At 73.4% G+C, this 100717-nt stretch carries 77 protein-coding genes, 3 pseudogenes and 1 riboswitch; of the genes and pseudogenes, 39 read left to right on the forward strand and 41 right to left on the reverse strand.

Going from position 1 to position 100717, the window contains the following annotated elements; genetic code table 11:
- Positions 1-142: 142 nt before the first annotated feature.
- Genes ABT232_RS26530 through ABT232_RS26545 form a run of 4 tightly spaced genes read left to right on the forward strand, consistent with a single transcriptional unit; the run spans position 143 to position 3739 of the window.
- Positions 143-757 (forward strand): hypothetical protein, encoded by a 615-nt coding sequence (locus tag ABT232_RS26530; RefSeq protein ID WP_351844238.1) that lies wholly within the window; start codon positions 143-145, stop codon positions 755-757.
- Positions 754-1746, forward strand: coding sequence for a DUF6895 family protein (locus ABT232_RS26535; RefSeq protein WP_351844240.1), 993 nt, complete (start codon positions 754-756; stop codon positions 1744-1746). Before ABT232_RS26530 ends, ABT232_RS26535 begins: the two co-directional genes overlap by 4 nt.
- Complete coding sequence (locus ABT232_RS26540) at positions 1743-2663, forward strand: DUF6895 family protein (protein WP_351844241.1); 921 nt, start codon at positions 1743-1745, stop codon at positions 2661-2663. Before ABT232_RS26535 ends, ABT232_RS26540 begins: the two co-directional genes overlap by 4 nt.
- Complete coding sequence (locus ABT232_RS26545) at positions 2660-3739, forward strand: serine hydrolase domain-containing protein (RefSeq protein ID WP_351844243.1); 1080 nt, start codon at positions 2660-2662, stop codon at positions 3737-3739. The genes ABT232_RS26540 and ABT232_RS26545 overlap by 4 nt, the downstream gene beginning before the upstream one ends.
- Before the next feature lie 58 nt (positions 3740-3797).
- Here the strand turns inward: ABT232_RS26545 and ABT232_RS26550 are convergent, their stop codons facing one another.
- The 3 genes from ABT232_RS26550 to ABT232_RS26560 form a co-directional block, all read right to left on the reverse strand.
- Entirely contained in the window at positions 3798-5174 is a 1377-nt protein-coding gene (locus ABT232_RS26550; protein ID WP_351844245.1) for a carbohydrate-binding protein, read from the reverse strand.
- Positions 5175-5343: 169 nt separating this feature from the next.
- The gene (locus tag ABT232_RS26555) at positions 5344-7008 is read right to left on the reverse strand and encodes an alkaline phosphatase D family protein (protein ID WP_351844247.1); all 1665 of its coding nucleotides are present in this window, start codon (positions 7006-7008) and stop codon (positions 5344-5346) included.
- Positions 7009-7338: 330 nt separating this feature from the next.
- The gene (locus ABT232_RS26560) at positions 7339-7974 is read right to left on the reverse strand and encodes a TetR/AcrR family transcriptional regulator (protein WP_351844249.1); all 636 of its coding nucleotides are present in this window, start codon (positions 7972-7974) and stop codon (positions 7339-7341) included.
- Positions 7975-8134: 160 nt separating this feature from the next.
- Between ABT232_RS26560 and ABT232_RS26565 the strand changes: the two genes are divergently transcribed.
- The 4 genes and pseudogenes from ABT232_RS26565 to ABT232_RS26580 form a co-directional block, all read left to right on the forward strand.
- Positions 8135-9253, forward strand: a complete 1119-nt coding sequence (locus tag ABT232_RS26565; RefSeq protein ID WP_351844251.1) for a VOC family protein — start codon at positions 8135-8137, stop codon at positions 9251-9253.
- The gene (locus tag ABT232_RS26570) at positions 9250-10239 is read left to right on the forward strand and encodes a fumarylacetoacetate hydrolase family protein (protein ID WP_351844253.1); all 990 of its coding nucleotides are present in this window, start codon (positions 9250-9252) and stop codon (positions 10237-10239) included. The genes ABT232_RS26565 and ABT232_RS26570 overlap by 4 nt, the downstream gene beginning before the upstream one ends.
- Before the next feature lie 19 nt (positions 10240-10258).
- Entirely contained in the window at positions 10259-11908 is a 1650-nt protein-coding gene (gene mhpA / locus ABT232_RS26575) for a bifunctional 3-(3-hydroxy-phenyl)propionate/3-hydroxycinnamic acid hydroxylase MhpA (RefSeq protein ID WP_351844255.1), read from the forward strand.
- Positions 11905-12095 (forward strand): annotated as a pseudogene (locus ABT232_RS26580) (hypothetical protein); the annotation flags it as partial. The gene mhpA and the pseudogene ABT232_RS26580, both read left to right, overlap by 4 nt.
- 220 nt (positions 12096-12315) lie before the next feature.
- Here ABT232_RS26580 and ABT232_RS26585 read toward each other — a convergent pair.
- From ABT232_RS26585 to ABT232_RS26635, 11 genes and pseudogenes are all read right to left on the reverse strand, one after another.
- Complete coding sequence (locus ABT232_RS26585; protein WP_351844257.1) at positions 12316-14103, reverse strand: ABC transporter ATP-binding protein; 1788 nt, start codon at positions 14101-14103, stop codon at positions 12316-12318.
- Positions 14100-15839 (reverse strand): ABC transporter ATP-binding protein/permease, encoded by a 1740-nt coding sequence (locus ABT232_RS26590; protein ID WP_351844259.1) that lies wholly within the window; start codon positions 15837-15839, stop codon positions 14100-14102. Before ABT232_RS26590 ends, ABT232_RS26585 begins: the two co-directional genes overlap by 4 nt.
- Positions 15836-17224, reverse strand: a complete 1389-nt coding sequence (locus ABT232_RS26595) for a SagB/ThcOx family dehydrogenase (protein WP_351844260.1) — start codon at positions 17222-17224, stop codon at positions 15836-15838. The genes ABT232_RS26590 and ABT232_RS26595 overlap by 4 nt, the downstream gene beginning before the upstream one ends.
- Before the next feature lie 9 nt (positions 17225-17233).
- Positions 17234-18613 carry a YcaO-like family protein gene (locus tag ABT232_RS26600; RefSeq protein ID WP_351844262.1) on the reverse strand — a complete coding sequence of 460 codons (1380 nt, stop codon included), beginning with the start codon at positions 18611-18613 and terminating at the stop codon, positions 17234-17236.
- Positions 18610-20097 (reverse strand): CocE/NonD family hydrolase, encoded by a 1488-nt coding sequence (locus ABT232_RS26605; protein WP_351844263.1) that lies wholly within the window; start codon positions 20095-20097, stop codon positions 18610-18612. Before ABT232_RS26605 ends, ABT232_RS26600 begins: the two co-directional genes overlap by 4 nt.
- Entirely contained in the window at positions 20094-21134 is a 1041-nt protein-coding gene (locus ABT232_RS26610; RefSeq protein ID WP_351844265.1) for a hypothetical protein, read from the reverse strand. The genes ABT232_RS26605 and ABT232_RS26610 overlap by 4 nt, the downstream gene beginning before the upstream one ends.
- An 87-nt stretch (positions 21135-21221) precedes the next feature.
- Entirely contained in the window at positions 21222-21335 is a 114-nt protein-coding gene (amiA, locus tag ABT232_RS26615) for a streptamidine family RiPP (protein WP_279547552.1), read from the reverse strand.
- 58 nt (positions 21336-21393) lie between these two features.
- Entirely contained in the window at positions 21394-22215 is an 822-nt protein-coding gene (locus ABT232_RS26620; protein WP_351844268.1) for an ABC transporter ATP-binding protein, read from the reverse strand.
- A 19-nt stretch (positions 22216-22234) separates the two neighbouring features.
- A complete protein-coding gene (locus ABT232_RS26625; RefSeq protein WP_351844270.1) occupies positions 22235-23242 on the reverse strand; it encodes a FecCD family ABC transporter permease in 1008 nt (335 codons plus the stop codon).
- Positions 23243-23541: 299 nt separating this feature from the next.
- A pseudogene (locus tag ABT232_RS26630) lies at positions 23542-24558 on the reverse strand (FecCD family ABC transporter permease); the annotation flags it as partial.
- A gap of 131 nt (positions 24559-24689) precedes the next feature.
- A complete protein-coding gene (locus tag ABT232_RS26635) occupies positions 24690-25667 on the reverse strand; it encodes an ABC transporter substrate-binding protein (protein ID WP_351844272.1) in 978 nt (325 codons plus the stop codon).
- Between the two features lie 89 nt (positions 25668-25756).
- Here ABT232_RS26635 and ABT232_RS26640 point away from each other — a divergent pair, with 89 nt between their 5' ends.
- From ABT232_RS26640 to ABT232_RS26670, 7 genes are all read left to right on the forward strand, one after another.
- On the forward strand, positions 25757-26956 hold the full coding sequence (locus ABT232_RS26640) for a hypothetical protein (protein ID WP_351844274.1): 1200 nt from the start codon (positions 25757-25759) through the stop codon (positions 26954-26956).
- Positions 26957-27013: 57 nt separating this feature from the next.
- The gene (locus tag ABT232_RS26645) at positions 27014-28612 is read left to right on the forward strand and encodes an ABC transporter substrate-binding protein (RefSeq protein WP_351844276.1); all 1599 of its coding nucleotides are present in this window, start codon (positions 27014-27016) and stop codon (positions 28610-28612) included.
- Positions 28613-28632: 20 nt separating this feature from the next.
- A complete protein-coding gene (locus ABT232_RS26650) occupies positions 28633-29601 on the forward strand; it encodes an ABC transporter permease (protein WP_351844380.1) in 969 nt (322 codons plus the stop codon).
- Positions 29591-30502, forward strand: coding sequence for an ABC transporter permease (locus ABT232_RS26655; RefSeq protein ID WP_351844278.1), 912 nt, complete (start codon positions 29591-29593; stop codon positions 30500-30502). The genes ABT232_RS26650 and ABT232_RS26655 overlap by 11 nt, the downstream gene beginning before the upstream one ends.
- 104 nt (positions 30503-30606) lie before the next feature.
- Positions 30607-31524, forward strand: a complete 918-nt coding sequence (locus ABT232_RS26660) for an ABC transporter ATP-binding protein (protein WP_351844382.1) — start codon at positions 30607-30609, stop codon at positions 31522-31524.
- Complete coding sequence (locus ABT232_RS26665) at positions 31517-32194, forward strand: ABC transporter ATP-binding protein (protein WP_351844280.1); 678 nt, start codon at positions 31517-31519, stop codon at positions 32192-32194. Before ABT232_RS26660 ends, ABT232_RS26665 begins: the two co-directional genes overlap by 8 nt.
- Before the next feature lie 213 nt (positions 32195-32407).
- Positions 32408-34306 carry an ATP-binding cassette domain-containing protein gene (locus ABT232_RS26670; protein WP_450871768.1) on the forward strand — a complete coding sequence of 633 codons (1899 nt, stop codon included), beginning with the start codon at positions 32408-32410 and terminating at the stop codon, positions 34304-34306.
- 61 nt (positions 34307-34367) lie between these two features.
- Here ABT232_RS26670 and ABT232_RS26675 read toward each other — a convergent pair whose 3' ends face one another.
- The 6 genes from ABT232_RS26675 to ABT232_RS26700 form a co-directional block, all read right to left on the reverse strand.
- Positions 34368-35138: an SDR family NAD(P)-dependent oxidoreductase gene (locus tag ABT232_RS26675; protein ID WP_351844282.1), complete on the reverse strand. Its 771-nt coding sequence runs from the start codon at positions 35136-35138 to the stop codon at positions 34368-34370.
- An 82-nt stretch (positions 35139-35220) separates the two neighbouring features.
- Positions 35221-36063, reverse strand: coding sequence for an energy-coupling factor ABC transporter ATP-binding protein (locus ABT232_RS26680; protein ID WP_351844284.1), 843 nt, complete (start codon positions 36061-36063; stop codon positions 35221-35223).
- Positions 36060-36809 carry a cobalt ECF transporter T component CbiQ gene (cbiQ, locus tag ABT232_RS26685; protein ID WP_351844286.1) on the reverse strand — a complete coding sequence of 250 codons (750 nt, stop codon included), beginning with the start codon at positions 36807-36809 and terminating at the stop codon, positions 36060-36062. Before cbiQ ends, ABT232_RS26680 begins: the two co-directional genes overlap by 4 nt.
- 6 nt (positions 36810-36815) lie before the next feature.
- Entirely contained in the window at positions 36816-37175 is a 360-nt protein-coding gene (locus ABT232_RS26690; RefSeq protein WP_351844288.1) for an energy-coupling factor ABC transporter substrate-binding protein, read from the reverse strand.
- Entirely contained in the window at positions 37172-37885 is a 714-nt protein-coding gene (locus ABT232_RS26695) for an energy-coupling factor ABC transporter permease (protein ID WP_351844290.1), read from the reverse strand. The genes ABT232_RS26690 and ABT232_RS26695 overlap by 4 nt, the downstream gene beginning before the upstream one ends.
- Positions 37886-37916: 31 nt before the next feature.
- Positions 37917-38101: riboswitch (cobalamin riboswitch) on the reverse strand.
- A 154-nt stretch (positions 38102-38255) separates the two neighbouring features.
- Positions 38256-39470 (reverse strand): PucR family transcriptional regulator, encoded by a 1215-nt coding sequence (locus tag ABT232_RS26700; protein WP_351844292.1) that lies wholly within the window; start codon positions 39468-39470, stop codon positions 38256-38258.
- Between the two features lie 207 nt (positions 39471-39677).
- Between ABT232_RS26700 and ABT232_RS26705 the strand changes: the two genes are divergently transcribed.
- Positions 39678-41159 (forward strand): long-chain-fatty-acid--CoA ligase, encoded by a 1482-nt coding sequence (locus ABT232_RS26705; protein WP_351844294.1) that lies wholly within the window; start codon positions 39678-39680, stop codon positions 41157-41159.
- A gap of 89 nt (positions 41160-41248) precedes the next feature.
- Here ABT232_RS26705 and ABT232_RS26710 read toward each other — a convergent pair whose 3' ends face one another.
- Entirely contained in the window at positions 41249-42325 is a 1077-nt protein-coding gene (locus ABT232_RS26710; RefSeq protein ID WP_351844296.1) for a glycerophosphodiester phosphodiesterase family protein, read from the reverse strand.
- Positions 42326-42541: 216 nt separating this feature from the next.
- On the opposite strand from ABT232_RS26710, the gene ABT232_RS26715 reads away from it, so the two are divergent.
- A complete protein-coding gene (locus ABT232_RS26715; RefSeq protein WP_351844298.1) occupies positions 42542-43246 on the forward strand; it encodes a nucleotidyltransferase domain-containing protein in 705 nt (234 codons plus the stop codon).
- 426 nt (positions 43247-43672) lie between these two features.
- Complete coding sequence (gene fusA, locus ABT232_RS26720) at positions 43673-45712, forward strand: elongation factor G (RefSeq protein ID WP_351844300.1); 2040 nt, start codon at positions 43673-43675, stop codon at positions 45710-45712.
- A gap of 401 nt (positions 45713-46113) precedes the next feature.
- Here fusA and ABT232_RS26725 read toward each other — a convergent pair whose 3' ends face one another.
- Positions 46114-47949, reverse strand: coding sequence for a pectate lyase-like domain-containing protein (locus ABT232_RS26725; RefSeq protein ID WP_351844302.1), 1836 nt, complete (start codon positions 47947-47949; stop codon positions 46114-46116).
- 278 nt (positions 47950-48227) lie between these two features.
- Here ABT232_RS26725 and ABT232_RS26730 point away from each other — a divergent pair, with 278 nt between their 5' ends.
- A complete protein-coding gene (locus ABT232_RS26730) occupies positions 48228-50141 on the forward strand; it encodes a discoidin domain-containing protein (protein ID WP_351844304.1) in 1914 nt (637 codons plus the stop codon).
- Between the two features lie 100 nt (positions 50142-50241).
- Positions 50242-51972 carry a GmrSD restriction endonuclease domain-containing protein gene (locus ABT232_RS26735; RefSeq protein WP_351844306.1) on the forward strand — a complete coding sequence of 577 codons (1731 nt, stop codon included), beginning with the start codon at positions 50242-50244 and terminating at the stop codon, positions 51970-51972.
- Positions 51973-51983: 11 nt separating this feature from the next.
- Here the strand turns inward: ABT232_RS26735 and ABT232_RS26740 are convergent, their stop codons facing one another.
- From ABT232_RS26740 to ABT232_RS26750, 3 genes are all read right to left on the reverse strand, one after another.
- A complete protein-coding gene (locus tag ABT232_RS26740) occupies positions 51984-54131 on the reverse strand; it encodes a UvrD-helicase domain-containing protein (RefSeq protein WP_351844308.1) in 2148 nt (715 codons plus the stop codon).
- Positions 54132-54180: 49 nt separating this feature from the next.
- Positions 54181-55788: a serine/threonine-protein kinase gene (locus ABT232_RS26745; protein ID WP_351844310.1), complete on the reverse strand. Its 1608-nt coding sequence runs from the start codon at positions 55786-55788 to the stop codon at positions 54181-54183.
- Between the two features lie 108 nt (positions 55789-55896).
- Positions 55897-56337 carry an ATP-binding protein gene (locus ABT232_RS26750; protein ID WP_351844312.1) on the reverse strand — a complete coding sequence of 147 codons (441 nt, stop codon included), beginning with the start codon at positions 56335-56337 and terminating at the stop codon, positions 55897-55899.
- Between the two features lie 121 nt (positions 56338-56458).
- Here ABT232_RS26750 and ABT232_RS26755 point away from each other — a divergent pair, with 121 nt between their 5' ends.
- Both ABT232_RS26755 and ABT232_RS26760 read left to right on the forward strand, forming a co-directional pair.
- On the forward strand, positions 56459-57310 hold the full coding sequence (locus tag ABT232_RS26755) for a helix-turn-helix domain-containing protein (RefSeq protein ID WP_351844313.1): 852 nt from the start codon (positions 56459-56461) through the stop codon (positions 57308-57310).
- A complete protein-coding gene (locus tag ABT232_RS26760; RefSeq protein ID WP_351844315.1) occupies positions 57307-57513 on the forward strand; it encodes a DUF397 domain-containing protein in 207 nt (68 codons plus the stop codon). The genes ABT232_RS26755 and ABT232_RS26760 overlap by 4 nt, the downstream gene beginning before the upstream one ends.
- A gap of 58 nt (positions 57514-57571) precedes the next feature.
- On the opposite strand, the gene ABT232_RS26765 is transcribed toward ABT232_RS26760, so the two are convergent.
- The 4 genes from ABT232_RS26765 to ABT232_RS26780 all read right to left on the reverse strand — a co-directional run bounded on the left by ABT232_RS26765 (position 57572) and on the right by ABT232_RS26780 (position 66348).
- Complete coding sequence (locus tag ABT232_RS26765; protein WP_351844317.1) at positions 57572-60754, reverse strand: type I restriction endonuclease subunit R; 3183 nt, start codon at positions 60752-60754, stop codon at positions 57572-57574.
- Entirely contained in the window at positions 60751-62073 is a 1323-nt protein-coding gene (locus tag ABT232_RS26770) for a restriction endonuclease subunit S (protein ID WP_351844319.1), read from the reverse strand. Before ABT232_RS26770 ends, ABT232_RS26765 begins: the two co-directional genes overlap by 4 nt.
- Positions 62070-64061 carry a type I restriction-modification system subunit M gene (locus ABT232_RS26775; RefSeq protein ID WP_351844321.1) on the reverse strand — a complete coding sequence of 664 codons (1992 nt, stop codon included), beginning with the start codon at positions 64059-64061 and terminating at the stop codon, positions 62070-62072. Before ABT232_RS26775 ends, ABT232_RS26770 begins: the two co-directional genes overlap by 4 nt.
- A gap of 106 nt (positions 64062-64167) precedes the next feature.
- Positions 64168-66348 (reverse strand): N-6 DNA methylase, encoded by a 2181-nt coding sequence (locus ABT232_RS26780; RefSeq protein ID WP_351844323.1) that lies wholly within the window; start codon positions 66346-66348, stop codon positions 64168-64170.
- A gap of 242 nt (positions 66349-66590) precedes the next feature.
- Here ABT232_RS26780 and ABT232_RS26785 point away from each other — a divergent pair, with 242 nt between their 5' ends.
- The 5 genes from ABT232_RS26785 to ABT232_RS26805 all read left to right on the forward strand — a co-directional run bounded on the left by ABT232_RS26785 (position 66591) and on the right by ABT232_RS26805 (position 73307).
- Positions 66591-67817 (forward strand): DNA sulfur modification protein DndB, encoded by a 1227-nt coding sequence (locus ABT232_RS26785; protein WP_351844325.1) that lies wholly within the window; start codon positions 66591-66593, stop codon positions 67815-67817.
- A 113-nt stretch (positions 67818-67930) separates the two neighbouring features.
- Positions 67931-68500 (forward strand): Rv1352/Rv1906c domain-containing protein, encoded by a 570-nt coding sequence (locus tag ABT232_RS26790; protein ID WP_351844327.1) that lies wholly within the window; start codon positions 67931-67933, stop codon positions 68498-68500.
- Between the two features lie 540 nt (positions 68501-69040).
- Positions 69041-70444 (forward strand): hypothetical protein, encoded by a 1404-nt coding sequence (locus ABT232_RS26795; protein ID WP_351844329.1) that lies wholly within the window; start codon positions 69041-69043, stop codon positions 70442-70444.
- Complete coding sequence (locus ABT232_RS26800; RefSeq protein ID WP_351844331.1) at positions 70444-71256, forward strand: hypothetical protein; 813 nt, start codon at positions 70444-70446, stop codon at positions 71254-71256. The genes ABT232_RS26795 and ABT232_RS26800 overlap by 1 nt, the downstream gene beginning before the upstream one ends.
- Entirely contained in the window at positions 71253-73307 is a 2055-nt protein-coding gene (locus ABT232_RS26805) for an Hsp70 family protein (protein WP_351844334.1), read from the forward strand. The genes ABT232_RS26800 and ABT232_RS26805 overlap by 4 nt, the downstream gene beginning before the upstream one ends.
- 119 nt (positions 73308-73426) lie before the next feature.
- Here the strand turns inward: ABT232_RS26805 and ABT232_RS26810 are convergent, their stop codons facing one another.
- Positions 73427-74188 (reverse strand): CDP-alcohol phosphatidyltransferase family protein, encoded by a 762-nt coding sequence (locus ABT232_RS26810; RefSeq protein WP_351844336.1) that lies wholly within the window; start codon positions 74186-74188, stop codon positions 73427-73429.
- Between the two features lie 106 nt (positions 74189-74294).
- Here ABT232_RS26810 and ABT232_RS26815 point away from each other — a divergent pair, with 106 nt between their 5' ends.
- From ABT232_RS26815 to ABT232_RS26835, 5 genes and pseudogenes are all read left to right on the forward strand, one after another.
- Entirely contained in the window at positions 74295-75272 is a 978-nt protein-coding gene (locus ABT232_RS26815) for a zinc-dependent alcohol dehydrogenase (RefSeq protein ID WP_351844338.1), read from the forward strand.
- 68 nt (positions 75273-75340) lie between these two features.
- The gene (locus ABT232_RS26820; protein ID WP_351844340.1) at positions 75341-75739 is read left to right on the forward strand and encodes a 6-pyruvoyl trahydropterin synthase family protein; all 399 of its coding nucleotides are present in this window, start codon (positions 75341-75343) and stop codon (positions 75737-75739) included.
- A 32-nt stretch (positions 75740-75771) separates the two neighbouring features.
- Positions 75772-76980, forward strand: coding sequence for a glycosyltransferase family 4 protein (locus ABT232_RS26825; protein WP_351844386.1), 1209 nt, complete (start codon positions 75772-75774; stop codon positions 76978-76980).
- The gene (locus ABT232_RS26830) at positions 76977-78188 is read left to right on the forward strand and encodes a trans-aconitate methyltransferase (RefSeq protein ID WP_351844342.1); all 1212 of its coding nucleotides are present in this window, start codon (positions 76977-76979) and stop codon (positions 78186-78188) included. The genes ABT232_RS26825 and ABT232_RS26830 overlap by 4 nt, the downstream gene beginning before the upstream one ends.
- A gap of 137 nt (positions 78189-78325) precedes the next feature.
- A pseudogene (locus ABT232_RS26835) lies at positions 78326-79399 on the forward strand (lysylphosphatidylglycerol synthase transmembrane domain-containing protein); the annotation flags it as partial.
- 179 nt (positions 79400-79578) lie between these two features.
- On the opposite strand, the gene ABT232_RS26840 reads toward ABT232_RS26835, so the two are convergent.
- Positions 79579-80358: a creatininase family protein gene (locus ABT232_RS26840; RefSeq protein ID WP_351844344.1), complete on the reverse strand. Its 780-nt coding sequence runs from the start codon at positions 80356-80358 to the stop codon at positions 79579-79581.
- Between the two features lie 39 nt (positions 80359-80397).
- Between ABT232_RS26840 and ribA the strand changes: the two genes are divergently transcribed.
- The gene (ribA, locus tag ABT232_RS26845; RefSeq protein WP_351844346.1) at positions 80398-81057 is read left to right on the forward strand and encodes a GTP cyclohydrolase II; all 660 of its coding nucleotides are present in this window, start codon (positions 80398-80400) and stop codon (positions 81055-81057) included.
- Positions 81058-81126: 69 nt separating this feature from the next.
- Here ribA and ABT232_RS26850 read toward each other — a convergent pair whose 3' ends face one another.
- From ABT232_RS26850 to ABT232_RS26860, 3 genes are all read right to left on the reverse strand, one after another.
- Positions 81127-82380 carry a serine hydrolase domain-containing protein gene (locus ABT232_RS26850; RefSeq protein WP_351844348.1) on the reverse strand — a complete coding sequence of 418 codons (1254 nt, stop codon included), beginning with the start codon at positions 82378-82380 and terminating at the stop codon, positions 81127-81129.
- A 311-nt stretch (positions 82381-82691) separates the two neighbouring features.
- Positions 82692-84110: an MFS transporter gene (locus tag ABT232_RS26855; RefSeq protein WP_351844350.1), complete on the reverse strand. Its 1419-nt coding sequence runs from the start codon at positions 84108-84110 to the stop codon at positions 82692-82694.
- The gene (locus ABT232_RS26860) at positions 84107-84688 is read right to left on the reverse strand and encodes a TetR/AcrR family transcriptional regulator (protein WP_351844352.1); all 582 of its coding nucleotides are present in this window, start codon (positions 84686-84688) and stop codon (positions 84107-84109) included. The genes ABT232_RS26855 and ABT232_RS26860 overlap by 4 nt, the downstream gene beginning before the upstream one ends.
- A 102-nt stretch (positions 84689-84790) precedes the next feature.
- On the opposite strand from ABT232_RS26860, the gene ABT232_RS26865 reads away from it, so the two are divergent.
- From ABT232_RS26865 to ABT232_RS26880, 4 genes are all read left to right on the forward strand, one after another.
- Complete coding sequence (locus ABT232_RS26865) at positions 84791-85225, forward strand: PPOX class F420-dependent oxidoreductase (RefSeq protein ID WP_351844354.1); 435 nt, start codon at positions 84791-84793, stop codon at positions 85223-85225.
- A gap of 98 nt (positions 85226-85323) precedes the next feature.
- Positions 85324-86907: an amino acid adenylation domain-containing protein gene (locus ABT232_RS26870; RefSeq protein ID WP_351844356.1), complete on the forward strand. Its 1584-nt coding sequence runs from the start codon at positions 85324-85326 to the stop codon at positions 86905-86907.
- Positions 86908-87036: 129 nt separating this feature from the next.
- Positions 87037-88374: an AAA family ATPase gene (locus tag ABT232_RS26875; protein ID WP_351844358.1), complete on the forward strand. Its 1338-nt coding sequence runs from the start codon at positions 87037-87039 to the stop codon at positions 88372-88374.
- 113 nt (positions 88375-88487) lie between these two features.
- Positions 88488-89804 (forward strand): vWA domain-containing protein, encoded by a 1317-nt coding sequence (locus ABT232_RS26880; RefSeq protein WP_351844360.1) that lies wholly within the window; start codon positions 88488-88490, stop codon positions 89802-89804.
- Positions 89805-89821: 17 nt separating this feature from the next.
- On the opposite strand, the gene ABT232_RS26885 is transcribed toward ABT232_RS26880, so the two are convergent.
- The 3 genes from ABT232_RS26885 to ABT232_RS26895 all read right to left on the reverse strand — a co-directional run bounded on the left by ABT232_RS26885 (position 89822) and on the right by ABT232_RS26895 (position 93725).
- Entirely contained in the window at positions 89822-91240 is a 1419-nt protein-coding gene (locus ABT232_RS26885) for an MFS transporter (protein WP_351844362.1), read from the reverse strand.
- Between the two features lie 92 nt (positions 91241-91332).
- Positions 91333-92685 (reverse strand): MFS transporter, encoded by a 1353-nt coding sequence (locus ABT232_RS26890; RefSeq protein ID WP_351844364.1) that lies wholly within the window; start codon positions 92683-92685, stop codon positions 91333-91335.
- Between the two features lie 374 nt (positions 92686-93059).
- Entirely contained in the window at positions 93060-93725 is a 666-nt protein-coding gene (locus ABT232_RS26895; RefSeq protein ID WP_351844366.1) for a TetR/AcrR family transcriptional regulator, read from the reverse strand.
- A 178-nt stretch (positions 93726-93903) separates the two neighbouring features.
- On the opposite strand from ABT232_RS26895, the gene ABT232_RS26900 reads away from it, so the two are divergent.
- Positions 93904-94779, forward strand: coding sequence for a shikimate dehydrogenase (locus tag ABT232_RS26900; RefSeq protein ID WP_351844368.1), 876 nt, complete (start codon positions 93904-93906; stop codon positions 94777-94779).
- An 89-nt stretch (positions 94780-94868) separates the two neighbouring features.
- Positions 94869-96674, forward strand: coding sequence for a bifunctional sugar phosphate isomerase/epimerase/4-hydroxyphenylpyruvate dioxygenase family protein (locus ABT232_RS26905; protein WP_351844370.1), 1806 nt, complete (start codon positions 94869-94871; stop codon positions 96672-96674).
- On the opposite strand, the gene ABT232_RS26910 is transcribed toward ABT232_RS26905, so the two are convergent.
- From ABT232_RS26910 to pgi, 4 genes are all read right to left on the reverse strand, one after another.
- Positions 96661-98091 (reverse strand): membrane-associated oxidoreductase, encoded by a 1431-nt coding sequence (locus tag ABT232_RS26910; RefSeq protein WP_351844372.1) that lies wholly within the window; start codon positions 98089-98091, stop codon positions 96661-96663. The two genes, ABT232_RS26905 and ABT232_RS26910, sit on opposite strands and share 14 nt — an antisense overlap.
- 33 nt (positions 98092-98124) lie before the next feature.
- Positions 98125-98724, reverse strand: coding sequence for a histidine phosphatase family protein (locus tag ABT232_RS26915; RefSeq protein ID WP_351844374.1), 600 nt, complete (start codon positions 98722-98724; stop codon positions 98125-98127).
- 6 nt (positions 98725-98730) lie between these two features.
- A complete protein-coding gene (gene gnd, locus ABT232_RS26920; protein WP_351844376.1) occupies positions 98731-99615 on the reverse strand; it encodes a phosphogluconate dehydrogenase (NAD(+)-dependent, decarboxylating) in 885 nt (294 codons plus the stop codon).
- A gap of 4 nt (positions 99616-99619) precedes the next feature.
- The coding region (gene pgi / locus ABT232_RS26925) for a glucose-6-phosphate isomerase (RefSeq protein WP_351844378.1) at positions 99620-100717 on the reverse strand (1098 nt) is incomplete at its 5' end.

The raw sequence follows: 100717 nt of genomic DNA on the forward strand, positions 1-100717 counted from the left end.
GTCGCGTGGGCGGGGGGCCCCGGCGGCGGGGCCCGCGGCGCCCCGCCCCCCCCGCCCCGCCCCCCCCCCCCCCCCGCGGGGGGGGGGCCCCCCCCCCCCGCGGGGGTGCCCCCCCCCCCCGGGGGCCCCCCCCCACGTCCGAGTGTCCGGCGCCGGTGCGGAGGACATTCCCACAGGAAGCCTCACCCTTCCGGCCGTACGCGTGGTCGGCGCGGATCTGTTGTTGCCGCAGGTGCTCTTCCGCGCGCCACCGGACCTGGCGGAACTCGCCGTGTTCCGCAAAGCGGTCGAGTCGTTCCCGCCGGGCGCCGACGCGGCGCCGAGCGTGCGGTGGACCCACTGGGCGATGCGGCGCGCGCTGCGCAGGTTCGAGGCGGTCCTGGACGGTTCACCGGCGGACGAGGAGGAACAGCACCCCGACGCCACGTGGCTGGATGGCGCCACCTGGCAGGTCCTGACCCATCAACTGGCCGTGCTGGCCCCGCTCGCGGTGCCGGGTGAGGACTGCGGGGTAGCCGAGGTGGCCCGCGGCCGTCCGGTCGACGTCGCCCGGGGCTTCGTACGGGCGGTGCGCCGGCGGGACTGGCAGCAGGCGGCCGGAGCCGGACGCTGGCTCACCCTGCTGGACGGGGTGCCCAAGGAACTGGGCCTGGAGACCGGCCTGGACTTCGTGGACCTCATGGGCGGCAGCGACCCCCGGGTCGCCCTCCAGGTCCAGGCGGCCCGGGTGATGCGGGCGGCCGGAGCCGTCGTATGACGGCCGTGGACGTGGACGCCGACGTGGCCCGGGTCCGGGGCGTGGCCTCGGCCACGCTCGCGTGGCTCTCCGCGCACCGCGACGAGTTCGCGCTCGGCGAGGACGCGCTCACCGCCGACGGTCAGGTCAACTTCACCTGGAAGCCGCTCGGCGAACTGGCCCAGACCTGCGTGAGCGTGCGCCTGCACACCCCGCCGGCGGACCCGCTGCACCAGTGCGCCGCCGACCTGCTGCGGTTCGCCTGGCGGCAGACCGACGACGGCGAGCTGTTCCTCGCGCTCCAGCGCCTGGAACCCTTCGCCACCTACCCGCTGGAGGTGTACTCCGTCTTCGCCGCGGCCGGACTGCGGCACCCCGGCTACGAGGCGGCCGCCGCCACCGTGGCCGCAGGCCGGGGCTGGCGGCTCACCGAGCAGGAACCGACCCGCCGGCTCGGCCTGCTGCGGGCCGAGCGGCGCAGCGGCATCCAGCGGCCCGAGCGGCCCGAGCGGACGCTGCGGACCACCTGGCTCGGCGGACTGGCTGAACCCTGGGCGTTCGAACGCGCCTCCGGATACGCCCTCACCCACGTGGTGTTCCACCTCACCGACTGGGGCCGCCTCCCGCAGGACGTCCCCGAGGACCTGGCCGCCTACCTGGCCGACTGGCTGCCGCCCTGGCTCGACACCTGCCTGGACGCCGGCATGTGGGACCTGAGCTGCGAACTGCTGGTCGTGGCCGCGAGCCTGCCCGGAGAACCGGACCGCGCCCTGCTGCGGGACGGCTGGGCCCGGATCGCCGAGGCGCTGTACGCCTCGGGCGCGCTGCCCGAGGAGGAACCGGAGCGCCGGCCGGGGACGGGCGAGGAGCCCGGCTTCCTGGACTGCTACCACTCCACCCTGATGGCCGCCTTCGCCGCGGCACTGTCCCTAGCACGCCTCACCGACGACGGAGACCGCTGCCGCGACGGCCACGACCACCGGTCCGGCGGACAAGGAGTGCCCCGATGACCGCCACCCGCCTGATCCACAACGTCGGTGTGCGCGCCCTGGAATGGCTCTGGGCGCACCGCGACGGATTCCGCCTGGAGACCGACGTCGACCCCGAAGTGGGCTTCCTGGAGCGCTTCAAGCCGATCGGCGAGCTCGCCCTGATCTGCCGGGTCCTGCTCCGCGAAGGGGTCGCCGGGTCCCGGCAGGCCGAACTGGCGCGCCGGCTGATCGACCACACCTGGCGGGACTCCCTCGACGGCGGCCGCATGCTGGTGCGCGGCCAGCGCATCGAGCCGATCTCACCCATCCCGTTCGAGGTGTACCTCGCCTACAAGGAGCTGGGATACAGCCAGCCCGAGGTCGAGCGCGCCACCGTCCTCAACCACCGGCTGGAGAGCTGGAGGTCCTACGAGGTCACCCCGACCCGCCGCCTCGGCCTCTCCGCCTTCCAGCGCCGCTTCGGCCTCACCCCGCACCCGCCCGAGGCGGAACTGGTGGGCACCACCTGGCTGGCCCGCACCCCCGAGCCGTGGACGGTCAGCACCCGTATGGCCTACGACTTCACCCACACGGTGTTCCACCTCACCGACTGGGGCGAGCGGACCGCCGGGCTGCCGCCCCGCCTCGCCGACTACCTGGCCACCTGGCTGCCGGTGTGGCTCGACGACTGGCTGGACCTGGAACGCTGGGACCTGCTCGGCGAACTCCTCGTGGTCGACGCCTGCCTGCCCCGCCCCACCCTCGACGAGCGCGCCTGGGAGGGCTTCGCCGCCGCCCAGCAGAGCGACGGGGCCATGCCCGCCGTACGGGGCATGCCGGAGGGCGACCCGGACGAGGTGTTCGACGTGGTCTACCACCCGACGCTGGTCGCCGCCTTCGCCTCCGTCATGGCCACCTCCCGTGCCCTGACCGAGCTGGCGCACACCGCGACATGAGCGCCCGCTCCGCGCCCTGGCCGGGCGACCCCGACGAGACCTTCGACGAGACCGCCGGCACCGAGCCGCCGACGGCCCGCGAGATGCCCGAGGCGGACCTGCGGGAGCGGCTGGTGGCGGCCGTCGACGCCGTCGACGCGCCCGACGCCGTTTTCGCCGTCTCCCGCGCCGGGCGCCGCACCCTCCACACCGGCGGCACCGCACCACCCCCGCCGACGCCCCGCGAGGACCTGCGCTACGAGATCGGGTCGGCCTCCAAGACCTTCGCCGGGCTGCTGCTCGCCCGGCTCGTCCGGCACGGCCTGCTGACCGGCGGCGAACCCGCCGCCGCCTGCCTCGAACCCGGCCGGCGCACCGGCTCCGACCCGGTGACCCTCGCCCACCTCGTCACCCACACCGCCGGGCTGCCCACCCTGCCGCGCGACTTCTACGTCCACGGGCTGCCCGCCTGGCGCACCAACCCGTACGGCCGTTACCCGGCCGAACGGGTCATCGAGGCGTTCCTGCGGCACCGGCCCAGGCACCGGCCGGGCACCCGCTGGCGCTACTCCAACTTCGGGGTCGCCGTGCTCGGGCACGCCGTCGCCGCGGCGACCGGCACGCCCTGGGAGGACCTGCTCGGCGCGCACGTCCTGCGCCCGCTCGCCCTGACCGGGACCGCGCTGCGCGCCGAGGACCCCGAGGCCGACGCCGTCGGATACGCCACGGACGGCCGAACGCCCGTCCCCGCGTTCGACGCGGGCGGCTTCACCGCGGCCGGCGCGATCCGGTCCACCCCGCACGACCTGCTGACCTTCCTCGAAGCCCACCTGAACCCGGTCGGCGCGCTGCGGGCGGTGCGCACACCGGTGCTGCGCCGCGGCCTGGGACACCGGCATGTGCACACCGTGGCCTGGTTCCGTCATCCCACGTCGGGCGGGCCGATGTACTTCCACAGCGGGGCCACCCTCGGCCAGCAGGCGTTCCTCGGCTTCCGCCCCGACACCGGCACCGCCCTGGTCGCGCTGTGCACCCGCCGCTTCCGGCACCGCGACGCGTTCGTCAGCACGGCGTACGGGCTTCTCGCGGAGCGGTAGCGAGAAGCCCGTACCCATCAGGGGAGTCGTGCGGCGGCCCGGGTCCGCACGCCGTCCGCTACACCCGCTGCCACAGCGCCGGCGTCGCCTCCGGCGACCACGCGCCCTGCGCCTGGTGGGGTTGCAGGCACTGGTAGCGCACCCCGGCGTGGGTGACGGTGGAGCCGGTGTCGTAGACGCGGCCCGTCGCCCAGGCGTCCGCCGCGTTGTCCTGCGGCACCGGCGCGGTCTCGGGGGCGGCCGTCTTCAGGACCAGTCCGAAGTCGCCGAGGATCGGGTTGACCGGCTGGAAGAAGGTCGTCCCGCCGTTGGTGCAGTCGCCGCTGCCGCCGGAGGTGACGCCCTGGGCCTGCACGCCCGCCACGTAGGGGCCGCCCGAGTCGCCCGGCTCGGCGCACACCGTCGTCTGGGTCAGACCGTCGACGGTGCCCTCCGCGTAGCTGACGCTCGTGCCGTGCTGCTCGACGGTGCCGCAGTGCCATCCGGTGGTCGAGCCGGAGCGGCACACCGACGCGCCGACGAGCGCCTGGACCGAACCGCCGATCTGTACCTTCTGCTCGCCCTCGCCCTTGACGTCCGGGGTCGCGGTCCACTGGGCGTTCACCGCCACCCACGACATGTCCTTGCCGGGGAAGGTGGAGGCCTGGAACGTGCCCTGGTCCGCCTTGTTGAAGCCGGTGGTCTTCGAGCCCGGCTTGCCGCAGTGGCCGGCGGCGACGAAGCCCTGCTGCTGGTCCTTGGTGACGGAGAAGCCGATGGAACAGCGGGCGGAGTCGTCGATGTAGAACGCCTCACCGCCGGTCAGGTTCTCGAACAGCCGCGGCCGTTCACCGGCCACCACCCGGACGCCGACCTGCTGCGCGTCGAGCCGGGCGGCCTTGAGGAAGGCGTCCGCGGCCGCCTGGTCGGTGGCCTCCACCATCACCCGGTTGCCCGGCACGTCGACGTACCACAGCGGCGTCGCACGGGTGTCGACCACGGTGGCCGCCTTGTCCAGCTGCGCCTTGACGGCGCGCAGTTGGGCCAGCGTCGACCTGACGACCACGGCCTGCGCGCCCTCGGCCTGGATGGCGGGCACGTCCGCGGCGTCGGTGGTCGCGACGTTGAGGGTGCCGGAGACCGCGCCGCGCACCCAGGCACCGGCGAACCGCTCGCCCAGAGTGTTGCGGAGCCGCCCCGCGCGGGTGCCGGCCTCCGCCTCGTTGACCAGCCGCTCGCGTGCCTGGGCCGGGGTCAGCCCGAGGTCGCGTTCCAGAGCGAGGAGCACCTCCTGCGACGGCCGGTCGGCGCCGAGCGTCCGGGCCGCGTCGGAGGCCGGCACCGAGCCGGGCCTCGGGTCGGCCACCGCCGCCGCCGACGGGAGCCCGGCGAGGACCAGCGCGCCGAGTGCGGTGAGGGCGGCACCGTGCCGGGTGACGGTGTGTCTGAGGGCCATACGACCTGTCTCCTTCGCTGAGGGGTGAGGCTGCCGTGCGGCGTTAGGCCTAGCCCGGACGGCGCACGGGGATGTCGGTGGGCACGCGCTTTCGCGCTTTTGGTGACGCCGCGGGGCGCCATGTGCAGTACGCGGTGTCACGGGGTGCCGCGGGCGGCGCCGGCCGGGCTCACGCGGGCTTCAGTCCGGGGCTGCCGACCTCGGTGACGAAGGACGCGGACGTCGTCACCGGAGCCCCGGGCGTCGTCACGACGGAGACGGTGCGGAAGTCCGCCCGGGCCTGCTGGCGGCCCAGTTCCACCCGGACGTAGCCGCGCCGGCCGCTGTAGTACCGCAGATGGGGGTTGGCCTTCATGAAGGTGTCCCAGTTGGGCAGCTTCTCCTCGCCGTCCTTGCCGCTGGTGACGGAGGTGCAGGTGAGTTCCGTGCCGAGGGTGGCGGAGTCGGGGTTCTCGTAGTCGTCCTTGATCTCGAAGGCGTAGCCCACGTGGACGTCGCCGGTGAGGACCATCCAGTTGGCGAGGCCGGCCGCCTTCGCCCCGGCGACGACCCGGTCGCGGGAGGCGCGGTAGCCGTCCCAGGCGTCCATGGACAGCTTCGCCGGCTCGTTCAGGTCGAACTTGCGCTGCGAGAAGCACACCTGCTGCGGCATCACGTTCCACAGCGCGTTCGACGTCTGCCATCCGTCGAGCAGCCAGCGTTCCTGCTCGGCGCCGGTGAGGGTGCGCGCCGGGTCGTCCGACTCGGGGCCGGGCACGCTGGGCCGGTCGCCGTAGGCCTGGTCGGAGCGGTACTGGCGGGTGTCGAGCACGTCGAACTGGGCGAGGGTGCCCCAGTGCAGGCGGCGGTACAGCCGGGCGTCCGGGCCCTGGGGCAGCTGTGCGGAGCGCAGCGGCTGGTTCTCCCAGTACGCGCGGTAGGCGGCGGCCCGCCGCAGCAGGAACTCCTCCGGCGGGACGTCGTTCTCGGGCACCGAGTTCGCGTAGTTGTTCTCGGTCTCGTGGTCGTCCCAGGTGACGACGAACGGGTGCGCGGCGTGCGCGGCCTGGAGGTCGGCGTCGCTGCGGTAGAGCGCGTAGCGCATCCGGTAGTCCGCCAGGGTCATCGTCTCCTGGTTGTAGACGTCGGGAAGGGTGCCGGCGGCGTAGCCGCGCTCGCCGCCCGCGGAGTCCACCGGGTACTCGTACAGGTAGTCGCCGAGGTGGAAGACCAGGTCGACGTCCTCCTGCGCCAGATGCCGGTGCGCGGTGTAGTAGCCGTCCTGGTAGGCCTGGCAGGCGACCGCCGCCAGCCTGAGGGACGAGACGGCGGCGCCCGCGGCGGGCGCGGTGCGGGTGCGGCCCGCCGGGCTGATCCAGGAGCCGGTCCGGAACCGGTAGTAGTACGGGGTCTGCGGGTCGAGGCCCTGCACATCGACGTGGACGCTGTGGGAGTACTCCGGGTAGGCCAGGGCGACGCCCTCGCGGACGACGATGGCGAAGAACTCGTCGATGGCCACCTCCCACTGCACGGAGACCCGTTGCTGCCCCATCCCGCCGTCCGCCTCGAACGGCTCGGGGGCGAGCCGGGTCCACAGCACCACCGAGTCGGGCAGCGGGTCGCCGGAGGCCACGCCCAGGGTGAAGGGGTTCTCGGTGATGCGGGCCGCGTCGAGTTCGGTGGCGGCCATCGCGCCCCGCGACGGCAGGCCGGTGGAGAAGGCGAGTGCGGCGGCCGCGGCGGCGACGGTGAAGAAGCGGCGGCGGGCGAGGCGTGGGGCCGCGGCACGCCATACGGCATCGGTGGGGGCGAACGCATGGTCGGGCAGGCCCGTCTGACGGCCTGTGGGCGCCATCTGATGTCCTCTCATCACGCGGAGTACGCATGCTAAGCAGACAAAAAGCGCATTTCGCGGGCGGCGTGCGGTGTCGTCACACGGGTGCGGTAGGCGCGGGCGGGATGGCGAACAGAGCGGTGAACGGGGGAGCGGCTCGGGGCGCGAAGGTGTCCGGGGGCCGCTTCCCGGCCGCGCGGTGACGCCGTCGGGAGCCGTACGCCGTTCGTGTGCCGGCCGCTCGCCCCTCCCAGAACCTGGAGCGGCTGGCGCTCGCCTCGCACCCGACCGGCTCGGAGCACCGAGGGCGACGGTCCGTGGGTGCGGGCCCACCATGTGCGGCCGTGGCGGTCAGTCCGGTTCGGGCAGGGGGCGCCGGGCGACCTCATGGGCGTCGTCGGCGGCCACGCCCAGCATGCGCAGGGCCATCTCCGCGAGGTCGGTCGCGGCCTCGTCGCCGTCCAGGTCGGGCCGGGCGAAGCGCAGCTCCACCAGGGACAGCAGGGTGCCGCCCAGGGCGCACAGGGCGACGGACGGGTCGACGGGGGAGAAGCGGCCGGCGGCGACGCCGGTCTCCACATCGCGCCGGGCGCGGGGCGCGAGGCCCTGGTCGGAGTGGAGGTGACCGAGGCCGCGGCGGCGCAGGATCTGCATCAGCTCGGGGTGGGAGTCGGCCATGCGGGCGCTGAGCCGGAAGCCGGCCGCGACGAGTTCCGCGGGGTCGTCGATGCCGGCCAGGCGTCGGTCGAAGGTCTGCCCGAACTCCTCCAGCGCGTCCGTGACCGCCGCGTCGAACAGCTCGGTCTTCGAGGCGAAGTGGTTGTAGAAGGAGCCGAAACCGACGTCCGCGCGCTCGGCGATGGCTTGGATGCTGACGCCGGTGTCGCCGGTCTCGGCGAGGATCTGCCGGGCCGCGCGCACCAGCGCCCGCCGGGTCTCGGCGCGGCGCCGCTCGAACCGGTTGCCGACCTGGGCTGACGTGGACATGGGCCGAGTCTAACCGTGGGCCGGACCCCGCACGGGCAGCGTGGACGGGTGCAGTCACAGTTCTGATGGATTCATCAATTGAAGCCTCGCCTCCCCTTGACCAGGCTGAAATCAAACTTGATGATTTCCTCAATGCAGTGATGTCGCAGGGAGGGACGCCATGTCCGAGACGGCCCATCAGGACCTCCACAGTGAGCAGGGCGCCCTGCGCGGCGAACACCCCGGACGCTCCCGCAACCCCGTGATCAAAGTGGCCGACCTGGCCTGGCTGGAGTTCGAGAAACCCGACCTCGACCGCGCCGAGGTGTTCGCCCACGACTTCGGGTTCGGTGTCGCCGTCCGCACGGAGCACGAGCTGTGGCTGCGTGGCACCTTCGCCGGCCCGCCGTGCATGGTGATCCGGCGCGGCACCACCTCCCGTTTCGTCGGACCGGCCTTCCGCGCCGCCGAGCGGGCCGACCTCGACCGCCTGGCCCGCGCCACCGGCACCGAGGTGCGCGAGGCGGACGTACCCGGCGGCGGCCGCGCGGTCGACCTGCTGGACCCCTCAGGCTTCCCGGTACGGGTGGTGCACTGCCGCGAGGAACTCCCGGAACTCCCGGGGCAGCGCCCGCTGCCGCTGAACTTCGGCACCGAGCACCGCCGTACCAACGCCACCCAGCGCCCGCCCCGGGAGCCGTCCCGCATCCAGCGGCTGGGACATGTGGTGCTGGAGACACGGGTGTTCACCCGCGCCCTCGACTGGTACCTCGACACCCTCGGCCTGATCGTCTCCGACTTCCTGTTCCTGGACGGGCAGCGCGAGCGCGGGCCGACCATGGCGTTCATCCGCTGCGACCAGGGCGGCGTCCCCGTGGACCACCACACGCTGGCCATGCACCTGGGCCCCGGCACCGGCTACGTCCACTCCGCCTACCAGGTCACCGACCTGGACTCGATCGCCGCCGGCGGCGAGTACCTGGCCGAGCGCGGCTACCGGCGCAGCTGGGGCATCGGCCGGCACATCCAGGGCAGCCAGCTCTTCGACTACTGGCGCGACCCCGACCGCTTCATGCTGGAGCACTTCGCCGACGGCGACCTGTTCTCCTGCGACGTCGCACCCGGCTGGGCGCCCATGTCGGCCGGCGGACTCGCCCAGTGGGGGCCGCCGGTCACCCGTGACTTCCTCGGCGCGAGCCCGTCCCCCGCCAGGCTGCGCGAGGTGCTGCGCGCCCTGCGCGGCGACAACGAACTCGACCCCGCCCGACTGCTGGGCCTGCTGAAAGCGATGAACTCATGAGCGTCAACGTCCTGCGCACCGCCGACGGCTGGTGGGCCGTCCTTCCCCCGGCCGCCCGCGCCACCCGGGCGGGCGAGCGCCCCACCGGGCACGCCGTGCCCGTCGACACCAAGGCCGGCACCACCGCCGAACTGCTCGCCGACCGCGCCGCCGTCCGAGCCGCCGTCCGTGAGGCCGCCGCCGGCGGCGCACCGGGCACCCCCGTGACCGACCTGACCCCGCTCTCCCCGGTCACCACCCCCTGCCGCGTGGTCGCCCAGATGGTCAACTACCGCAGCCACGCCCGCGACTCCGGCTTCACCGGAGAGATCCCGCCCACCTTCTTCCGCAAGGCGTCCGGCTCGATCAGCGGCCCCACCGACCCCGTCGTCCGCCCGCCGCACGTACGGTTCCTGGACTACGAGATCGAACTCGGCCTCGTCATGGGCGCCCCGCTGCCCGTCGGCACCGTCGTCGAGGAACGCGACCTGCCGTCGTACGTCGCCGGGCTGGTGATCACCAACGACGTCAGCGCCCGGGACGTCCAGCTGACGAAGACCCAGTTCTACGAGAGCAAGTCCTACCCCACCTTCACCCCCACCGGCCCCTGCCTGGCCCTGCTGGAGCCGGAGGACTTCGCGCACCTCGTCAACCTGCGGCTCACCCTGAGCGTCGACGGCGACCCGCGCCAGGACCGCACCCTCGCCGACATGATCGTCCGCCCGGCGCGGGCACTGACCCTGCTCGCCCGCTTCCAGACGCTCGACCCCGGCGACCTGCTGCTCACCGGCACGCCGGGCGGAACCGCCCTGAAGGCACCGCCCAAGGCCGTGGAGAAGATCGGCGCGCTGCTGCCGCCCGCCGTGAAGTGGAAGGCGTTCTTCAGGAGCCAGGCCCGCAACCCGCGCTACCTGCGCACCGGCGAGGTGGTGACCGCCACCATCGCGACCCCCGACGGCCGCATCGACCTCGGCGAGCAGCGCACCCCCGTCGCCGACGCGCGATAGCACCCGGAGCGAGCCGCACATGACCATCGACCAGGCCGCGCAACGGGCCACCGCGCCCGGGCCGGCCCACGTACCCGTGGTGATCGTCGGAGCCGGGCCGGTCGGCGTGACCGCCGCCCTCCTGCTCGCCCGGCACGGCGTCCGCAGCGTCGTCCTCGAACGCCACCACGACATCTACCCGCTGCCGCGCGCCGTCGCCGCCGACGACGAGGTGTGCCGCATCCTCCAGGCCGCCGGCGTCGGCGAGGAGTTCACCGCCGTGTCCCGGCCCGCCCGCGGACTGCGGCTGCTGGACGCCCGGCACCGCGTGATGGCCGAGTTCCCGCGCTCCCCGCACGGGCACCACGGCTTCCCGCAGACGAGCATGTTCGACCAGCCCCAGCTGGAACGGCTGCTGCGCGACGCCCTGAGCCGCCGGCCGGAGTGCGAACTGCGCGGCGGTGTCGAGGTCACCCGCGTCGAGCCGGGCCCCGACGGCCCGGTCCGGGTGACCTGCCGAGGAGCCGACGGTGTCGAACAGCACCTGTGGGCGGACGCCGTCCTCGGCTGCGACGGCGCAGGCAGCGGCGTCCGCGACACCATCGGCGCCCGCTGGGAGGACCTGCGCTTCGAGGAACGCTGGACCGTCGTCGACGTCCGCACCGGCGCCGGCGTCCGCTCCTGGGAAGGCGTCGACCAGGTGTGCGACCCGCAGCGGCCGGCGACCTTCATGCGCATCGCCGAGGACCGCTACCGCTGGGAGTTCCGCCTCCCGGACAGCCGGCCGCTCGACCCCGAACGGCTGCGCGACCTGGTCGCCCCCTGGACCGATTTCGCGCCCGGCGACGACATCGAGGTGCTGCGGCAGGCGCGGTACACCTTCCGCGCCCGCGTCGCCGACCGCTGGCGCCTCGGCCGGGTCTTCCTCCTCGGCGACGCCGCCCACCTCACCCCGCCGTTCGTCGGCCAGGGACTGTGCGCGGGACTGCGCGACGCCCGCAACCTCACCTGGAAACTGGCCCGCGTCCTGCGGCACGGCGCCGACGAACGACTGCTCGACACCTACGAGCGGGAACGCAGACCGCACGCCCGGCAGGTGATCCGCCTCGCGGTCGCCATGGGCTGGGCGATGACCGGCGGCCAGGACGGCGCCGCCGCGCTCCGCCGCCGCGCCCTCGCCGTCGCCTGCCGCGTCCCCGGCCTGGTCACGGCCGCCGGCCGGGACCTCAGCCCCATCCTGGCCCCCGGACCCCTGGTCCGCCGGCCCCGCCGCGCCCGCCACTCCCTCGCCGGCACCCACTGCCCCCAGCCCTGGGTGCGGAACGCCGACGGTTCCCGCAACCGCCTCGACGACCTGCTCGGCGACTCCTTCGCCGTACTCACCGCCACCGAACTCCCGCCCTCCGTACGGACGATCACCCACGGCCTCGGCGCCCGCACCGTCTCCGTGACCGGCCTCGGCGACGACGGCCGGCTCGCCGACTGGCTGCGCGCCGGCCGGGCGGACGCCGTACTGCTGCGGCCCGACCGCGTCGTCCTCGACGTCGTCCCGTCCGGCGCCCGCGACTTCACCGACACCGCCGCCTGGGCGGCCCTCCTGCACAGCACCCGAGGCCCGCACAGCACCCCGAGCCCTCACCTCCTCCCACGGACCGCCGCGACCAGCCCGCCGAGGAGCGCCACAGGATGACCAGGCCGTACCCCGAACCCTTCATGACGCCCGACCCGCAGATCGCCGCCGACAGCCGCATCACCGACTTCGCCCGCTGGGCCGCCACCACCGCGGCGCCCGCGCCGACGCCGTCTACGCCGCCCTGCGCCACTGGTCGGTCACCGACCTGGAGGGCTTCTGGAGCGCGGTGTGGGAGTACTTCGACAGGGCGCCGAACGTGGGGCGCGGCTCGCTTCCGGCCGGGGTTGAGGGGGCTTGCCGTGTGGGAGGGGCCGGCTGCGGCCGCTCGGGCGCCGGGCGCCCGGCCCGGCTCCCTTCTGGCCGGGGTTGCGGTGAGCTGCCCCGCGGGGGGCGGCTGCGCCTGCCTGGGCGACGTACGCCGGGCCCGCCGCACCGCCGGACAGGGCTGAGGCGGGCCGTCGCGGTCAAGCGGGTGGTGTGACCGACAGGACGCGGTCCAGGGCGCCGCCGGGGTGGGCGGTCAGTTCGTCCCAGGTGCCCTCCGCCACGATCCGGCCCGCCTCCAGAACGGCGACGCGGTCGGCGCGCCGGATGGTGGCCGGGCGGTGCGCGATGACGATCGTCGTGCGGTCGCGGCGGCCGTCGGCGAGCGCCGCGGCGAGCTCCGCGTCCCCGGTGTTGTCCAGGTGAGCGGTGGTCTCGTCCAGGACGAGCACCCGGGGCGCGGCCAGCAGTGCGCGGGCCAGCGCGATCCGGGCGCGCTGGCCGCCGGACAGCGTGCCGCCGCGCTCGCCGACGAGCGCGTCCATGGCGGCGATCCGGTCGACACCGCACCGCCGTGCCGTCGCGGCGAGCAGATCGTCGTCCGCGTCCGGCGCCGCGAGCCGCAGATTCTCGGCGAGCGTGCCGTGGAACAGGGGCGTGTCCTGGCCCACGACGGCCACGGCGGCCCGCAGTTCGGCGTCGGCCACCTCACGCAGATCGACCGGACCGCCGTCGCGGGGCAGCAACTGCACGGCGCCTTCGGACGGGTCCCAGAACCGGGCGAGCAGGTGCGCGCACGTCGACTTCCCCGCGCCCGACACCCCGACCAGGGCCAGCGTCCGCCCCGCCGGCACCGTCAGATCGATCCCGTCCAGCACGGTCCGGCCGCCGTAGTCGAAGCGCACCCCGCTCAGCCGTACCCCCAGCGGGCCCGGCGGCAGCGGGCGGGGCGCGGCGGGCGGCGGGGCCGTGGCCGGCGCGTTCAGCGCCGCGCCGACCCGGGCGGCGGCGGCGCGCAGCCCCATCGCCTGGCTCAGCGAGCGGGCCGACTCGGCGACCGGGCCCAGCACCGACAGCGCCAGCACCATCGCCGCCGGGGCCCACGCGCCGTGCAGCCCGCCGGAGCCCACGGACCGCGCGGCGGCGGCCACCACACCGAGGACCGCGAGCACGATCAGTACGTCGCGTACGGCGGCCGCCCTGGCCTCCCAGGCGGCCTCGGCCCGCTGCGCCGCGCCCACCCGGCGGCCCTGCGCGGCGATCCGGCCCCGCCGCGCGGCCAGCCCGCCGTGGGCGAGCAGTTCGCGCAGCCCGTCGACGGTCTCCACGGTGTCCGCCGACAGCCGCGCGACGGCCTCGCGGGTGCGGGCCCCGCGCACGGCACGTCCCCGGGCGTCGGCGAACGGCGCCACGGCCAGCAGGGCGGCGACCGGCAGCACCGCCGCCGGCAGCCACGGCTCCACCACCGCCAGCACCGTCGCCCCGCCGGTGAACACCACGCCGGAGGCGAGCAGTTGGGCGGTGGTGTGGGCGTAGAAGAACTCCAGCGCCTCCACGTCGGCCATCGCGGTGGCGGCCAGGTCCCCGCTGCGCCGCCCGGCCACCCGGGCGGGCGCGCCGCGGGCCAGGCCGTCGAAGACCCGGACCCGCAGCGCGGCCAGCACCCGGTAGGCCAGATCGTGCGAGAGGTCCATCTCCCGCCAGGTCGTCAGGGCGCGCACGACCACCAGGACCGCCAGCGCGACGACCGTGCCCACCGCGGGCGCGCGGCCGTCGACGACGGCGGTGCCGACGGTGTGCGCGGCCAGCGTCAGCAGCGCCACCAGCGAGCCCTGCTCGGCGAGCGCGGCGGCGCAGGTGCGGGCCGTCGTCAGCCGGTGCTCGGCGAGCACCGGCAGCAGCGCCCGCAGCGAGCCCTTCGCGGGCGGCGGCCCCGCCGCCTCCTGTCCCGCCGTGCCCGGCAGGGCGTCCGTACCGGTGCTGCTCATGCGGCGACTCCTCCTTCGTGCGTGCGGCCCGCCTCGACCAGCTCGGCGTACACGCCCCCGCCGGCCACCAGTGCCGTGTGCTCTCCCATCGCGTCCACCCGCCCGCGGTCCAGCACCACGATGCGGTCCGCGTGCCGGACGGCGGCCAGCCGGTGGGCGACCACCAGCACGGTCCGGCCGGCCGCGGCGGCCGTGAGCGCGCGGACGATGTCCGCCTCGCGGCGTTCGTCGACCGCGCTGGTCGCCTCGTCCAGGACGAGCACCGGCGCGTCGGCCAGCAGCGCCCGGGCGAGGGCGAGCCGCTGGCGCTGACCGCCGGACAGGGTGGCGCCGCGCTCGCCGAGGACGGTGGCGTAACCGTCGGGCAGGGCGGCGATCTCGTCGTGCACGCCCGCCGCCCGCGCCGCCCGCACCAGCTCCTCGTCGGTGGCGGCGGGCCGCGCCAGCCGCAGGTTGTCGGCGACGGACGCGTGGAAGAGGTACGTCTCCTGCGACACCACGGCGATGCCCCGCCGCAGCGAGTCGAGCGTGTAGGCGTCCACGTCCCGGCCGCCGAGGACGATCCGGCCCCGCTGCGGATCGTGGTGGCGCAGCAGCAGGGCGAGCAGGGTGGACTTGCCGGCACCCGACGGGCCCACGATCGCGGTGGTGCGCCCGGCCTCCGCCGTGAACGTGACCCCGCGCAGCGCGGGCGTCCCCGCGTCGTCGTAGCCGAACCGCACGTCCTCGAACCGCACTTCCGGCGGGTCCGGCCAGTGCGCCGGGACCGTCCCGCGGTCGGCGACCGCCGGTTGTGCGGTGCGCAGGGCCGCCAGCCCGTCCGCGGCCGACACCCCCAGATAGCCGGCGTGCCACTCGCGGGACAGGTCCCGCACCGGCCGGAAGCACTCGGCGGCGAGCAGCAGCACCAGATACGTGCCGGTCGCCGTGGTGGACCCGGTGACGGCCGACCGGCAGGCGAGCAGCGCGGCCGCCGCGGTGCCGCCCTGGATCGCCAGATCCGTCAGCCCGGTGTCCACGAGCGACACCCGCAGCTTGGCCACGGTGGCCCGGTGCAGCGCCGCCGACCGCGCCTCCAGCCGCCGCCGGGTGCGCCCGACGGCACCGGCGGCCCGCAGCGCGGGCATGCCCTGGAGCGCTTCGAGGTAGTCGGCGCCCAGCCCCTCGTAGGTGTCCCAGTGCTCCTTGCCGCGCCTGGCCAGCAGCCGGTCCCAGGCGCGCGGCCCGAACAGCGCCAGCAGCAGGGCCGGTACGAGACCCCACAGGGCGGCCGGTTCGACGACGGCCAGCGCGACGAGCAGCAGGGGCGGCACGGTCAGCGTGACGAGGAGCTGCGGCAGATACCGCGAGATGTAGGCGTCGACGCCCTCCACACCGTCCACCAGGGTGGTGCGGACGGCTCCGGCGCGGGCGGTCGTCAGATGGGCGGGGCCCAGCCGCCCGAGCCGCACGAGGAGTTCGTCGCGCAGCCGCACCCGCACCAGGGCGCCCGCGGCGGTGGCGGTGCGCCGCTGCGCGTGGCCGAGCCATGCGCGGGCGGCGACGACGCCGAGCACCGCGCCGAGCGGCGGCACGAGCCCGCCGATGTCGCCCCGGGCCAGCCCGGCCAGGGCGACGGCCAGCAGGACGGCCTGTGCGAGGTGGGTGAGGGTGACGGCCCCCTGGAGGAGGGTGGCCGCGAGCAGCCGGCGCCGGGCGTGCCGGGCGGCGCGGCGCAGTTCGGGGTGGACGATCACGAGGTCCCCTGTTCGGAGTGGGTGGTGCCGAGGGCCAGGCCGTGGACGATCCAGTCCCGGCCCGGCGCGCCGCCGAGCGCGGCGCCCAGGTCGGCCCGCTGCCAGGAGCCGACGGGCCGGCTCGCCAGCCCGTGCCGCACGGCGGTGACCTGGGCCAGGTGCGCGGCGAATCCGGCGCGCAGATGGATCCGCCGGATCCGCGGGGCGTCCGCGTCCGACGGGCAGCCGTGGCCGAGCAGCACGGCACCCGCCTCGGCGAGCCACGCCTGCCCCGCGGCCCAGGCGGCGAGCGTCGGCCGGGCCTCCCCGGCGGCCAGCCGCCGCAGGGTGCCGTCCGGACCCGGCGCGAGCAGCCCGGGCCGTGGCGCGCCGACGGCCACGCACCAGGCCGGTTCCCCCGCGCTCGCCTCGACGGCGGCGGCGAGCACGGCACGCAGAACGCCGACGGGCGGCACACCCCGCAACGGCGGCGGAGCACTACGCCTGCCGAGCAGCTCCCGGGGCGCCGGGACGCTTGGGCGGGAGGGTTCGGGGCGCGGGACGGTCGGGCGGGAGGGTTCGGGGTGCGGGACGGTCGGGCGGGAGGGTTCGGGGTGCGGGACGGTCGGGCGGGAGGGTTCGGGGCGCTGGGCGGGTGGTGGCTCGGCCTTGGCCGGGTGGGCGGGCAGCGGCTCGTTGTCGATCGGCTGGGCGTTCGGGCGTACGGCTGGGGCCGGTCGGCCGGCCGGCGGCTGGTACTCGGCCGGTCGGGCGGTCGGCGGGTCGGCCATCGACGGTCGGGCGGTCGGGTGTTCGTCAGGGGCCGGTCGGGCGGTGGGTGATACGTCCTGGACCAGTGGGTCGGGCGGTGTGAAGTGCAGTGCTGCCAGCCGTTCTCCGTCGTGTCCGTCCAGACGTACCGCCGTCGGCCGCGCGCCCAGTGCCCGTGCCGCCAGCCACACGGCACCGGCCGCGTGCCCGGTGTCCAGGAGGAGGAGCGGGCAGGCGCGGTGGCCGTAGTGGGAGACCGTGCGCCGGGCGGTGACGGACAGCTCCACGCGTACGCCGGGCGGGGTGCCTTCGGGGGCCGGGCCGAGGCGGTGCACCCGGTGGCGCAGCGGGTCGTAGCCGTAGCGGCCGGGCGGCAGCGGGCAGCCGTCGCCGACGACGAGCCGGGCGTCCACCGGGTGCAGCGCGCCCGCGGACGCGGCGGGCCGCAGCCGTCCGGAGGCGTCCGAGGCCGCGAGGGAGAGACGGAGCAGCCGGCCGACGTCCAGTTCTCCGGGAGCCGCGGTGGGCAGGGGGAGCGGTGGCCCCGGCCAGGGGTGGACGGCGGGCCCGGCCGGGGTGTCCGGGCCGGGCGGCTCGGCGGAGCGGGCGCGGGCGAGGGCGGTGACGAGATCCACGGGCGGGCCTCACATGTGGGGCGGCGGGGCCAGCGTGAAGTCCTCCGGGGCGTGCGGCGCGGTCGTCCGCCAGCCGCGGGCGACGGCGGCGTCGGCGAGACGCGGGCAGCCGAAGTAGCCGAAGGCGGCCGGTGCGTTGGGGAGGAGGCCGGAGACCAGCACCCGGGCGACGCGCAGCGAGGTCTCCGCGACGTCCTCGGTGGTGAGGTCGAAGGTCAGCACCCGGTGGCCGCCGTCGCGCAGCGCGCTCTCCAGCCGGTCCCGGCTGCCGGGCCGCACCGCGTCGATCGGCACGGTGCTGAGCGCCGGCTCGGTGAACCGCCGGGCCTCGGCCGCCATCCGCTCGTCCAGCCACACCTGCACGTGCGCGCCCAGGTCCCGCACCCGCTCGAACCGCGCACCGCAGGCGTCGAGGTAGCGGCCGTCGGCACGGTGGTCGAGGTAGAGCCCGCGAGCGAGCAGACCGGCCTCGACGGCCTGGAACACCCAGCCGTCGGGATCGGTGAGGCCCTGGGTGAACACCCAGGTGTGGACGGCCTCCAGCACCGCCTTGCGGGCGGCCTCGGCCGGGTCGTACTTGCAGGCGAACCCGGCGGCGTACAGGCCGAGTCGCGGGTCGTGGACGAGCGCGGCGACGCAGGGCGCGAACTCCGACGGCATCTCCACGAGATGCACCTCCAGCGCCGATCCGGCGAGATCGTCGGCGAGGCCGGGCACACTCGCCGGGTCGATGCCGCGGGCCGGGCCGTCGAGGTGCCACCACAGTTCGAGCGCGTCCCGTTCGACGGTCTCCAGCAGTCCGCGCTCCACGGCGTCGTCGAAGCCCTGCCCGGTGGCGATGCCCGCGTAGTTCAGGTGGTGGGTGCGGGGGAGTGCGCGCAGCTCGCCCTGGCGCCAGTTGAGATGGGTGAGTGCGACGGGCGCCCAGACCTCGGCGGTCCGCCCGCCCGCCAGCCGTTCCGTGCCGCGCGCCCACAGGGCCGGGGTGTCGGCGGTGAGCGGCCGGTAGGGGAACTCCTCGTGGGCGTACTGCCAGTCCGCGTAGGCGGGCAGCTCGTCCGGCCCGTACAGCCGCAGCCCCTTCTCGGTCAGCTCGGCGGCGGTGGCCCGCAGCGGGGCGTCGGGGTGGCCGGGCGGCGGCAGCCGGTTGCCGCAGTACCGTTCGACGCCCTCCGCTATCGCGGCGATCCGGGCGCCTTCCGGGTCGCCGAACGTGGTGCCGAGCGACACCCGGTCGGCGGGCCACAGGCCGAGCCTGCGGGCGTCGGACACCTCGGCGGTGAGCGCGGTGTAGCGCGGTGGCGCGCCCGCGGGGTGTTCGACGGGCTTCACCTTGCGGACGATGCCGCAGACGGGGTCGACCAGGGCTTCCGGCGGCAGCGCCGTCATCGCAGGATCTCCTGTACGGGGTCGAGGGGGACGGGACGGGAGCGGAGCACCGGCAGCCGCAGCGCCACCCGCCCGGTGTCGACCTCGCGTCGCGAGGCGAGCAGCCGGGTGGCGGTGACCGGGTCGTCGCCGGTGTGCGGGTTGCGGGCGTGGGCGGGGAAGTGGTGCCCGGCGATCTCCAGGCGGAGCCGGGTGCCCGCGGGCAGCCGCCGCGCGAGCGGGCCCAGCCCGACGGTGAACGCGGCGGCCCGCCCGGGGACGTGGGAGCGCCGGACGACCCCGACGGCGAGCCGCCGCGCGGTTCCGTCCGGGCCGACCGCGACGAGCCGGGCGGCCCAGTCGGCGGACGGCGTGCCGGCGGTGGCGCACAGCCGCACCTCGGCCGGGCCGACGACGTCCAGCGGGCGGGGCAGCGGCGGCCCGGCGAACAGGCAGCGGTCCGGCGGCCCGTCCATGGGTACGCCCAAGTGGTCCGAGCGGACGGGGCGTTCGGGATCGGCGGTGAAGGACGCGCCGCGCAGCAGCCGCAGCTCCTGCGTGGCCGGCTCGCCCTCCGCGCCGGCCGGCACCCACAGCGGGCTGCCGCCCAGAGCGGTCGCACCCCGCCGCCCGGGCGCCGGCAGCCCGGCCAGGGCGCGACGGGCCCAGCGCGCGTAGAGGTCGCCGAGGCGGATCCGGTGCTCGGGCCGGGCGTCGGGGCCGGGCTCGGCGACCAGGGCGTGCCCCCAAGGACCCAGCAGCAGCCGGGCCGACGGGCCGCCCCAGCGGTGCCACAGAGCGACGGTGTCCTCGGTGAAGTGGTCGTGGTGGCCGCCGACCGCGAGCAGCGGCATCCGGGCGCCGACGGCCCGCTCGACGAGCAGCCCGCGCTCACGCCGCCGCCACAGCTCCGGCCAGGACGGCAGCGCGCGGCCGAGCCGTTCGGGCAGGTCGCGGACCGGCAGAGCGGCGAGCAGCGCCGGGTCCGCGGCGAGGGCCGTGGCGAGGGCGCCGTCGTCGGAGTCGCGCCGGTCGCCGTGGGCGGCCCACCATCCGGCGCGGGCCGCCAGCCGCTCCACGCCCGAGGGTTCGCGGGCGGTGTCGGCGGCGCCCAGCGCGGGCACCGCGGCGATCACGGCGTCGGGGCGGGCGTCCTCGGGCGCGTCGAGCGCGAGGGCCACGGCACAGTGGGCGCCGTAGGAGGCGCCGACGGCCACCAGCCGGCCGTCGCTCCAGGGCTGCCGGCGGATCCAGCGCGCGGTGGCGGCTCCGTCGGCGGCCTCGTTCTCGTACGGCCGCCACGTTCCCGGCGAGCCGTGCCGGCCGCGCACGTCCTGGACCACCGCGGCGAAGCCGCGCCGGGCCCACCCGTCCGACTCGGCACGGTGACGCCGCCGGTCGTAGGGCGTACGGATCAGCACGGCCGGGCAAGGACCGGCGCCGTCCGGGAGGTTCACGTCGGTGGCCAGCCGGTCGACGGCCACGGTGAACGGGGTCGTCCTCATCCGGCGCGCCCGGGTATGGGGTGGGCGGAGTGGTCGACGGCCGGTGTCGGTGGGGCCGTGGGGGCGGGGTGGTCGACGGCCGGTGTCGGTGGGGCCGTCGGGTCGGCTTGGGTGGTGGCCGGTGTCGGTGGGGCCGTGGGGTCGGCCCGGGTGGTGGCCGGTGTGCGCGGCATCGCGGCGACGTCCGGGACGGGCAGCACCACGTGCTCGGTGATGGTCAGGGTGCGCAGATCCACGCGGCGCAGGCGGCGGCGGGCGGGGAGCGGACCGGGGGTGCCGGTGGCGGACGTGTCGGTGGCCCAGCCGGTGAGGTCCTCGGCCAGCAGCGCGGCCAGCAGGCCCGCCGCGGCGGGGCTCGGACGGACCGGGGTGCCTGTGGTGCGGGGGCCGCTCCAGTAGGCGGCCAGTTCGCGGTGGGCGGGTGTGGCGGCGAGCCGGCGGGCGCGGACGTGGGCCGAGGTGACGTCGCCGGGTGCGGCGGCGAGCGGTTCGACGTAGGCCTGCCAGCCCTCGCGGTGGCAGCGCAGCCAGGCCACGCCGCGTTCGGGCAGCCGGTCGGCGGCGTCCCACAGACCTTCGGGCACGGGCCCGTCGAGGCACCAGACGACGGCGGCGGCACGGGTGTCGGCCGGCTCCTCCGGCGTGGCCGGGCGCGGTGCGGCGCCCGCGGCCCGCAGATACGCGGCCAGCGGCTCGGTGAGCGCTGCGTCGCCGAGCAGCAGCACGTCCCGGCGCTCGGCCGGCCAGATCGGCTGCCGCGGAGCGCCGGCCAGGTACCCGGCGTCCTCGAAGGCACCGACGAGCCGGTCGAGGCCGCGGCGGGACTCCTCGGCGTCGGTGCCGGCACCCGTGTCCTCGGCGGCCCCGCTGCCGGCGCCCGTCTCCTCGTCGGTGCCGGAGAGCCGGGAGAGCAGGGCGCCGTCGTCCACGGCGCCGGTGCGGACGCCGAGGAACTCGCCGTCGGCCGTACGGACGGCGAGACCCCGGCCGGGCACGGCGACGACCTCGACACCGGGGGCGAGTTGGCTGCGGGACACGTCGAATCTCCTGGGGGAAGGGCCGTGGATGGCGTGGGCCCGCCCGGAAGGCATCGGGCGGGCCCACGGTGAGGGAGGGACCCTCGCTTACTCCTCGGTGTCGTCGAAGGGGTTCTCGACGAGGGCGTTGGAGTGGGAGGCCGAGTCGTGGGCCAGCTGACCCGGGTCGGCGATCGGAGTGAAGATCTGCTCGTTGTCCATGAACTCTCCTTGTGCGTAAGGGAGATGCGGCGTTCGATCGAGCGCCACGACCGTCACTCTAATGAATATGATTTTCATATTCCAGTCCTGGGAGGGGGTGATCCGGGTAACACACCGGCCAACCGCCCTCGGGATCCCGTCCCACCCGCCCGGCCACCCGCAGCACCTCCGCCAGCAGACCGGGCGTGACCACCTCCTCCGGCGGCCCGTCGGCCACCACCCGGCCCTCGCGCAGCGCGACGATCCGCTCGGCGAACCGGGCGGCGTGCGCCAGGTCGTGCAGCACCATCACGACGGTCAGGCCCCGCTCCTCGCGCAGGCGCACCACCGTCCGCAGCACGTCGAGCTGGTGATGCAGGTCCAGATAGGTGGTGGGCTCGTCCAGCAGCAGGACACGGGTGTCCTGCGCCAGCGCCATCGCGAGCCGCACCCGCTGCCGTTCGCCGCCGGACAGCGCGTCGACGGGCCGCTCGGCCCACGCCTCCACGCCGACGTCCCGCAGCGCGCGCCGCACGACCGGATCGTCGCCCTCGCGCAGCATGCCGAGCGGGCCCCGCGCCGCGTACCGGCCCTGCCGTACGAGTTGACGCACCGTCATGCCCGGAACGGCCGGTGCCGACTGGTGCAGCAGGGCGACGCGGCGGGCGGTGGCGCGCCGGGAGAGCCGGGCCAGGTCGTCCCCGCCCAGCAGGACCCGGCCGGCCGCCGGGCGCAGCAGCCCCGCGGCCAGCCGCAACAGGGTCGATTTCCCACAGCCGTTGAGGCCGATGAGGGCGGTCAGCTCGCCAGGCCGCACCGTCAGGTCGACATCGCGCAGTACCGGGCGGCCCGGATAGCCGAAGCGCACTCCCTCGACCCGGATGCCCATGGATTCGGTCATGCTTCGTCCTTCGTCGGGATCACAACGTCCGGCTCGGCGTACGGCGCACGACGAGCAGCAGCAGCGCGGCGCCCGCGCAGGTGGTGAGGGCCCCGACCGGCAGGGTGAGCCGCTCGGAGTCCAGCGCCACCGCCAGCAGCCGCGAGGCCAGTTGGGCCGCAGCGTCGGCGCCGCCCACCACGGCCGCGCCCACCAGCGCGGCACCGGGCAGAGCGAGCCGCAGGTCGGCGCCGAACAGGGCCACCGCGAGATGCGGCACCAGCAGTCCGACGAACCCCAGCGCGCCCACGGCGGCCACCGCGCCCGCCGTCAGCGCCACCGCGCACGCCAGCGCCAGGGTCCGGGCCCGCGCGGTGGACAGCCCGGCGGCGCCCGCGATCTCGTCGCCGCAGCGCAGCAGGGTCAGCGGTCCGGTCAGCAGCCACGCCGCCGCGCCCCAGACCAGCGCCCATGGCCACAGCAGGTGCCAGTGCTGCCACACCCGGCCCTCCGTGGTGCCGACGAGCCACTGCACGACGCTGCCGAGTTCGCCTGGTGCCACCAGCAGCACCATGGCGGTGAGTCCGCCGAGGACCGCCGAGACCAGCACCCCGTGCACGGCGGTCTGCGCGGGATCGCTCCCGCCCCGCCCGGCGAGCAGCCACAGCAGCGCGGCGCCGGTGCAGCCACCCGCGCAGGCGGCGACGACCACGGCGAGCGGTGACTCCCAGCCCGCGAGTCCCAGGCCGGTCGCGGTGACCGCCCCGAGCACCGCGCCCGGCGTCACTCCGGTCACCTCCGGCCCGGCGAGCGGATTGCGCAGCGCCGACTGGAGCACCAGTCCCGCCACCCCGAGGCACGCGCCCGCGCCCAGCGCCACCAGCAGCCGGGGCAGGCGGAGCTGGAACAGGATGTGCCGCTCGGTCGCGTCCCCGCCGCCGCCGAGCACGTCCCACACCACCGACGGCGACATCCCGCGCCCGGCCACCGCCTCGGCGGCGGCACAGACGAGGACGAGCGCGGCCAAGGCCGCGAAGCGCCGGCTCATACGACCCCCTTCGCCACGGGCGAGCCGCCCGCATCGGTGGTTCGAGCGACTTCACCGTCTGCCTGGTTCGGGCCTGGGGCGTCTTCGTCGCCCGCCTCGTCAGGGCCTCGGGCGCTCTCGCCTCCCACCCTGTTCGGCCCTTGGGCGACTTCACCGTCCGCCCGGTTCGATCCGGGGCCGACTTCACCGTCCGCCCCCTTCGCACCCAGGGCGTCTTCGCCGTCCGCCCTCTTCGCACCCAGGGCGTCTTCACCGTCCGCCCCGTGCGCACGGGTGTCCCGCTTCGTCCGGGCCGCCGACGGTCCGGTGCCCGGTGGTCTCGGCCGGCCCGTCCGCAGCAGGACCACCCCCGCCGGGACGCCGAGCAGCGCCGTCCAGGCGCCGGCCGGCGTCTCGACGGGGGCGAGGGCGAGGCGGGCCGGGAGGTCCGCGACGGCGACGACGGCGGCGCCCCACGCCGCCGACCAGGGCAGCCACCGCACCGCGTCGCCGGCCGGGTCGAGCCGTCGCGCCAACTGCGGGGCGAGGAAGCCGACCCACGCCACGGGACCGCACACCGCCGTGACGGGGGCGATCAGCACCACCGCGATGGCGAGCGCGGCCAGCCGTGCCCGCCGGGCGCGCACACCCAGCGCCTCGGCGTCCTCGTCGCCCAGCCGCAGCACCGACAGCACCGGAGCGCACAGCACCAGCGCGGGCACCGCGACCAGCGTCCAGGGCCACAGCCCGGTGAGGTCGTCCCAGGTGCGGGCGGACAACGAGCCGAGCAGGTAGCGGTAGATCAGCTGGAGGTCGAGCTGGTCGGCCATCACCATCAGCACCAGCAGCGCCGCCTGGAGCGCGGCGGCGACCGCCGCCCCGGTCAGCAGGACGGCGGCCGGACCACGCCCCAACCCGGCGGCGAGCAGCGTGAGTCCGCCGCCCAGCGCGGCTCCGCCGATGGCCATGAAGGGCTGTACGGCGGCCGGCACGGACACCGCCAGCACCAGCGGCGCGGCGACCCCGAGCGCGGCCCCGGACGACACGCCCAGCATCTCGGGCACGGCCAGTTGGTTGCGCAGGGCCTCCTGGAGCACGAGCCCCGCGGCCCCGAGGCAGGCGCCGGCGACCAGCGCCAGCAGCAGCCGCGGCACGCGGAGTTCGGTGACGACGATCCCGGCGAGGCCGGCGTCACCGTCCCGCAGCGCGTCCGGCAGCCGGTGCGGCGGGACGTACGGCGTGCCCAGGCACAGCGCGCAGACGGACACGACGGCCAGCAGCGTCAGCAGCAGCGGGAGCCCGGGCCGCAGCCGCAGACGCAGACACAGCCGCAGCATCAGCCCCAGCCGGAGCCGTGGCCCCGCGCGCCGCGATCGGGCGTCCGATTCCCCCGTCGCCGATTCCCCCGTCGCCCCTTCTCCCGTCGCCGCGTCCCCGGCCGCCGTGTCCCCGGTCGCGGTGGACGCGCTCACCGCAGTGTGGCCGTGGCCTCGTCGAGGACGATGCCCAGCGAGCGGGTGCCGCGCCCCTTGGCCCACACCTCGGCGTTCACCTCGTGGACGTCGCCGTCGCGCACTGCCGGGATCTTCCCCCACAGCGGGTTCTCGGCGAGCTTGTCCGACAGGGTGCCATCGGTGTCGCCGAAGGCGATGGTCTCCACGAACAGCACGTCGACGTCGGCGGCCAGGATCTCCTCCAGGCTGTAACTGCCGTCCGCGCCGCGGGACTTCCACGGATAGTCCGCGATCTTCGGGAAGAGGCTGGCGGCCACGTCCCCTTCGGGAGTGGCGACGCCGAAGTTCTCGTCGCTGCCGAAGATGATCAGCGCGGTCCGCTCGCTCCTGCTCCGCTCGGCGGCGGCCAGCTTGGTGCGGAAGGTCTTCTCGGCCCGCTCGCCCTCGGCGGTGCGGCCGGTGAGCGCGGCGGCGTCGCGCAGGTAGCCGACGCTGTCCTCCCAGGTCTCCGGCTGCATCGGCCAGAACGTGGTGGCGCCCTCCAGGGCCGGGGCGAGCTTGCCGTGGGTGTCCTCGAGGCCGATGACGAGGTCGGGCTTGTGCGCGAGGATCGCCTCCACCTCGGGGGCGATGAAGCCGCCGGGGATGACGTCGACCTCCTTCGCCTTCTTCGGACCGAGGAAGGCGGGGTGGGCGAGGAGCGCGCTGTTCGTGGCGGTGGGCACGAGGCCCAGTTCGGTGAGGATGTCGTCGCAGAGCGCGAAGAGGCAGACGATACGCCTCGGTTCCTCCTTCAGGGAGATCCGCACCCCGCCGGTGTCGGTCAACTCCCGTGTCGCCTTGATGGGTTCGACCGTCACGTCGGTCGTGGTGCGGGCCGCGGTGGTCTCCTCGGCCCGGGGTTCGCCGGACGAGCCGCAGCCCACCAGCAGGGATCCCGCTATCGCCGCGGTGATCCAGCCGCGGACGAATCTCGACGGTGAGCGCAGCATCGATGCCCTCGCTTCTTCTCATGGAGCCGGAACGCATCGAAAATACATGATAATCGTTTTCATATAACCCCTCGTCCACGGAGGCCTCGATGAACGCCGGTCCGCTGCTGCTCGTCTCCGACCACATCGGAGGAACCCTCCATGCGCTGACCGTGCCGGACGGTGTCGTGACGCACCGGCTGACCGGCCGTCATCTCTCCGAGCACGCGGGCTTCCTGGCGCTGCCCGGCGGGCGGGCGGCGTGTGTCGACGACCGCCGGGGCGAGCTGCTGGTCCTCGACCCGTTCGGCGACGAGCCGATAGCCGCCGCGATCCCGGTCGCCGTACCGGCCGAACACCTCGCCGTCGACCCCTCGGGCCGCTTTGTGGCCGTGACGACCGGCCTGGGCCCGAACGCCGAACCGTGGTCGGACCTGCTGACGGCCGTCGACCTCGCCACCGGGGACGCGGTCCGCGTCCGCACCCGGCCCGGCGAGCCCGGCGTGACGGTGCTCGGCGGCGGCGCCCCCCTCGTCGTGCTGCGCCACCGCGAACCCGGCGCACTCGCCGTCCACCGGTTCGCCGACCTGCTCGACGCGCCGCCCGGCTGCCCGCAGGTCGTGCCCCACGGCCACCTGTCCCTGCCGGACGACGGCCACGGTGACGCCCAGGACCCGGAGACCCGGACCGTGTTCGCGGCCACCGGGGAGGGCGTGCAGCGGGCCCGCCGCGCCGGCGACACGCTCGTACCGGAGCCGGTGATCCCGTGGGGCGCGCCCGCCCGAGGCTGGTACCTGCGGCTCGACCCCCGGCGCCGGACCCTGTGGTCGACCCTGCGCGGCGGCCCCGCGGACCCGCTGCGCTGGCCGGAGTGGACGAACCAGGCCTGGCGCCACGACCTCGCGACGGGCCGTACGACGCTGACGGACCTCGGTCCGGGACTGGTGTTCCGGCTCGCCCTCGCCCGCGCCCACACCGCGTTCACCCGGATCCACCCGGACGGCGACGAACTGGTCCTGCTGGCCGCCGCCGACGGAACCGTGCGCCGCGTCCCCCTCCCCGCCATGGCCGGCGCCCCCCGTCGCGGCGGCACCCCCTGGGAGGGCGTCGAGCGCCGGGCGGTGGCCGCCTCACCGGCCGCGGACCTGGTCGCCGTCACCCGCGGCGGCCACGGCGAGATCCACCTCTTCGACGCCCGAACCGGCGCCGAGACCGCCCGGTTGAGGCCGGGCACCCCCTTGCGGCACGGCGGTCACCTGATGCTGCGCGGCCGTACGGACGGTGCCGAGGGCGACCCCGTCGGCCGATAGGATTTAATTGCCAGCGATATGCAACAGCGTGACACTGGCAACAAGGGTGTGAGGTCCATGACGACCCGTCGGATACGAGGTGCCGCCCTCGCAGCGGCCATGGCCCTCGGAGCCGCCGCCTGTTCGGCGCCCGGCAACGGCGACGGCGGCGGCGACGGCGACGGCGGATCCGGCGACAGCGTGGTGATCGGGGTGGCCTCCGAACCGGACACCCTCAGCCCGCTCCTCGGCTACGGCAAGGACGGCAACTCCAAGATCTTCGACGGGCTGCTCGCCCGCGACGGCGAACTGAGGCTGAGGCCCGCCCTGGCGGCCGCCCTCCCGAAGGTCGGCGACGGCGGCCGCACGTACACGTACACCCTGCGCGACGGCGTGAAGTTCAGCGACGGCGAGCCGCTCACCGCCGACGACGTGGTCTACACGTACGAGACGCTCCTGGACACGAAGACCAACAACACCGCCAAGAGCGAACTGGCCGCCGTCAAGAGCGTCCGGGCGAGCGGCGACGACACGGTCGTCTTCACCCTGAAGTACCCGTACGCGCCGTTCGCCGCCCGCACGGTCCTGCCCATCGTCCCCGAGCACATCGCCGGGAAGCAGGACCCGAACACCGGGACCTTCAACACCGAGCCGGTCGGCACGGGACCGTACGTCCTGACCCGGTGGAGCAAGGGCGAGAAGCTCACCTTCGAGGCCAACCCGCACTACTGGGGCCCCGCGCCGAAGGTGAGGTCGTTCACCATGGCGATCATCGCCGACGACGACGTCCGTGCCACCCGCCTGCGCTCTGGCGACCTCGACGGCGCCGTCCTGCCGCCGAACCTCGCCGCCACCTTCGAGGGCGAGCGGGGCAGGCGCACCTACGAGGCGAAGTCCTACGACTTCCGTGCCGTGACCCTGCCCACCGAGCACCCCGTCACCGGCGACCGCGCGATCCGGCAGGCTCTCGACGCCGCCGTGGACCGCGAGGCCATGGTCGACAAGATCCTCGACGGCGCGGGCCGCCCGGCGTACGGGCCGCTGCCCGCCGACGACCCCGCCTTCGCCCAGGACATCCAGCGCACCCGGGACCTCGGCAGGACGAGGAGGATCCTCGACGAGGCGGGCTGGAAGGCCGGCGGCGACGGCATCCGCGCCAAGGACGGCCGCCGCGCCGCGTTCACCCTGCTCTACCCGTCCGGCGACAAGGTCCGCCAGGACCACGCGCTCGCCTACGCCTCCGACGCCAAGAAGGCCGGCATCGACATCGCGGTGGAGAGCGCCACCTGGGAGGTCATCGAGCCGCGCATGGGCGAGGACGCGGTCCTCGCGGGCTTCGGCAGCGTCGGCGACCCCGACTTCGGCCTCTACACCCTGCTGCACTCCTCCCTCGCCGGCGACGGCTTCAACAACATGGCCCGCTACCGCGACAAGGACGTCGACGAGGCCCTCGACACCGCCCGCCGCACCCGGGTCCCCGCCGAACGCGAGGCCGCCTACGAGAAGGTCCAGCGCGCCCTGGTGAAGGACCCCGGCTACACCTTCCTCACCCACATCGACCACCTGTACGTCCTCGCCGACCGCTGGGACGGCCTGACCACCCAGCTGGAGCCGCACGAGCACGGCTTCGCCAGCGGCCCCTGGTGGAACATCGAGGACTGGCAGCCCAAGCGATGACCACACCCCCCTGGGGAGCGATGGCACGCCTGGCCGGACGACGGGCCCTGTTCGCGGGGCCCGTCCTCCTCGTCGTCACCTTCGGCGTGTTCGCCATCGCCGCCGCCTCCCCGTTCGACCCCGTCAAGGCCTACGCCGGCACCGCCGCGCTCGGCGCCGACCAGGAGACCCTGGACCGGCTGCGCGACAACCTCGGCGTCGACGAGCCGTTCCCGGCCCGCTGGTGGGACTGGCTGACCTCCGCGCTCACCGGCGACCTCGGCCACTCCAGCGTGCTGCGGCAGCCGGTGAACCAGGTCATCGGCGAACGCCTGGTGTGGTCCGCGCTGCTGTGCGCGGTCGCGTTCGCCGTCGCCGTGCTGCTCGGCACGGTCCTCGGCGTGCTCGCCGCCCGCCGCCCCGGCTCCCTCCTGGACCGGGCCGTCACCTCGCTCGCCTACGTCCTGGAGGCCGCCCCGGTCTTCTGGATCGCGCTGCTCGCCGTCTGGCTGTTCGCCCTCCAGTGGGACCTGCTCCCCGCTGGCGGTCTCACCGACGCCGCCAGCGAACAGGTCACCTTCGGGCAGGTCACGAGCCACCTGGTGCTGCCCGCCGGGGTCCTCGCCGTCTCCCAGCTCCCCTGGTTCACGCTCTACGTCCGCCAAGGCGTCGGCGACGCCCTCGCCGAGGACCCGGTGCGCGGCGCCCGCGCCCGCGGCCTCGGCGAACGCACCGTGCTGCTCGGACACGCCCTGCGCTCCGGACTGCTGCCGGTGCTCACCCTGATCGGCTCCCGCGTGCCCGAACTCATCACCGGCGCCCTGCTGGTGGAGAGCGTCTTCAGCTGGCCGGGCATCGCGGCGGCCACCGTCCAGGCGGCCACGGCCGTCGACTTCCCGCTGCTGGCCGCCCTGACCACGCTGGCCACCGCCGCCGTCCTCGTCGGCAACCTGGCCGCCGATCTGCTCTACGGACTGTTCGACCCGAGGGTGAAGCTCAGTGACATGTGACGCACCGGCGCCCGCCGAAGCCGAGTCCCCGTCGGCGGCCGAGCCCGCCTGGCGGTCGTACGGCGGCCGGCGCCGCGCCACCCGCGCCCTGCGGGTGCGGGTGTCCGCCGTCGTGCTCGCCGTGACCGTCCTCGCGGTGCTGCTCGTGCCGCCGCTGGTCCAGCTCGACCAGCAGGCCGTCGAGCTGGCCGACAAACTGCTGCCACCGTCCCCCGAGCATCCCTTCGGCACCGACGACGTCGGCCGCGACCTGCTGCTGCGCTGCGTCTACGGGCTGCGCGTCTCGCTGCTCGTGGGCCTCGCGGCCGCCCTGACCGCGACCGTCATCGGCACCGCCGTGGGCGCCGCCGCCGGAGCGCTGGGCGGCTGGGCCGACCGGGCCGTCATGCGGGTCGTCGACACCGTCTCGTCCGTCCCGCACCTGCTGCTCGGCATCTTCGTCGTCGCCATGTTCCGGCCCGGCGTCTGGCCGGTGGTCGTCTCGGTCGCCCTCACCCACTGGCTGTCGACCGCGCGGATCGTGCGCGCCGAGGTGCTCTCCCTGCGCTCGCGCCCGTTCGTCGACGCCGCCGTCAGCGGGGGAGCCACCCGGTGGCGGGTGACCGTACGGCATCTGCTGCCCGGCGTGCTGCCGCAGGCCGCGCTCGCCGCCGTGCTGATGGTGCCGCACGCCATGTGGCACGAGTCCGCGCTGTCCTTCCTCGGGCTCGGACTGCCCACCCACACCGCGAGCCTCGGCACTCTCGTCCAGGGCGCCCGCGGCTCCCTGCTCGCCGGACAGTGGTGGCCGACCCTGTTCCCCGGCCTGTTCATCATCCTGCCCACCCTCGCCATCGCCGGGCTCGCCGGCGCCTGGCGGGAGCGGATCAACCCCCGCCGCCGATCGGAGCTGATGCTGTGAACACGGGCAAGACCTCGAACCGGCGTGGCGCCGTGCGGGAGGGCGGGGCCGCGGCCGGGCGCCCGCCCGTCCTGTCGGTGCGTGACCTGTCGGTGCGGTTCCTGATGCCCGGCGGACGCCGGGTCGCCGCCGTCACCGGCGCCCACTTCGACGTGGCGGCCGGCGAGTGCCTGGCCCTGATCGGCGAGAGCGGCTGCGGCAAGTCCGTCCTCGCCTCCGCCCTCCTCGGCCTGCTCCCCGGCAACGCCCAGACCGCCGGGCGGGCCGTCCTCGGCGACCTCGACCTGCTCGCCGCCGACGAGCGGACCCTCGCCCGCACCGTGCGCGGCCGCCGTATCGGCCTCGTCCCGCAGAGCCCTGCCGCCCACCTCACACCGGTCCGCACCATCCGCTCCCAACTGGAGGAGACGGTCGCCGCGCTGACAGCGGCCCGCGGCCGGGCCGCCGTGCGCTCGGCCGCGGCGGCCGCCGCGGAACGCGCCGCGTTCCCCGCCGACCACCTCGACCGGTACCCGCACCAGCTCTCCGGCGGACTCGCCCAGCGCGCCGCCACCGCCCTCGCCCTGGTCGGCGACGCCCCGCTGCTGCTCGCCGACGAACCGACCACCGGCCTCGACCGCGACCTCGTCGACCGCACCGTCGACGAACTGCGGCGCCACGTCGACGCCGACGGCACCGGCCGGGCCCTGCTGATGATCACCCACGACCTGGCCGCCGCCGAGCGCATCGCCGACCGCGTCGCCGTGATGTACGCGGGCCGCATCGTCGAACTGGCCGACGCCCGCGCCTTCTTCGGGACACCCGGCCCGCGCCACCCCTACAGCCGCGGCCTGCTCGACGCCCTCCCCGACCGGGCCTTCACCGCCGTCCCCGGACAGCCCCCCGAACTCGGCGCCCTCCCCGCCGGCTGCGCCTTCGCCGCCCGCTGCCCCCGCGCCGACGCCACCTGCGCCGCACCGCCCCCGACGACCGGCACGACCGCCTGCCACCACCCGTACGTGCCGGAGGACACCCGTGCTTGAACTGCGCTCCATCACCGCCGGCTACGCCAGGAACGCCCCCGTGTTCCGCGACGTCTCCCTGACCGTCGCACCCGGCGAGGCCGTCGGACTGCTCGGCCCCAGCGGCTGCGGCAAGTCCACCCTCGCCCGGGTCGCCGCTCTCCTGCACCGCCCCGACGCCGGAACCGTCGTGCTCGACGGCGAGCCCGTACGCCGCTGGCGCCACCGCGCCCCGCGTGAGCTGCGCACCTCCGTCGGCGTGGTCTTCCAGCAGGTCAGGCTCTCCGCCGACCCCCGGCTGACACTGCGCGACCTGATCGCCGAACCGCTGCGCGCCACCGGCGCTCGCGCGCGGATCCCCGAACGCGTCGCCGAACTCGCGTCCACCGTCGGCCTCACCACCGACCTGCTGGGCAGACGGCCGCACGAGGTCAGCGACGGCCAGCTGCAACGCGCCTGCCTGGCCAGGGCTCTGGTGCTGCGCCCGCGCTGGCTGGTGTGCGACGAGATGACCGCGATGCTCGACGCCTCCACCACCGCCGCCCTGGTCGCCGTGGTGGAGGAGTACCGGGGCGGCACCGGCGCGGGCGTCCTGGCCGTCGGCCACGACCGCACCCTGCTGCGGCGCTGGTGCGACCGCACGGTCCAGTGGGAGGCCGACGGCCCGCGGGCCGGTGCGCCGCAATCCTGAAACCCACTGGTCACACCCTCACCGAGCACCGGCGTTTCGGCCACCGGCCGCCCACCGGGAGGCCGTACGCCACCACGACCCCGACCGCGCGGCCCCCGGATTCCGGGCCCGCGCGTCGTCCGGAATCGAGCGCGTTCGATTCACCGGCCGTCTCGTTGAGCCGGGCACCGCCGGACCACCCAGGTGCGGCGCCGAGCCCGAGGAGGGACGCAGGTGACGCTGACCGACGCCTCGTCAGACAGCCCGGACCACTCCGACACACCACCCCCGCCCCCGCCCGCCACCATCGGCTACGAGGGGAAGATCGGCAAGAACCCCCTGGAGGAAGCGAGCTTCCGCAAGATGTGCGGACGGCTGCCGTCCGTACTCGGCCAGGCCGCGCGCATGGCCTGGGCCGCCGACCGGCCCGCCGTCGTCCTGCTGCTCGGCTGCCAGCTGCTCACCGGCGTCGCCGCCGCCGTCCTGCTCGCCTTCACCGCCGAGGCCATGACCCACCTCCTCGGCACCGGCACCGTCTCCGCCCGCCTGCACGCCGCCCTGCCGGCCCTGCTGGTCGTCACGGCCGCCGCCGCGGCCGGCCGCACCGGCAGCGCCCTCGCCTCCTACGCCGACGGCCGGATCACCCCCCGCCTGACCACCGAGGCCGACGTCGCCCTGGTCTCCGCCGTCTGCCGGGTCGAGGCCGCCGCCTACGGCGAGGCCGGCTTCGCCGACCGGCAGGAGGCCGCCGAGGTCGGCGTGACCCGCACCACCTACATGGTCCGGGACGCCCAGCGCTTCCTGGCCTCCCTCATCCGCATGGCCGCCGCGGCCGCCGTCATCGGCGCCCTGCACTGGCTGATGCTGCCGCTGCTGCTGCTCGCCGTGCTCCCCGCCGGCCTGGGCGCGGTGCTGACCGCCCGCGTCGACTACGCGACGCACTACGCCAACGTCGGCGACCGCAACGTCCGCGGCATGATGCGCTTCTGGGCCACCTACGCACGGCACGGCGACGAGGTCCGCGCCAACGGCATGACCGGCTACCTCGTCTACTGGTACCGCGCGCTGTCCGAGCGCATCGACCGGCGCACCCTCACCGCCGCGCCGCGCATGCTCCGCATCGCCCTCACGACCTCCGCGCTCGGCGGGCTGTTCCTGCTCGTCACCTGGGGCACCCTCGCCTGGCTCGCCGACACCGGCCGGGTCGCCCTGCCGGTGGCCGCCACCGCGGTCGTCGCCGTGCAGACCACCCTGGCCGCGCTCTCCCAGCTCGTCCAGCACGGCGCTGCCCTCTTCCACACCTCGCTCTACCTCGCCGACATGCGCTCCTTCCTCGACCGGGCCGCGGAACTCGCGCCCAGGCGAGGCGAGGCGACCATCCCCGAGACCGTGCACGAGATCCGCCTCGAAGAGGTCGTCCACCAGTACCCCGGCAAGGACGAACCCGCCGTCGACCGTGTCTCCCTGACCCTGCGCCGCGGCGAGATCGTGGCCGTCGTCGGCGAGAACGGCTCCGGCAAGTCCACCCTCACCAAGCTGCTCACCGGCATCCTCCTCCCCGACAAGGGCCGCGTGCTGTGGGACGGCGTCGACCTGGCCCGCGCCCGCCCGGACTCCGTCTGGGCCCGGACCGCGCTGGTCCCGCAGAACTTCGCCTGCTGGCCGCTGCGGGCACGGGAGAACGTCACCCTCGGCCAGCCCAGGACCTACGACGACGCACCGGTGTGGGACGCCGTCGAGGCCGTCGGCATGCGTGAGACGGTCGAGAAGCTGCCCCGGCAGCTCGACACCCTGCTCGCCCGGGAACTCTTCGGCGGCGCCGAGCTGTCCGGAGGGCAGTGGCAGCGCCTGGTGTGCGCCCGCGCCCTGTACCGCCGCACCCCGCTGCTCATCCTCGACGAACCCACCTCGCAGATGGACCCGCGCGGCGAACACCGCATCTTCCTGGAGGTCAAACGCATCGCCGCGCACCGGATGACCGTCGTCGTCACCCACCAGCTGGAGAACACCCGGCTCGCCGACCGGATCATCGTCCTGCGCGCCGGCCGGATCGTCGAACAGGGAACCTACGACGACCTCGTGCACGCGGGCGGCCTCTTCGCCGAGCTGGTGGCCCTCGCCAAGGACCGGTGACCGCCCGCTGATCCGCGGACCGGCCGGCCCGGGGCCCCTCACGCCCGCCCCGGCCCGCCGCTCAGGTCCGCAGGTACGAGGCGCCGTTGAGGTCGAGGACACTGCCGGAGGCCCACTCGGCCTCCGGTGAGGCCAGCCACAGCACCGCCGCGGCGACCTCCTCGGCGGTGGCGACCCGGCCGAAGGGGCTCTGGGCGCGGATGGCGTCGCCCTCGGGGCCGTCGAGGCGCGGGGCGACCCGCTCGGTCTCGAAGAACCCGGGGGCGACGGAGGCGACACCGATGCCGTACGGGGCCAGCGACACCGCCAGCGACTGGCCGAGCGCGTGCACCGCCGCCTTGGTCGCGCCGTAGGCCGGATGGTCCGGCTCGCCCCGGAAGGCGCCGCGGGAGCCGACGTTGACGATCCGTCCGCCGCCGCCCTGGTCGATCATGCGGCGCGCCGCCAGATGACTCAGGTGCGCCGTCCCGAGCAGGTTCACCGCCACGTGCCGCTGCCACAGCTCGACCCACTCCTCGTACGGGGTCTCCGGCAGCGGGTGACGCAGGTTCACCGCGGCGTTGTTCACCAGCACGTCGATCCCGCCGAGGGCGTCCGCCGCCGCGTCCGCCACCGCCGCCGCACCCGCCGGGTCGGCGAGGTCGCCGCCGGTCAGCGCGTGACCGGTGCCGTCGAGCGAGGCGAGGGTGTCACGGGCCTCGTCGGCCCGGGAGCCGTAGTGCACGGCGACGCGGTCGCCGTTGGCCGCGAAGGCGCGCGCCACCGCGCGACCGAGCCCTCGCGCGGCCCCGGTCACCAGAACCCGCCGTCCCGTGGCGGCCGGCGTCGTCATACGGTGTCACCTCTCTCGTCGAAGCCCCCGCCCGCACGCTACCCGCCCCCGGACCGCCGGCCACCGCCCGGGCGGCGCCGTGTCACTCGGCGGCCGGAACGAGCGCCGCCAGGGCCTCGGCGGTGCGCGGCCCAGCGGACGGGTCCGGCAGCAGGCCCTGGGTGTGCAGCAGGCGGGCCGCGGCCACGCCCCAGGGAAGGCGCAGGGCGGCCTCGCGCAGCAGGTCGGTCCGGGCGAGCAGTTCGGGCGCCGGGCCGGTGCGCACGCCGGCCGGGGTGAGCAGGGCCGCGTCATCGGCCCAGCGCAGCGCGAGATCCACGTCGTGGGTGGCCATCACCACCGTCGTACCGCTGCCACGCAGTTCACCGAGGGTGGCCAGCAGCCGCTCCTGGCCGTCCGGGTCGAGTCCGGCCGTCGGCTCGTCGAGGATCAGCACCCGTGGCCGCATCGCGACGGCGCCAGCGATCGCGGTCCGCTTGCGCTGGCCGTACGACAGCAGGTGGGTGGGGCGGTCGGCCAGCGCGGCGATGTCCAGCGCCGACAGCGCCTCCTCGACACGCGCCCGCACCTCCGGGTCGGGCAGGCCGAGGTTCAGCGGCCCGAACGACACGTCCTGCGCGACGGACGCGGCGAACAGCTGGTCGTCCGGGTCCTGCACGACGAGCTGGACGGTGGTCCGCAGCCGGGTCAGCCCCTTGCGGTCGTAGGAGACCGGGTGGCCCTCGACCGTCAGCCGGCCCTCGCGCGGGCGCAGTCCGCCGCTGAGCAGGCGCATCAGCGTGGTCTTGCCGCTGCCGTTGCGGCCCAGCAGCGCCAGCGCCCGCCCCTCGCGGATCTCGAAGTCCAGGCCGCTGAGCACGGCCGGGCCGTCCTCGTACGCGAACGACGCGCCCCGCAGGGCGACCAGGGCAGGGGCCTCGCTCATGTCAGCGGCCTTTCCAGTACGAAGGTGAGCGCGGCCACCGCTGCCAGCAGGGCGCAGCTCGCGGCCGTGAAGCGGACGGAGACGCGGGCCTGCGGGACCAGGACGCGCAGGGTGCCGTCGTAGCCGCGTCCGGCGAGCCCGGCCTGGAGCCGGGTCGCCCGGTCGAAGGCCCGGACGAACGCGGTGGCGCCGAGCCCGGCCAGCGAACGCCAGGTCGCGGCCCGCGTGGTGTGCCCGAGACGGGCCGCCTGCGCGTCCCGGACCAGCCGCATCGAGTCCAGCAGCAGGAAACTCATCCGGTACGTCACCAGGGCGACGTCGACGACCGGTGCGGGCACCCCGGCCCGCACCAGCCGGGGCAGCAGGTCCGACATCGGTGTGGTGAAGGCGAACAGCAGCACCCCGAGCGAGGCCGCCGAGGTGCGCAGCAGCAGCTCACCGGCCCGCACCGGGCCGCCGTCGGCCAGGGCGAGGAACCCGCCGGGTCCGCCCACCTGGACGAGCAGGGTGGCCGCGCCGGTCACACAGAACCCGAGCGGCACCCGGTAGGCCCGCCACAGCCGGCGCCAGGGCACACCGGCCGGGCCCAGCAGCACGGTGAGCGCCGCGAGCAGCACCAGCGCGGCGCCGGGCCAGGGCGGCAGCGAGATCGCGAGCACGGTCAGCCCCAGCCCGAGCACGGCCTTGTCCACGGGGTGGCGGCGGCGCCAGCGGCTGCCGTGCGCCGCCGCGTCGATCGGCAGCATGCGGGCTCAGGCCCCGGGCTCGCCGCCGGCGCCGTCGCCGGCCGGCGCCTTCTGCCCTTCGAGGGCGCGCAGTTCGCCCTGCCGGCGTCCGCGCCGCAGCCCGAAGTAGTAGGCGAGGACGCCCGCGCCGATCGCCGCCTGGAGGGAGAACAGCGCCGACTCGATCTCGCCGGACGGCGGCTCGTACAGCGGCGAGAACCACGGCTCGTAGTCCGGGTCGATCTCGGTGATCGCGGTCTCCGCCTGGGCGTCGGCGCCGGTGAACGGCTCCTCCTTGTCGTCGCCGAGGCCGAGCGCCAGCGGCAGCACGGCGAGCGCGACGACGACGAGCAGCAGCAGGACGTTGATCTTCGCGTTCCGGCTCATCGGGCCACCGCCTCCGTCTCGTCCGCCGCCTCGCCGGGCACCCGCCGGCCGGCGAGGAACACGCCGAGCCGGGTCAGTTCACCCTTGCTGGACTGCACCAGCAGCCGCATCACCAGCACGGTGAGCAGGCCCTCGCTCACCGCCAGCGGGATCTGCGTGACGGCGAAGATGCCGGCGAACTTGCCGAGCGCGCCGAGGAATCCGCTGCCCGGGTCGGGGAAGGCGAGCGCCAGCTGGACACTGGTGACGCAGTAGGTGGACAGGTCGGCGACGAACGCGGCGCAGAACACGGACACCATCAGCGGAACGTCGAAGCGCCGCAGCAGCCGGTACACCGCGTAGCCCGCCCAGGGGCCGACGATCGCCATGGAGAAGACGTTCGCGCCGAGCGTGGTGAGCCCGCCGTGGGCGAGCAGCAGGGCCTGGAAGAGCAGGGTGATGGTGCCGAGCACCGCCATCACGGGCGGCCGGAAGAGGATGGCGCCCAGTCCGGTGCCGGTGGGGTGCGAGCAGCTGCCGGTGACCGAGGGCAGTTTGAGGGCGGACAGGACGAAGGTGAAGGCTCCGGAGGCGCCGAGCAGCAGGGTGCTCTCGGGATGCTCCTTGACCTCACGGGTGAGTGACCGGACGCCGTGGACGACGAAGGGCGCGGACGCGACGCTCCAGGCGATCGCGTGCGCCGGTGGCAGGAAACCCTCGGCTATGTGCATGGCTCGAACAGACCCTCTCCAGCACCTCGTGGATGGTTGACGCGCCTTGGCCGGTCTCCTGGCTGACGGGTACCACCGCCCGAACTCCGCCTTCCCGGGTTCCGAAGAACCCAGTGGCTGCCCGCGAGGGCCGGAGCCGGACTTCCCGATCACAGTGGCGAGGGCCGCACCGGCATCACACCGGATTTCCCGTTCACCAAGGCGTGGTGACAGTAATGCCCGGCTCGGGGTGGTGACAAGCGGACCCCGGGGGCGCCCGGCGGCACCCGCGAGCGCCCCGGCGCGCGCTCCCGGTGGGCCATGACGGCTGCTCAGCCCCGGTGCGCGGGCCCCGCGGACGTGACGGATCCCACTGCGCGGATCCCGCCCCTCAGGACCCGTCGGCCCGCTCCGGCCCGGGGTCGGGAAGGAATCTGACGGCGCGCAGGGCCGCGACGAGTTCGGCGCTCTCGCCGGGGACGCGCAGCGACCGCCCGGTGAGGTCCTCCAGCCGGCGCAGCCGGTAGCGGACGGTGTTGGGGTGGCAGTGCAGCAGCCGCGCGGTCGCGGTGGCGTCCCCGGCCTCGTCGAGCCAGCACTGGAAGGTGTCGAGCAGCAGCGCGCGCCCCTCGGCGTCCAGGGCCAGCACCGGGCCCATCACCCGGCGGGCCAGATCACCGGCCGCGCCGGGCGCGGCGGCCATCACCACGGTGAGCGGATCGTCCGGGAAGCGCACCACCGCGGCGGCCCCCGCCGGATGCCCGGTGAGCGCCAGCCGCGCGTACCGCAGGGCCGGGCCGGTGCCGTCCAGCGCGGCGAACGGCGGACTCACCCCGACCCTGGCGGTCGCCAGCCGTCCGAGCACGGCCATCACCGGGTCCAGGAAGTCCGCGCGGATCAGCGAGACGATCCCGATGTGCAGGTCCGGGCGGAGCGTCCAGGCCGACGGGACGCCCTGTGCGGCGAGCCGGGCCTCGACGTCGGCGAGCGGCTCCTGGCCGAGCGCGGTGGTCTCGGCGGCGACGGCGACGAACGGCCCCTTCCGCGGCAGGCCCAGGGTCTGCGCCACCTCCCACAGCGTGCCCCGGTCGGTGATCCGGCCGCCGAGCAGCGCCTGCGTCAGCGCGGACCGCTCCCGCTCCTGGGCCCGCACCAGTTCGGCGGCGGCCCGGCGGTAGGCGTTGGTCATGGCGTCGCTGTAGACGTCGGCGAGCTGCCAGGCGTCCGCCGCCGCGCCCACCATCAGCGCCGGGTCCACGTCGAGGCGCGCGGCCTCCTCGGTGAGGGCGGCCCACACCTCGGCGAAGCCCAGCCGGTAGGCGCGCAGCACGTCGGGCAGCGGGCTGCCCTGCACCGCGCGCACCCGCCCGGTCTCGCCGGGATGGCTCAGGTCCGCGTCGGTGCCCTGCGCGAACCGGTCGAGCATGCTCGCGATGTTGCGGCGCAGCGAGGTCCGCAGCTCCTCCTCCGGAACGGTGCCGGCGGGGCCGTAGATGTCGATCTCGTCGCGGATGCGGCGGGTGGCGCTCTCGACGATCTCCGCCAGCCGGGGGCGGAGCGACTGTGCCACGGCGGCGATGTCGGGGACGGGCGGATGGCGCTGCACGGCACCAGGCTACGGGAGCACCCTTGTCGACCGGCACAAGCGAGCCCGGCACGGGCCGTTGACTCGCGGGCCCTGGTTGTCACCGGGAACAACGCATCGGGCCCTGTTGTTGTGTGCCGCGCCATTGGGCGCCGGCCCGCCCGCCCGCCACCCTGGAGCCCGCACAGCAGGCACACGGACGTGCCCGGGCCGCTCACAGGAGGACGCATGGCGACCATCGCGGAGAATCTGACCGAGACGGCACGACGCCATCCCGACCGGCCCGCCCTGCGGTTCGGCAGCGTCGTCCTCACCTACGCCGAGGTCGACGCCGCCGCCTCCGAGGTCGCCCGCGCGCTGCTCGCGCAGGGCCTGGAGCCCGGCGACCGGGTCGGCGTGATGCTGCCCAACGTGCCCGCCTTCGTGGCGTACTACTACGGCGTGCTGCGGGCCGGCGGCGTCGTCGTGCCGATGAACCCACTGCTGCGGGCCCGGGAGATCGAGCACTGCCTGGCCGACTCCGGCGCGCGCCGCCTGTTCGTGTCCGAGGCCGCCGCCCCGGAGGCCGCCAAGGGAGCCGAGACCGCCGGCGCCACCGTGACACCGGTCGGCCCGGGGCTGCCGGCGGCCGACGACACCGCAGGTCCGGTTACGGCGGAGCGCCGCGACGACGACCTCGCCGTGATCCTCTACACCTCCGGCACCACCGGCCGGCCCAAGGGCGCCGCCCTCACCCACCGCAACCTCGGCCGCAACACCGAGGTGCTGGCCGACAGCGTGCTGGCGCTGGGGCCCGAGGACGTGGTGATGGGCTGTCTGCCGCTCTTCCACGCCTTCGGCCAGACCTGCGGCATGAACGCCGCAGTCCGCCAGGGCGCCTGCCTGGTCCTGGTGCCGCGCTTCGACCCGGCCGAGGTGCTGGACCTGCTCGACACCCTGCGGGTCACCGTCTTCGAGGGCGTGCCCACCATGTACAACGCGCTGCTGCACCAGCCCGCGTCCGCCACCCGCGAGGCGGCGGCGCTGCGACTGTGCGTGTCCGGCGGGGCGGCGCTGCCGACGGAGGTGCTGCACGGCTTCGAGCAGCGCTTCGGCTGCGCGGTCGCCGAGGGCTACGGCCTGTCCGAGACCTCGCCGGTCGTCACCTTCAACCACCTCGACCGGCCCCGCAAGCCCGGCTCGATCGGCACCCCGATCGCGGGCGTCGAGGTGCGCCTGATCGACGGCGACGGCTACGACGTCCCGGAGGGCGAGATCGGCGAGATCGCCGTACGCGGCCACAACGTCATGGCGGGCTACTGGAACCGCCCCGACGCGACCGCCGAGGCGATCCCCGACGACGGCTGGTTCCGCACCGGCGACCTCGCCCGCCGCGACGACGACGGCTACTACTTCGTCGTCGACCGCAAGAAGGACATGATCATCCGCGGCGGGTACAACGTGTACCCCCGGGAGATCGAGGAGGTGCTGTACGAGCACCCCGAGGTCGTCGAGGCGGCCGTCGTCGGCGTCCCGCACGACTCCCTCGGCGAGGAGGTCGCCGCGGCCGTCGTCCTCACTCCGGACGCCCGGACGACCGCCGACGAGCTGCGGGCCTACGTCAAGGAACGCGTCGCCCCCTACAAGTACCCGCGCACCGTCCACCTCCTCCCCGCCCTGCCCAAGGGCCCCACGGGCAAGATCCTCAAGCGGGAGATCCAGCTGGTCTGACGGGGCGGGGCGGGGGCCGGGCGGGGAGGGGCGGGCGTGCGGTCGGCGCGGCTCGTCCGCCTACGGCTCGTCCGACCACGACCGTACGACTACGACTCGTACGCCTTGGGCAGCCGCATGCCCCGCTCGGCCATCAGCCGCCGCACCCGGTCCGGGTAGTCGGTGATGACGCCGTCCACGCCGAGGTCCATCAGCGCCGCGATGGTGGCCGGGTCGTCGCAGGTCCACGGGATCACCTTCAGCCCGCGCGCGTGGGCCGCGTCGACCATGGCGCGGTCCGGGTAGAAGCGGAAGCCCGGGTCGCCGATCCTGCCGTTCTGCGGGAAGCCGTAGTTGGGGGAGAGGGCCCGGACACCGGGCACGGTGGCGGCGGCGCGCACGAAGTCGCCGCCGTAGTCGTCGGCGTCGATCCCGCCCAGCCACGGAGACGCCCCTTCCTTGCCGACCTGGAGGAAGTCGTAGTTGGTGAGGGCCACCAGCGGCCAGCGCGGGGCGAGCCGGTGCATCGCCTTCAGCGCGCCCCAGTCGAAGGACTGGACGGTCACCTGACGCTCGATGCCGGAGGCGCGGATCTCCTCGAACACCCGCCGCACGAACAGTTCACGCGGCGCGGTCTGCTCGGGCGCGCCCGCCTCCACCTTGGTCTCCACATTGAGCGTGACCTGCCGTGCCTTCGCCCGCCTGACCAGGCCCAGCACATCCCGCAGCTCCACCATCCGGGCACCCGCGATCCGCTCCTGCTCCGGATGCCCGGGCAGCTGCTGGTAGCCGCAGTCCAGGGTCCGAAGCTGAGCCAGTGTCAGGTCCTTCACGTACTTGCCGACGTACGGGTACATCGGGTCACCGGGCTCCAGCGGTGCCGTGTCCCGGCACTTCTGCGCGCTGACCTGCCGGTCGTGGGTGACGACGACCTTGCGGTCCCTGGTGATCTGGGTGTCCAGCTCCAACGTGGAGACCCCGAGCCGCAGCGCCTTCGCGAACCCCTCCAACGTGCTCTCGGTCGTCAGACCGAGACCCCCGCGGTGCGCCTGGAGGTCGAAGTGCGTCTGCTGCGGGAGCACATCGGGTCCGGGCCCTGCGGCCGCGTGTGCGTGTGCGGTCGCGGTCGCTGGGAGGACGAGGACCGGGAGCAGGGCCAGGCAGGCGAGGAAGCGGCCGACGGACATCGAGACCTCACTCGTACGTCGAAGGGGGCGACGCCGGGACGGTAGTGCGGCCGGGCGGGGCGCGGAAGACCGGCGGGGTGCGGGGGCCGTGAACAGTCGGCGAAGCTCGGGTGGTCGGCTGCGGGCCGCAGGCCGACCGCTCACCGCCCACCGCCCGAGGCCACCCGCCCGAAAAGGGGTGTGAGACATCCCGGCGGACGCTGCATCATGACGCAGATGACCGTGAACAACATCCTGCTGTCCGGCATAGTCGGCTCGACCGCCTACGGACTCGCCCACGAGGACTCCGACGTGGACCGGCTCGGCGTGTTCGCGGCCCCCACCGAGGACCTGCACGGACTGCACGGGCCCAAGGAGTCCCACGTCTCCACGGCACCCGACCGCACCCTGCACGAGGTCGCCAAGTGGTGCCGCCTCGCCCTCGGCGGCAACCCCACCGTGCTGGAGCTCGCCTGGCTCCCCGACGAGCTGTACGAACTGCGCACGCCGCTCGGCGACGAGCTGATCGACATCCGCGCCACGTTCCTCAGCGCACGCCGGGTGCGCGCCGCCTATCTCGGCTACGCCACCCAGCAGTTCCGCAAGCTCCAGAACCGCGCCGACGACGAAGCGGCCGCCGCGCCCTCGCGCCGACGGTCCGCCAAGCACGCCCGCCACCTCAGACGACTGTGCGCGCAGGGCTACGAGCTGTACGCCACCGGGCGGTTGAACATCCGCGTGGAGGACCCCGAGAGCTACCACCGCTTCGGTGAGGAGGTCGCCGCCGACCCCTCCGCCGCGCTGCCCCTGCTCCGGCACTACGAGACCGCCTTCGACGAGACCCGCAGCGTCCTGCCCGAACAGCCCGACGAGCGCCCGGCCGAAGCCTGGCTGCGCCGGGTACGGGCGCACTTCTACGCGGCCACCGCCGAGTCCCGCTGACCCCGCCGCGAAAAACCCGGTGCCCCGCGCCCGGCCCTTTCCCTACACTCACCGAGTGATCGCGCACCGCCCCCGAGCGGGCGGTGCGCCGCCGTGTGAAGCCAGTCGAGCGAGGGGAGCCGGGCCGTGCGTGACCGCACCGCTGTCGTCGTTCCCCGCCTCCGCTACGAGGTGATCCTGGTGTCCACGGCCGCCCGGTGCCCGCTGCGCGGCCGGCACCGGACGCCCTGACGAAGCGAGCGGCACGGACCGAGGCACTCCGTCCTACGCCTCCGCCGGGCGCCTGATCCGACGTCACCCGTCGGATCCGACGGCACCCGTCCGGCCCTTCACCACCGCCGACGTCCCTCTCCGGACGTCCGCACACCCGCTCCCGTCCGGGTCATCGCGCCGCCCTTCCCACACCCACACGAAAGGCCACGGGCCGTGCGCACCACCGTCGACAACCTCACCACCGTCCGCAATCTCGGCATCCTCGCCCACGTCGACGCGGGCAAGACCACCGTCACCGAGCGGATCCTCTACGCCACCGGCACCACCCACAAGCGCGGCGAGGTCCACGACGGCACCACCGTCACCGACTTCGACCCGCAGGAACGCGACCGCGGCATCACCATCTTCGCGGCGGCGGTCAGCTGCGCCTGGGACGGCCACCGCGTCAACCTCATCGACACCCCGGGGCACGTCGACTTCGCCGACGAGGTGGAGCGCTCGCTGCGGGTCCTCGACGGCGCGGTCGCCGTGTTCGACGCCGTCGCGGGCGTGGAACCGCAGAGCGAGTCGGTGTGGCGGCAGGCGGACCGCTACGGCGTCCCCAGGATCGCCTTCGTCAACAAGCTCGACCGCGCGGGCGCCGACCTCGACACGGCCGTCGCCTCCATCCGCGACCGGCTGCACCCGGCACCGCTGGTCGTCCAGCTGCCGATCGGCGCGGAGGACGGCTTCCGCGGGGTCGTGGACCTGATCCGGATGCAGGCGCTGACCTGGGACGAGACCGGCGACGCGGCCGTGCGGGGACCGGTGCCCGAGGAACTGCGGGAAACGGCGGCGCGACGGCGCCGGACGCTGGAGGAGGCGGTGGCCGAGCTGCACACGGGCGCACTGGAGGAGTTCTTCGAGCGGTCCGCCCTGTCCGAGGCGACGCTGACCGCCGCCCTGCGCGACCTGACCCGCAGCGGTGACGGCGTGGTCGTGCTGTGCGGCTCCGCCTACCGCAACCGGGGGATCGAGCCACTGCTGGACGCGGTGGTCGCGTACCTGCCGTCGCCGCTCGACGTCCCGGCGGTACGGGGCACCGACGGCGAGCAGCGCCCCGCCGACCCGGCAGCGCCCTTCGCCGCCCTCGCGTTCAAGGTGAACGCCACACCCACCGGCCGCCTCACCTACCTGCGCGTCTACTCCGGCACCATCGAGAAGGGAGCCACCGTGATGGACGCGAACACCCGCCGCACCGAGCGGATCGGCCGCATCCTGCGGGTGCAGGCCGACCGGCACGCCCAGCTGGACCACGCGGTCGCCGGGGACATCGTGGCCGTCGTCGGCCTGAAGGCCGCGCGCGCCGGTACGACACTGTGCGCGCCGCACGCCCCGATCGTCCTCGAACCGCCCGGCGCCGCCGAACCGGTGGTCTCCGTCGCGGTCGAGGCGCGCCGCTCCGGCGACACCGAACGGCTGGCCGGCGCGCTCGCCCGGCTCGCCGAGGAGGATCCGTCCCTGGTGGTGCGCACCGACCCGGAGACCGGCCAGACGGTGCTGTCGGGCATGGGCGAACTGCACCTGGAGGTCGCGGTGGAGAAGATCCGCCGCGCCCACGGGCTGGAGGTCGGCGTGGGCCGCCCGCGCGTCGCGCTGCGGGAGACGGTCGTGCGCTGGGTGTCCGGACACGTCCACCGGCATGTCAAACAGGACGGCGGGTCCGGCCAGTTCGCCCACGTCGTGCTCGACGTGGCACCGCTGCACGCCGAACCCGGCGGCACCGGCTTCGCGTTCACCTCGACGGTGGTCGGCGGCCGCGTGCCGCAGGAGTATGTACGGGCGGTCGAGGCCGGCTGCCGGGACGCGCTCGCCGAGGGCCCGCTCGGCGGACACCCGGTGACCGGGCTCCGCGTGACGCTCACCGACGGGGCGACCCATGTGAAGGACTCCTCGGAGATGGCGTTCCGCACCGCGGGCCGCGCGGCCCTGCTCGGCGCGCTGCGCGCCTCGGCGATGGTGCTGCTGGAGCCGGTCGCCGAGGTGACGGTGACCGTGCCCGAGGACGCCGTGGGCGGCGTCCTCGGCGACCTCGCGGCACGCCGCGGCCGGGTCACCGACTCCACCGTCCGCGCGGGCGCCGCGATCGTCACGGCGACCGTGCCCTTGGCCGAACTCTTCGGCTACGCGACCCGCCTGCGCGGCCGCACCCAGGGCCGCGGCACCTTCACGGCCCGCCCGACGGGCTACGCCCAGGCGCCGACGGCACGGTAGCGGGGAGGAGCGCCGGATCCCTTCCGGCCGGCGGGGGAGGGATCCGGCGGACCCGCCTCGCCGAAGGACGGGCACCGCCCGGTCACCGGCGAGGCGGCTTCGGCTGCCGGGGCGGGGAGCACCGGCCCCGGCAACCCGTCCTGCTCCACTTCCGCACCGCCGTCGGGACCCCGGCCACCTATCGGCGAGATGGCCGGGGCCCTGACGGCGGCACAGGGACCCGGTCCCGCGCCGGGGAGGTGGCGCGGGCGGGTGCCTGTGGGGGCGTGGCCCGGGGCGGGGCTCCTGTCCGCCGGTCAGGTGTCGCCCCGGGCCACCGCGGTGGCGCGGCGGCGAGCCCGTGCCGCCGTCCCGGGTCCCCTCCCCACCCCCGAGGAGGGGACCCGGCGTTCACTCACCGCTCACGGATACGACACCACCGTCGACGGCACGGTGGAGGTGCCCGACGTAGGTGCGCCGAGGTCGTTGATGACGTGCGCGTACTGGCCGTTGCCGCCGAGCGAGACGACCGAGAGGTGGTGGAAGCGCACGCCGGGCGTGACGGGCGCCGCGAAGCCGTGCTCCTGCACGATGGTGGGGTCGACGTTGTAGTAGCAGTAGCTGCCCAGGCCCCAGCCCTCGTGCCGGGTGACCCTGTCGCCGACCTTGTAGGCGGCGTAGCCGCGCAGCGCCCCGTTCTGGATGGCGGCCTGGTTCGGGGCGTCGTAGGCCTTCTCGTTCTGGAAGAAGATCGTGCGGCCGCGCTCGCCGTACCACTGCACGTCGTACTTGTTGAAGTGCTCGACGAACAGGCCGGTGGCGAGGACATCGTGGCCGTTGACGACGAGGCCGTAGTCGGCGCGGTTGGTCTCCCAGCCGACGCCGTCGCCGTGGTCGGCGCGCCAGATCCAGGTGTGGTCGACGATGGTGTGCCGGCTGTTGACGACGAGGCTGGTGGTGGCCTTGCCGGCGCCCGCGCCGCCGATGCGGATGAACACGTCCTGCACGGTGGTCGGGTTGGCGGAGTGGTCGCGGGAGGCGCCCTGCGGCCCGATCTCGACGAGCGTCCTGGAGTTGACCGGCCCGGCGTCGACGAGGAACCCGGCGAGGCGGACGCCGTCGACGTCGGCGACCTTCACGGCGGTGGCGCCGCCCTGCGGGATGAGCGTGGCGTAGCCGAGGCCGAGGACGACGGTGTTCGCGCGGTTGACGCGCAGGGGCTGGTCGAGGTGGTAGATGCCGGGGGTGAGCAGCAGGTGCAGGCCCTGCGCGAGGGCCTGGTTGAGCGTGGCGGCGCTGACGCCGGGCTTGGCGACGTAGAACCGGCCGAGCGGCAGGGACGTGCCGCGGGGGGTGCCGTTGCCCCAGCTGACGCCGCGCGCGCCGACCCGCTTCTCCGGCAGGAAGACGCGGTACTCGTCGCCGGCGAGGTACAGGAACGGCTTCTCGCGGGAGACGGGCGTGGTGTCGAGGGTGGTGTACGGCGGGTTCGGGAAGCTCTGCGCCGGCGCGCCCTCGACTCCGGAGAACACCATGTTCCAGACGCCGTTGAGCCAGCTGCCGATGACGCTGTCGCGGGTGTACCACTGCTGCTGCGAGTACGGTCCGACCTGCCCGTCGATGCGGCTGTCGGCGATGTAGCCGCCGCTGGCCCAGCCGTAGCCGCTGGGCGCGAGGTCAAGCGCGCCGCGCACATGCATCCGGCGGAACGGCGCGGCCTGCGCGACCGCCCACCGGTTCGTCCCGCTGGCGGGGACGAGCGCGAGGTTCTCCGCCGAGCGCCAGAAGTTCTGCGTGGCGTTGCCGTTGAACCAGCCCGCGTCGACGGTGACGTCACCGTTGATGGTGGTGTCGTCGGGGGAGAGCCCGAGGCCGGCGATGGAGGTGTAGAAGCCGATCTGGGCGTTGAGCCCGTGATAGGTGCCGGGCTTGAACAGCAGTGCGTACCGGCCGGTGCCGAACTGGGCGGACTCCTGCTGCCGGAACACCTCGTCGAGGCGGGCCTGGATGCCGGGCGTGGACGGGTCGAAGACGAGGACGTTCGGCCCGAGGTCGCCGCCGCCGGGGAGGGCCTGGGGGCGCGGGCGGCCGCGGGCCGGGACGGCGGACGGCGCGGCCGCGGAGGCCGGGGCGGCGGCCAGGCCCGCGACCACGGGTGCGGCGGCCGCGGCACCGAGCAGGGTCCGCCGTCCGACGCCGACGGGCCGGTCGGCGGCGGACGATGACGGAGTCTCAGCGTGCGTAGGGCGGCGGTGCATGCGGCTCTCCAGGTTCAGGAAGTGAACAGGGGAAGGGGTGGGAGCGCTCTCTTTCCGCCGAATGCTTCATCCGCCGAAACGGGTGCGTCAAGAGGTGCGGCAGAGTTCGACGATTGACGTTGAAACTCTTGACGGGTCGGGTAGTTGCCGTTTAACTCACGGCCTAAATTAAGTGGTGACGGGCCCCAGGGAAGGGGCCCGAAGAGCCATGCGCAGCATCCGTCAGCCCGGATCACCGGCCGTAGCCGGCCGCCCCCCACTCCTCCAGGGAGAGCCGCATGCCATCCCGCACCCGCACCGGTACCCGCACGTCCCGCACCCTGCTGACCGCCCTCACCGCCCTGTCCCTGCTGGGCGCCGGCCCGCTCCTGGCCACCCCCGCCGCCGCCGGGCCCGCCGCGGAGCCCGGCGCCGTCGCGGCCGCCGCCTGGGACACCGACCGCGCGGCCGCCGCCTACGCCGCGAACCCGTCCGCCGTCACCGCCTCCGGCAGCGAGAACGCCGGCACCGCACCCGGCCTCGCCTTCGACAACAACGCCGGAACGCGCTGGTCCAGCAACTTCGCCGACGACGCGTGGATCCGCCTCGACCTCGGCACGACCCTCCGCGTCGACCGGGTGACCCTCGACTGGGAAGCCGCCTACGGCAAGAGATACGTCCTGGAGATCTCCAGGAACGGCACCGACTGGACGCCGTTCTACACGGAGACCGCCGGCACCGGCGGCACCGTCACCGCGCACACCTATCCCCAGGAGGTCACCGGCCGCTACCTCCGCCTCCGCGGCCTGGAACGCGCCACCCCGTACGGCTACTCGCTCTACTCCTTCAAGGTCTACGGCGGCGAACCCGCCCCCGCCTCCACCACGCGCGCCAACCTCGCCCTGAACCACCCCGCCTACGCCAACTACTACGCCCACGCGGGCAACTCACCGGCGTTCGTCACCGACGGCGGCTGGCCCGCCAACGTCAAGGACGACGCGACCCGCTGGTCCAGCGACTGGAACAAGGACCGCTGGGTCGCGGTCGACCTCGGCGCCACCTCCACCATCGACACCGTCGACCTCTACTGGGAGGCGGCCTACGCCGTCGACTACGAACTCCAGGTCTCCGACGACAACCGCACCTGGCGCACGGTCTACCGCCCCTCAGCCTCCGAAGTCGCCGCCCGCCGCGCCAACGTGAAGTCACCGGGGGAGTCAGTCGGCCTGCACGACAGCGTCCGCCTCCCGCAGCCCGCCACCGGCCGCTACGTCCGCATGCTCGGCAAGGAACGCCGCTCCTTCCACAACCCGGCCCCCTCCACCGCCCAGTTCGGCTACTCCCTCTACGAGTTCCAGGTCTGGGGCACCGGAGGCAGCGCCACCGCCGCGTACCCGGCGCTCCCCGCCGAACAGCCCGGCACCTACCAGACCGCCTTCTTCGACGACTTCACCGGCTCCTCCCTCGACCGCTCCAAGTGGCGCGTCGTGCGCACCGGCACGGAGATGGGCCCGGTCAACGGCGAGTCGCAGGCGTACGTCGACTCCCCCGACAACATCCGCACCGAGAACGGCAACCTGATCCTGCGCGCCAAGCACTGCAAGGGCTGCACGCAAGCGGGCGGCGGCACCTACGACTTCACCTCCGGCCGCATCGACACCAACACCAAGTTCGACTTCACCTACGGCCGGGTCAGCGCCCGTATGAAACTCCCGGTGGGCGACGGCTTCTGGCCCGCCTTCTGGCTGCTCGGCAGCAACGTCGACGACCCGACCGTCTCCTGGCCCGCCTCCGGCGAGACCGACATCATGGAGAACGTCGGCTACGCCGACTGGACCAGCACCGCCCTGCACGGCCCCGGCTACTCCGCCGACGGCAACATCGGCGCCCGCCAGACCTACCCGAACGGCGGCCGCGCCGACCAGTGGCACACCTACACCGTGGACTGGACCCCCACGGGCATGCGCTTCTACGTCGACGACCGCCTCGTCCAGGAGACCACCCGCAACAAGCTCGAATCGACCCGCGGCCAGTGGGTCTTCGACCACAACCAGTACGTCATCCTCAACCTCGCCCTCGGCGGCGCCTACCCGGCCGGCTGGAACAAGGTCACCACCCCGTACTGGGGCCTCCCCCAATCCAGCGTCGACCGCATCGCGGCCGGGGGAGTGCAGGCGGAGGTGGACTGGGTGCGGGTGGAACAGAAGCGCTAGCACGGAGTCCGCGCGCCGACGTTGATCACCAGGGGTGAGACGAGCGTCACCCCTGGTGGGTACTGTGGTGATGGCACAGGACGCGCAAGGTGGGGGCGACATGGGGCTCGCGAACGAGAAGATCATCTCTCAGGTGGAGGACCTGCTGCTGGGCAGGGTCGTCATTCCCTCCATCCAGCGTGACTTCGTCTGGATGCGCCCGGACGTGCGCGACCTCTTCGACTCCCTTTACCGCGGCTACCCCGTCGGCGCACTGCTGCTGTGGAAGACCAACCTGACCGTCCCCTTCAAGACCGCCGCTGTCGTCCAGACCGCCAAGTCTGCGCACCAGCCCTTGTACCTGCTGGACGGCCAGCAGCGGCTGACGTCCCTGGCCTGGGTCTACCAGCCGGAGTCGAAGGCCGACGGCCGTCACATCGACCTACGTTTCGACGTGCGCACCGAGGAGTTCGTCAACCCGAGCGCGGTCCAGCGCAAGGACCCGCTCCTCGTTCCGGTCTCGACGCTTCTCCAGGAGAACGTGCAGTTCTACCAGGTGCTCCGCAAGGCCGAAGTGCCGATGGAGAGTCCGGACTTCGACCCGTGGGTCCAGCGCCTGCAGAAAGTGCACAACATCCGGCACCACCAGATCGCCGTCATCACCTACGAGTCCGACGACTACGAGGAGGTCGCCGAACTCTTCGCCCGACTCAACAAGGGTGGCCGGCGGCTGTCCAAGGGCGACCTCGTGTACAGCGCCATCGCCGCCCGCTGGTCGGACGGCCTGGACACCATGGACGCCTTCCACCAGGAGCTTCAGGACAGCAATTTCGCCCTGAACCGGGAAGCCGTCCTGCGCCTGATGAGCCTCCTGGCGGGCACCGGGGCCCATCACATCAAGCTCATCGGCGCGGACAAGGACGAAGCGGCTCTGAAGGAGGCCTGGCAGGCCACCGAGAGGGCCCTCCGCTTCGCCATCGACTTCCTCAAGGGTGAATGCTCGATCCCGCGGTCCGAGATTCTCTCCTCTCCGAACGTCACCATCGTGCCCGCCCTCCTGCTGTACCACCGAGACGGCAAACTCCGTCCCGGAGAGGCCCAGTTGCTCCGCCGCTGGGTGTACACGGCGATGGCGTTCAGCCACTACTCGCTCCAGGTGGAGGGCAAGCTCGACGCCGAGGCCAGGCTGATCAAGTCACGCGAGGGCGAGGACCTGTTCGCCGAACTGATCCGCAGGGCCTCCGGCACCCGCTCCCTGGACAGCGCCCTGCACCCCAGGGACCTGGAGCAGAAGTACGCGACGCACCCCTTCTTCAAGCTGCTCTACATCGCCGCGCTGCGGCGGACGGCACGGGACTGGGCGACCAACATCGCCATCAGCGACCAGCCGATGAACAGCAGCGCCAAGATCGAGTACCACCACGTGTTCCCGCGCGCCCGGGTCCAGGGGACATACGCGAAGGAGGAGTGGAACAGCCTCGCCAACCTGGCCTTCGTCACCGGCCAGACCAACAAGATGATCTCCTCCAGGCTGCCCGCCGACTACATGGCAGGCATCGCGCCGGAACGCCTCGCCGAGCAGTGGATCCCCGCCGATCCGGACCTGCGCTTCCTGGAGCGGTTCCCCGACTTCCTCGCCGCGCGCCGCCGCGCGCTGGCCAACGTCCTCAACGAACTGCTGGGACTCCCCGCATACACCGGCCAGGACACCACCCACCCGGACACGGACGAGCTGCCCCCCGACGAGGAAGTGATCGCGGAGGAGCCGACCGCACCCAGGCCCGCCGAAGCGGAATCACAGGACCTCCGCACAGCTGAGGCGTCGAGCTCCACTCGCTCTGACAGGGCCTGACAAGCTCCGCTTCAGAGGCCTGCCTCCACCAGGAAGGGACTCGGCACACCGGACCAGGAGACGTACAGGCTGTCGCGGGCTCGTGTGCAGGCGACGAAGAGCAGGCAGCGCTCCGCCATCATGTCCGTCTCGTGCTGCTTGGCGTCCACCTCGGGCGGCGTAACCGCCTTCGGGAACGGCAGGGCGTCCTCGGTGACGCCGACGACCGCGACGCAGCGAAACTCCAGACCTTTGAACGAGTGCATCGTGCCGACCCGAACGGTCGCCGTGTCCCCGGCATCGGTGGTGTTGCGCAGGGCAGCCGCGGGAATGCCGGCGTCCTTCAGGCGCGCCACCGCCTTCGCGCACGTCTTGTTGAACCGAGCGCTGACGCCGATCTCCCCGGCGCCGACACCCGAGTCCACCCAAGCCCGTACCCGTGCGACAAGCGCGTCCAGTTCGGCCTCCTCGGAGGCCGCCGCATGTACGGCGGGGCCGTCGCCGTGCAGGGCGGAGCGGTAGCCGAGCAGGGTATCGGTGCGGTTCTCGTCCTCCAGCTGGGCGATCGGGCGGCCGATCAGCAGCGCCGTGGACCAGCGCAGGATCTCCTGCGTGCTGCGGTAGTTCTTGCGGAGCTTCACCGACCGCCCGGTCACCTTGATGCCGAGCGACTTGAGTGACACCTTCGCGTCGTAGATGCGCTGGTGCGGATCGCCCGCGATGAACAGGTCGTCCGGGCGGGCGGGCACGGCCGCGCGGAGCAGACGCCACTGCGCCGGGTGCAGGTCCTGCGCCTCGTCCACCACGACGTGTCGGTACGGAGGCCCTTTCTCCTCCAGCAGCCGAGCCGCCTGGGAACACGTCTGCAGCCAGGTGCGGGCCCCGTCCGCGGCCAGATCGGCGGTGAACCGCTCCACCGTCTCCCACACCAGTGGCCGCTCGGCCGCCGTCAGCCGGCTCCCGCGGCCCCGCCGGTCCGCCGCCTCGTACTCGACCAGGGTCCGGATGTCCTGGGCGAGGATGACGTGCCGGAACTCCTGGGCGAGGAACTGCGCGCTGCCGGTGAAGCCCGTGGTCTTGGCGGCCTTGGCCCAGCGGCTCTCCTCCTCGTTGCTCATCAGCGGTCGCAGCGCCACCGCGCCCGGTGCCTCGGCGACGACCCGGCCGGCGAAGCCGTCCACCGTCGAGATGTCCACCCGCTCGCGCAGCTGTGGATCCTCGACGAGAGACTCCAGGCCGGAGCGGAGCGCGTTGACGAGTGCGTTGGTGTACGTCGTGAGGAGGATGCGGTCCCCGTCGCGCAGGTGGCCGAGCAGATGCCTGACCCGGTGCAGGGCCACGACGGTCTTGCCGGTGCCCGGCCCGCCCGTGACCTGCGCGGGCCCTGAGTACGACGCCCGGTAGGCCACCCTCCGCTGGGAGGGGTGCAGGAAGACCCGCCAGGCCGCGAAGGGCTTCTCCAGGATGTCCCGCAGCTCCTCGGAGGCGGAGACCAGCGCGATACGAGCCCGGCTGTGCCGGATCGCCGTCTCGTAGTCGTGCGCGTCAACAGGCTGGGCCGAGGCTTGGAGAGCGGGTGCGACGATGTCCTGCCAGACCTCCTCCACCGTGCAGCCCGCGGCGAGATACTGCAGCACCTCGCGCTGGTCCTGCGGCAGCAGCGGCGCGAAGACGTCCAACTGCTCCTGGTCGAGGAGCGACCGGGCCTGTCGCAGCGTCTCGTCGTCGATGCCCAGTGCCTTCAGGTCCCCGTCGGAGAACTTCGCGAACAGCCGCTCCTCCGGCGAGTCCTTCGCCACCTCCTCGTACGCCGGCGTCAGCTCGTCCAGAGTCGCCGCGTCCCGGATCTCGACGGCCCGGGTCACCTCGTTGATGCTGGACCTCTGCTTCCGCGCCCAGGCGATGGCCTTGTCGTGCGGCATCACCCGGAGCAGGACGAAGGTGTCCCCGGAGGGTGGGGCGAGGACGACTCCTCGCCAGAACTGATCGATGCGGATCGTCCGTATCTGCTTGTCCTTGGCGTTCGTCAGGCTCTCCAGTTTCAGCCCTGGGTCCTTGAAGAGCTGATCGAGGCTGAGCCGGTTGAACTTCTCCCACGCCTCCAGGACGCCCTTCCTGACCGGGGGCTGGAGCTTGGGGAGTTCGGCGAAGAAGCCGATGTCGAAGGCAAGCTGCGGCATGGCGGGATCCTAAGGGGCGAGCTGACTGCGATGGGGCGGAAGGGCCGGGTCAGGCAGGAGAACCAGAGGAGTCGCCGTCGAGGTCCAGACGGATCACCGCCAGCGTCTCGGCGACCTCCGCCGTGAGTTCGTCGTCCGGCCCCCACACCATGCACAGGTCGGCGTACAGAGGATCCAGAACGCCGAACGCCTCCGCTGCTCGTCCCTGCGCGAGCAGCAGCATGCCGATGTCGCGGCGCAGTTCGACGGCTTCCTCGCTCACGTCGCCGTCCACGGAGCGCACGACGTCGAGGACGCCGTGCAAGCCAGCGAGCGCCTCGGTCACCTGGCCGAGTTCGCCGAGGCAGCGGGCCGCCTGGGCCCGGCTGTCCCGGGCGTCCTCGCTGCCCGGGCCACTGACGCGCCCGTAGGCGTCGGCGAGTGCCTCGAACTCGGGCAGCGCCGCACGGTGGTCCCCCGCCAGCTGACGGCTGAACGCCCGGCGCCGACGCAGTCCGAGCACCGCTTTGCTCTCAGATCCGAGGACCCTTGCGGCCGGCTCGACCATCTCGCCCACCACCTCGGCGGCCTGCGCGTACCGCTCCTCCTCCATCAGCGCGGCGTAGTGTGCGTGCACTTCGAGAATCTGTTCCCGCAATGCCTCCCGCTCGGCCGCTGGAACGGCGGGCGGTAGGCCGAACCCGGCGGCGGGCGCGGCACCCGGCGCGTTCGGGGTCCCGGCACGCGAGCGGGGCCCGTAGGGACGGCGGAAGATACCCGTCGGATCGGGCGCCCCGGCAGGCCCCGACTCGTCCGGCACCGCTTCCGCACCGGGCGCGGGCAGGAAGGGCCGCAGCCGCTCGTACGCCTCCTGCACGTCCGCGGGACGCGCCTCGGGTGCCTTGCGCAGCAGGTGCAGAACGAGCGCCTCCAGCTCCTCCGGTACGTCGGCTCGCAGTTGCCGCAGCGGCGTCGGCGTCGCGCTCACGTGCTGCATCATCAACTGGAACTCGCCGTCGCCGCTGAACAGGGGCCGTCCGCAGAGAAGCTCGTGCAGCACACATCCCAGCGCGTACAGGTCGGTGCGCGGCGTGACCCGTCCACCGCGCACCTGTTCCGGCGCCATGTATTGGTGCGTACCGATGGGACTGCCGGTCGCGGTCAGCCGCGTGACGTCGGTCTGCAGGATGGCCGCGATGCCGAAGTCGAGAACCTTCACGGTGCCGTCCCGCGCGACCAGGATGTTGCTCGGCTTCAGATCACGGTGCACCACGGGCACGTCGTGCGCGTACGACAGCACCGTCGCGACCTGCGCCGCAACCGCCACCGCCCAGCTGACCGGAAGAGGCCTGTCCGGGTGGACGTACGCGGTCAGCGGCACGCCGTCGACCAGCTCCATCACCAGGAACAGCTGCTCGTAGGACTCGTCGAGCACCGCGTCGTACACCTGCGGCACACCGGGATGCTGGATCCGCGCGGTGATCCTCGCCTCGCGCCGGAACCGCTTCTCGAACTCCTCCGCCAGGTGCGGCGACGTCACGGCTTGCGGGCGGATGAGCTTCACGGCGACCGGTCGGTCCAGGACGGCGTCGTAGCCCCGCCACACGTCGCCCATGCCACCCTGGCCGAACCGCTCCAGCAGCTCGTAGCGTCCCGCGATCCGCCGTACGTCCGGCACCTGGCCCCGCCCCCGTCGAGTGTCCGAAGTGGTCTTCGCTGTGCTCGGGGATCAGTGTCGCGGGTGGGGCTTCGGCACGTCCAGCCAGGTCGCGGCCTGCCTACGGCATCAGGTCAGGCCGGGGGCGGTGCACTCCGCCCAGACGGTCTTCCCCGGGCCTCCCCGGGCGCGTGTGGCGCAGCCCCAGCGGTCGGCCAGCGCCTCGACGAGGAGCATCCCGCGCCCGCCGTCGTCCGGCGCGGAGGAGCGGATGCGGGGGAGGCGTTCACCGCGGGTGTCGCTGACCTCGATGCGTACGGTGCTGGTGGCGGGGGCCGCGGTGAACAGGACGTGGAAGTCCCGGCCGGCCACGTGCCCGTGCCGTACGGCATTCGCGCACAGCTCGGCCACGACGAGGGTGACGGCGTCATGCGCGTCGCTGCCGTACGGGACGCCCCAGGCGTCGAGCCGGTGCCCGCACAGCCGCCGGGCCAGGCGGGCGCCGCGCGGGGTCGAGCTGAAACGCATCGCGAACCGGTGGGCGGAGAGGGGTGGTTGTGTTGCGGTCATGCACTCACCGTGGCGTTTCGTGGCGTAGCGTGACCAGTGGTGACGCGCTGACGTCGACCCTTCGTACGGGGCGGGCGCGGGCGCTGTACGTGGCGGTACGCAGGGGAGAGGCGGCAGGACGATGACCGCGCGGGACGAGGAAGCGGAGCAGCCGCAGCAGCGGCCGGAGGACGATCCGGGGACGGGTGTCGTGACCGCGTTCGGGCGGCAGCTGAAGCTGCTGCGGACACGGGCGGGGCTGGAGCGGGCCGAGTTCGGCAGGCGACTCGGCTACTCGGCGGACACGGTGGCATCGGTCGAGCAGGGGAGAAGGATTCCGCAGGCCCGGTTCATCGAGAGGGCGGATGAGGTGCTGGGGGCCGGGGGTGTTCTGACGGCGCTGAAGGAGGAGGTGGGGAGGGCTCAGTATCCGGCGTTCTTCCGGGACATGGCTCGACTGGAAGCCAAAGCCACGGCCCTGAACGTGTATGCGGTGTATGCCGTGCCAGGTCTGTTGCAGACGGAGGACTACGCGCGCGCCGTCTTCCATATGCAGCGGCCTCTGCTGGAAGACGAAGTGATCGAGCAGCGGCTTGAGGCGCGCATGGTGCGTCAGAAGATCCTCTGCCGACGCCCTGCTCCTTTGCTGAGCTTCGTGATCGAGGAAGCGGTGCTGCGCAGGCCCATCGGTGGTCCGAAAGTCATGCGCGAGACGCTGGAACAAATCCTGCTAACCGGCCAGGCTAGGAACGTGGAGGTGCAGGTCATGCCGATCGACCGCGAGGACAACGCCGCGTTGGGCGGCCCTTTCTCGTTGATCGACACTGACACGGGGCAGCGTCTTGCGTACGCGGAAGTACAGGATCACAGTCGCCTCTACACCGACGCTGCGTACGTGCGGACGCTCGAAGCGCGCTATGGCATCCTCCGATCACAAGCGCTGACACCGAGCGAGTCAGTGGCGTTCATCGAGCAACTGATGGGAGACACATGAGCGTGCAGCACAGCGTGGCGGCTGCGCCCGAGGCCGCTTGGATAAAGAGCAGCTACAGCACAGGCAACGGTGGCGAATGCGTCGAGGTCGCCGCCGTCTCCGGAGCCGTCCTCATCAGGGACTCGAAACGGCCCGCCGCGGCCAGTCTCGCCTTCGGCCACGAGGCATGGGCCGGGTTCGTGGAGATGTCCGCCGGACGTTGACCGGCGGACATATGACGGGCGGGGCCCGGTGCGCGTGCCGCACCGGGCCCCGAACGCGTCAGAAGTCCTCCAGCCCCTCCTCCCGGCGGATCATCCGCCAGGCGGCCCGGCGGGCGCTGCGGTCGAGGTTGGACTTGAAGTCCCGGTCGGTGCCGAAGTACCGCTTGCCCAGGGTGTCGATGGTGGAGACATGGTCCATCATGTTCTCCTCGAACTTCTTGTCGAAGACGATGCCGAAGTTCTCCTCGTCGTTGACGAGGGCGGCGGCCCGGACCTTCGGATCCTTCTTGGTGGCGTTGAAGGCCGGGAGGACGTCCTCCTCGGTGAACTCCGTGCCGAACTTGGCGTTGAACTTCTCGATCAACTCGGACAGCAGTGACTTCTCGGCGTCCTTCGCACCGCCGACCCCATCGCCGAAGCCCTTGAGCTCGGCCGCGCCCTCCGGGTTGAGAGACACGTCGTGCTCGCCGGTCTTCTCCACACGTAGGTGGCTCAGGTCGACCTCGCCTATGTCGACGCCGCCGTCCGCGAGGCGGGGCAGCCGGTTGAGCAGGTAGCGACCGTAGAGGTACAGGCGCTCCAACTCGGCGTCCTGATACGGGACGATCTGCGCGAGGAAGCCGTACTTGCGGACGTAGTCGTCGAGGTCGGCGCGGAAGTCCTCGGCGGTCTCGACGTCGTCCTCCTCCTCGCTCTCCAGGAGAGCGGAGAAGCGGGTGACGGCGGGGGACAGGAGCCGGTACAGCTCGGCGTGCAGCTTCTCCCACTTGGACTGGGAGCCGCCCGCCTTCTCCTGCGCCTCGAAGTACGCGGCGACGAACTCGTCCATGTCCTGCTCGGAGATGACCGGCACGGACATGACTCGGCTCTGGGCCGTGTAGAGGAGGTTGGGGTCGGAGGGCAGGGTGTGCGCCTCCTCGAAGTACGGACGGAAGGCGTCCTTGATGTCCTCGGCGTCGTTGACGAAGTCCAGGACGGCGAGGTCGGCCTGGGACTTGCGCTCGGCGGTGCGGTTGAGGCGGGAGAGCGTCTGCACGGCGGCGATGCCGGTCAGCGTCTTGTTGACGTACATCGTCGTCAGGAGCGGCTGGTCGAAGCCGGTCTGGTACTTCTCGGCGACGACGAGGATCCGGAACTCCTGCTGCCCCTTACCGCCGGCCTTCGCGGCCTTGTCGTCGGCGCGGGTGTAGCCGAACGCCTTCGGCAGCGCGCTCTCCGGGAGACCGCCGTTCTCCTTGCTCTCGGTGGTCTCCTCACCGTCGATGGTGAGGGACCCGGAGAAGGCGACCAGGACGCCCAGGTCCGGATACTTGGTGTCGTACTCGACGTCGGCGATGTAACTCCGGATGGCCCGCGCCATCTGCACGGCGGACTGGCGGGAGGCCGTGACCACCATGGCCTTGGCGCGTCCGCCGAGCCGGCCGCGGGTGTGGCGGACGAAGTGCTCGACGATCACCTGGGCGTGCTGGGACACCGTGTGCTCGTGCATGAGCGCGAACCGGGCGAGCAGGCTGTTCGCCTTGGAGGGGTCGACCTCCTTCTCGTCGCGGTTGAGGTTCGCGAGCTTCCAATACGTGTTGTACGTGACGTAGTTGCGCAGCGGGTCGAGGATGAAGCCTTCCTCGATGGCCTGGCGCATGGAATACGTGTGGAAGGGGCGGTAGACGGGCTTGCCGTTCTCGACGCCTTCGGTGCCGAAGAGTTCGAGCGTCTTGGACTTGGGCGTGGCGGTGAAGGCGAAGTAGGAGAGGTTGGCGGCGCGAGAGCGCTCCACCGCCTTCGCCTTCAGCTTGTCGTCCACGGTGACGGTGGTCGCGCCCTCGTCGTCCGAGTCGGCGTCCAGGCCGAGGTCCCGCAGGGCCGACTTGACGGCCGTGGCGGCGTCACCGGACTGGGAGGAGTGCGCCTCGTCGACGATGATCGCGAAGCGGGTGCCCTTGATCTCGGTCGGGTTGCGCTTGATGTAGTCCAGCAGCGCCGGGAACGAGTGCAGGGTGACGGTGACGATCTTCCCGGTGTCCCGGGAGAGCGCGCGGGCGAGCTGCTCGCTCTTCGCTCCGTGCTTCTCGTCGACCTTCACGACCAGGCCGTCCGTCTGCGAGAAGCTGCCGACCGTCGCCGAGAGCTGGGCGTCCAGGGCGCGGCGGTCGGTGATGACGATGACCTTGTCGAAGACGGGCTCGCCGGGCTTGATGCGGCCGTCGGCGAGTGCATCGGGTCGGAGGACGTGCGGATCGCGGCGGGCGTGCAGGTCGCTGAGGCGGTGGGCCAGCCAGCCGATGGTGTTCGACTTGCCGGAGCCGGCGGAGGCCATGATCAGGTAGTTCTGGCCGGCGCCGTGGACCGACGCGTGGGCGGTGAGCTTCCGGACCACGTCCCACTGGTGGAAGCGGGGAAAGATCGTCGACTTGGTGGTGCCGCCGCCGGGCGTCCGGTGCTTCTGCTGGTGCACGAAACGCTGGAGCAGGTCGAGCCAGTTGTCGCGCTGCCAGACCTGTTCCCACAGGTAGGAGGTGGCGTACGTGCCGTGGGCCGTGGGTGCCGGGTTTCCGGCTCCGCCGGGCTGACCGGGGCCGTTCGAGCCGGTGTTGAACGGCAGGAACTGGGTGCTCTTACCGCGCAGTTGCGTGGTGACGAAGACCAGGTCCGGGTCGACGGCGAAGTTCGCGATGACGCGCCGCGTGAAGATCAGCTCGGTCGGGTCCCGGTCCGTCCGGTACTGCTCCTTGGCCTGCTCGACGCCCTGCCCGGTCAGCGGGTTCTTCAACTCGGCCGTGGCGACCGGGATGCCGTTGAGGAAAAGGGCCAGGTCGAGACGGTGACCCCAGTCGGCCTGCTTGGTGGCGTAGGGGAGTTCGCGGACGACGGTGAGGCGGTTGGCCCGGTAGCCGTCGAGGACGGAGTCCGCGGAGATGAGGTTGGGCTTGAAGTAGGCGACGCGGAGACGGACGCCTCGGTCCTTGACGCCGTTGCGGAGGACGTGGAGCAGGCCGTCATCGGCGATGGCCCGGTCGAGGCGCTGAGCGAAACCGCGCTGGGCTTCGTTGGGGTTGCCGCCGTAGACGGTGAGGAGCTCGCTCCACTCGTCGGGCTGGGTCTCGCGGACGAACTCGTACAGCTCGTCGGTGTCGAGCCCGAGGTCGGCCTTGTAGTCCTTGGGATCGGCCTCCCGCCAGCCGCGCTCGCACAGGGCGGCGACGATGGCGGACCCGAAGGAGGACTCGTCGTGCACGGGGCTCATACGGATACTCCTTCGGTCACATTGCGGCCGTTGGCGGCGGTTACGTCGAACTGGCCCGTCACGGCGGCGGTGATGAGAGCCGAGCGCCGCTCGGCCAGCACGCCGAGCTGGCCTGTGATGAGACCGTTGAAACGCTTCCAGCCCGCAGCCACCTGGTCCATGCGCTGTGCGATCCTGCTCTGCTCTTCAGGCGGCGGGCATGGAATCGACAATTGAAGCAGCGTACTGATATTGACGCGCGCGAAGGTGCTCCCGACCTGAAGGGAACGGAGCTCTGCCAAAGCCACGGTGTTGAGTACATAGCTCAAGAAGAGCTGGTCTTGCGCATCGCTCGTGATGCGGCACACATCTTGTCCCATTGTGAAGGGTGTGTCCGTGTCCACATACGAGGCGATACCGACCGAGGCGTTGCGACTGTAGACGATGTCACCTCGCCGAGGCCGCCTGAGGTCATCGGCCAAATCGCGGAAATCCTGTTCGCCGACGAAGCGATGGGCGCGCGACAGGTCAAGTCGGCCGGGCGTCACATCTCCCGGACTGACGACCGGATAACCGGTCTCTGTGTAATCCGGTGTCCGGTGCTTGCAGTCGATTACCCGCCAGCGTCGTTTGAGCGGCAGCACGGTCCACCCCTCCGGCACCCTCCGGATCCACGGATTCCCTGACGGTGCGGACGGGAGATGGGATCCGGTCGCGAGTTCTTCGATGGCGCGTCTGCTGCGTTCGCCGAAGAGCGCGTCATGTCGGGTTCGTAGTTCCACGATTCGGTCGATGCGGGCGGTCTCGCCGTCGAGGAAATGCGCGATGCGGCGCTGTTCCGGCAGTGGAGGCAGCGGAACGGGTGCGTCTCCGAGCCGATCTCGGTTGAGCTCGATCTGGTTTGTGGCGCCGACGATCAAGGCGGCGTAAATGTACTCCTGGAAGGGCTTGGAGGAGAGCCAGTAGTAGGCGAATCGCGGATGCAGTTGGTTGTGCTGGGTCCGGGCGACTGTTACGTGGCTGTCCGCCATGCACGGCAGCTCGTCCGGCGAACTCGTGAAGTAGCCAATGCGTCCGAGGGTTCCCGTTCCGGTTGAATTGATCAGGACGTCGTCCGGCCGTAGGTAGCCTTTGAGGTTCGATGGGTTTCCGTGGAAGTCGTGAAAACGCGTACGGTTCCAGTCGAGCCCGCCTGGCTGATTGGAAGCCTGACTGATCGCTCGCACGGAACCTACGTCAACGTAATTGGGCGCCGAGCCTCTGTTGAGTACCGAGGTCACGTGCTTGAGGGGAGCGGCTGACCAATGCGACGGAAGTTCGGCGCCCAGCACAGTGGTCATTCCGTCACCTCACCGAGAAGCCGCTGAATCTCCGCTTCGAGCGCTTGCAGATCAGCGTCGATTTCGGCCAGGGGGCGCGGAGGCTCGTACACATAGAAGTGCCGCGTGAACGGGATGTCGTACCCGATCTTCGTCTTGCTGCCGTCGATCCAGGCATCCGGCACGTGCGGGTGGACTTCCCGCTTCAAGTACTCCTCAATGTCCTCATCCAACGGCACGTTCTCGTAGTCCCGAAGCTCCGTGTCCGGCTCGGGCCGGCCCCTCAGCAGCTGGACCTCGCCCTCTGGGTCCCGCACGCCGATCACATCCCGAAGCGCCTTGTTGAACGGTGCCCCCGTGGGCCACGTCCCGCCAGCCTGTACCACCGCGTCCTTCAGGGCGAGCCAAGCCTCCTGCTGCGCGGCCCAGCTCATGCCCATCAGGGACTTGAAGGCGTCCGACAGGGAGGGGGCCTGCGGGAGCTTCTGGATCACCTTGGAGGCCTCTAGCGCGGCCAGCGCCTCCTCCGTCACCTCGAACCGCAGCTTCAACGGCCGCTCGACAGTGATCCGCTGGTACCCGAAGTCCTCGTTGCGGAAGACCTTCACCGTGCCGTGCAGCGGGTGTTCCGCATCGTCCGCCACGGCCAGCGCCTCGCCGTACAGCTTGACCACCGTCGCGATGTGGTCCTTGCCCAGCTCCTTGCGCTTGTCGCCGAGCGACTTGCGCATCTTCTGCCACTGGTCGCGGGCGTCCAGCAGGACGACCTTGCCCTTGTGGTCAGGGCTCTTGCGGTTGGTCAGGATCCAGAAGTACGTGGAGATGCCGGTGTTGTAGAAGAGCTGGTCCGGTAGGGCAACGACGCCCTCCAGCCAGTCGTTCTCCAAGATCCAGCGGCGGATCTCCGACTCACCGGAGCCGGCCGCGCCCGTGAAGAGCGGCGAGCCGTTGAAGACGATCGCCAGACGCGAACCGCCCCCGCCGTTGACGTCCACCGGCTTCATCTTCGAGATCATGTGCTGGAGGAACAGCAGCGAGCCGTCGTTGATCCGCGGCAGCCCCGCCCCGAAGCGGCCGGCCTCGCCCAGAGCCTTGTGCTCGTGCTCGACCTCCTCCTTGACCTTCTTCCACTCCACGCCGAACGGCGGGTTCGCCAGCATGTAGTCGAAGGTCTTGCGGGCGTGTCCGTCGTCGGAGAAGGAGTTGCCGAAGGCGATGTTCTCCGGGTCCTGGCCCTTGATCATGAGGTCGGACCGGCAGATCGCCCACGACTCGGGGTTGAGCTCCTGCCCGTACACCTCCACCGTGGCGTCCTCGTTGAACTCGGTGATGAGGTCGTCCATCGCGGAGAGCATGCCGCCCGTGCCGCAGGCCGGGTCGAGGACCGTACGCACCGTACCGGGCAGCTGGAGTGCGTCACCGTCCGGGGCGACGAGCAGCCGCACCATCAGCTGGATGACCTCGCGCGGGGTGAAGTGCTCACCGGCCGTCTCGTTGGACTGCTCCGCGAAGCGGCGGATCAGCTCCTCGAAGATGTAGCCCATGTTGTGGTTGGGCACGACCTCGGGACGCAGATCCAGGTCCGTGAACTTGCCGATCACCTGGTAGAGCAATCCCGCGCTGTCCAACCGCTTGATCTGCTGAGCGAACTCGAAGCGTTCCAGCACGCCCCGTGCGTTGTCGGAGAACGCCCCCACGTAGACCTGGAGGTTCTGCGCCGCGTTCTGAGGGTCCGCCGCGATCTTCCTCAGGGTCAGGCTGGACTTGTTGTAGAAGGAGTGGCCCGAGGCCCGCCGAAGGAAGCGGTCGGGATCGATCCCGCTGTCCTTGTGCTGCTCCGCGATCTCCGCGACCTTCCCGCGGGTCGGCTCCAGCACGCACTCCAGTCGCCGCAGCACCGTGAACGGCAGGATGACCTTGCCGTAGTCGGACTGCTTGTAGTCCCCCCGCAGGAGGTCGGCGACGGACCACGCATGGTTCGCCAACTCCGTGTGCTTACTGCTGTTCAACTGGATCCCCAGGTTCCTTCCGAAATGTCCCAACCCCACCGCCCGAGCCGATTCAGCAGGCCGGGGCGGTCCGACAAGTGTGGTCTATGTGTGAGGGCCTACGGGCCTAATGGGGCGAATCGCCACCCCGGCCACGCGTCTCCGCCGTCTCCCGTGAGGGGAGCAGCTGGCCGCCGGTCAACCCGGCCGCCAGCAGCCGTGCTGTCTCCTCCGCCAGCCGCGTCGCCCGTCGCGCTTCCGCTCGCAGCTCGTGCACGTGCCGGAACGCCTGCCCGTACCGTCGCTGCTCCTCCAGTGGGAGCAGCGGCACGCGCAGTCGGCCCGGGCTGACGGTCAGGATCGTGCTGCCCGTCGACGCTCCCGCGATGTTCTCCTCCGCGCCCAGGAACCCGGCGAGGAACCAGGCGTCAAGGCGTGCCGGGTCTGGCCGGAAGAGGTGGACGTGGGGGCCGAGCAGCGCGCCGGCGTCCTCCTCGCCCGCGACCCGCGCCATCGGGCCGTCCCCGCTCGCGACCGCGCGGACGAGGACGTCCCCTGCGGCGACCAGGGGGGTCGCGACGCTGCGCAGCTCCGCCGGGTCGCCCGTGGGGGCCGACCCGCGTGCGATGTCGGAGGCGGTGAGTACCGCACGGATCCCGGGCTCCGAGCCGGCGCCTTCCGCCGCTTCCGTACCGTCCGCACGGCCCCGCGCGCCCTCCGGCACCGTCCGCAGCAGGGTGAGCGCCCCACCGCGCGAGAGGTCGGATGCCGTTGCGGTCCGCCACTCGCGGGCCGTGGCTCCCGCGGGGCTCCAGTCCTCATGGTCTGCCGTACGAGCCAGGGACTTCGCCGCCTCGACGAGGCTGCGGCGCGCGCCGTCGACCTCGGCCGACAACTCTGCCGGATCGACCTCGGCCCGTGACGCCCGCACGAGCCGCGCCGGGGTCAGGTCCACCACGTCGTCCAGCAGGTCCACCACGCCGACCGCGTGCGCGACGCCGGGTTCGCCCTCGAACGTGTCCGGGCTCTCCGAGAACGCCTGCCACGCCGCCAGGGCCCGAGCCGTGATCTCGGCCCAGTCCAGAGAGCCGGACCGGCTCGCGCCGCCCCGGGTGCGGGCAGCGCCGCCCGTCCCGGTCGACGTCTCCGCCGTGTCCACGAACAGCACCGACTTGCGCTCCGGACCGCCAGGTTCGGGCCGTTGCAGCACCCAGATCTGCAGACCGACGTGCAACGGCACCGACGCGCCGACCGGCAGGGCGATCACCGCGCGCAGCGCCCCGCTGCGGACGAGCTCCGCCCGGACGCGCCGGCCCGACGCGCGGCCGGCCGTGGCCGGCGGCAGGAGCAGGGCCGCGTGGCCGCCGGGGGTCAGGTGGGCCAGCGCGTGCTGTACCCACGCCAGCTCCGACTCGGCGCGCGGCGGCACGCCGTACGCCCAGCGGGGGTCGTACGCGAGCTCGTCGTGACCCCAGTCGCGGACGCCGAACGGCGGGTTGCACAGCACCGCGTCGACGAGCAGACCGGGGAAGGCGTCGGCGCGGAGACTGTCGGCGGCGCGCACGGTGACCGTGGCCTCCGGGACCGTCAGCGTCAGGCTGACGGCGCTGCGCTGGGCCTGCACGGGGAGCGTGTCCTGCCCGTAGAGCTCGCGTGCGCCCTGTCGGGCGGCGGCCGCCAGGAGGGTGCCGCTGCCGCAGGCCGGGTCGAGGACGCGGACAGGTGATCCGGGGATAAGGCCGGCCAGCAGGTCGGCGAGCGGTTCGGGGGTCCGGTACGCGCCGGATGCCGCACTGTCCTCCAGCTCCCGTTCGGCGAGCACGCCCAGCGCGGCCTGGCCGCCCTCGTCACGTACACACGCGTACAGCGCGCGCAGCACCGCCGCGTCCTCCGTCTTGAAGCGGACGGCCGCCGCGGAGGGCACGGCGTCGGTGGCGGAGGCCACATCGCGCTGAGCGCGGCTGACCAGGTCCGCGTCCGCCGACTGCGCGGCGGCCGTCAGCTCCTCCGGCGGGAGGCCCGCCGCCGCGAGGACGAGGAGCAGGAGGTCGGCCGTACCGGCGCCGCTCTGCCCGTGCAGGCGCAGGGTCGTGCGCAGTTCCTCCGACGGACTCGCCGCCGAGGCGTGGCCGCGCGAGGCGAGCCAGGCCCGCACGGACTCCAGGTCGTACAGCGGGCTGCTGTCCGTGCCGCCGGACGGAGTCGGGAAGTCGTCGTGCCGACGACGCCAGTTGCTGACCGTGGCGCGCGTGACTCCCGCGATGCGGGAGATCTCGGCGGCGGTCACCTGGGCGGATGGCTGCGACATGGGTGGAGTCCTGGCTCTCTCGGTGGCGGACGTCAACAACCTACAGCACTCGTCAAATCCGTCAATGCGTTTGACGGTGCTTTCAGTGGCGTGCTTACCTGTGAGTGCTTCCGATGGGGAAGCGGCCGTCCGGCAGGTCTGCTGCCGGGGGTGTGCCGTCCTGTCGTGCCAGTCCGGCACCTCGGGCGATACCGCAGCGGGTGCTGTCCGCGCCCGCTCATACCACTCCGGGGGGAGTTTCCGTGCGCCTCACCATGCCGACCGGCGTCATCGAGGGGACCCAGCTCACCGTCATGCCGTTCCGCGACGACGCCGTCGTGGGGACGATGTCCGTGCCCACGCTCGTCCAGCTCGTGCCGTCGCCGCGCGCCGAGGAGGATCCGAGGAAGCTGAAGGCCGCCTCGGGTCTCGTGCGCCGACACGCCGAGCTGCGGGTGACCGTGCAGCGGACGCTGAAGTCGTCGCAGAAGGGCAAGAACGTCGGGCCGTACGCCGAGTACATCGCCGCCGGCCTCAAGGGCGAGCTCGGCGCCGCCTGGTCCACGCCGCCCATCACCCTGTGGCACGCCGGCCCGCTCGCCGCGATCAGCGACGAACTCGTGCCGGGCAGCGGCCTGCGCACCCTCACCGTCGCGCCGGGCACGATGGTGATCGCCATCGACGGCGAGACCCAGACGACCGCGTGGCACGACCTCTACGACGACCCCGAGACCTACGGCCTGACGTATCCGGAACTCGCCCAGGTGCGCATCCCGTTCGAGCTGTACGTCGATCTGGCCCCCGCCGACGCGCGGCAGATCTTCTACGACCGCAACGTGCAGGGCATCGCCGTGGCCAAGAACCTCGCGATGTCCATGGACCAGCGAGACTTCGGCACCCGGCTCGCGCACCTGGTCGCCGACTCGGTGCGGGTCGAGGTGGACGGACAGCGCCTGCCCTTCGCGCGGCTCGTCAACGGCAGCAAGCGACAGGTGTCGACGAGCGACCGCGAGGTCGTCACCCTCTCCGCGCTGCGCGCCCTCGTCGTCACCACGATCTTCGGCCCGAAGGGTGTCCAGCTGTCCGCCGAGTCGGTGCACGAGGACGAGCTCCCGGCGGGTCACCGGGCCGACCAGGTGGAGGCCGCCGTCGTACCGATCCTCGGGCAGCTCATCACCCGCCACGCCCGCGACTTCACCGAGCGCAGCGCCATCACCGCGCCCGCGGTGCTCGCCGGGATCGGCATCGCCGTCCACCACACGATGCCGTGGGCCGACCCTGCGACCGCCTTCCGCACGGACGACCTGGTCCGGCTGCTCGACGACATCCGCTGGGAGCGGGAGGCGAAGTACTGGGACGGGATCGCCGCCAAGACCGGCACCTCCGGCCGCCTCAACTTCAGCGGCGGAGTGAAGGACTCGGGCGGCAGGGTCGCCGGAGCGATTCTCTACCCGGCGACCGAGGCGGGACGCCGGATCCGCGGCCTCTGACGCCCGGCGCCCGGCCACGGCCGGCGCGGCCACCGGCGATTCCTCGGCTCGGCTGCCGTCGCTTCGCCCTGCCCGATCACTTCCCGCACCCACCATTGGAACGGACCATCTCCATGACCTTCCCGCAGTCCTCTCCGCCCCCCGATCACGGAACGCGGGGTGCCTTCGGCCTCGGTGCCGCCACCGGCCCCGGACAGCCCACTCGTGACCGCAGACGGTGGGTGAAGTACGGCACGGTCGCCCTTGTCTCGCTGTTCGTGGGCGTCGGTATCGGCAGCGGCAACGGTTCCGCCGAGACCGGTGAGAAGGAGGCCGGCACCGGTGCCGCACCCCGGCCCACCGTGACCGTCACCGAGACCGCCGAGGCCGCGGCTCCGGAACCCGCGCCCACCGTCACCGAGACGGTGACGGCCCGGCCGAAGAAGACGCGGGCGCCCGGCCCGGCGACCAGTTTCTGCGGAGAGGGCGAGTACCTGGTCGGTGAGGACATCAAGGCGGGCACCTACAAGACGTCCGGTCCGGAGGACGAGTGGGGCTGCTACTGGGAGCGAGCCAAGGACGCCAGCGGCGAGTTCGGCTCGATCATCGCGAACAACAACCTTCAAGGGCCGGGCCGCGTGACCTTGAACGCGGGTGAGTACTTCAAGACCAATCGGTGCCAGGAGTGGAAACGGGTCGGCTGAGCAGTTGCAGGAGCCTTTGGCAGTCGGCCGAATCGGTACGCCTCGCTCGTGCCGGTGACGTATGGCGTACGACTACGAAGACGCTGATTTCCTGCCTTACCATCGGACGATCATCGTGACCGCGCCGGTCGGGGAGGGCCGGGCGGGCACGGGATGGGGAGGGAAGAGCCGATGACCGCAGAGTCGGCTGCCTCGGCGGATCTCGAAGAGCTGAGGCGTACGGAGTTGGAGCGACGGGAGCAGCGTCGCCGTGCCCGTGCGAGCGGGGCTGTGGCGCCCCTGCGGGCGCGGCGTCGTGCGCAGGGGGAAGACCCGTCGGCCCCGCCGGCCGATGCGCCGGCTGTGGTCGAGCCCGACCCTCCGGCGGTGCGGCTGCCGGCGCGCGTCACGCACGTCCTGGGAAGAGTGCTCGAGGTGCTGGGAGAGGGATCCGAGACCCTCGACGGCATGCGTGCCCGGGCTTCTGAGTCTTCCAACCCGTTGCGGGCCCTGGCCGTCGATGCCGTCGAACTGCTGTGTCGGGTGGAGCCCTTGGTCGCCGTGGGGCACCTTCTGGACCTGGCGGGCGGCGGCCTGCCCGTCCTCACCGAGGAGGACCGCTCACGGGCCGAGGCCCTTCGCTCCGGGCGCCTGCCCGCACCGCTGACCGAACCCGGCACCCTCGACGCCTGGCAGCTGCATCTGGAGGCAGGCGAGGCACATGGACGGGCCGTCCTGTCGACGTCGGCCTGGCAACGACTCGTCGAGCGGCTGCCACTGCCCGTCGTCGACGACCTGATCGATCGAGGAGCCTTCCGCCGGGAGGTGGCGGCGCAGCTGTGGGCCGGGCAAGGGGACCGGGTCGTCTATCTGACGGCGCGCCTGGACCCCCGTCAGCTCGGTGACGCCGACGTGGCGGCGCTGGAATGGCGCGACGAGGCGAGTCGCCGGACCCTGGAGGCGGGCGGCACGGTCGACGCGGTCGACGGACGGCATGACCAGTGGAGCCTTCGCTCCGCTCTCCTGGCCGGAGAGGTCTCCGCCGTCGACGCGCCGACCGCGCACACCGAGGACCTGCCTCTGGACCTCGCGGAGCTCGTACGCTCGCTCAGGCACATCCGGCAGGGCGGAACCGTGGACGGCCGACTCGGCCGGGACCGGTCGCTGTTCGGTCTGCTGGAGGACTGCGTTCCCGACGGTCGTCTGATCTCCGGCAGCACGCCCTTTCACTACTGGGCCGGCACCCGGCGCCTGTACCGACTGCTGGACGACATGCACTGGGCCATGGCCTGTGAGCCGGACCAGACGGAGCCATCGGTGCGTGCCGCCCTGCAACAGGCCGCAGTGCTGCGGAATCCGGAGTCCCGGGGCGCAGCCGGCAACGCGGATCGAGAAGCACGAGCCGTGCAGGCCTACTTGATGTTCCTGTTCGCACGCCCCGGTGAGCGGGACCGGCTCGACCAAGGGGTCGGCCTCCTGGAGGACGTACTGAAGCGGGGAGGCAAACAGCGCGGCGGAGTGGAGGGCAGGCAGCGGCACCGGATGCGCCTGCTCAGTGAGCTGCTGCAGTCTCTGCGACTCAAGTCCAAGCCTCACGAAGTCCTCAACCCCTACCTCGCCCTGTGCGTGGAACACGGTTCCACGGAGTGGATACAGGGCTGGCGCGACCTGCGCCGGCAGGTGCCGAAGGAACAACTCGAATACATCAACGGCGCGAAGGACCGCATCCGCCGCGTCGAGACGGCCCGCCGTCTCGCTGAGGACGCGGAGATCCTTTACGAGCTCCCGTTGAACGAGCGGTTCCTGTGGGTGCCGGACGACCGCAGCACTCTGCTTCAGCCCGGCCCGCGACCGATGGCGCGCCGTACGAAGCCCAGCAGCGAACTGGAGCAGTCGTGGACCGCCATCGCGGCGGCCCAGGAGATCATCGGCCGTTGTGCCGAAAGACTGAGGAACGAGCACTGATGCCTTCGAACCAGAACCCTCGCAAACCGGCGTCCGAACCCCGGCGGATCCCGGAATTCGAAGGAGCGCGCCCCAAGCCCGGCAAGAGCGCCAAAGGGCGTTCCGGTTCCCGTTCCCGCACCGAGACGACCGGGGTGACACAGCGGCAACGGCCGGCCAAGCCCGCGGCGCCGCGACCGGAGCCCGCGCGTGACCGGGCACCCGACGAGGGCGTGGCGCAGCCTGCCGTCACAGCTGCCGAGGCAGGCGCGCTGATAGATCCGCGCTCCGACCCCGAGGTGATGTTCCGCATCCTCAGCGACAAGATCGCGGCGAAGGTGGACCGCGCGGCGATGAAGGCGGGAGCGAGCGCGGCGCAGGAAGTCGGCCGTCGACTCACCGCTGAACTGGACGCGGCCATCGCGGGGGCGCAGTCGACCGCGGGGAAGATGGGTGCCTTGGTGCAGCAGGCCGTTCAGGCCGCGGTGGACGAGGCCCTGCGCACCGCGGTGCTCAACGCGACCCGGGTGCACGAGGAACATCTCGCGCAGCTGGCCCTGATCGACCGCACCGCGCAGACGGCGGCGGACATCTCCGCGGTGCGGCTGCGTGTCGAGCAGGAGATGCGCCGCTCCGGACTCACCAGGATCACCGGTCCCGACCCGGACGCCTTCAACCTGACCAACCCGACCGAGCACGTGGGCAGCAGCACTTTCGAAGTGCTTGCTCCTGCCTACGCGGACAGCAGGACCGGCCGCATCATCCAGCGGGGGGAGATGAGACGGGTGGCCGAGCCCGCCGTCCATGACTCCGAAGGGGGGTCCGACCGATGACGTTCGGCATCGACTTCGGCACGAGCAACTCCGTCGTCGCCCGATGGACCGGAAGCGCCACCGAGGTGATCCGGGTGGACAGCGCCGCGCTGCCCGCCGAGTGGAACAGGCCGGGCTTCGACGAGCTGTTCCCGTCCGTCGTATCGCTGCGGGACATTCAACGGACGCTGTGCTTCGGCTGGTCCGCGAAGTGCGAGACGGCGGAGCCGCAGGACGCGGTCAAGCGCATGCTGGCCTCACGGCCGCGAGCCATGGAGGAAGGAGAGCTCGCTCCAGCGGGCACCGTGCCGGAGGAGCACGAGGTCTGGCTCGGCGACGAGCCGTTCCGCAGCACGGCCGTCGCTGCGGCCCTCTTCGAGCAGATGCGGGCCGGCGTGCGCCGCAACCTGCGCGAGATGGAGGAGGCGGTCGTCACGGTGCCGGCGAACGCCACCGGTGCCGCGCGCTACCGCACCAGGGCGGCGGCGAGGCTCGCGGGCATCAAGGTGAAGGCCCTCATCAATGAGCCCACGGCGGCGGCGATCAGTTATGCCCACGACTTCCCCGGTGAGGGGCGCTTCCTTGTGTTCGACTGGGGCGGCGGAACCATCGATGTCACGGTCCTTGAGCACTACGACGGCATCTTCGACGAGATGGCATCGCGCGGGATCACCGCACTCGGCGGGCTGGAGTTCGACGAGGAACTGGTGAAGCTGGTCCTGGCCAAGCTGGGCACCCGGCCCGAGAGGCTGACGCGTCTGGAGGCCCGCCGCTGGCGGCGCCACGTGGAGCTGACCAAGATCGCACTGTCGCAGCCGGACACCGATCAGGTGCTCTTCGAACCACTCGGAGGCCACGCTCCCGTGGTCATCCACCGGGATGAGTTCGAGCAAGCGGTGCAGCCGCTGGTGCGCCGCGCTCTTGTGCCCCTCCAGGAATGCCTTCAGGACGTGGGGCTCACCGCCGACGACATCGACGCCGTACTGATGATCGGTGGCACCTCACAGATCCCGCTGGTGCGCAGGGAGGTCGAACGGGCCCTGGGAAGAGAAGTGGTCGACGCACGGCTGTGCAAGCCGATGACCGCCGTCGCGCGAGGAGCAGCCATCACGGCCGCCGAGATCGACGGCCTCGTCCCCGACACGACCATCTCTGTCGCAACCAGCCACGACCTCGGCCTCTCCTTCGAGGCGGGCGGACGACGCGGATTCGCCACGTTGATCCCGCGCTACTCGACGCTGCCGGCACGAGGTACCCGCAGCGCCATGCCCGCCGTGCGCGGGGCCTCCAAGGTCGTCCTGGAAATCGTCGAAGGCGATGGGAAAAGAGCTGCCGACGACGACCGGACGTTTCCCCTCGCTCGACTGGAACTGCCGGTGCCCCAGCCCAAGGGGGACCCGGCGAGCAATGTGTTCGACGTCGATTACCACTACGACCGCAGCGGCATTCTCAAGATCCATGCCAAGGCCAGGCACAGCGACACCGTCATCCTCGACGAGGAACTCGACTGCTTCGGGCCCGACGGCACGCCCATCGCCCACGGACTCGACAGGGAACTGGAACGGCTGCTGCGGCGCATCGACGAGCCCGCGGTGCAGGCGGCTCCGAACGTGCCACGACAGGACGAGGCGCCGGCACTCGAAGCCGACGAGGCGGACGAAGCCCCGGACGGGGACACTCCGGCCCTGGTTGTCGACGGCCGCGGCATCATGACGGCGGGACGCACGGCTGCCTCGCCGCGTGCCCCCAGCATGCGACTCCTGGGTTCGGCACTCACCGCGATCAGGCGTCGGTACCCGGATCGGCATGTCGTGACGGTGATCGGTACCGATGTGGTCGACGCCGTCGAATACGACGAGCAGCACCTGGTGGACCGGGCGATCGAGGAAGGGCTGATCGTGACTGTCCCCTCGACCTCGCCGCAGGCTGTCCTCAATGTGGCACAGCAACTCGACGCCGTGGTCGTCTCCATGGAGAACATGCTGCGGTTCCGTGCCCCCCACCCATGGGTGGCGGAGAAGGACCGGTTCGTGAAACTGGCGCGCGTGGAGCGGGACTGGGTGTTCGTCTAGGCGATCACCTGCCGGGTCTCTGGCGCGAACGGGCCAGAGACGCGGCGCATGGGGCGTGTGGCGGGCGGCCGGGCCGCGGAGGGGAGAGCTCTCGCGCCGGGTGACCGACTCGACCGGACTCAGCCCGCCACCGCCTCCAGCACCCGCCCCCCACCCGACCGCCGCACCGCGCGGGCCGTTCGCCAGAGCCACCGCACATCCCGGCCGAACGACCACACCAGCAGCACCAGTGCCGTTGCCACCACGGCCGTGTTGGCCAGGTGGGGGAGCAGGTCGGCGCCGGCGAGGAGCAGGAGGATGCCCTGGGCCGCGGCCACCGTCTTGCGGGCCGTGCTCGGGGGCAAGGGGGCGTTGAGCCAGGGCCAGGCGCGGGCGGCGGCGACGAAGGCGTAGCGCATCGCGCCGATCAGCAGGACCCACGGGCCCTGGTCCATCGAGACGTACACGCTGAGGACGAGGATCAGGAACGCGTCGACCTCCATGTCGAAGCGCGCTCCCAGCGCCGACGACGTCCCGGTGCGCCGGGCGACCTTGCCGTCCACGCCGTCCAGGATCAGCGCCACCGCCGTCAGGCCGACGAGCAGGGTGACCGGGGGTGCGCTGCGGAAGGAGTCGGCCACCAGGGCCGTCACGCCGCCGACCAGGGTGGCCCGGCCGAGGGTGACGCGGTTCGCGGGGCCGAAGGAGCGCAGCCGGGAGCGGTGCGCGGCCCGGGAGAGGACCGCCCAGCTGGCCACCGCGAAGGCGAGGCCGGTCAGCAGGCCCGCCGGGCCCATGCCGACCGCCGGGCCGAGCAGGGCCAGCAGCAGGATCTGTATGCCCGCGCCGAGCGCGGTCTCCTGCTGGACGAGCCTCGCACCGTACGTGTTGTTCAGGGCCACCGCACACCCTCCGGCCGTGACAGAGTCGATCGACGCCGCGTACTGTGCGCGGCCCGTGCACACCTCGGTACGGGAACCGCAGGCCGATCGTTCAGGAGGAATGCCGGTGAACCGCACCGCACGCGCGTTCTGGCTCGCCTCTCCGGGGCACGGAGAGATACGCGATGTCGACCTTTCCGAGCCCGCCGACGGCGAGGTGGTGGTGCGCGCGCTCTGGTCCGGCGTCAGCCGCGGCACCGAGACCCTGGTGTTCCGCGGCGGCGTGCCGCACAGCCAGCACGCCGCCATGCGGGCGCCGTTCCAGGAGGGCGGCTTCCCGGCGCCGGTGAAGTACGGCTACCTCAGCGTCGGCGTGGTGGAGGAGGGGCCGGCGGAGCTGACCGGCCGTACCGTCTTCTGCCTGTATCCGCACCAGACCCGCTACGTCGTCCCGGCCTCCGCCGTGACGCCCGTCCCGGACGCGGTGCCCGCCGAACGGGCCGTGCTCGCGGGCACCGTGGAGACCGCCGTCAACGCGCTGTGGGACGCCGCGCCCCTGGTCGGCGACCGGATCGCGGTGGTCGGCGGCGGCATGGTCGGCTGCTCCGTCGCCGCGCTGCTGGCCCGCTTCCCCGGCGTACGCGTCCAGTTGGTCGACGCCGACCCGGCCCGTGCCGCCGTCGCCAAGGCCCTCGGCGTGGGCTTCGCGGCACCCGCCGACGCGCTCGGCGACTGCGACCTCGTGGTGCACGCCAGCGCCAGCGAGGCGGGCCTCGCCCGCTCCCTGGAACTCGTCGCCACCGAGGGCACGGTCCTCGAACTCAGCTGGTACGGCGACCGGAAGGTCAGCATCCCGCTCGGCGAGGACTTCCACTCCCGACGGCTCGTGCTGCGCAGCAGCCAGGTCGGCGCCGTCTCCCCGGCCCGCCGTGCCGGCCGCACCTACGGCGACCGGCTCGCCCTCGCCCTCGACCTGCTCGCCGACCCGGCGTTCGACGCGCTAGTCACCGGGGAGTGCGCCTTCGAGGAGCTGCCGGAGGTCCTGCCGCGGCTGGCCGACGGGGAGATCCCGGCGCTCTGCCACCGCGTGCGGTACGCGCCATAACACGGGCTGAACAAGGGAAGGCCGTCAGCCGTACTACTCGGCATAGAAGCGCCGCACCTGGAGGGCCCTTGTTCAGTGTCACCGTCCGCGATCACATCATGGTCGCCCACAGCTTCCGAGGCGAGGTCTTCGGACCCGCGCAGCGCCTGCACGGAGCGACCTTCCTGGTGGACGCCACCTTCCGGCGCGCCGAGCTGGACGACGTCAACATCGTCGTCGACATCGGACTGGCCACCCGCGAACTCGGCGCGGTCGTCGCCGAGCTGAACTACCGCAACCTCGACAACGAGCCCGACTTCGCCGGAATCAACACCTCCACCGAGTTCCTGGCGAAGGTGATCGCCGACCGGCTCGCCGAGCGGGTGCACAAGGGCACGCTCGGCGAGGGCGCGCGGGGCCTCGCGGGCATCACCGTCACCCTGCACGAATCGCATGTCGCCTGGGCGAGTTACGAGCGTGCCCTGTGACCGACGCGACGATCGAACAGAGCGCGGCGAGTGTGGCGAGTGCGGCGAGTGCCGCTCCGGAGCTGCCGGACACCGGTTCGAGCCCACCGCTGCGCTATGTGCCGGTGCAGTCGACCGCCCTGGCGGGCGCGGAGATCGTCCGTATGTCCCTGCGGACCGTGCACTTCGTGATGCCGGGCGGCGTCGACGACCCGGCCGCGCCGAGCGGCGGCAACGCCTACGACCGCCGGATCAGCCTGGACCTGCCCGGCTTCGGCTGGCAGGTCCAGCGCCATCTGGTGACCGGGACCTGGCCCCGCCCGGCGGCCGCCGCCCGCACCGAACTGGCGCGGACGCTGCGGCAGTTGCCGGACGGCGCGGTCGTCCTCCTCGACGGGCTCGTCGCCTGCGGCGTCCCCGAGATCGTCGTCCCCGAGGCGGAGCGGCTGCGGCTCGCCGTCCTCGTCCACCTCCCGCTCGGTGACGAGACGGGCCTCACGCCCGAGATCGCCGCCGAACTGGACGCCGGCGAGCGGACGGTACTGCGGGCCGTCCCGGCGGTGATCGCCACCAGCGACTGGGCGGTCCGCCGCCTGGTCTCCCACCACGGGCTGGCCCCCGACCGCGTCCATGTCGCCGCCCCCGGCGCCGACATCGCGCCCGTCGCGTCCGGCACCGACGGCGTGTCGCGGCTGCTGTGCGTCGCCGCCGTCACCCCGCGCAAGGGCCAGCACCGGCTGGTGGAGGCGCTGGCCGCGGTGACCGACCTGCCGTGGAGCTGTGTGTGCGTCGGGGGACTGACGCAGGACCCGGAGTACGTCGCCCGGCTGCGGTCGCTGATCGACGGGTACGGCCTCACCGGCCGGATCCATCTCGCGGGGCCGCAGTCCGGCGCCGACCTCGACGCCAGTTACGCCGCCGCCGACCTGATGGTCCTCACGTCGTACGCCGAGACGTACGGCATGGCGGTCACGGAAGCGCTCGCGCGCGGTGTCCCGGTGCTGGCCACGGACGTCGGCGGGCTGCCGGAAGCGGTCGGCCGCGCCCCCGACGGCGGGGTGCCCGGCATCCTCGTGCCGCCGGAGGACCCGGCCGCGCTCGCCGCCGAACTGCGCGGCTGGTTCGGTGAGGCGGATGTGCGCCGCCGGCTGAAGGCCGCCGCGCGGGGCCGTCGGGCCGCGCTGGTCGGCTGGGCCGCCACCGCCAAGTCTGTCGCCGGTGTGCTGAGCCGGCTCCCCAGTGAACCGCGGAGGGCGGCATGAGCGACACCCGGACGACGACACCGCGCGGCGGTGCGATCCCGGCACAGCCGGACGCCGCGGCCCGCGGCACGGCGGGCCCCGCCGCGCTGCCCGGCGCCGGACCGACAACGGTACGGGCCTCAGAGCCGGCGGCGGAACGGGCCTCAGGGCCTGAGGGGGTGCGGCCCTCCGGGTCCGCGGTGGTACGGGCTTCCGGGCCCGATGCGGCACGGGGCTCCGGATCCGCGGTGGTACGGGCCTCCGGGGCCGCCGCCCGGCCGGGTGAGCCGGAGATCGCGCGGCCCGGTGGGCAGCCAGGTGACGGGGAAGGCGAGCGGCCCGGCGAGCGGCCCACCGTACGGCTGCGGGACGACGTCGACGCCGCACAGCCGCAGCAGCCGCCGCGGTACGCGCCCGAGTGGCTGGAACTGCGGGAGCCGGCCGACGCGGCGGCGCGGGCCGCGGACCTGCTGGACCCGCTGCGCATCCGCCTCGCCAACCTGCCCGGACGGTCCGGCGGGCTGGTCGTCCACGACCTGGGCTGCGGCACCGGCTCCATGGGCCGCTGGCTCGCGCCCCGGCTCGACGGCGCCCAGCACTGGATCCTGCACGACCGCGACCCCTACCTGCTGCACTTCGCCGCCGTCGCCTCCCCGCGCGCCGCCGCCGACGGCAGCCGCGTCACCGTCGAGACCCGGCGCGGCGACATCGCCCGGCTCACCCCGGACAGCCTCGGCGGCGCCTCCCTCGTGACGGCGTCCGCGCTGCTGGACGTCCTCACCCGCGAGGAGGTCGACGTGCTCGCCGCGGCCTGCGCCGGGGCGGGGGCTCCGGCGCTGCTCACCCTGTCCGTGGCCGGCCGGGTCGACCTCAGCCCGGCCGATCCGCTGGACCAGGAGATCACCGAGGCGTTCAACGCCCACCAGCGGCGCGCCGGACTGCTCGGCCCGGACGCGGTCACGGTGGCCTGCGAGGCGTTCGCCGCCCACGGTGCCACGGTCCAGGTGCGGCCCAGTGCGTGGCGGCTCGGCCCCGGCGACGCGGCGCTCACGGTCCAGTGGCTCCGTGGCTGGGTCGGCGCCGCCGTCGAGCAGCGCCCCGAACTGGCGGAACGCGCCGGGAAGTACCTGGCGGCACGCCTGGCCGCGTGCGCGGCGGGCGAGCTGCGGGTCACCGTCCACCACAGCGACCTCCTGGCCCTGGCCCGCCCGACCGGCGGGGAATCGTGACCGCGTCAACGGGGGCTGCCGGGGACACCGCGTCGCCGGGGGCCGGCGGGAACGTCGCGTCTCCGGGAGCGGCCGGGAACGCCGCGCCACCCGGTGCCGCCTGGAACGCCGCGCCACCCGGTGCCGCCGGGGACACCGTGTCACCGACGGCTGCCGGGAACGCCGCGTCATCGGGGGCTGCAGGGAATGCCGCGCCATCGGGGGCCGCCGGGAATGCCGGGTCGTCGGGAGCCGTCGGGAACGCCGCGTCACCGAGGGCCGTCGGGAACGCCGCGTCATCGGGGGTTGCCGCGAACGCCGCGTCACCGGAGGCCGCCGGGAACATCGCGCCACCGAGGGCTGCCGGGAACACCGCGTCACCGGGCGTCGCCGGGAACCCTGCACCACCGAGTGCCGCCGGGAACCCAGCGCCCCCACGAAAGCCACGCCTGCGTGCGCACCTCGGCACCCTCGCCGGTACCGCCGTCCTCGCCGTCCTCCTCTGGAGGCTGGGCACCGGTGTCTTCCTGGACGGGCTGCGGCGTATCGACGGGCCCGCGCTGCTCGGTGCCGTCGGCATCGGGACCGTCACCACCGCCTGCTGCGCCCGGCGCTGGCAGTTGGTGGCCCGGGGGCTCGGCATCCGACTGCCGTACGGCCCGGCGGTGGCCGACTACTACCGCGCGCTGTTCCTGAACGCGGCGCTTCCCGGCGGGGTCGTCGGCGATGTGCACCGCGCCGTGCGGCACGGGCGCAGCGCCGGGGACCTCGGCCGAGGCCTGCGGGCGGTGGTGCTGGAGCGGACCGCCGGGCAGGCCGTGCTGGTCGTGGCGGGCGCGGTGGTGCTGCTGATCGTGCCGTCCCCCGTGCGGACGCAGGCGCGGCAGCTGCTGCTGCCGGCCGCGATCGCCCTGCTCGGCGCGCTCGCGGTCGTCCTCGCCCTGCGGATGAACCGCGGGACCCAGGCGCCCGGCCGTGGCCGCGCCCTCGCGCGCGAGTTCCGCGAGGCCCTGCTCTCGCGCCGCAACGGCCCGGGCGTCGCTCTCTGGTCGCTGGTCGCGCTCGCCGGGCACCTCGCCCTGTTCCTGCTCGCCGCCCGGACCACCGGCACCGACGCCTCACCGGCCGTCCTGCTGCCGCTGGCGGTGCTCGCGCTGCTGGCGATGAGCCTGCCGCTGAACGTCGGCGGCTGGGGCCCCCGGGAGGGCGTCACCGCCTGGGCGTTCGGCGCCGCCGGCCTCGGCGCGGGCGACGGGCTCGCGGTCGCCGTCGTCTACGGGGTGCTCGGACTCGCGGCGAGCCTGCCGGGCGCCGTCGTCCTCGTCGCCCGCCGGCGCGGATCCCGGCGGCGGTCCGGTACGACGGGCGGCGCGCTGCCCGCCGTACCGGAGCATCCTCCCGCGGTGGATCGCTATCCGCGTTCGTCCGCCGTCCGTTGCCGGCCGATACCGGCGCTGTCCGCTTCCTCGGTGAGCAGTGTGAAATACGCGGCGAAGGAATCCACCAGGCTCGCCAGCAGTTCCTTCCCCTTTTCCGCGGTGCCCAGTGAAGGCCGGCCTATGACTCCCGAATCGGTATAGGCGGACATACCGGTGGTGAGGAGATGACGCCGGTCGTCGGCGATGAAATCGGCGGTCTCGTAACCGGGCCGCACCGATTCCGGATGCGAGTGCAGAAGGATGGAGGTCTCTATTTCGCCCGCGTGCATGTCGGTGAGCAGCGAGCTGTCCACCCGCGCCCGCTCCCGCGCCGCCTCCCAGTCCTCCGCGGCCGGGAACAGCGCCATCCGCTCGCCCCGCGCGGAGGACTCCTGGACGACGTTGCCCAGGACGTAGTTGCCGCCGTGGCCGTTGACCAGCACCAGGGCCTCGACGCCCGAGCGGCGCAGCGACGCCGCTATGTCCCGTACCACCGCGTGAAGGGTCACCGAGGAGATGCTGACGGTTCCCGGCCAGGCCGCGTGCTCGTGCGAGCAGGAGATCGTCACCGGCGGGAGCAGGTGCACCGGGTACGCGGCGGCGATCTCCCGCGCGACGGCACACGCGACCAGCGTGTCGGTGGCCAGCGGCAGGTACGGGCCGTGCTGCTCGAAGCTCCCGACCGGTAGGACGGCGACCTGCCGGGGCGCTCCCGCGCCGCGCGCGCGAACGTCCTCCGTGGTGTCCGCCGGCAACAGACCCGAACCATTCATAATCTCACGGCCTTTCGTCTCTGCTTAGGAACTCAGATCATGACAGAAAACCTCGGCGTAATCGGCGGGAAGTCGACGCAGCGCACCGGTGTGGAACGCGTCGTGAATGCCCCGCTGCCCACCGTGTACGGGCAATTCCAGGCGGTCGGCTATCTCGACCACGAGCGCGGCGACGAACAAGTGGCCCTGGTCCACGGCGATCTCGGCGCGGAGAACGTCCTCACCCGGCTGCACTCGGAGTGCCTCACCGGCGACGCGTTCGGCTCGCAGCACTGCGAGTGCGGCGACCAACTGGCGTCGGCACTGCGCGCGGTGGTCGCCGAAGGCGCCGGTGTCGTCGTCTACTTGCGGGGGCACGAGGGCCGGGGCATCGGGCTGCTCGGCAAGCTGCGGGCGATGGCGCTCCAGGCGGAGGGCCTGGACACGGTCGAGGCGAATCTGGCGCTCGGCCTGCCGGTGGACGCCCGCGACTACGGCGTGGCCGCCGAGATCCTGCGCGACCTGGGCGTGCGCTCGGTGCGGCTGATGTCCAACAACCCGCGCAAACGAGAGGCGTTGCTGCGGCACGGCATACAGATCGCCGAGCAGGTGCCGCTGCTGATCCCGCCGTGCGAGAACAACATCACCTACCTGCGGACGAAGCGGGAGCGCCTGGACCACCATCTGCCGCACCTGGACGCGGTCGCGCACTGGTCCTGACGCGGGGCCGGGCTCCCGGGCGCGGTGCGGCGGACACCGGCCCGGGACGGCCCGCTGGTTCGCCCGCGGCTAGCGCGGCGAGGCGTGCGACACCGGGGCGACCGCCTCGTGGACCAGGCGCTTGAGCTCCGGGTACAGCGTGTGCGAACGGCGCGGCCGCAGCTGCGTCATGAACTGCACGGTCAGATCCCGGCTCGGGTCCACCCAGAAGGTGGTGGTCGCCACCCCGCTCCAGCCGAACGTGCCGAGGCCCGACGGCGCCCGGGTGCGGGACGGGTCGATCACCACCGACACCCCGAGCCCGAAGCCGACGCCGTCGTTGCCGGGCTCGTCGTGGGCGGGACGGCTGCCGAAGGCACGCAGATCGGCGCCGCCGGGCAGGTGGTTGGACGTCATCAGGTCGACCGTCTCCGGCGCCAGCAGCCGCACGCCGTCCAGTTCGCCGCGGCGGCGCAGCATCTCCATGAAGCGGTGGACGTCGTAGGCGCTCGCCACCATGCCGCCGCTGCCGGACAGGAACCGCGGTCGACCGCGCAGCGGCAGCCCGGCGATCGGCTCGATGCCGCTGCCGTCCTCCTTCTCGCCGTACAACTCGGCGAGCCGCGTGGCCTGTTCGTCGTCGACCTGGAAGCCCGCGTCCGGCATGCCGAGCGGCTGGAAGATCCGCTCGGCGAAGAACACGTCCAGTGGCTTGCCCGACACCACCTCGATGATCCGGCCCAGCACATTGCTGGCCACGGAGTAGTTCCACTGCGTGCCCGGCTCGAACTGGAGCGGCATCCGCGCGTACACCTCGACCGTGCCGGCCAGGTCGGTGCCGGGTGCCACCGACGAGTCCAGACGGGCGTCGCGGTAGAGGGCGTCGACCGGGTGGGAGTGGTAGAAGGCGAAGGTCAGGCCCGCGGTGTGGGTCATCAGGTGCCGGATCCGTATCGGGCCGGCGGCCGGGCGGGTGCGGGTCGACTCGCCGGAGCCCTCGACGTAGACGCGGGCGTCGGCGAACTCCGGCAGATGCCGGGCGACCGGGTCGTCCAGCGACAGCCGGCCCTCTTCCACCAGCAGCAGCGCGGCCACCGCGGTGACCGGCTTCGTCATCGAGTAGATCCGCCAGAGCGTGTCCGGCCGCACGGGCAGCCCGGCCGCGACATCGCGGTGCCCGTAGGTCGTGAGGTGGGCGACCCGTCCGCCGCGCGCCACCGCCACGAGGAACCCGGGCAGCCGCCCCGCGTCCACCTGGCGGGCCAGATGCCGGTCCAGCCGCCCGAGCGCCTTCACGTCCAGCCCTGCCTGCTCCGGCTCGACCTCCAGTCGCAGCTCTGCCATCGCTCTCCTCCGATCACGTTCGTCGAGGTGCGATCGGGCATACCCCGTGGAAGCGCCCTCAGACCTCATCGTCCCGCAGGAGCCACGGGAGGGGTACGCGGGAGGCCGAGGTGGGACGGCGTGTCGAGGTGAGGTCGGGGGTGTTGGGTGGCGTTTGTGCCGTTCGTGGACCGCCTTCGGCTGACCAGTGCCTGGCGCTCAGGCCGACCGGTTCGGCGTCAGGACGCCCGACCTCACCTGCCCGCCCCCCCGCCCGGCGCCAGCCCGCGTCAGGCCGCTCACCCCGCCCCCCGCCCCCCGCCACGACACCGTCACCGCACCTCCACGCTCGGCACCCCGCCAGAGCCGCCAGAGCCGCCAGAGCCGCCCCCTGCCTCACCGCTTCTCACAGCCCCGTCCGCCTCATCAACCTCCTTCGTTCCGCCGGCCTCACCGGTCGCACCCGGACGCGGCGGCAGTGCGAGGGCGATCAGGGAACCCGTCGCGGCCAGTGCCGCGAGGGCGAGGAGGGGGAAGCGCAGGGAGCCGGAGGTGGTGAGGAGGGTGGCCGTGGCCACTCCGAGGGCCGGGCCGATGTTCAGCGCGGTCTGCTGGAGGCCGCCCGCCGCTCCGGCCGACTCCACGGCGGCATGGCGGACGACGACGTGGGTCGCCGCCACCATCACCGTGCCGAAACCGGCTCCGGCCAGCGCGAATCCGCAGCACAGCGCGAGCGTCCCGGACGCGGCGGACAGGAGTGTGATCCCGGCGGCGAGCAGGGCGGTGGCTGCCGTGATGGTCCGCCGGGCGCCTGACCGTCGTAGCAGGACCGGGCTGACGGCCGCGGCCGTGATCATCAGTACGGCGAGCGGAAGACTGCGCAGCGCCGTCTCGAACGGGTCCAGGCCGAGGGCGCCCTGGAGAAGGTAGACGGAGAGGAAGAGCGTGCCGTGCAGGGCGGCCGAGGCGGTCACCAGGACGCCGAGCGCGGGACCGACCGCCGCCGAGCGCACGACGTCCGCCGGCAGCAGAGGGCTCGCCGTGCGCCGCTCGTGGCGTACGAAGGCCGCGCCGGCGACCGCGGCCACCGCGAGGGCCGGGACGGCTCCGGTGGACGCGGCGAGGCCGTGGACCAGGGCGGCGAGCGCGAGCGCCAGCAGCAGCGCGCCGGGCAGGTCCAGCCGTACGGCGGTCCGTGGCGGCTCGGGGGTACGCGTGGCCAGGGCGAGCGCGCCGAACGCGAACGCCGGGACGACATGCAGGAGGAACACCGCCCGCCAGCCCAGCTCCGTCACCAGCGCGCCGCCCAGGACCGGCCCGGCCGCGGCCGCCACGCCGATCGCGGCGGTGCGCACGGCGAGCGGCGCGCGCAGCCGGTCGGGCGGATAGGCGGCACGCAGCATGCCGAGCGTCGCGGGCTGGAGCAGCGCACCGAACACCCCTTGGACGACGCGTAGTCCGATCACCCAGCCGATGTCCTGAGCCGCCGCGATGGCGGCGGACGCGGCGCCGAAGCCGAGCATGCCCAGGCCGTAGAGGCGCCGGTGCCCGTAGCGGTCGCCGAGCCGGCCCGCGAACACCAGGAGCGCGGCCACCGCGACCAGATAGCCGGTGGTGGTCCACTGCACCTGCGCGAACGACGCTCCGAGGTCCCGCTGGAGCGTGGGCTGTGCCACGGTGAGGACGGTGCCGTCGAGGGCGACGACCACCGCTCCGGCCACGCTGCTCACCAGCGTCAGCGGGCGGTTCACCGTTCGGCCCCGGGGCCGAGGTGGGCGTCCAGGGCGGTGCGCAGCAGAGGCTCGAAGTCGTGCGAGCCGGTGGCCAGTTGGAGGCTTCCCCAGCTCCACAGCTGGGCGATGCCGTGCAGGTTCGCCCAGAGCGCGCCCGCGACGGCCCGCGCGTCGGCGTCGGGGCGCACCCGGCCGACGAGGTCCACCAGCGCGCCGAAGAGCGGCAGGCTGGTGTCGCGCAGCCCCAGATGGCCGCTCTCCAGCAGGTCGTGACGGAACATCAGCTCGTACATACCGGGGTTGCCGAGCGCGAACTCCAGATACGCCCGCCCCAGCGCGGCCAGTTGCTCGCGCGGGCTCGCCGTGCCGTCGCCGATCGCGTCCCCGGTCCGCTCGCCCAGCGCGTCGAAGCCGCGCCGCGCGATCGCGGACAGCAGTTCCAGATGGGTGGGGAAGTAGCGGCGCGGCGCCCCGTGCGAGACGCCGGCCCGGCGGGCGATCTCCCGCAGGGTCAGCGCCTGGGCACCCTCCCGGCTCACCAGATCCACGCCGACGTCGACCAACCGGGCGCGCAGGCCCTGCTCCGGATCGTTCATAGACACTGTCTACCAGGTGTCGTAGACAGTGTCTACCGCCGCTGTCGGTGGCACGATGGCAGACAGGGAATGCGGGCCCGAGCCGAGGGAGTTGATCCAGACATGACCCAGGACGCCCTGCTCACGCTGCTCGCCGAAGGCCACGACGGAGTGCTCGTCACCCTCAAGCGCGACGGCCGGCCCCAGCTGTCGAACGTGAACCACGCCTACTACCCGGACGAGCGGACCATCCGCGTCTCCCTCACCGACGACCGCGCCAAGACCCGCAACCTGCGCCGGGACCCCCGCGCGTCGTACCACGTCACCACCGCCGACCGATGGGCGTACGCGGTCGCCGAGGGCACGGCCGACCTCTCGCCCGTCGCGCAGGACCCGTACGACGAGACGGTCGAGGAGCTGATCCGGCTCTACCGCGACGTCCGGGGCGAGCACCCCGACTGGGACGACTACCGGGCCGCCATGGTCCGCGACCGGCGCCTGGTGCTGCGACTGCGGGTCGAGCGGGCGTACGGGATCCCCCGGCGTCAAGGCGCATAAGAGGACTGACAGATCAACATCGCGGTGCTTATGATGACGGCGATGAAGACCTTCTCCTCATACGGATTGGGGGAATCGTCCGCGCAAGGTGAGTGCTGATGGCACATCACCTCGCGAACGCGATTCCGTCCCGCCTGTCGATGTGGCAGCGCGTGCGTCAGTACGCCGTGCCACTGTCCATGATCGAGATCGCGACCGCACGGCGTGCGGTCGGTGACTGGGCGGGCGCCTGCGCCGCCGCCCGTATCGACGTCGACCTCGATCTGCGCGCCGTGCGCCACCGCCACGGCACCGAGCTCGCCGCCCGCCTCCGTACCGACCTGCGCCGACTGGCGCCGGATCTGCTGCGCTGGCACATGCCCCGGATCGCCCCCGACGGGCGGCTCCGGCCCGGCCTCACCCTCTCCCTCGCGCGCTACCGCAGCCGCGGCCCGACCGCACTGCAACTCGTCGTACGGACACCGCCGGCCTGGGCGGACGCCGGACAGCGCATCTCGCTCGCCCTGTGGGAGGAGTCCGGGCACAGCACCCCCGGACACCACCCGCACCCGCATCCCGACCGCCGTTTCCGGCTCGACCTGCATCGGCACCTCTGGGACGCCGGGCACAGCGGCGAACTGGCGCGGCGGTGCGGTGCGGGCGGAGTGCCCGGCACGGCGCCGCCCGACCGGCCCGCCGTCCCCGACGACTCATGGGCCTGGGAGAGCTGGGCCGCCGAGGCGGAACTGCTGCTGCGGGCCGAGGGCCGTCCCCGCGGCGCCTTCACCGTGCGGCTCGGCGCGCGGAGCCACGCCGTCCTCGAACTCGTCGCCCCCGACGACAGCCACGCCCCGACCTGCCGGCCGCAGCGGGAGCCACTGCCACCGCAGGAGGTCGCCGCGCTTCCGGTTCTGCCGGAGGCGGCGGCCCGGGTCCTTCCCGACCTGGAGCTGTTGCGGGCCGGGCTGATCACTGCCGACCGGTTGCATCCGCTGGTCGCCGCGGGCTTGGCGGCGGCGGGAACGACGGTGGAAGCGGTGGCGGGAACGGTGACGGGAGCGGTGATGGGCGTGGTGGCGGGGCCGTCGTCACGACCGGCGTCGGCACCCACGTCGGTATCGGCGTCGGTATCGGCGCCGGTGGTGATCGCCGGATCGGCGGTGGCGAACGGTTCAGGGCCCGAGCCGGGCGGTGATCCGCACCGGGTGGAGTGCCGCGGCGAGGTCCACCGGATCGCGCTGCGGGACGGGGTGCTGACGGCGGTCGACCACGACCCGGACCAACTGCGCCGCGAGGAACTGCTGGTGGCGCTCGGCGGACCGCCGCTGCCGTGCCTGCGCGCGATCGACGCGGTGCACCGCAGCCCCGAGGCGCTGCCCGCGGTCCGGGAACGGCTCGGCCACGGTGACGTGGCGGGAGCGCTGGCAGTGGTCGAAGGGCTGCTCGGCCCCGCCGCGGTCCTGCGCGACGGGCCGCTCCGGGAGGCGCTGGAATCGGCCGCCGCCCGCCGTATCGACCACGGGCTCTTCCGCGCCGGCCTGATCGCCGAACACCCTGCCGCCGGTACGGCCGGCAGCGTGAACACCTCGGGCGCGGGGGCAGCGGAGAGGGGCCACCGCCCCCGCTTCGACCGCCGTACGCCGTTCGAACTGCACCGCAAGCGGAGCAGCCGGGCCCGGCCCCGCACCGGTCTGGCTCGCTGAACCACTGACCGACCGCCCGTACCGGCTCACAGCCGACTCCCAGCCGACGTGTCGGTTTCCTGACTTCCCGCCCTGTCCCCGTGTGCGCGCATCCGCGTGTCCCGGACCCGACCACCCCAGGTGATGCCCATGACTTCCAGCACCCTCCTGCCCGCCACCCCGCTCTCCGACGCCGTCACCTTCGAACCCACCCCTGCCCCCACCCCCACCACTGCCGACGCCCGCGCCGACGCGACCGGCACCGACCCCCAACTCGCGCTCGCCGAGCACCTGCTGACCCTTCTGCGTACGACCACCACCGAGCCGCGCCCCGACGAACAGCTCGAAGCGCTGACCCTGGCGGTCGCGGCCGATCTGCCCGTGCTGCTCTGGGGCGAGCCCGGCATCGGCAAGACCGCGGCCCTGACGCAGCTCGCGGCCTCCCTCGACCTGCCGCTGACCACGGTGATCGCGAGCGTCCACGAGCCGACCGACTTCTCCGGGCTGCCCATCGTGGGCGACGATCCGGCGGTGCGGGGGGTGCCGATGGCGCCGCCGCAGTGGGCCGTGGAACTCGTGCGCGCCGGGCGAGGGCTGCTCTTCCTGGACGAACTCTCCACCGCCACCCCTGCCGTCCAAGCCGCGCTGCTCCGGGTCGTCCTGGAGCGGAAGGTCGGGGCGCTGCAACTGCCGCCGGGAGTGCGGATCGTGGCCGCCGCCAATCCGCGCGCGTCGGCGGCGGACGGGTGGGAGCTGAGCCCGCCGCTGGCCAACCGTTTCGTGCACCTGTACTGGGTGCACGACCGGGAGGTGGTGGTGCGCGGCCTCGGCGGTGTCTGGCCCCGCGCCGAGCTGCCCCGGCTGGCGCCGGAGCTGCTGCCGGAGGCGGTGGCCTACGCCCGCCGCGCGGTCTGCGGTTTCCTGGAGGCCCGTCCGACACTGATCCACCGGCTGCCGAGCACCGAGACGCGGCGCGGCGGTGCCTGGCCGTCGCCGCGGAGCTGGGAGGCCGCGATGACCCTGCTGGCGTTCGGCACGGCGGCCTCCGTCTCCCGGGAGGTGCTGGCGCTGCTGGTGCGGGGCGCGGTGGGGGACGGGCCCGGTCTCGAACTCCTCGCCCACCTGGACCGGATGGACCTGCCGGACCCGGAGACGCTGCTCGCCGATCCGGCCGCCGCCGAGCTGCCGGAGCGCGGCGATCTGCGGCAGGCGGCGCTGGAGGCGGTGGTGGCCGCGGTCGGGGCGCGGCCGGAGCGGGAGCGGTGGGAGGCGGGCTGGGCGGTGCTGGTCAGGGCGCTGGAGACCGGCGCCCCCGACCTGCTGGTCGCCCCGGCGACGGCGCTGGCGGGACTGCGGCGCGACGACTGGGAGGTACCGGAGGCGGTGGAGCGGCTGGCCGGGGTGATCGGTCTCGCACAGCGGGCGGACCGGTCGGTGGGCCGCGCCGAGGCGGCCGAGGCGGGGCGCGCGAAGGGGGCGGGCCGATGACGGGGACCGCCAAGCGCGCGGCGGAACCGCGCCCGACGTCCCCGCCCACACCACCCCGTCCGCTGCCCCGCCCGACGTCCCCTCCCACACCACCCCGTCCGCTGCCCCGCCCGATGTCACCGCCCGCGCCCCCGCGCCCGGTGCGGGTCACCGTGCCGGGGCCGCCGGCCGGCGGCGGTCGGCCCGGCAACCAGCCCGACAACCCGCCCGGACTCCGCCTCGACACCGAGAAGTTGCTGGCCGCGCGGCTGCACGCGGTGAAGGTCCGTCCCTATCTGGCCGCCGCGCTCTTCGCGCTGCACGTGGTGGAGGACCGCTCGGTGCCGACGATGGCGGTGGACGCGCACTGGCGCTGCTACGTCTCTCCCGGCTTCGTGGCGCGCACCCCGGTAGAGGAACTGGCGGGCGTCTGGGTGCACGAGGTGTCCCATCTGCTCCGGGACCATCACGCGCGCGGTGAGCGGTACGCGCGCGAGCACGGCGAACACGGGCCGGGCGAGCGGCTGCGGCGGAACATCGCGGCGGACTTCGAGATCAACGACGACATCTACGGCGACGGTCTGCCCCGGCCCTCCGGGGCGGTGCTCCCGTCGCTGCTGCGGCTGCCCGAGGGGCTGCTCATGGAGGAGTACCTGGGGCGGTCGTCGATGTCCGGGCTCGCCGCGGAGCCGGCCTGGCTTGACTGCGGCAGCGGGGCCGACGGACAGGTGCGGCCGTGGGAGCTGGGACCCGGCGGGGCGCACGGGCTGAGCAGGCAGCAGCGGGACGCGGTCCGCTTCCGGGTCGCCGAGGGGATCAAGGGGCGGCCGGGCGACGCTCCGGAGGGATGGCGGCGGTGGGCGGACGAGGCGTTCCATCCGCCGCAGCCGTGGCGGCAGTTGCTGGGCGCGGCGGTGCGGTCCGCGACGGGTGCGGCGGGGGCGGGGGAGAACCACAGCTACCGGCGCCCGTCCCGGCGTTCGGCCGGTGTCCCCGGCGTGCTGCTGCCGAGCCTGCGCCGTACACCGCCCCGGGTCTGCGTCGTGATCGACACCTCCGGGTCGGTGAGCGACGCCGAGCTGGGCAGCGCGCTGCTCGAGGTGGCTGCGATCACCCGGGCGGTGGGCGGGCGGCGGGACCTGGTCTCGGTGGTCTCCTGCGACGCGGCGGCCGGGGTCGCCGTACCGATCTGCCGCGCCGAGAACATCGAGCTGGTCGGCGGCGGGGGCACGGACCTGCGCTCCGGCTTCAGCCGCGCGCTCCGCTCCGGCCCCCGCCCCGACGTCATCGTCGCCCTCACGGACGGCCAGACACCCTGGCCCTCGGCCCCGCCGCCCTGCCGTACCGTCGTCGGCCTCTTCCCCCGGCCGGCCGGCGCCGCGGACGAGGAGAACCCCGACTACGTCCCGGACACCCCGCCGGCCTGGGCGCGTGTCGTGGTCATCGGCTGAGCGGGGGCCGGCCGGCCTCAGGACTCGCGCCGCGCCCCCGGAAAGCCGTGCCTGCGCGCCCCCACCACCACTGCCAGGACCGGCACCAGCAGCACCAGCACGCTCCACGGGAACGCGGTCGCGCCTAACAGGTCGAGCAGCAGGCCGCCGACCAGCCCGCCGGCCGCCATCGCCGCGTTCCACAGCGTGACCAGCGCCGCCTGGGCCGCGTCCGCCCGTTCACCGGCCGCGTCGGCGGCGGCGGTCTGCAGGAGGGTCGGCACCCCGCCCCAGCCGAGCCCCCACAGCGCCGCCGCCGTCCACACCAGCGCCGGGGTGTCGGCGTAGCCGGCCAGCAGTGCCGCCGCCACGCCGATCAGCAGGGTGCTCGCCACCGTGAGCGCGCGCAGCCGGCGGTCGATGTGGGCGCCGACGGCCCAGATGCTCAGCAGCGAGGCGCCGCCGAACACCAGCAGCACCAGGTCGGCGCGTTCGCCCATGCCGTACCGGTCGAGGAACGTGGCGATGTAGGCGTACAGGACGGTGTGCGCCAGTACGAGGACGAGGGTCACGAACAGCACCGGCAGCACCCCGGGCACGGCGAGCACACCCACCGCCCGGCTACCCCGGCTTCTCCGGCCGCCCCGGCTCCTCCGACCTTGCCGGCTCCTCCCGTCGCCCTGGCCGTCCCTGCGGCCCGCGCTGTCCTTGCCGTCGGCGCCGTTCCCGTCGCCCGCGCTGTGCTTGCCGCCGGCGCCGTGCCCGCCGCCCGCGACGTCCCCGTCGCCAGCGCCGCTTCCGCCAAGCGCACCCCTCGCCAGGCCCTTGCCGCTGCGTGACACCCCCGGCCGGTCCGGGACGCCCAGCGCGATCCAGCCGAGCAGTGCCGCGGTGACCGCCGTCATCAGCCAGAACGCCGACCGCCAGCCCAGTGCCCCGCCCAGGTACGTGCCCGCGGGCACACCGAGCGACAGGGCCACCGGGATGCCGGTCATGACGACCGCGACGGCCTTGCCCTGGAGGGCGGGGGGTGCCAGGCGGCGGGCGTAGCCGGCGAGCAGCGCCCAGGCGAGCCCCGCGGCCACCCCGGCCGTGAAACGGGCCGCCATGGTCAGCGGATAGCTCGCCGACGCCGCGGTGACCGTGTTGGCGACGGCGAACCCCGCCATCGCCGTCAGCAGCAGCCGCTTGCGCCGCCAGTGCGCGGTGGCCGCGGACAGCGGGATCGCCGTGAGGGCCGTACCGATCGCGTACACGGTCACCGACTGTCCCATCGCGCTCTCACCCACCCCGAGGTCGGTGCTCATCGCGGGCAGCACACCCGCGGGCAGGGTCTCGGTGAGGCTGGTGACGAAGACGGCGGTGGCCAGGGCGAGGAGGGCGGTCAGGGGGAGTCGGGCCGGTGCCGCCGCCGATGCGTGGGCGGTGGTGCCGGCGCGGAGAGTCCGGTTTCGCATGCCGGCAGGCTCCAGCCTGACACTGGTGTCAGATTCAAGAGGGAGCCACCGGACGCGTCCCGCGCGTCCGGTGGCTCACCGGCGGGGCCGGGTCAGGCGGCCACCGTCTCCGGGCGGGCCGCCTCCGCGGGCGTCCGCTCGCCGAGGGCCTCCGTCGGCACCCGGTGCGTCTCGCGGGCCGAGAGCGCGGCGATCACCGGCGGGACGCACAGCGCCGCGGTGAACAGGGCCACCGAGAACCAGTCGTCGCCGTCGGGGCCCGCGATCTGCGCGGCGAACGTCACGGCGAAACCGGCCACGGCGAAACCGATCTGGGTGCCGATCGCCATGCCGGACAGCCGCACCCGGGTCGTGAACATCTCGCCGTAGAAGGACGGCCAGACACCGTTCGCGGCGCTGTAGACGACACCGAAGGCGATGACGCCGAGCAGCATCGTCAGCGGGTAGGAGCCGGTGGAGATGGCCCACAGGTACAGGAACATCGCCCCCGCGCTGCCGACCGCGCCGATCAGGTAGACCGGGCGGCGGCCGATGCGGTCCGACAGGGTCGCCCACAGCGGGATCGCGACGAGCGCGACGACGTTGGCCAGCGCGCCCACCCAGAGCATGCCGGAGCGGCTCATGCCGACCGAGTCGCTGGTCGCGTACGCCAGCGCCCACACCGTGAAGATGGTGCTGACCGAGGCGATCAGGGCGCCCGCGACCACCCGCAGCACGTCGGCCCAGTGCTCGCGCATCAGGATCGCCAGCGGCAGCTTCGCGACCCCCTCGGTGGCGGCCTGCTGCGCGAAGGCCGGCGTCTCGTCCAGCTTCCGGCGGATCACCCAGCCGACCACGGCGACCGCGACGCTCAGCCAGAACGGCACGCGCCAGCCCCACGACAGCAGCTGCTCCTCGGGCAGCGCGGCGATCGGGATGAAGACCAGCGTGGCCAGCAGCTGGCCGCCCTGGGTGCCGCTGAGGGTGAAGCTGGTGAAGAAGCCGCGGCGGCCCGGTGGCGCGTGTTCCAGCGTCATGGAGTTGGCGCTGGCCTGCTCGCCGGCGGCGGAGATGCCCTGCAGGACGCGGCACAGCACCAGCAGGACCGGCGCTAGGGTGCCGACCTGGTCGCGGGTGGGCAGACAGCCGATGAGGAAGGTCGACAGACCCATCAGCATCAGCGTGAAGACCATGATCTTCTTGCGGCCGAGCCGGTCGCCGTAGTGGCCGAGGAAGAACGCGCCGACCGGCCGGGCCGCGTACGCCACACCGAAGGTGGCCAGCGACAGCAGGGTCGCCGTGGCGGGGTCGGACTCGTCGAAGAAGACCTCCGGGAAGATCAGGGCGGCGGCGCTGCCGTAGATGAAGAAGTCGTAGTACTCCAGGGCGCTGCCTATCCAGGCGGCGGTGGCGGCCTTCTTCGGCTGGCCGGGCGGGGCTGCGGAGGCAGGGGACGAAACGGACACGGCGGCTCCTTCGGGGGACTCCAACGTAGGCGGAGTCGAGCGGAGAGGGGAAGTGCCGGACTCGGCTAATTAACCCACTGGGTAGTTACATCGGGGTTGGTTAGGGATGCTGCGCCCCTGCTCCGCGCGTGTCAAGGGGTCGTGCCGAAGGGATTTCCGAGGGGTTTCGCCGAGTGGGAGCGCCGCTGCGCCCGGCGAGGGTCGCCGCCGCGCTGCACGGCCAGGCTCAACCGGCTGCGGGCCACGGCGAGATCGGCCGGTCGCGCGCCACGGCATGGCGAGATCAGCCGGGCGCGCGGCACGGCGCGGCGAGATCAGCTGGTCGCGCGGTACGGCGCGGGCCCGGCACGGCCGGTCGCGCGGCACGCCACGGCTCAGTCGGTCGCGCGCTCCGCCGTCAGATAGGCGATCACCATGTCGCCGAGCATGGCGCGGTAGTGCTCGCGCTGTGCGGGGTCGACCAGGTCGCGGCCGAACAGGGCGCCGAAGGTGTGCCGGTTGGCGACCCGGAAGAAGCAGAAGGAGCTGATCATCGCGTGCAGGTCGACGGCGTCGACATCCGCGGTGAACAGGCCCGACTCCTGGCCCGTCGCCAGGATCCGGCGGATCACGTCCAGCGCCGGCGAGCCCATCCGCCCCAGTTCCTCGGAGGCCGTGATGTGTTCCGCGTCGTGGATGTTCTCGATGCTGACCAGGCGGATGAAGTCCGGGTGCTGCTCATGGTGGTCGAAGGTCAGCTCGGCCAGCCGCCGGATCGCCGCGACCGGGTCCAGGTGCTCGACGTCCAGCTCCTGCTCGGCCTCGCGGATCACGCCGTACGCGCGCTCCAGAACAGCCGTGAACAGCTGCTCCTTGCCGCCGAAGTAGTAGTAGATCATCCGCTTGGTGGTGCGGGTGCGGGCGGCGATCTCGTCCACCCGGGCGCCGTCGAAGCCGGCCCGGGCGAACTCCTGGGTCGCCACGTCGAGGATCTCGGCCTTGGTGCGGGCCGCGTCGCGGATGCGCCCGCCTGATCGTGCCGGTTCGTCGACGCTGGTCATCGGGTTCCTTCGGGCGAGGGGCCAGTGCCGAGATTCTAGAAGGCGGCCGGTCGGGGCTTCCCTTGCCGGGGTGGGCTTGCTATGACTAACGTACTAGTTCGTACATTAGCTTCGTCGCCGCCGCGCCCAGGCAGCTCCCGGCAGCCGCCGCCGACGACGACCCGCACAGGAGGTCCGCGTGGCCCAGGACTCGTATCTCGTCGGACTGATCGGATCCGGCATCGGCCCCTCGCTCAGCCCGGCGCTGCACCAGCGGGAGGCCGACCGGCAGGGCCTGCGCTACCTGTACCGGCTGATCGACATCGACACCCTCGGCGCGCCGCCCGAGGCCGTCGGCGACCTGGTGCGCGCCGCCCGCGACCTCGGCTTCGACGGGCTGAACATCACCCACCCGTGCAAGCAGCTCGTCCTCGGCCACCTGGACGACCTCGCCCCGCAGGCCGAGGCGCTGGGCGCGGTCAACACCGTGGTCTTCGAGGACGGCCGCGCCGTCGGCCACAACACCGACGTCACCGGCTTCGCCGCCTCCTTCGCCCGCGGGCTGCCCGACGCGCCGCTGGAGCGGGTGGTGCAGCTGGGCGCCGGAGGCGCGGGCGCCGCCGTCGCGCACGCCACCCTCACCCTCGGCGCCGAGCGGGTGACGGTCGTCGACGCGCTGCCGGAGCGGGCCGCCGCCCTCGCGGACTCGCTCACCCGGCACTTCGGCGACGGCCGCGCCGCCGCGGCCGGCCCCGACCGGCTGGCCGCGCTGCTCGCCGACGCCGACGGCGTCGTGCACGCCACCCCCACCGGCATGGCCGCCCATCCCGGCCTGCCCTTCCCCGCCGCCCTGCTCCGCCCCGACCTGTGGGTCGCCGAGGTGGTCTACCGGCCGCTGGAGACCGAGCTGCTGCGCACCGCCCGCGCGGCCGGCTGCGCCACGCTGGACGGCGGAGGGATGGCCGTATTCCAGGCAGTGGACGCCTTCCGGCTGTTCACCGGACGCGAGCCGGACAGCGCCGCGATGCTGGCGGACATCGCCGACCTGGCCGGGGCCGTGGCCGCCCCGAACTAGGGGGCGAGACACCCCCTAGGGCCGGACAGGCCCTGGGGGCCGTCCGCGCCCCTCGCCGAACCGAGGCACCGTAGAGAAGAGGTACCGCCGTGCGCACGTCCATCGCCACCGTCTCCCTCAGCGGTCCCCTCACCGAGAAGCTGACGGCCGCCGCCCGGGCCGGCTTCGACGGTGTGGAGATCTTCGAGAACGACCTGCTGGCCAGCCCGCTCACCCCCGAGGAGATCCGCGTGCGGTGCGCGGACCTCGGTCTGAGCATCGACCTCTACCAGCCGATGCGGGACCTCGAAGCGGTCCCCGCCGACGAGTTCGCCCGCAATCTGCGCCGCGCCCGGCGCAAGTTCGAGCTGACCCGCAGGCTGGGCGCGGACACCGTGCTGGTCTGTTCCTCCGTCTCCCCGCTCGCCGCGGACGACGACGCGCTCGCCGCCGAGCAGCTGAGCCGGCTGGCCGACGCGGCCGAGGAGTGCGGGGTGCGCATCGCCTACGAGGCACTGGCCTGGGGGCGGCACGTCAACACCTACGACCACGCCTGGCGGATCGTGAAGGCGGCCGGGCACCCGGCGCTCGGCACCTGCCTGGACAGCTTCCACATCCTCTCGCGCAGCTCCGACCCCAAGGACCTGGACGGCATCGCGGACATCCCCGGCGAGAAGATCTTCTTCCTCCAGCTGGCCGACGCCCCGCTGCTCGCCATGGACGTGCTCCAGTGGAGCCGCCACTACCGGTGCTTCCCCGGGCAGGGCGGCTTCGACGTCGCCGGACTGGTACGCCGTGTCCTGCGTACGGGATATCGCGGACCGCTGTCGCTGGAGGTCTTCAACGACGTCTTCCGCCAGGCCGAGGCCGGCCCGACCGCCGTCGACGCCCGCCGCTCCCTGCTGGTCCTCCAGGAAGCCGTCGGCACGGCCGGCCTCCCCGCGCCGGTGGTCCCCACCGGCATCGCCTTCGCCGAACTGGTCACCCCCGACACCGAACCCGTCGAGTCGCTGCTCACCGCGCTCGGCTTCACCCGCACCGCCCGCCACCGCGGCAAACCCGTCGACCTGTGGCAGCAGGGCGAGGCCCGGATCCTCGTCAACACCGGGCCGGGCGCCCGCCGCGACGGCACCGGCCTCGCCGCCGTCGGCCTGGAGTCCCCGGACCCGGCCGGTGCCGCCCGCCGGGCCGAGGCACTGCTGGCCCCCGTCCTGCCCCGCCGCCGCGCCACCGGCGACGTCCCGCTGGACGCCGTCGCCGCCCCCGACGGCACCGAGCTGTTCTTCTGCGCCACGGACCGCGCCGGACACCCCGACTGGCGCGCCGACTTCGAGCCCACCGGCCAGGCCCCGGCCGCGACGGACGTCCGCCGCATCGACCACCTCGCCCTCACCCAGCCCTGGCACCAGTTCGACGAGGCGGCCCTGTTCCACCGAGGCGTCCTCGGCCTGCGCGCCCAGGAGAGCGTCGACGTCGCCGACCCGTACGGGCTGCTGCGCAGCCGGGCCCTGACCAACGACGACGGCGGCGTGCGGATCGCGCTCACCGTCGGCGCGGCCCCCACCGACGACACCGTCCGCGCCCAGCACATCGCGCTGGCCACCGACGACGTGGTCGCCGCGGTCCGCCGCTTCCGCGCGGCCGGCGGCCGTACGCTGCCCGTCCCGGCCAACTACCACGACGACCTCGCGGCCCGCTTCGACCTGCCCGACGAGGAACTGGACACCTATCGCGAGCTGGGCATCCTCTACGACCGCGACGCCCACGGCGTCTTCCGCCACTGCTACACCCACACCGTCGGCCGGGTCTTCTTCGAACTGCTCCAGCGCGACGGCGACTACCGCGGATACGGCGCCCAGAACGCCCCCGTGCGGCTGGCCGCCCAGCACACGGCACGGCACCTCACGGGCGGCTGACGGTACGGGTCACACCGGCGAGGACGGCGGTCGCCAGCACCCAGCCGGAGAGCACCAGGACGTAGGACAGCGCCTGGTACCAGCCGACCGGTGCGAACGCCGCCTCCTGGCCGAGGGAGATCACCGGCAGCAGCAGGTCGAGGGTGTAGAACACCGGGCTGAAGTCCGGTTCCTCGCCCGGCTTCAGCGGCGGTGGATGCTCCAGCGCGTAGACCACCGAGCCGGCCGCCAGCAGCGACAGCAGCCAGCCGAAGGCGCGCAGCGGCCGGAAGCCGTAGCCGACGGCGGCGTCCTGGACATGGCCCCACAGCCGGCCGTACCAGGGCAGTGTGGTGCGGTGCCGGCGCTGTTTGGCGAGCTGGACGAGCCGGGCGGCCCGGTCGTCGCCGGTGCGCTGGTAGGCGGCCGTCAGCTGCTCGTAGCCGTGCGGGTCGAAGCCGCCGTCGTCGCGCTCCAGCATCGGCAGCCGGCGCTCGGCGGGCTCGTGCGGGATGAGGAAGGTGTAGGTCAGGTCGAGCAGGCGGACCTGGTCGGGCAGCATCTCCGGCTCCAGCTGGAGCTGGTTGATCTGCGCACCCCGCAGGTTGAGCCGGCCCTCGACCGGCGGGCCCTCGCGCAGCCACAGCTCGCCGAGCACACTGCCGCCGGCGCGCAGGGCGGTGTCGCCGGGGTGGGAGAGGGTGGCCCGCAGCAGGTCGACCCGGCCGGGTATCCGGGCACCGCGCAGATCGATACGGCCCCGCGCCCGCAGCCGCCGGCCCAGCAGGTTGGCTCCCACGCCCAGGGAGTCCGCGTCCAGGACGTGCCCGCCGGGGTTGCTCAGCTCGGCGTCCTCCAGGTCGAGCGAGCCGGCGACGGTGGCGCCGTCCAGCCGGATCAGGCCGCGGGCGCGCAGCCGCCGGGCGCACAGGTCGTCGTCGATGGTGGCCCGGTGGAGCTGGAGCACCGGCTCCGCCGGGTCGGCGGTGGTGAGTTCCGCGTCCTCCAGGAACAGCGCGCCGGAGATCCGCGCGCCACCCAGGTGCACCGTCCCGCGGGAGCGGCAGCGGGTCAGCCGTACGCTGCCCTCGATCCTGGTGCGGGCCGCCGCGAGGCCGGGCAGCTCGCAGTCGCTGAGGTTCAGGTAGGCGAGCTGGGCGCCGACGAGGACGGGCGTGTGGTCGAAGCGGCAGTGGTTGACGCGGACGACGCTGTCCACGGTGGCGTGGCGCAGGTCCAGGACGCCGGTGATGCGCGCCCCGAGCAGTTTGAGGGCGGCGATCTCGCCCGGCCGGGTCGGGCCGTCGAGCAGCAGCGCCCGCAGCACGACCGCGCGCACCGGCGGCTGTTCACCGCTGTCGCGGAAGTCCACTTCCGCGCCCGTGGCGAAGGCCCGCCAGAGGCGCTGTTCGGCCGGTGTCAGATCGTCGATCTCCATCAGCCGCGACTCTGGCGGGCCCCGCCATCACTGTCAACTCGCGTCGTGCGGCCGGGCGTTCCACTCGGCGATCACCGGCCGGTCGTGCTCCGTGGACAGCCGGCTCACCGTGCCGGTCGCCAGCTGGAACAGCCGTCCCTCGGCGGGCGGCAGCCCGAGGCGACGGGCCGTCAGTACCCGCAGGAAGTGACCGTGGGCGACCAGGATCACATCGCCCTCGGCGAGCGCCGGGGCGATCCTCGCCAGCACCCGGTCGGCGCGGGCGCCGACCTCGGCCGGCGACTCGCCCCGGTGCCCCTCGGTGCCGGGCGGCACGCCGTCGGTCCACAGGTCCCAGTCCGGGCGGGTCCGGTGGATCTCGGGGGTGGTGACACCCTCGTAGCCGCCGTAGTCCCACTCGTGCAGGTCGGGGTCGGGTATCGCCCCGGTCAGGCCCGCCAGTTCGGCGGTGCGGGCCGCGCGGCCCAGCGGGCTGGTGAGCGCCAGTGCGAAGGTCCGGTCCGTCAGGAGCGGAGCCAGGGACTTGGCCTGCGCCTCACCGTGCCCGGTCAGGGGCAGATCGGTGAAGCTGGTGTGCTGTCCCGAAAGGCTCCACTCCGTCTCGCCGTGGCGGACCAGCAGAAGATCCCCCACGGCCCGCTACTGCTTCTTCGCGGACTCGACGGCGTGGCCGCCGAACTGGTTGCGCAGCGCGGCGATCATCTTCATCTGCGGCGAGTCGTCCTGACGCGAGGCGAACCGCGCGAACAGCGAGGCGGTGATCGCCGGGAGCGGCACGGCGTTGTCGATCGCCGCCTCCACCGTCCAGCGGCCCTCGCCGGAGTCCTCCGCGTAGCCGCGCAGCCCCTCCAGATGCTCGTCCTCGTCCAGGGCGCTGACCGCGAGGTCCAGCAGCCAGGAGCGGATGACGGTGCCCTCCTGCCAGGAGCGGAACACCTCGCGGACGTCGGTGACCGAGTCCACCTTCTCCAGCAGCTCCCAGCCCTCGGCGTAGGCCTGCATCATGGCGTACTCGATGCCGTTGTGGACCATCTTCGCGAAGTGGCCCGCGCCGACCTTGCCGGCGTGGACATAGCCGTACGGGCCTTCCGGCTTGAGCGCCTGGAAGATCGGCTGGAGCCGTTCGACGTGCTCCTTCTCACCGCCGACCATCAGCGCGTAGCCGTTCTCCAGGCCCCAGACGCCGCCGGAGACTCCGGCGTCGACGAAGCCGATGCCCTTGGCGCCCAGCTCGGCGGCGTGCTTCTCGTCGTCCGACCAGCGGGAGTTGCCGCCGTCGACGACCGTGTCGCCGGGGTCCAGCAGGCCGCCCAGCTCGTCGACGACGGACTGGGTGGGGGCGCCGGCCGGGACCATCACCCACACCGTGCGGGGCGCTTCGAGCTTCTCGACGAGCTCGGCGAGGTCGCTGACGTCGGAGAGCTCGGGGTTGCGGTCGTAGCCGACGACGGTGTGGCCCGCGCGGCGGATGCGCTCGCGCATGTTGCCGCCCATCTTGCCGAGACCGATCAGTCCGAGTTGCATGGGTTCAGTTCACTTCCTTGAGGTCGCGGTAGGCCGCGACGAGGGCCTTGGTGGAGGGGTCGAGGCCGGGCACGTCGGCGCCCTCGGTGAGCGCGGGCTCGACGCGCTTGGCGAGGACCTTGCCCAGTTCGACGCCCCACTGGTCGAAGGAGTCGATGTTCCAGACCGCGCCCTGCACGAACACCTTGTGCTCGTACAGCGCGATCAGCTGGCCCAGCACCGACGGGGTCAGCTCGGGCGCGAGGATCGTGGTGGTGGGGTGGTTGCCCTTGAAGGTGCGGTGCGGGACCTGCGCCTCGGCGACGCCCTCCGCGCGGACCTCGTCGGCGGTCTTGCCGAACGCGAGCGCCTGGCCCTGCGCGAACAGGTTGGCCATCAGCAGGTCGTGCTGCGCCTTGAGTTCGTCGCTCAGCTCGGCGGCCGGGCGGGCGAAGCCGATCAGGTCGGCCGGGATGAGCTTGGTGCCCTGGTGGATGAGCTGGTAGTAGGCGTGCTGTCCGTTGGTGCCGGGCGTGCCCCACACCACCGGTCCGGTCTGCCAGTCCACCTCGTGGCCGTCGCGGCCGACGTACTTGCCGTTGGACTCCATGTCCAGCTGCTGGAGGTACGCGGTGAACTTGGACAGGTAGTGGCTGTACGGCAGCACCGCGTGCGACTGGGCGTCGAAGAAGTTGCCGTACCAGATGCCCAGCAGGCCCAGCAGGAGCGGGGCGTTGGCCTCGGCGGGAGCGGTGCGGAAGTGCTCGTCGACGGTGTGGAAGCCGTCCAGCAGCTCCCGGAAGCGGTCCGGGCCGATGGCGATCATCAGAGACAGGCCGATCGCCGAGTCGAACGAGTAGCGGCCGCCGACCCAGTCCCAGAACTCGAACATGTTGTCCGGGTCGATACCGAAGCCGGTGACCTTCTCCGCGTTCGTCGACAGGGCGACGAAGTGCTTCGCGACGGCCTTCTCCTCGCCGCCCAGGCCGGCGAGCAGCCAGGAGCGGGCCGAGGTGGCGTTGGTGATGGTCTCGATGGTGGTGAAGGTCTTGGAGGCGACGATGAACAGCGTCTCGGCCGGGTCCAGGTCGCGGGTGGCCTCGTGCAGGTCGGAGCCGTCCAC

The organism is Streptomyces sp. NPDC001532 (assembly GCF_040298625.1).
Lineage (GTDB): Bacteria > Actinomycetota > Actinomycetes > Streptomycetales > Streptomycetaceae > Streptomyces.

What these genes read in the sequence shown, in the direction of transcription:
- ABT232_RS26535 (WP_351844240.1), top strand. Translation starts at nt 754, where the DNA reads ATGACGGCCGTGGACGTGGACGCCGACGTGGCCCGGGTCCGGGGCGTG.
- ABT232_RS26540 (WP_351844241.1), top strand. Translation starts at nt 1,743, where the DNA reads ATGACCGCCACCCGCCTGATCCACAACGTCGGTGTGCGCGCCCTGGAA.
- ABT232_RS26545 (WP_351844243.1), top strand. Translation starts at nt 2,660, where the DNA reads ATGAGCGCCCGCTCCGCGCCCTGGCCGGGCGACCCCGACGAGACCTTC.
- ABT232_RS26550 (WP_351844245.1), bottom strand. Translation starts at nt 5,174, where the DNA reads ATGGCCCTCAGACACACCGTCACCCGGCACGGTGCCGCCCTCACCGCA.
- ABT232_RS26555 (WP_351844247.1), bottom strand. Translation starts at nt 7,008, where the DNA reads ATGGCGCCCACAGGCCGTCAGACGGGCCTGCCCGACCATGCGTTCGCC.
- ABT232_RS26560 (WP_351844249.1), bottom strand. Translation starts at nt 7,974, where the DNA reads ATGTCCACGTCAGCCCAGGTCGGCAACCGGTTCGAGCGGCGCCGCGCC.
- ABT232_RS26565 (WP_351844251.1), top strand. Translation starts at nt 8,135, where the DNA reads ATGTCCGAGACGGCCCATCAGGACCTCCACAGTGAGCAGGGCGCCCTG.
- ABT232_RS26570 (WP_351844253.1), top strand. Translation starts at nt 9,250, where the DNA reads ATGAGCGTCAACGTCCTGCGCACCGCCGACGGCTGGTGGGCCGTCCTT.
- mhpA (WP_351844255.1), top strand. Translation starts at nt 10,259, where the DNA reads ATGACCATCGACCAGGCCGCGCAACGGGCCACCGCGCCCGGGCCGGCC.
- ABT232_RS26585 (WP_351844257.1), bottom strand. Translation starts at nt 14,103, where the DNA reads ATGAGCAGCACCGGTACGGACGCCCTGCCGGGCACGGCGGGACAGGAG.
- ABT232_RS26600 (WP_351844262.1), bottom strand. Translation starts at nt 18,613, where the DNA reads ATGACGGCGCTGCCGCCGGAAGCCCTGGTCGACCCCGTCTGCGGCATC.
- ABT232_RS26605 (WP_351844263.1), bottom strand. Translation starts at nt 20,097, where the DNA reads ATGAGGACGACCCCGTTCACCGTGGCCGTCGACCGGCTGGCCACCGAC.
- amiA (WP_279547552.1), bottom strand. Translation starts at nt 21,335, where the DNA reads ATGGACAACGAGCAGATCTTCACTCCGATCGCCGACCCGGGTCAGCTG.
- ABT232_RS26620 (WP_351844268.1), bottom strand. Translation starts at nt 22,215, where the DNA reads ATGACCGAATCCATGGGCATCCGGGTCGAGGGAGTGCGCTTCGGCTAT.
- ABT232_RS26625 (WP_351844270.1), bottom strand. Translation starts at nt 23,242, where the DNA reads ATGAGCCGGCGCTTCGCGGCCTTGGCCGCGCTCGTCCTCGTCTGTGCC.
- ABT232_RS26635 (WP_351844272.1), bottom strand. Translation starts at nt 25,667, where the DNA reads ATGCTGCGCTCACCGTCGAGATTCGTCCGCGGCTGGATCACCGCGGCG.
- ABT232_RS26640 (WP_351844274.1), top strand. Translation starts at nt 25,757, where the DNA reads ATGAACGCCGGTCCGCTGCTGCTCGTCTCCGACCACATCGGAGGAACC.
- ABT232_RS26645 (WP_351844276.1), top strand. Translation starts at nt 27,014, where the DNA reads ATGACGACCCGTCGGATACGAGGTGCCGCCCTCGCAGCGGCCATGGCC.
- ABT232_RS26650 (WP_351844380.1), top strand. Translation starts at nt 28,633, where the DNA reads ATGGCACGCCTGGCCGGACGACGGGCCCTGTTCGCGGGGCCCGTCCTC.
- ABT232_RS26660 (WP_351844382.1), top strand. Translation starts at nt 30,607, where the DNA reads ATGCCCGGCGGACGCCGGGTCGCCGCCGTCACCGGCGCCCACTTCGAC.
- ABT232_RS26675 (WP_351844282.1), bottom strand. Translation starts at nt 35,138, where the DNA reads ATGACGACGCCGGCCGCCACGGGACGGCGGGTTCTGGTGACCGGGGCC.
- ABT232_RS26680 (WP_351844284.1), bottom strand. Translation starts at nt 36,063, where the DNA reads ATGAGCGAGGCCCCTGCCCTGGTCGCCCTGCGGGGCGCGTCGTTCGCG.
- cbiQ (WP_351844286.1), bottom strand. Translation starts at nt 36,809, where the DNA reads ATGCTGCCGATCGACGCGGCGGCGCACGGCAGCCGCTGGCGCCGCCGC.
- ABT232_RS26690 (WP_351844288.1), bottom strand. Translation starts at nt 37,175, where the DNA reads ATGAGCCGGAACGCGAAGATCAACGTCCTGCTGCTGCTCGTCGTCGTC.
- ABT232_RS26695 (WP_351844290.1), bottom strand. Translation starts at nt 37,885, where the DNA reads ATGCACATAGCCGAGGGTTTCCTGCCACCGGCGCACGCGATCGCCTGG.
- ABT232_RS26705 (WP_351844294.1), top strand. Translation starts at nt 39,678, where the DNA reads ATGGCGACCATCGCGGAGAATCTGACCGAGACGGCACGACGCCATCCC.
- ABT232_RS26710 (WP_351844296.1), bottom strand. Translation starts at nt 42,325, where the DNA reads ATGTCCGTCGGCCGCTTCCTCGCCTGCCTGGCCCTGCTCCCGGTCCTC.
- ABT232_RS26715 (WP_351844298.1), top strand. Translation starts at nt 42,542, where the DNA reads ATGACCGTGAACAACATCCTGCTGTCCGGCATAGTCGGCTCGACCGCC.
- ABT232_RS26725 (WP_351844302.1), bottom strand. Translation starts at nt 47,949, where the DNA reads ATGCACCGCCGCCCTACGCACGCTGAGACTCCGTCATCGTCCGCCGCC.
- ABT232_RS26730 (WP_351844304.1), top strand. Translation starts at nt 48,228, where the DNA reads ATGCCATCCCGCACCCGCACCGGTACCCGCACGTCCCGCACCCTGCTG.
- ABT232_RS26735 (WP_351844306.1), top strand. Translation starts at nt 50,242, where the DNA reads ATGGGGCTCGCGAACGAGAAGATCATCTCTCAGGTGGAGGACCTGCTG.
- ABT232_RS26740 (WP_351844308.1), bottom strand. Translation starts at nt 54,131, where the DNA reads ATGCCGCAGCTTGCCTTCGACATCGGCTTCTTCGCCGAACTCCCCAAG.
- ABT232_RS26750 (WP_351844312.1), bottom strand. Translation starts at nt 56,337, where the DNA reads ATGACCGCAACACAACCACCCCTCTCCGCCCACCGGTTCGCGATGCGT.
- ABT232_RS26755 (WP_351844313.1), top strand. Translation starts at nt 56,459, where the DNA reads ATGACCGCGCGGGACGAGGAAGCGGAGCAGCCGCAGCAGCGGCCGGAG.
- ABT232_RS26760 (WP_351844315.1), top strand. Translation starts at nt 57,307, where the DNA reads ATGAGCGTGCAGCACAGCGTGGCGGCTGCGCCCGAGGCCGCTTGGATA.
- ABT232_RS26765 (WP_351844317.1), bottom strand. Translation starts at nt 60,754, where the DNA reads ATGAGCCCCGTGCACGACGAGTCCTCCTTCGGGTCCGCCATCGTCGCC.
- ABT232_RS26770 (WP_351844319.1), bottom strand. Translation starts at nt 62,073, where the DNA reads ATGACCACTGTGCTGGGCGCCGAACTTCCGTCGCATTGGTCAGCCGCT.
- ABT232_RS26780 (WP_351844323.1), bottom strand. Translation starts at nt 66,348, where the DNA reads ATGTCGCAGCCATCCGCCCAGGTGACCGCCGCCGAGATCTCCCGCATC.
- ABT232_RS26790 (WP_351844327.1), top strand. Translation starts at nt 67,931, where the DNA reads ATGACCTTCCCGCAGTCCTCTCCGCCCCCCGATCACGGAACGCGGGGT.
- ABT232_RS26800 (WP_351844331.1), top strand. Translation starts at nt 70,444, where the DNA reads ATGCCTTCGAACCAGAACCCTCGCAAACCGGCGTCCGAACCCCGGCGG.
- ABT232_RS26805 (WP_351844334.1), top strand. Translation starts at nt 71,253, where the DNA reads ATGACGTTCGGCATCGACTTCGGCACGAGCAACTCCGTCGTCGCCCGA.
- ABT232_RS26830 (WP_351844342.1), top strand. Translation starts at nt 76,977, where the DNA reads ATGAGCGACACCCGGACGACGACACCGCGCGGCGGTGCGATCCCGGCA.
- ABT232_RS26840 (WP_351844344.1), bottom strand. Translation starts at nt 80,358, where the DNA reads ATGAATGGTTCGGGTCTGTTGCCGGCGGACACCACGGAGGACGTTCGC.
- ribA (WP_351844346.1), top strand. Translation starts at nt 80,398, where the DNA reads ATGACAGAAAACCTCGGCGTAATCGGCGGGAAGTCGACGCAGCGCACC.
- ABT232_RS26850 (WP_351844348.1), bottom strand. Translation starts at nt 82,380, where the DNA reads ATGGCAGAGCTGCGACTGGAGGTCGAGCCGGAGCAGGCAGGGCTGGAC.
- ABT232_RS26860 (WP_351844352.1), bottom strand. Translation starts at nt 84,688, where the DNA reads ATGAACGATCCGGAGCAGGGCCTGCGCGCCCGGTTGGTCGACGTCGGC.
- ABT232_RS26865 (WP_351844354.1), top strand. Translation starts at nt 84,791, where the DNA reads ATGACCCAGGACGCCCTGCTCACGCTGCTCGCCGAAGGCCACGACGGA.
- ABT232_RS26870 (WP_351844356.1), top strand. Translation starts at nt 85,324, where the DNA reads ATGGCACATCACCTCGCGAACGCGATTCCGTCCCGCCTGTCGATGTGG.
- ABT232_RS26875 (WP_351844358.1), top strand. Translation starts at nt 87,037, where the DNA reads ATGACTTCCAGCACCCTCCTGCCCGCCACCCCGCTCTCCGACGCCGTC.
- ABT232_RS26880 (WP_351844360.1), top strand. Translation starts at nt 88,488, where the DNA reads ATGTCACCGCCCGCGCCCCCGCGCCCGGTGCGGGTCACCGTGCCGGGG.
- ABT232_RS26885 (WP_351844362.1), bottom strand. Translation starts at nt 91,240, where the DNA reads ATGCGAAACCGGACTCTCCGCGCCGGCACCACCGCCCACGCATCGGCG.
- ABT232_RS26895 (WP_351844366.1), bottom strand. Translation starts at nt 93,725, where the DNA reads ATGACCAGCGTCGACGAACCGGCACGATCAGGCGGGCGCATCCGCGAC.
- ABT232_RS26910 (WP_351844372.1), bottom strand. Translation starts at nt 98,091, where the DNA reads ATGGAGATCGACGATCTGACACCGGCCGAACAGCGCCTCTGGCGGGCC.
- gnd (WP_351844376.1), bottom strand. Translation starts at nt 99,615, where the DNA reads ATGCAACTCGGACTGATCGGTCTCGGCAAGATGGGCGGCAACATGCGC.